114 protein-coding genes (2 of these 114 running past the window's edge) are annotated in these 115,343 nt (G+C 65.2%); 80 read left to right on the forward strand and 34 right to left on the reverse strand.

What is annotated here, in order from left to right; all coding sequences use genetic code 11:
• A protein-coding gene (locus tag BKG76_RS19960; RefSeq protein WP_070939999.1) for an aldehyde dehydrogenase family protein crosses the window boundary here: on the forward strand, positions 1-510 show its final stretch. Its footprint begins 855 nt before the window's first position; the window shows 510 of its 1,365 coding nt (coding positions 856-1,365); its start codon lies off the left edge, out of view; the stop codon is at positions 508-510.
• Between the two features lie 2 nt (positions 511-512).
• Here BKG76_RS19960 and BKG76_RS19965 read toward each other — a convergent pair whose 3' ends face one another.
• From BKG76_RS19965 to BKG76_RS19975, 3 genes are all read right to left on the reverse strand, one after another.
• On the reverse strand, positions 513-935 hold the full coding sequence (locus BKG76_RS19965; protein WP_070939467.1) for a PPOX class F420-dependent oxidoreductase: 423 nt from the start codon (positions 933-935) through the stop codon (positions 513-515).
• 164 nt (positions 936-1,099) lie between these two features.
• A complete protein-coding gene (locus BKG76_RS19970; RefSeq protein ID WP_070939468.1) occupies positions 1,100-1,420 on the reverse strand; it encodes a hypothetical protein in 321 nt (106 codons plus the stop codon).
• A 234-nt stretch (positions 1,421-1,654) separates the two neighbouring features.
• Positions 1,655-2,152 carry a DUF1990 family protein gene (locus BKG76_RS19975; protein WP_070940000.1) on the reverse strand — a complete coding sequence of 166 codons (498 nt, stop codon included), beginning with the start codon at positions 2,150-2,152 and terminating at the stop codon, positions 1,655-1,657.
• Positions 2,153-2,171: 19 nt separating this feature from the next.
• Here BKG76_RS19975 and BKG76_RS19980 point away from each other — a divergent pair, with 19 nt between their 5' ends.
• Positions 2,172-2,801, forward strand: coding sequence for a PaaI family thioesterase (locus BKG76_RS19980; protein WP_070939469.1), 630 nt, complete (start codon positions 2,172-2,174; stop codon positions 2,799-2,801).
• Positions 2,802-2,809: 8 nt separating this feature from the next.
• Here BKG76_RS19980 and BKG76_RS19985 read toward each other — a convergent pair whose 3' ends face one another.
• Positions 2,810-3,544, reverse strand: a complete 735-nt coding sequence (locus BKG76_RS19985; protein ID WP_070940001.1) for a DJ-1/PfpI family protein — start codon at positions 3,542-3,544, stop codon at positions 2,810-2,812.
• A gap of 177 nt (positions 3,545-3,721) precedes the next feature.
• On the opposite strand from BKG76_RS19985, the gene BKG76_RS19990 reads away from it, so the two are divergent.
• The 10 genes from BKG76_RS19990 to pdxT all read left to right on the forward strand — a co-directional run bounded on the left by BKG76_RS19990 (position 3,722) and on the right by pdxT (position 13,572).
• Complete coding sequence (locus BKG76_RS19990) at positions 3,722-4,648, forward strand: GlxA family transcriptional regulator (protein ID WP_083338193.1); 927 nt, start codon at positions 3,722-3,724, stop codon at positions 4,646-4,648.
• Between the two features lie 92 nt (positions 4,649-4,740).
• Positions 4,741-6,795: a threonine--tRNA ligase gene (gene thrS / locus BKG76_RS19995; protein WP_070939470.1), complete on the forward strand. Its 2,055-nt coding sequence runs from the start codon at positions 4,741-4,743 to the stop codon at positions 6,793-6,795.
• On the forward strand, positions 6,788-7,336 hold the full coding sequence (locus BKG76_RS20000; protein ID WP_070939471.1) for an HIT family protein: 549 nt from the start codon (positions 6,788-6,790) through the stop codon (positions 7,334-7,336). Before thrS ends, BKG76_RS20000 begins: the two co-directional genes overlap by 8 nt.
• Positions 7,333-7,995, forward strand: a complete 663-nt coding sequence (gene pgsA / locus BKG76_RS20005) for a phosphatidylinositol phosphate synthase (protein WP_070939472.1) — start codon at positions 7,333-7,335, stop codon at positions 7,993-7,995. The genes BKG76_RS20000 and pgsA overlap by 4 nt, the downstream gene beginning before the upstream one ends.
• Positions 7,992-8,987: a phosphatidylinositol mannoside acyltransferase gene (locus tag BKG76_RS20010; protein WP_070939473.1), complete on the forward strand. Its 996-nt coding sequence runs from the start codon at positions 7,992-7,994 to the stop codon at positions 8,985-8,987. Before pgsA ends, BKG76_RS20010 begins: the two co-directional genes overlap by 4 nt.
• Complete coding sequence (locus BKG76_RS20015) at positions 8,987-10,114, forward strand: glycosyltransferase family 4 protein (protein ID WP_070939474.1); 1,128 nt, start codon at positions 8,987-8,989, stop codon at positions 10,112-10,114. The genes BKG76_RS20010 and BKG76_RS20015 overlap by 1 nt, the downstream gene beginning before the upstream one ends.
• Positions 10,111-11,133 carry an NUDIX hydrolase gene (locus tag BKG76_RS20020; protein ID WP_070939475.1) on the forward strand — a complete coding sequence of 341 codons (1,023 nt, stop codon included), beginning with the start codon at positions 10,111-10,113 and terminating at the stop codon, positions 11,131-11,133. The genes BKG76_RS20015 and BKG76_RS20020 overlap by 4 nt, the downstream gene beginning before the upstream one ends.
• Before the next feature lie 85 nt (positions 11,134-11,218).
• Complete coding sequence (pdxS, locus tag BKG76_RS20025) at positions 11,219-12,133, forward strand: pyridoxal 5'-phosphate synthase lyase subunit PdxS (RefSeq protein ID WP_070939476.1); 915 nt, start codon at positions 11,219-11,221, stop codon at positions 12,131-12,133.
• A gap of 9 nt (positions 12,134-12,142) precedes the next feature.
• Positions 12,143-12,994 carry an acyl-CoA thioesterase gene (locus BKG76_RS20030; protein ID WP_070939477.1) on the forward strand — a complete coding sequence of 284 codons (852 nt, stop codon included), beginning with the start codon at positions 12,143-12,145 and terminating at the stop codon, positions 12,992-12,994.
• Entirely contained in the window at positions 12,991-13,572 is a 582-nt protein-coding gene (gene pdxT / locus BKG76_RS20035) for a pyridoxal 5'-phosphate synthase glutaminase subunit PdxT (protein WP_070939478.1), read from the forward strand. The genes BKG76_RS20030 and pdxT overlap by 4 nt, the downstream gene beginning before the upstream one ends.
• A 151-nt stretch (positions 13,573-13,723) precedes the next feature.
• On the opposite strand, the gene BKG76_RS20040 is transcribed toward pdxT, so the two are convergent.
• Entirely contained in the window at positions 13,724-14,251 is a 528-nt protein-coding gene (locus tag BKG76_RS20040) for a hypothetical protein (RefSeq protein ID WP_070939479.1), read from the reverse strand.
• A 174-nt stretch (positions 14,252-14,425) separates the two neighbouring features.
• Between BKG76_RS20040 and BKG76_RS20045 the strand changes: the two genes are divergently transcribed.
• Positions 14,426-15,181, forward strand: coding sequence for a YebC/PmpR family DNA-binding transcriptional regulator (locus BKG76_RS20045; RefSeq protein WP_070939480.1), 756 nt, complete (start codon positions 14,426-14,428; stop codon positions 15,179-15,181).
• Positions 15,182-15,211: 30 nt separating this feature from the next.
• Here BKG76_RS20045 and BKG76_RS20050 read toward each other — a convergent pair whose 3' ends face one another.
• Positions 15,212-15,808, reverse strand: a complete 597-nt coding sequence (locus BKG76_RS20050; RefSeq protein WP_109420919.1) for a phosphatase PAP2 family protein — start codon at positions 15,806-15,808, stop codon at positions 15,212-15,214.
• Positions 15,809-15,983: 175 nt separating this feature from the next.
• Here BKG76_RS20050 and BKG76_RS20055 point away from each other — a divergent pair, with 175 nt between their 5' ends.
• Positions 15,984-16,406, forward strand: coding sequence for a hypothetical protein (locus BKG76_RS20055; protein WP_070939482.1), 423 nt, complete (start codon positions 15,984-15,986; stop codon positions 16,404-16,406).
• A 16-nt stretch (positions 16,407-16,422) separates the two neighbouring features.
• Here the strand turns inward: BKG76_RS20055 and BKG76_RS20060 are convergent, their stop codons facing one another.
• A complete protein-coding gene (locus BKG76_RS20060) occupies positions 16,423-16,980 on the reverse strand; it encodes a TetR/AcrR family transcriptional regulator (RefSeq protein ID WP_070939483.1) in 558 nt (185 codons plus the stop codon).
• A gap of 120 nt (positions 16,981-17,100) precedes the next feature.
• On the opposite strand from BKG76_RS20060, the gene ruvC reads away from it, so the two are divergent.
• From ruvC to BKG76_RS20105, 9 genes are all read left to right on the forward strand, one after another.
• Positions 17,101-17,658, forward strand: coding sequence for a crossover junction endodeoxyribonuclease RuvC (gene ruvC / locus BKG76_RS20065; protein ID WP_070939484.1), 558 nt, complete (start codon positions 17,101-17,103; stop codon positions 17,656-17,658).
• Between the two features lie 31 nt (positions 17,659-17,689).
• The gene (gene ruvA, locus BKG76_RS20070) at positions 17,690-18,298 is read left to right on the forward strand and encodes a Holliday junction branch migration protein RuvA (RefSeq protein WP_070939485.1); all 609 of its coding nucleotides are present in this window, start codon (positions 17,690-17,692) and stop codon (positions 18,296-18,298) included.
• Between the two features lie 62 nt (positions 18,299-18,360).
• Positions 18,361-19,374 carry a Holliday junction branch migration DNA helicase RuvB gene (ruvB, locus tag BKG76_RS20075; protein ID WP_070940003.1) on the forward strand — a complete coding sequence of 338 codons (1,014 nt, stop codon included), beginning with the start codon at positions 18,361-18,363 and terminating at the stop codon, positions 19,372-19,374.
• A 145-nt stretch (positions 19,375-19,519) separates the two neighbouring features.
• Positions 19,520-19,858, forward strand: coding sequence for a preprotein translocase subunit YajC (gene yajC, locus BKG76_RS20080; RefSeq protein WP_070939486.1), 339 nt, complete (start codon positions 19,520-19,522; stop codon positions 19,856-19,858).
• Positions 19,859-19,931: 73 nt separating this feature from the next.
• Positions 19,932-21,713 (forward strand): protein translocase subunit SecD, encoded by a 1,782-nt coding sequence (gene secD, locus BKG76_RS20085; protein WP_070939487.1) that lies wholly within the window; start codon positions 19,932-19,934, stop codon positions 21,711-21,713.
• Between the two features lie 17 nt (positions 21,714-21,730).
• The gene (gene secF / locus BKG76_RS20090; protein WP_070940004.1) at positions 21,731-22,984 is read left to right on the forward strand and encodes a protein translocase subunit SecF; all 1,254 of its coding nucleotides are present in this window, start codon (positions 21,731-21,733) and stop codon (positions 22,982-22,984) included.
• Positions 22,984-24,660 (forward strand): ABC transporter substrate-binding protein, encoded by a 1,677-nt coding sequence (locus BKG76_RS20095; protein ID WP_070939488.1) that lies wholly within the window; start codon positions 22,984-22,986, stop codon positions 24,658-24,660. The genes secF and BKG76_RS20095 overlap by 1 nt, the downstream gene beginning before the upstream one ends.
• The gene (locus BKG76_RS20100) at positions 24,657-25,190 is read left to right on the forward strand and encodes an adenine phosphoribosyltransferase (RefSeq protein ID WP_070939489.1); all 534 of its coding nucleotides are present in this window, start codon (positions 24,657-24,659) and stop codon (positions 25,188-25,190) included. The genes BKG76_RS20095 and BKG76_RS20100 overlap by 4 nt, the downstream gene beginning before the upstream one ends.
• A 30-nt stretch (positions 25,191-25,220) precedes the next feature.
• Positions 25,221-27,584: a RelA/SpoT family protein gene (locus tag BKG76_RS20105; protein ID WP_070939490.1), complete on the forward strand. Its 2,364-nt coding sequence runs from the start codon at positions 25,221-25,223 to the stop codon at positions 27,582-27,584.
• Between the two features lie 8 nt (positions 27,585-27,592).
• Here the strand turns inward: BKG76_RS20105 and blaMAB are convergent, their stop codons facing one another.
• Together blaMAB and BKG76_RS20115 are read right to left on the reverse strand one after the other, a co-directional pair.
• Complete coding sequence (gene blaMAB / locus BKG76_RS20110) at positions 27,593-28,462, reverse strand: MAB family class A beta-lactamase (RefSeq protein ID WP_070939491.1); 870 nt, start codon at positions 28,460-28,462, stop codon at positions 27,593-27,595.
• 1 nt (position 28,463) lies between these two features.
• Positions 28,464-29,270, reverse strand: coding sequence for a peptidylprolyl isomerase (locus BKG76_RS20115; protein ID WP_070939492.1), 807 nt, complete (start codon positions 29,268-29,270; stop codon positions 28,464-28,466).
• Between the two features lie 112 nt (positions 29,271-29,382).
• Here BKG76_RS20115 and BKG76_RS20120 point away from each other — a divergent pair, with 112 nt between their 5' ends.
• From BKG76_RS20120 to BKG76_RS20130, 3 genes are read left to right on the forward strand one after another with little or no spacing between them, the layout of a single operon-like run.
• The gene (locus BKG76_RS20120; protein ID WP_070939493.1) at positions 29,383-30,054 is read left to right on the forward strand and encodes an MBL fold metallo-hydrolase; all 672 of its coding nucleotides are present in this window, start codon (positions 29,383-29,385) and stop codon (positions 30,052-30,054) included.
• Positions 30,051-31,325 carry a histidine--tRNA ligase gene (gene hisS, locus BKG76_RS20125; protein ID WP_070939494.1) on the forward strand — a complete coding sequence of 425 codons (1,275 nt, stop codon included), beginning with the start codon at positions 30,051-30,053 and terminating at the stop codon, positions 31,323-31,325. The genes BKG76_RS20120 and hisS overlap by 4 nt, the downstream gene beginning before the upstream one ends.
• A 5-nt stretch (positions 31,326-31,330) precedes the next feature.
• On the forward strand, positions 31,331-31,753 hold the full coding sequence (locus BKG76_RS20130) for a hypothetical protein (RefSeq protein ID WP_070940005.1): 423 nt from the start codon (positions 31,331-31,333) through the stop codon (positions 31,751-31,753).
• 119 nt (positions 31,754-31,872) lie between these two features.
• On the opposite strand, the gene BKG76_RS20135 is transcribed toward BKG76_RS20130, so the two are convergent.
• The 3 genes from BKG76_RS20135 to BKG76_RS20145 all read right to left on the reverse strand — a co-directional run bounded on the left by BKG76_RS20135 (position 31,873) and on the right by BKG76_RS20145 (position 35,546).
• Positions 31,873-33,315, reverse strand: coding sequence for an APC family permease (locus BKG76_RS20135; RefSeq protein ID WP_070939495.1), 1,443 nt, complete (start codon positions 33,313-33,315; stop codon positions 31,873-31,875).
• Between the two features lie 54 nt (positions 33,316-33,369).
• A complete protein-coding gene (locus BKG76_RS20140) occupies positions 33,370-34,839 on the reverse strand; it encodes an aldehyde dehydrogenase family protein (RefSeq protein ID WP_070939496.1) in 1,470 nt (489 codons plus the stop codon).
• 182 nt (positions 34,840-35,021) lie between these two features.
• Positions 35,022-35,546, reverse strand: a complete 525-nt coding sequence (locus BKG76_RS20145; RefSeq protein WP_070939497.1) for an Lrp/AsnC family transcriptional regulator — start codon at positions 35,544-35,546, stop codon at positions 35,022-35,024.
• 287 nt (positions 35,547-35,833) lie between these two features.
• On the opposite strand from BKG76_RS20145, the gene BKG76_RS20150 reads away from it, so the two are divergent.
• The 4 genes from BKG76_RS20150 to BKG76_RS20165 are packed head-to-tail and all read left to right on the forward strand — an operon-like array spanning position 35,834 to position 40,066.
• A complete protein-coding gene (locus BKG76_RS20150; RefSeq protein ID WP_070940006.1) occupies positions 35,834-36,709 on the forward strand; it encodes a transketolase in 876 nt (291 codons plus the stop codon).
• The gene (locus tag BKG76_RS20155; protein WP_070939498.1) at positions 36,706-37,722 is read left to right on the forward strand and encodes a transketolase family protein; all 1,017 of its coding nucleotides are present in this window, start codon (positions 36,706-36,708) and stop codon (positions 37,720-37,722) included. The genes BKG76_RS20150 and BKG76_RS20155 overlap by 4 nt, the downstream gene beginning before the upstream one ends.
• Positions 37,719-38,939, forward strand: coding sequence for an aminotransferase class III-fold pyridoxal phosphate-dependent enzyme (locus BKG76_RS20160; protein WP_070939499.1), 1,221 nt, complete (start codon positions 37,719-37,721; stop codon positions 38,937-38,939). Before BKG76_RS20155 ends, BKG76_RS20160 begins: the two co-directional genes overlap by 4 nt.
• Positions 38,940-38,944: 5 nt before the next feature.
• Complete coding sequence (locus tag BKG76_RS20165; RefSeq protein ID WP_070940007.1) at positions 38,945-40,066, forward strand: alcohol dehydrogenase catalytic domain-containing protein; 1,122 nt, start codon at positions 38,945-38,947, stop codon at positions 40,064-40,066.
• Here BKG76_RS20165 and BKG76_RS20170 read toward each other — a convergent pair.
• Both BKG76_RS20170 and BKG76_RS20175 read right to left on the reverse strand, forming a co-directional pair.
• Entirely contained in the window at positions 40,048-40,398 is a 351-nt protein-coding gene (locus BKG76_RS20170) for a gamma-glutamylcyclotransferase family protein (RefSeq protein WP_070939500.1), read from the reverse strand. The two genes, BKG76_RS20165 and BKG76_RS20170, sit on opposite strands and share 19 nt — an antisense overlap.
• 41 nt (positions 40,399-40,439) lie before the next feature.
• Positions 40,440-40,871, reverse strand: coding sequence for a VOC family protein (locus tag BKG76_RS20175; RefSeq protein WP_070939501.1), 432 nt, complete (start codon positions 40,869-40,871; stop codon positions 40,440-40,442).
• 76 nt (positions 40,872-40,947) lie between these two features.
• Here BKG76_RS20175 and BKG76_RS20180 point away from each other — a divergent pair, with 76 nt between their 5' ends.
• Positions 40,948-41,955: an Rv2578c family radical SAM protein gene (locus tag BKG76_RS20180; RefSeq protein ID WP_070939502.1), complete on the forward strand. Its 1,008-nt coding sequence runs from the start codon at positions 40,948-40,950 to the stop codon at positions 41,953-41,955.
• 13 nt (positions 41,956-41,968) lie between these two features.
• On the opposite strand, the gene ypfJ is transcribed toward BKG76_RS20180, so the two are convergent.
• On the reverse strand, positions 41,969-42,856 hold the full coding sequence (gene ypfJ / locus BKG76_RS20185) for a KPN_02809 family neutral zinc metallopeptidase (protein WP_070939503.1): 888 nt from the start codon (positions 42,854-42,856) through the stop codon (positions 41,969-41,971).
• Positions 42,857-43,012: 156 nt separating this feature from the next.
• Here ypfJ and BKG76_RS20190 point away from each other — a divergent pair, with 156 nt between their 5' ends.
• The gene (locus BKG76_RS20190) at positions 43,013-44,503 is read left to right on the forward strand and encodes a carboxylesterase/lipase family protein (protein WP_407937669.1); all 1,491 of its coding nucleotides are present in this window, start codon (positions 43,013-43,015) and stop codon (positions 44,501-44,503) included.
• A 6-nt stretch (positions 44,504-44,509) separates the two neighbouring features.
• Here BKG76_RS20190 and BKG76_RS20195 read toward each other — a convergent pair whose 3' ends face one another.
• Entirely contained in the window at positions 44,510-45,091 is a 582-nt protein-coding gene (locus BKG76_RS20195) for a hypothetical protein (RefSeq protein ID WP_131815833.1), read from the reverse strand.
• A gap of 115 nt (positions 45,092-45,206) precedes the next feature.
• On the opposite strand from BKG76_RS20195, the gene aspS reads away from it, so the two are divergent.
• A complete protein-coding gene (aspS, locus tag BKG76_RS20200; protein WP_070939505.1) occupies positions 45,207-47,000 on the forward strand; it encodes an aspartate--tRNA ligase in 1,794 nt (597 codons plus the stop codon).
• Between the two features lie 5 nt (positions 47,001-47,005).
• The gene (locus BKG76_RS20205; protein WP_070939506.1) at positions 47,006-47,914 is read left to right on the forward strand and encodes a DUF389 domain-containing protein; all 909 of its coding nucleotides are present in this window, start codon (positions 47,006-47,008) and stop codon (positions 47,912-47,914) included.
• Here BKG76_RS20205 and BKG76_RS20210 read toward each other — a convergent pair.
• From BKG76_RS20210 to BKG76_RS20220, 3 genes are read right to left on the reverse strand one after another with little or no spacing between them, the layout of a single operon-like run.
• Positions 47,911-48,588: a haloacid dehalogenase type II gene (locus tag BKG76_RS20210; RefSeq protein WP_070939507.1), complete on the reverse strand. Its 678-nt coding sequence runs from the start codon at positions 48,586-48,588 to the stop codon at positions 47,911-47,913. The two genes, BKG76_RS20205 and BKG76_RS20210, sit on opposite strands and share 4 nt — an antisense overlap.
• Positions 48,589-48,599: 11 nt before the next feature.
• The gene (locus BKG76_RS20215) at positions 48,600-49,316 is read right to left on the reverse strand and encodes a TIGR03943 family putative permease subunit (protein WP_070939508.1); all 717 of its coding nucleotides are present in this window, start codon (positions 49,314-49,316) and stop codon (positions 48,600-48,602) included.
• Positions 49,313-50,302: a permease gene (locus tag BKG76_RS20220; protein WP_070940009.1), complete on the reverse strand. Its 990-nt coding sequence runs from the start codon at positions 50,300-50,302 to the stop codon at positions 49,313-49,315. The genes BKG76_RS20215 and BKG76_RS20220 overlap by 4 nt, the downstream gene beginning before the upstream one ends.
• Positions 50,303-50,359: 57 nt before the next feature.
• Between BKG76_RS20220 and BKG76_RS20225 the strand changes: the two genes are divergently transcribed.
• The 6 genes from BKG76_RS20225 to BKG76_RS20250 all read left to right on the forward strand — a co-directional run bounded on the left by BKG76_RS20225 (position 50,360) and on the right by BKG76_RS20250 (position 59,468).
• On the forward strand, positions 50,360-50,806 hold the full coding sequence (locus BKG76_RS20225; protein ID WP_070939509.1) for a nitroreductase family deazaflavin-dependent oxidoreductase: 447 nt from the start codon (positions 50,360-50,362) through the stop codon (positions 50,804-50,806).
• A 44-nt stretch (positions 50,807-50,850) separates the two neighbouring features.
• Complete coding sequence (locus BKG76_RS20230; RefSeq protein WP_070939510.1) at positions 50,851-51,297, forward strand: nitroreductase/quinone reductase family protein; 447 nt, start codon at positions 50,851-50,853, stop codon at positions 51,295-51,297.
• 175 nt (positions 51,298-51,472) lie between these two features.
• The gene (locus BKG76_RS20235) at positions 51,473-54,829 is read left to right on the forward strand and encodes a transglutaminase family protein (RefSeq protein WP_070939511.1); all 3,357 of its coding nucleotides are present in this window, start codon (positions 51,473-51,475) and stop codon (positions 54,827-54,829) included.
• Between the two features lie 91 nt (positions 54,830-54,920).
• On the forward strand, positions 54,921-57,524 hold the full coding sequence (locus BKG76_RS20240) for a circularly permuted type 2 ATP-grasp protein (RefSeq protein ID WP_070940011.1): 2,604 nt from the start codon (positions 54,921-54,923) through the stop codon (positions 57,522-57,524).
• A complete protein-coding gene (locus tag BKG76_RS20245; protein WP_083338149.1) occupies positions 57,491-58,450 on the forward strand; it encodes a transglutaminase family protein in 960 nt (319 codons plus the stop codon). The genes BKG76_RS20240 and BKG76_RS20245 overlap by 34 nt, the downstream gene beginning before the upstream one ends.
• Positions 58,443-59,468, forward strand: a complete 1,026-nt coding sequence (locus BKG76_RS20250) for a zinc-binding metallopeptidase family protein (RefSeq protein WP_070939512.1) — start codon at positions 58,443-58,445, stop codon at positions 59,466-59,468. The genes BKG76_RS20245 and BKG76_RS20250 overlap by 8 nt, the downstream gene beginning before the upstream one ends.
• Here the strand turns inward: BKG76_RS20250 and BKG76_RS20255 are convergent, their stop codons facing one another.
• Genes BKG76_RS20255 through BKG76_RS20265 form a run of 3 tightly spaced genes read right to left on the reverse strand, consistent with a single transcriptional unit; the run spans position 59,469 to position 61,607 of the window.
• Positions 59,469-59,717, reverse strand: coding sequence for a F0F1 ATP synthase subunit C (locus tag BKG76_RS20255; protein ID WP_070939513.1), 249 nt, complete (start codon positions 59,715-59,717; stop codon positions 59,469-59,471). It abuts the gene before it with no gap.
• Entirely contained in the window at positions 59,707-60,987 is a 1,281-nt protein-coding gene (locus BKG76_RS20260; protein ID WP_083338150.1) for a glycosyltransferase, read from the reverse strand. The genes BKG76_RS20255 and BKG76_RS20260 overlap by 11 nt, the downstream gene beginning before the upstream one ends.
• Positions 60,984-61,607: a TetR/AcrR family transcriptional regulator gene (locus tag BKG76_RS20265; RefSeq protein ID WP_070940013.1), complete on the reverse strand. Its 624-nt coding sequence runs from the start codon at positions 61,605-61,607 to the stop codon at positions 60,984-60,986. Before BKG76_RS20265 ends, BKG76_RS20260 begins: the two co-directional genes overlap by 4 nt.
• Positions 61,608-61,745: 138 nt before the next feature.
• Here BKG76_RS20265 and BKG76_RS20270 point away from each other — a divergent pair, with 138 nt between their 5' ends.
• The 9 genes from BKG76_RS20270 to BKG76_RS20310 all read left to right on the forward strand — a co-directional run bounded on the left by BKG76_RS20270 (position 61,746) and on the right by BKG76_RS20310 (position 72,538).
• On the forward strand, positions 61,746-62,912 hold the full coding sequence (locus tag BKG76_RS20270) for a kinase (protein WP_070939514.1): 1,167 nt from the start codon (positions 61,746-61,748) through the stop codon (positions 62,910-62,912).
• A 162-nt stretch (positions 62,913-63,074) separates the two neighbouring features.
• Positions 63,075-63,917, forward strand: coding sequence for a DUF3097 domain-containing protein (locus BKG76_RS20275; protein ID WP_070939515.1), 843 nt, complete (start codon positions 63,075-63,077; stop codon positions 63,915-63,917).
• Between the two features lie 31 nt (positions 63,918-63,948).
• Positions 63,949-65,301, forward strand: a complete 1,353-nt coding sequence (locus BKG76_RS20280; RefSeq protein WP_070939516.1) for a replication-associated recombination protein A — start codon at positions 63,949-63,951, stop codon at positions 65,299-65,301.
• Positions 65,302-65,326: 25 nt separating this feature from the next.
• Complete coding sequence (locus tag BKG76_RS20285) at positions 65,327-65,653, forward strand: hypothetical protein (RefSeq protein WP_070939517.1); 327 nt, start codon at positions 65,327-65,329, stop codon at positions 65,651-65,653.
• 401 nt (positions 65,654-66,054) lie between these two features.
• Positions 66,055-68,730 (forward strand): alanine--tRNA ligase, encoded by a 2,676-nt coding sequence (alaS, locus tag BKG76_RS20290; RefSeq protein ID WP_070939518.1) that lies wholly within the window; start codon positions 66,055-66,057, stop codon positions 68,728-68,730.
• A gap of 17 nt (positions 68,731-68,747) precedes the next feature.
• Complete coding sequence (gene ruvX, locus BKG76_RS20295; RefSeq protein ID WP_070940014.1) at positions 68,748-69,269, forward strand: Holliday junction resolvase RuvX; 522 nt, start codon at positions 68,748-68,750, stop codon at positions 69,267-69,269.
• Entirely contained in the window at positions 69,266-70,555 is a 1,290-nt protein-coding gene (mltG, locus tag BKG76_RS20300; protein WP_070939519.1) for an endolytic transglycosylase MltG, read from the forward strand. Before ruvX ends, mltG begins: the two co-directional genes overlap by 4 nt.
• Positions 70,545-71,360, forward strand: a complete 816-nt coding sequence (locus BKG76_RS20305; RefSeq protein WP_070939520.1) for a shikimate dehydrogenase — start codon at positions 70,545-70,547, stop codon at positions 71,358-71,360. The genes mltG and BKG76_RS20305 overlap by 11 nt, the downstream gene beginning before the upstream one ends.
• Positions 71,361-71,524: 164 nt before the next feature.
• On the forward strand, positions 71,525-72,538 hold the full coding sequence (locus tag BKG76_RS20310) for an AurF N-oxygenase family protein (RefSeq protein ID WP_070939521.1): 1,014 nt from the start codon (positions 71,525-71,527) through the stop codon (positions 72,536-72,538).
• On the opposite strand, the gene BKG76_RS20315 is transcribed toward BKG76_RS20310, so the two are convergent.
• The gene (locus BKG76_RS20315; protein ID WP_070939522.1) at positions 72,521-73,240 is read right to left on the reverse strand and encodes a TetR/AcrR family transcriptional regulator; all 720 of its coding nucleotides are present in this window, start codon (positions 73,238-73,240) and stop codon (positions 72,521-72,523) included. The genes BKG76_RS20310 and BKG76_RS20315 overlap by 18 nt on opposite strands.
• Before the next feature lie 9 nt (positions 73,241-73,249).
• Positions 73,250-74,047 carry a methyltransferase domain-containing protein gene (locus BKG76_RS20320; RefSeq protein ID WP_070939523.1) on the reverse strand — a complete coding sequence of 266 codons (798 nt, stop codon included), beginning with the start codon at positions 74,045-74,047 and terminating at the stop codon, positions 73,250-73,252.
• 37 nt (positions 74,048-74,084) lie between these two features.
• Between BKG76_RS20320 and BKG76_RS20325 the strand changes: the two genes are divergently transcribed.
• From BKG76_RS20325 to aroQ, 5 genes are all read left to right on the forward strand, one after another.
• Positions 74,085-74,525 (forward strand): prepilin peptidase, encoded by a 441-nt coding sequence (locus BKG76_RS20325; protein WP_070939524.1) that lies wholly within the window; start codon positions 74,085-74,087, stop codon positions 74,523-74,525.
• A gap of 66 nt (positions 74,526-74,591) precedes the next feature.
• Complete coding sequence (gene aroC / locus BKG76_RS20330; protein ID WP_070940015.1) at positions 74,592-75,797, forward strand: chorismate synthase; 1,206 nt, start codon at positions 74,592-74,594, stop codon at positions 75,795-75,797.
• Positions 75,794-76,444: a shikimate kinase gene (locus BKG76_RS20335; protein WP_070939525.1), complete on the forward strand. Its 651-nt coding sequence runs from the start codon at positions 75,794-75,796 to the stop codon at positions 76,442-76,444. The genes aroC and BKG76_RS20335 overlap by 4 nt, the downstream gene beginning before the upstream one ends.
• Positions 76,437-77,546: a 3-dehydroquinate synthase gene (gene aroB / locus BKG76_RS20340; RefSeq protein ID WP_070939526.1), complete on the forward strand. Its 1,110-nt coding sequence runs from the start codon at positions 76,437-76,439 to the stop codon at positions 77,544-77,546. The genes BKG76_RS20335 and aroB overlap by 8 nt, the downstream gene beginning before the upstream one ends.
• Entirely contained in the window at positions 77,543-77,977 is a 435-nt protein-coding gene (gene aroQ / locus BKG76_RS20345) for a type II 3-dehydroquinate dehydratase (protein WP_070939527.1), read from the forward strand. Before aroB ends, aroQ begins: the two co-directional genes overlap by 4 nt.
• On the opposite strand, the gene BKG76_RS20350 is transcribed toward aroQ, so the two are convergent.
• On the reverse strand, positions 77,974-78,495 hold the full coding sequence (locus tag BKG76_RS20350) for a B-4DMT family transporter (RefSeq protein ID WP_207543798.1): 522 nt from the start codon (positions 78,493-78,495) through the stop codon (positions 77,974-77,976). The genes aroQ and BKG76_RS20350 overlap by 4 nt on opposite strands.
• Positions 78,496-78,527: 32 nt before the next feature.
• Between BKG76_RS20350 and BKG76_RS20355 the strand changes: the two genes are divergently transcribed.
• Genes BKG76_RS20355 through nusB form a run of 3 tightly spaced genes read left to right on the forward strand, consistent with a single transcriptional unit; the run spans position 78,528 to position 80,725 of the window.
• Positions 78,528-79,661, forward strand: a complete 1,134-nt coding sequence (locus tag BKG76_RS20355; protein ID WP_070939528.1) for a M24 family metallopeptidase — start codon at positions 78,528-78,530, stop codon at positions 79,659-79,661.
• 25 nt (positions 79,662-79,686) lie between these two features.
• Positions 79,687-80,250: an elongation factor P gene (efp, locus tag BKG76_RS20360; protein WP_070939529.1), complete on the forward strand. Its 564-nt coding sequence runs from the start codon at positions 79,687-79,689 to the stop codon at positions 80,248-80,250.
• Entirely contained in the window at positions 80,243-80,725 is a 483-nt protein-coding gene (gene nusB / locus BKG76_RS20365; RefSeq protein WP_070939530.1) for a transcription antitermination factor NusB, read from the forward strand. Before efp ends, nusB begins: the two co-directional genes overlap by 8 nt.
• On the opposite strand, the gene BKG76_RS20370 is transcribed toward nusB, so the two are convergent.
• Complete coding sequence (locus BKG76_RS20370) at positions 80,722-82,122, reverse strand: ABC1 kinase family protein (protein ID WP_070940017.1); 1,401 nt, start codon at positions 82,120-82,122, stop codon at positions 80,722-80,724. The two genes, nusB and BKG76_RS20370, sit on opposite strands and share 4 nt — an antisense overlap.
• Positions 82,123-82,148: 26 nt before the next feature.
• Positions 82,149-82,577 carry a nitroreductase family deazaflavin-dependent oxidoreductase gene (locus tag BKG76_RS20375; protein ID WP_070939531.1) on the reverse strand — a complete coding sequence of 143 codons (429 nt, stop codon included), beginning with the start codon at positions 82,575-82,577 and terminating at the stop codon, positions 82,149-82,151.
• A gap of 85 nt (positions 82,578-82,662) precedes the next feature.
• Here BKG76_RS20375 and BKG76_RS20380 point away from each other — a divergent pair, with 85 nt between their 5' ends.
• Entirely contained in the window at positions 82,663-83,346 is a 684-nt protein-coding gene (locus BKG76_RS20380) for a class I SAM-dependent methyltransferase (protein WP_070940018.1), read from the forward strand.
• A gap of 8 nt (positions 83,347-83,354) precedes the next feature.
• Here the strand turns inward: BKG76_RS20380 and BKG76_RS20385 are convergent, their stop codons facing one another.
• Entirely contained in the window at positions 83,355-84,575 is a 1,221-nt protein-coding gene (locus BKG76_RS20385; RefSeq protein ID WP_070939532.1) for a serine hydrolase domain-containing protein, read from the reverse strand.
• A gap of 114 nt (positions 84,576-84,689) precedes the next feature.
• Between BKG76_RS20385 and pyrR the strand changes: the two genes are divergently transcribed.
• The 8 genes from pyrR to BKG76_RS20425 all read left to right on the forward strand — a co-directional run bounded on the left by pyrR (position 84,690) and on the right by BKG76_RS20425 (position 93,872).
• Entirely contained in the window at positions 84,690-85,265 is a 576-nt protein-coding gene (gene pyrR, locus BKG76_RS20390; protein ID WP_083338151.1) for a bifunctional pyr operon transcriptional regulator/uracil phosphoribosyltransferase PyrR, read from the forward strand.
• Positions 85,262-86,215: an aspartate carbamoyltransferase catalytic subunit gene (locus BKG76_RS20395; RefSeq protein ID WP_070939533.1), complete on the forward strand. Its 954-nt coding sequence runs from the start codon at positions 85,262-85,264 to the stop codon at positions 86,213-86,215. Before pyrR ends, BKG76_RS20395 begins: the two co-directional genes overlap by 4 nt.
• Positions 86,212-87,513 carry a dihydroorotase gene (locus BKG76_RS20400; protein ID WP_070939534.1) on the forward strand — a complete coding sequence of 434 codons (1,302 nt, stop codon included), beginning with the start codon at positions 86,212-86,214 and terminating at the stop codon, positions 87,511-87,513. The genes BKG76_RS20395 and BKG76_RS20400 overlap by 4 nt, the downstream gene beginning before the upstream one ends.
• Positions 87,510-88,007 (forward strand): PH-like domain-containing protein, encoded by a 498-nt coding sequence (locus tag BKG76_RS20405; protein ID WP_070939535.1) that lies wholly within the window; start codon positions 87,510-87,512, stop codon positions 88,005-88,007. Before BKG76_RS20400 ends, BKG76_RS20405 begins: the two co-directional genes overlap by 4 nt.
• Positions 87,989-89,134, forward strand: coding sequence for a glutamine-hydrolyzing carbamoyl-phosphate synthase small subunit (carA, locus tag BKG76_RS20410; RefSeq protein WP_407937665.1), 1,146 nt, complete (start codon positions 87,989-87,991; stop codon positions 89,132-89,134). Before BKG76_RS20405 ends, carA begins: the two co-directional genes overlap by 19 nt.
• A complete protein-coding gene (gene carB / locus BKG76_RS20415) occupies positions 89,134-92,472 on the forward strand; it encodes a carbamoyl-phosphate synthase large subunit (RefSeq protein WP_070939536.1) in 3,339 nt (1,112 codons plus the stop codon). The genes carA and carB overlap by 1 nt, the downstream gene beginning before the upstream one ends.
• A gap of 29 nt (positions 92,473-92,501) precedes the next feature.
• On the forward strand, positions 92,502-93,350 hold the full coding sequence (gene pyrF / locus BKG76_RS20420) for an orotidine-5'-phosphate decarboxylase (protein ID WP_070939537.1): 849 nt from the start codon (positions 92,502-92,504) through the stop codon (positions 93,348-93,350).
• A gap of 114 nt (positions 93,351-93,464) precedes the next feature.
• A complete protein-coding gene (locus BKG76_RS20425) occupies positions 93,465-93,872 on the forward strand; it encodes a copper resistance CopC family protein (protein ID WP_165611541.1) in 408 nt (135 codons plus the stop codon).
• Here BKG76_RS20425 and BKG76_RS20430 read toward each other — a convergent pair.
• On the reverse strand, positions 93,850-95,181 hold the full coding sequence (locus BKG76_RS20430; protein ID WP_070939539.1) for an acyltransferase family protein: 1,332 nt from the start codon (positions 95,179-95,181) through the stop codon (positions 93,850-93,852). The genes BKG76_RS20425 and BKG76_RS20430 overlap by 23 nt on opposite strands.
• A gap of 457 nt (positions 95,182-95,638) precedes the next feature.
• Between BKG76_RS20430 and mihF the strand changes: the two genes are divergently transcribed.
• From mihF to metK, 5 genes are all read left to right on the forward strand, one after another.
• Positions 95,639-95,956, forward strand: coding sequence for an integration host factor, actinobacterial type (mihF, locus tag BKG76_RS20435; RefSeq protein ID WP_030093544.1), 318 nt, complete (start codon positions 95,639-95,641; stop codon positions 95,954-95,956).
• A gap of 10 nt (positions 95,957-95,966) precedes the next feature.
• A complete protein-coding gene (gene gmk / locus BKG76_RS20440; RefSeq protein WP_070939540.1) occupies positions 95,967-96,536 on the forward strand; it encodes a guanylate kinase in 570 nt (189 codons plus the stop codon).
• Between the two features lie 80 nt (positions 96,537-96,616).
• A complete protein-coding gene (rpoZ, locus tag BKG76_RS20445; protein ID WP_005057694.1) occupies positions 96,617-96,925 on the forward strand; it encodes a DNA-directed RNA polymerase subunit omega in 309 nt (102 codons plus the stop codon).
• 51 nt (positions 96,926-96,976) lie between these two features.
• Entirely contained in the window at positions 96,977-98,236 is a 1,260-nt protein-coding gene (coaBC, locus tag BKG76_RS20450) for a bifunctional phosphopantothenoylcysteine decarboxylase/phosphopantothenate--cysteine ligase CoaBC (RefSeq protein WP_070939541.1), read from the forward strand.
• An 87-nt stretch (positions 98,237-98,323) separates the two neighbouring features.
• Complete coding sequence (gene metK / locus BKG76_RS20455; protein WP_070939542.1) at positions 98,324-99,526, forward strand: methionine adenosyltransferase; 1,203 nt, start codon at positions 98,324-98,326, stop codon at positions 99,524-99,526.
• Between the two features lie 73 nt (positions 99,527-99,599).
• On the opposite strand, the gene BKG76_RS20460 is transcribed toward metK, so the two are convergent.
• Positions 99,600-100,397 carry a phosphatidylethanolamine N-methyltransferase family domain-containing protein gene (locus BKG76_RS20460; RefSeq protein ID WP_070939543.1) on the reverse strand — a complete coding sequence of 266 codons (798 nt, stop codon included), beginning with the start codon at positions 100,395-100,397 and terminating at the stop codon, positions 99,600-99,602.
• A 170-nt stretch (positions 100,398-100,567) separates the two neighbouring features.
• Here BKG76_RS20460 and BKG76_RS20465 point away from each other — a divergent pair, with 170 nt between their 5' ends.
• The 4 genes from BKG76_RS20465 to BKG76_RS20480 are packed head-to-tail and all read left to right on the forward strand — an operon-like array spanning position 100,568 to position 105,345.
• A complete protein-coding gene (locus tag BKG76_RS20465) occupies positions 100,568-101,416 on the forward strand; it encodes a nitrilase-related carbon-nitrogen hydrolase (RefSeq protein WP_070939544.1) in 849 nt (282 codons plus the stop codon).
• Positions 101,417-101,425: 9 nt separating this feature from the next.
• The gene (gene hydA, locus BKG76_RS20470) at positions 101,426-102,847 is read left to right on the forward strand and encodes a dihydropyrimidinase (RefSeq protein WP_070939545.1); all 1,422 of its coding nucleotides are present in this window, start codon (positions 101,426-101,428) and stop codon (positions 102,845-102,847) included.
• 27 nt (positions 102,848-102,874) lie between these two features.
• Positions 102,875-103,894, forward strand: coding sequence for a TIGR03842 family LLM class F420-dependent oxidoreductase (locus tag BKG76_RS20475; protein ID WP_070939546.1), 1,020 nt, complete (start codon positions 102,875-102,877; stop codon positions 103,892-103,894).
• A complete protein-coding gene (locus tag BKG76_RS20480) occupies positions 103,894-105,345 on the forward strand; it encodes an NCS1 family nucleobase:cation symporter-1 (protein WP_070939547.1) in 1,452 nt (483 codons plus the stop codon). Before BKG76_RS20475 ends, BKG76_RS20480 begins: the two co-directional genes overlap by 1 nt.
• Here BKG76_RS20480 and BKG76_RS20485 read toward each other — a convergent pair.
• Complete coding sequence (locus BKG76_RS20485) at positions 105,323-106,261, reverse strand: alpha/beta hydrolase (protein WP_070940021.1); 939 nt, start codon at positions 106,259-106,261, stop codon at positions 105,323-105,325. The genes BKG76_RS20480 and BKG76_RS20485 overlap by 23 nt on opposite strands.
• Before the next feature lie 57 nt (positions 106,262-106,318).
• Here BKG76_RS20485 and BKG76_RS20490 point away from each other — a divergent pair, with 57 nt between their 5' ends.
• Positions 106,319-108,334 (forward strand): primosomal protein N', encoded by a 2,016-nt coding sequence (locus BKG76_RS20490; RefSeq protein WP_070939548.1) that lies wholly within the window; start codon positions 106,319-106,321, stop codon positions 108,332-108,334.
• 11 nt (positions 108,335-108,345) lie between these two features.
• On the opposite strand, the gene BKG76_RS20495 is transcribed toward BKG76_RS20490, so the two are convergent.
• Positions 108,346-108,912: a TetR/AcrR family transcriptional regulator gene (locus BKG76_RS20495; RefSeq protein WP_070940022.1), complete on the reverse strand. Its 567-nt coding sequence runs from the start codon at positions 108,910-108,912 to the stop codon at positions 108,346-108,348.
• A 178-nt stretch (positions 108,913-109,090) separates the two neighbouring features.
• On the opposite strand from BKG76_RS20495, the gene fmt reads away from it, so the two are divergent.
• Genes fmt through ribD form a run of 4 tightly spaced genes read left to right on the forward strand, consistent with a single transcriptional unit; the run spans position 109,091 to position 113,168 of the window.
• Positions 109,091-110,014 (forward strand): methionyl-tRNA formyltransferase, encoded by a 924-nt coding sequence (fmt, locus tag BKG76_RS20500; protein WP_083338152.1) that lies wholly within the window; start codon positions 109,091-109,093, stop codon positions 110,012-110,014.
• Positions 110,011-111,438, forward strand: a complete 1,428-nt coding sequence (locus BKG76_RS20505) for an RsmB/NOP family class I SAM-dependent RNA methyltransferase (protein ID WP_070939549.1) — start codon at positions 110,011-110,013, stop codon at positions 111,436-111,438. Before fmt ends, BKG76_RS20505 begins: the two co-directional genes overlap by 4 nt.
• Positions 111,439-111,478: 40 nt before the next feature.
• A complete protein-coding gene (gene rpe, locus BKG76_RS20510) occupies positions 111,479-112,144 on the forward strand; it encodes a ribulose-phosphate 3-epimerase (RefSeq protein ID WP_070939550.1) in 666 nt (221 codons plus the stop codon).
• Position 112,145: 1 nt separating this feature from the next.
• A complete protein-coding gene (ribD, locus tag BKG76_RS20515) occupies positions 112,146-113,168 on the forward strand; it encodes a bifunctional diaminohydroxyphosphoribosylaminopyrimidine deaminase/5-amino-6-(5-phosphoribosylamino)uracil reductase RibD (protein ID WP_070939551.1) in 1,023 nt (340 codons plus the stop codon).
• On the opposite strand, the gene BKG76_RS20520 is transcribed toward ribD, so the two are convergent.
• Positions 113,136-114,674, reverse strand: coding sequence for an MFS transporter (locus BKG76_RS20520; protein WP_070939552.1), 1,539 nt, complete (start codon positions 114,672-114,674; stop codon positions 113,136-113,138). The genes ribD and BKG76_RS20520 overlap by 33 nt on opposite strands.
• Positions 114,671-115,343, reverse strand: the 3' portion of a protein-coding gene (locus BKG76_RS20525) for an LppX_LprAFG lipoprotein (RefSeq protein WP_070940024.1). Its footprint extends 2 nt past the window's final position; 673 of the gene's 675 nt are visible here — the last part of the coding sequence; its start codon straddles the right edge of the window (only 1 of its three bases is visible, at position 115,343); its stop codon occupies positions 114,671-114,673. Before BKG76_RS20525 ends, BKG76_RS20520 begins: the two co-directional genes overlap by 4 nt.

Here is a 115,343-nt window from a genome sequence, read left to right on the forward strand (position 1 = left end):
GATCCGCGTCCGCTGGCGGAAGCCATCGCGGCCAGACTTGAGACGATCACGCCCCTGCCGATCTTCGACGAACGTGCCATCCTGCCGGTCCAGCCGCTCGCCGCCGCCGGACGGGTTGCCGAGTACCTGGCGGCGAAATCTCAGGGCGCCACTGCGCTGTTGGGTGCCGATCAGGTGGTTGCCGACCTCGGAGATGGGTCGGCCGCGCTGCGTCCGGCCGTACATCTGCTTGAACGGCCCGACGTCGACAAGCTCAACACCGAGTTGGCATTTCCCTGTGTGTGGGTCGCGCCGTGGACACGCACCGATGGCGTTGCGCCGCTGCGGCATTCGCTGGTGATCAACGCGATCACGAGTGACGGCGAGCTTATTGATGCCCTCGTCGACGATCCGACGGTGTCCAACGTCTACAGCGGCAGGCACCTCACCTCATACGCGGCCCCCGAAATCCCCCATGACGGATTCCTCGCGGATTTCCTGATGCGCACCAAGGGCTTCATCCGCGACTGAGATCAGACCCAGGCCCCGTTGCCGCCGATTGATTCGACGCGAATCCGGGTCAGGTAACCGTCCGGCGCATTGGGTGGCGGGAAATGCTCATCGGATCCCAGCAGCGCGGTAGCCAGCTGTTTGAGCAGCTCTGGTGCGCCTCCTTCGACCACGCGCGCCGAGCCGGTGACAGCCAGATACTCGCGCTGTTGCCCGAGCTGGCTAGGGGCAAGGATCGTCACGGCGACGTGAGGATCGCGCCGGATGTTGCGCAACTTCTTGTAGTCGCCCGACAGATGGGCTGCTACCAGCTCGTCGCCGTCCGGTGTGGATTGCAGAGCAACCCAGACCACGGACACCTGTGGGCTGCCGTCGGGGTTGATGGTGACGAGCGTGGCATCGGCGCCCGCTCCGATGAGGGCGCGCGCGGCGTCGTTGAGTTCCATGTGGGAGTTCTACCTCGCGGCGCCCGTTTTCATTCCCGTATCGCGGTCAGTGCGTCGGAAAGAAGCGGAAGTCTTCGGCAGGGGGCTAGCCGCTCCAGCACCAGTCCGTTGACGGCGGTGCCCGGCTGACAACGTTGTCAACCGGGCACCGCGTCGTTATGCGGTTACTGCAGAACGGTTGTGGTGTTGGTGCCGTATGGCACCTGCGGGTTGGTTCCCAGCGGAGTGCGTGGGTTTGCGCCCTCATGAGTGGGCTCGTGGAAACCGCGGTCGTAGAGATCGGTACCGGGTTGAGAGCAGGATCCACCCACGCGCGGGGCGCCGCCGGAGCATGCGGTGCGGCAGTTATGGGTATAGGGGGCTTCCCCTGAACCGCAGATGGGCGGCACCGGCGGCTGTGCAGCTGCGACCGGAGCCACGTACATCGCGGCCGAGGCGCTCAGGGCCCCGGCGAACAACGCGATGCGAGTGGGCAGTAAAACCATGAGGTTCAGAGCTCCTAATAATGCATGAATTGAAGTTGAACAAAAGGTTACACATCATAACGATTTAAAGCCTTCAAATATTTGCTGTTGAAGGCGTTTGAAGTGATATGAGTGGCAAAGTAGCAGGGACTCGCCTAATTCCGCGACACGCCGGGGCATAGCTAGATCCGAAGCCTAGCTAACCCGTAGGTTACCGGGGGAGGGTTCCGCTGATGAGTGGTGATGCGGTAGGAATCAGAGTGCGCGCAGATACCGCTGAGTTACTACTCGCTGCAGTTGCTTGACTATCACGTTGCCCGCCCTAACCCACCAGAACGACGGCTTCGAGAAAGCCGTAATCTCCACGGAAACAACGTCATTGGACGGATCGAAGCGCACGATGAACGCCTCCTCGCCGGTTTCCGGGTGTCCGTGAAGCGTGCCGTACGCAAAACCGCGCCGGTTCGGCTCGTCGACCACGTACACGATGCGGCACAACGCCCAGAATGGCCATAGCCGCGTCGCCACGTTCACGCCCGCGGAGGCCTCAGGTGCCGACGTCAGAACTCGCAGTCCGATCCCGCGTTGAATGCCAAACCGCATCAGGCTTGCCGCGGCTTCCTCGAACCGGGCCTTACCCGTCCCGATCTGCCGAGATTCCCGCACATGGTGATATCTGACCGGTAGTTCACCGGCCGTCGCACCGATCTCCGGGTAGGTGAACGGGAGCTGGCTTAGCCGTGCAATATCCACCCCAATAACGTAGGGGAGCATGACCACCGAGGAAGCACTAACTGCGCATGAGGGCGGCGGGTTCAACCCACCCGATCCCACCCTTAAGGGCGGCCCCGACTACGGCCGTTTCATCGACGCACTGCGGACCCTGCAGGACCGTGCCCGCGCCGCGCTGCCTCCCGACGAGGTGATCACAGAGCTGGCCGGCCAGCTCGAAGCCATGAACGAGCTGTTGGCTCCCTATGAGGTCTCGGAATGGGACTCGCCCTCGGGCCGGCGCACCGACCTGCCGCTGCGCGGCAACATCTTGCTGGTGCCGATGACCATCGACAGCTTCGATAACGGAGTTCTCGCCGGCACAGCCACTTTCAGTCGCTACCACCTGGGGCGCAATGGTGCGGTGCACGGCGGCTGCCTCGGGCTGCTCTTCGACACCATCTTCGGTACCGGCTCGCTGCTACTGACCGATCTGCGTAAGTTGCGCACCGCCTACCTGAACATCAACTATCGCAAGATCACGCCCATCGAGAAGGAACTGCGGTACGACTGCACCTTGGACCGGGTGGAGGGGCGCAAGGTGTTCATGACCGGCCGACTGCTCGACGGGGATGACGTGCTCGCCGAGGCGGAGGCGCTCTTCGTCAAGCTCAACCCCGGCCAGCCGTGACCGAAGCTCTAGGAACTGGCGACTGACTTTCTCCGCACGCGGTCGATAACACTGGTCCACAACACTTTTGAGCCTGCCGTGAGCTCTGCGCCGGCCGCGCGTGCCGAGATCATGCCCTTCATCATGCGCGCGGCATCGGCCTTGTTTCGGGCGGAGGCCTTGCTCATGTGGCCCGTATCGAACGGTGGCTGCGGGTCGTATTCGATGCACAGTTGCGTCGCCTCGGCCCGTGGCCGCCCGGCGATCTCACCCACAAGCCATAGTCCGAGATCGATCCCTGCGGAGACTCCAGCAGCGGTGATCACCTTGCCGTCGCGGACGATCCGCTTGTCCCGCTGGGGATTCGCACCGAAGGCGGCGAGCACCCGCTGTCCGGCCCAATGGCAGGTGGCGTCCTTGCCCTGGAGGATTCCGGCGGCGCCGAGAATGAGCGACCCGCTGCAGACGGACGTCGTCCACGTCGTGGTCTGATGCGCCTGCCGGAGCCAATTCACTACACCCTCGTCGGCGGCAGTGCTCATGGTGGCCGGTATCGAGCCGCCAACCAGGACGATGTCGGGCGACGGCGTCTCGGCGAAAGAGTGGGTAGCGCCGAGCGCCAGCACCCCGCTGTCAGTCAGTACCGGGCCGGACTCGTGCCAGACGAATCGAAATTCGGCATCGGAAAGCCCCCTGAGCACCTCATACGGGCCGACCGCGTCCAGTGCCGTCATACCCGGGTAGGTGAGGATCGCTATCTGCATGAACGCCATGGTTTCGCAGCGGCCATCTGCGCAGAAGTGGCCAGATAGCCAGTATCCAACGAGATATTGCCAGATGGGAGCTAGGCTGGTCGCGTGCATTCGGTGCCAACGGGTCGTTCGGGCCAGCCTCACTCCGTACCCAGGGGTCGTTCGGGCCAGCCTCACTCCGTCGTCGTTCTGGCGCTTCCCGAAACCGTCGGGTTCGATCTGGCCACCGCGGTCGAGGTGTTTCGGCGCGTGTATCTGGCCGATGGCACTCGGCCCTACCGTGTGCAGGTGTGTGGAACCGAGCCGGTTGTCTCCGCGGGACCGTTCGGCATTGCGACAGATCTTGGGCTCGAGGCGCTTTCGGAGGCCGACACCATCGTGGTGCCGGCGCGCGACAACCTCACCGACCCCCTGCCCGATGGTGTCATCGCGGCGCTACAGGCCGCCCATGAGCGTGGTGTCCGCATCGCCTCCATATGTGCCGGCGCCTTCACGCTCGCCGAGGCGGGAATTCTGGACGGTAAGCGGGTCACCACGCATTGGCTGGCTGCCGATCTGTTCCGGGAGATGTTCCCGGCGGTGCTCCTGGACGCCGACGTGCTCTACGTCGACGAGGGTCAGGTGCTTACCTCGGCCGGCGCGTCCGCCGGACTCGATCTGTGTCTGCACATCGTGGCGCGCGATCACGGTGCGGCGGTCGCCGCGGAGGCCGCGCGGGTGGCTGTGGCGCCGCTACACCGCGACGGCGGGCAGGCGCAGTACGTCATCCGGAACCGCCGACGCACCGAGGCCGGCCTCGGCGAGATGCTGGCGTGGATCGAACGCAACGCCCACCGTGAACTGTCCCTGGAGGACCTCGCGGCCCAGGCGTCGACCAGTGTGCGAAGCCTCAACCGGCGGTTTCGGGCCGAAACAGGGCAGACACCCATGCAGTGGCTGACGGGAGTCAGGGTCCGGCACGCCCAGCAGTTGTTGGAATGTTCGGTGGATTCGGTGGAGTGGATCGGGCGAGAGGTGGGGTTCGGTTCACCTGCGAATTTCCGGGAGCAGTTCCGCCGGCTCACCGGGGTCGCGCCGCTGGCGTATCGGAACACATTCCGCGCGCGATCGGCCTGAGCGCTCACGGTGCCCATCGGGCTGGGAAGTGGCTGGTGTGGACCGATAGCATGAGTTCGCAAACCCCCCGTCTCTGAATTGGAGAACTGCCGATGACTGCGCCCAACCCGTCTTCCCTTGTGGCCCCTATCCGGGTGCCGGCCGGGACGACGGCGGGGACCGCGGTCCGCGAGGCCGGCCTGCCGGGCAAGGGTGAGGACGCCGTCGTCGTCGTACGCGTGGACGGCGCGCTGAAGGATCTGTCCTGGACCCCGGACGTCGACACCGAGGTGGAGCCCGTCGCGGCCAACACCGACGACGGTCGCAGTGTCATCCGGCACTCGGCCGCCCACGTGCTGGCGCAGGCCGTGCAGGAACTGTTCCCGAAGGCCAAGCTTGGCATCGGCCCGCCGATCACCGACGGCTTCTACTACGACTTCGGTATCGACTACGCCTTCACTCCTGAGGATTTGACCGCCCTCGAGAAGAAGATGAAGCAGATCATCAAAGAGGGACAACGCTTTTCGCGCCGGGTATATGCATCGGTGGAAGAAGCGCAGGCCGAGTTGGCCAGTGAGCCGTTCAAGCTGGAACTGGTCTCCGACAAGTCGGGTGCCGATGATCCGGAGGTCATGGAGGTTGGCGGCGACGAGCTTTCCGCCTACGACAACCTGAATCCCCGCACCGGTGAACGGGAATGGTTCGACCTGTGTCGCGGCCCGCACATTCCCACCACCAAGCACATCCCGGCCTTCCGGCTCACCCGTAGCTCGGCCGCCTATTGGCGCGGCAACCAGGCCAATGCCAGCATGCAACGGGTCTACGGCACCGCCTGGGAATCCCAGGAAGCCCTCGACAAGCACCTCGAACTGCTGGAAGAGGCGCAGCGGCGTGACCACCGCAAGCTCGGTGTGGAGCTGGACCTGTTCAGCTTCCCCGACGAAATCGGTTCCGGCCTACCGGTTTTCCATCCCAAGGGCGGCATCATCCGCAAGGAGCTGGAGGACTACTCGCGGGCCAAGCACACCGCAGCCGGGTACGAGTTCGTCAACACCCCGCACATCACCAAGGAAAACCTGTACCAAACCTCGGGGCACTTGGACTGGTACTCCGACGGCATGTTCCCCCCGATGCAGATCGACGCCGAACTCAACGAGGACGGCACCGTGCGCAAGCCGGGGCAGAACTACTACCTCAAGCCCATGAACTGCCCGATGCACCATTTGATTTACCGTGCGCGCGGCCGCTCATACCGTGAATTGCCCTTGCGGCTCTTCGAATTCGGATCGGTGTACCGATACGAGAAGTCTGGCGTGGTGCACGGTCTGACCCGGGTGCGCGGTATGACGCAGGACGACGCACACATTTACACCACCCGTGAGCAGATGCACGAGGAGCTGACCTCGCTGCTGCGGTTCGTGCTCGACCTGCTGTCCGACTACGGCCTTGACGACTTCTACCTGGAGCTGTCCACCAAGGACGAGACGAAATTCGTTGGTTCCGATGAGGACTGGGAGGAAGCGACCAACACCCTGGAACAGGTGGCGCTCGATTCCGGGCTGCAGCTGGTGCCGGATCCGGGCGGTGCGGCCTTCTACGGTCCCAAGATCTCGGTGCAGGCCAAGGACGCGCTGGGCCGGTCCTGGCAGATGTCGACGATCCAGCTCGATTTCAACATGCCCGAACGGTTCAACCTCGAGTACACCGCCGCCGACGGCACCCGTAAGCAGCCGGTGTTAATCCATCGCGCTCTCTTCGGGTCCATCGAGCGCTTCTTCGGCGTGCTCACCGAGCACTACGCGGGAGCCTTCCCGGCTTGGCTGTCGCCGGTGCAGGCCGTCGGCATCCCGATCGCCGACGCGCACGCGCCGTACCTGAACGACATTGTGTCCCAGCTCAAATCGCAGGGCATCCGGGCCGAGGTCGACACCAGCGACGACCGCATGAACAAGAAGATCGTCAATCACACCAACCAGCGGGTGCCGTTCTTGCTGCTCGCCGGTGACCGTGACGTCGAGGCGGGTGCGGTGAGCTTCCGGTTCCGCGACCGCACCCAGGTCAACGGGGTTCCCCGCGACGAGGCCGTTGCTGCCATCGTCGACTGGGTCAACAGACGAGAGAATGTATCGCCGACGGCCGAACTGCTGAAGTTGGGTGCCAGTGACTGACGAGGACTCGACCATCATCGACCGCGGCGTGGGCGACCCGGATCACCTGCAGCGGCTGTGGAGCCCCCACCGGATGAGTTACATCGCCGAAGCGGTGAAGGCGCCCAGCCCGGATTCGGCTCCCTTCACCGAGATCCCGGAGATGGCTGATGAGGACGGTTTGGTCGTGGCCCGCGGCGAGCATGTCTACGCGGTCCTGAATCTTTACCCGTACAACCCCGGTCATCTCATGGTGGTGCCGTATCGCCAAGTCGCCGAGCTCGAAGACCTCACCGAGGGGGAGAGTCGCGAACTGATGGCCTTCACGCAGAAGGCGCTCCGGGTGATCAAGAAGGTCTCCCGGCCGCACGGTTTCAACGTGGGGCTCAATCTCGGCGCCGCCGCCGGCGGGTCCCTGGCCGAGCACTTGCATCAGCATGTGGTGCCGCGCTGGGGCGGCGACGCGAACTTCATCACCATCATCGGTGACTCCAAGGTGTTGCCGCAGCTGTTGCGGGACACCCGCAAACTGCTGGCCGACGCGTGGGAGCAATTGCCGTGAGCGGCCTGCTGTCGCGGGAGACGTTCGCGAAGATCATCAACCCGGTGGCCAATGCGCTACTGCGCGCCGGGTTTACCCCGGACACGGTCACCATCTTCGGAACCGCGGCGTCGGTTGTCGCGGCGCTGACGCTCTTCCCGACAGGGCACCTCTTCTGGGGTGGCATGGCGGTCTGGCTGTTCGCGATGTTCGACATGCTCGACGGGGCGATGGCCCGTGCACGCGGCGGCGGCACCCGGTTCGGTGCGGTGCTGGACGCGACGTGCGATCGGGTCGCCGACGGTGCGGTGTTCGCCGGTTTGGTCTGGTGGGCCGCATTCGGTTGGGGATCAACCTCTCTGGTGGTGGCCACGCTGATCTGCATGATCACCTCGCAGGTGATCTCGTATGTGAAGGCACGTGCCGAGGCATCCGGGCTTCGCGCCGACGGCGGGCTGATCGAACGGCCCGAACGGCTCATCATCGTGCTCGCCGGGGCGATATTCAGTGGGGGATTCGGGGTGCAGTGGCCGTTGCACACCGCGATGTGGGTGCTGGCCATTGCGAGTCTGGTCACGGTCGCTCAACGGATGCACGCCGTTCGCACGTCGCCTGGAGCGCTTGAACTGCTGCCCAATTCCGATGCCGGACAGGACACCGCGGAGAAGAATCAGCCATGAGTGTGTGGGGTGAACGCGCTGCCGACTGGGGCTATGCCGCTGGTTGGAATGTGACGCAGGCTACGCCGGATCTGCTTGCCCGGGCCATATTTGACGTGGGTGCCATGGTCGGTGCTCGTAAGGGCGGACCCGAGCAGTTGCGCAAGAACCTGGCGCGGGTGCTCGGTGTGCACCCCCGTGAGGTGCCCGATCGTCTGATGATCGACTCGATGCGTTCCTACGCGCGGTACTGGCGTGAAGCCTTCCGGCTGCCCTCGCAGAATATGGAGCGCCTTGCCGCCCGCCTGGACAGTTGTTTGTTCGGTCGCCGAAACCTCGATGCTTCCCAGGCCGAGGGGCGCGGAACGATTATCGCGCTGCCGCACAGTGGGAACTGGGACATGGCCGGGTTGTGGCTGGCGCAAACCTACGGCACCTTCACCACCGTCGCCGAGCGTCTGAAACCCGAGTCGCTGTATCGGCGCTTCCTGGACTACCGGGAGACTCTTGGGTTCGAAGTGCTTGCGTCAAGTGGTGACTCCACCGGGCCGTACGAGACCTTGGCGACGCGGCTGCGGGAGAACCGGGTCGTCTGTCTGATGGCCGATCGCGACCTGAGTCGCAGCGGTGTCCCCGTCAATTTCTTCGGTGCCGAAGCCCGAATGCCCGCAGGGCCCGCACGTTTGGCCATCGACACCGGCGCGCGCCTACTGCCTGCGCACTGCTGGTTCGAGGCACACGAACAATGGGGAGTACGGATCCAGTCGCCGATCGACACTTCGGCGGGCGATGTCGCCTTGGCCACCCAGGCGCTGGCCGACGCCTTCGCTGTCAATATCGCCGAGCGTCCGGCGGACTGGCACATGCTGCAGCCACTATGGCTCGACGACCTGTCCGAGGAGCGCCGCACCCGACTGCGTACGTCGCCGTCGCAGCCGGCGCCGTCCGGCGAGACTGAAACTGATGATTGTGCGGCCCCTCGGGAGACTGATCCTGTTGGTGGGCAGGCGTAATGCGCATCGGGATGGTCTGCCCGTACTCGTTTGACGTACCGGGCGGCGTCCAGTCCCATGTGGTGCAACTGGCAGAGGTCATGCGTGATCGCGGCCACCACGTCAGCCTGCTCGCACCGTCCTCATCGGACCTCGAGCTGCCCGAATTCGTGGTCTCGGGCGGCAAGGCTGTTCCGATTCCCTACAACGGATCGGTGGCGCGGCTGCGATTCGGCCCGGCGACCTATGCCAAGACCAGGCGCTGGCTCGTCGACGGTGACTTCGACGTGCTGCACCTGCATGAGCCGAACGCGCCGAGTCTGTCGATGCTGGCGCTGATGGTGGCAGAGGGTCCTATTGTCGCCACCTTCCACACCTCCACCACGAAGTCGTTGACGCTGAGCGTTTTTCAGGCGGTGCTGCGTCCCTGGCACGAGAAGATCGTCGGGCGGATCGCGGTCTCGGAACTGGCCCGGCGCTGGCAGATGGAGGCGCTCGGGTCCGACGCGGTCGAGATTCCCAACGGTGTCGACGTTCGATCCTTCGCCGCCGCACCCGTCCTTGAGGGCTATCCGAGAGCGGGCAAGACGGTGCTGTTCCTGGGCCGCTACGACGAGCCGCGCAAGGGCATGGACGTCCTGATGGGCGCGTTGCCGAAGATCGCGACCAGCTTCCCCGATGTGGAGATCTTGATCGTCGGACGCGGAGATGACGCCGAATTACGTACGCAGGCAGGACCGTTGGCCAAGCATCTGCGGTTCCTCGGCCAGGTCGACGATGCCACCAAGGCCTCGGCGATGCGTAGCGCCGACGTCTACTGCGCTCCCAATATCGGTGGCGAGAGCTTCGGCATCGTGCTGGTGGAGGCAATGGCGGCAGGAACGGCCGTCGTCGCGAGCTCACTGGATGCCTTCCGTCGGGTGCTCTTGGATGGCACGGCGGGCCGGTTGACGCCGACAGGCGACCCGGATGCCTTGGCGGCAACCCTCATCGACGTCCTCGGTGACGACGAGGAGCGGGCCCAGCTGGTCGCGGCCGGCACCGATGCGGTGCAGCGGTACGACTGGTCGGTCGTCGCCCAGCAGATCATGCTCGTGTACGAAACCGTCACGGCCTCCGGCGCACGCGTGAAGGTCGACAGTTGGTGACGTTCTCCGCGTTGACCGTCATCGTCATCGCCATCCTCGGCACGCTCCTCGCGTTTGGTCTGCTGTGGGCCTACCTGGTCGCCAACCGCCTCGACCGGTTGCACGTACGCAGCGACCTGTCCTGGCAGGCGCTCGACGCGGCTCTGGCCCGTCGTGCCGTCGTCGCGCGCGCGATAGGCGACGCACTCAAGGACGACCAACTGATCAAACTCGCGGCGAAAGCCGAACGTGCCGAACGTAACCGGCGCGAATATGCCGAGAACCAACTGGCCGCCGCGCTGTCTACCGTCGATCCGGAGCGGCTGCGCCCCGCCCTGGTGGCCGAGCTCGCCGACGCCGAGACGCGCGTGCTCATCGCACGACGCTTTCACAACGATGCCGTGCGCGACACTCTGGCGCTTCGTGTGCGCCGCCCGGTGCGATGGTTGCGTTTGGGTGGAACCGCGCCGATGCCAACATATTTCGAAATCGTCGATCGAACGGGTGCGGGCACCGAAGATCCAGCGCGGGCCAACTTCCGCACCTCGGCGCGCATCATCCTGCTCGACGAGGACGGGCGGGTGTTGCTGCTGCGCGGCTTCGACCCCGCGGCGCCGACCCCAGCGGTGCATTGGTGGTTCACCGTCGGCGGACAAACACTGCCGGGCGAGAAGCTCGCCGACGGTGCGGTACGCGAGCTGGTCGAGGAAACGGGACTATCCGTTCCCTCCGGGCGTCTGGTGGGCCCGCTCTGGCGTCGGGTGGCCGTCTTCGACTTCAACGGCACCACCATCCGGTCCGAGGAACTGTTCTTCGTGCACCGCACCAAACGGTTCGAACCGGCTACCGATGGCCGCACCAATCTGGAGCAGCGCTACATCACCGGACACCGCTGGTGCGATACGGAGGAGATCGCCGCCCTCATCGCGTCCGGTGAGCAGGTTTACCCGAATCAGCTGGGAGAACTGCTTGGTGAGGCCGCCACTGCCGCCGATGCGGTAGCCACCGGCGCTCGGCGCGAGCCAATCCAAATCGGGTGAGTCTGGTCACCGCCCCTCCCGCCACAAAATCGCTGGTGTGGGCGCATTAGACTGGTAGCAGACCCCGAGATTCAGGAGCCCCCAGTTGACTAGCACGACCAATGGAACGTCCCCCGAGACCGGCACCGGTACCGCGCGCGTGAAGCGCGGTATGGCCGAGATGCTCAAGGGGGGCGTCATCATGGACGTCGTCACGCCCGAGCAGGCAAAGATCGCTGAGGATGCCGGCGCGGTGGCCGTGATGGCGTTGGAGCGGGTGCCTGCGGACATCCGTGCCCAGGGTGGGGTGTCGCGGATGAGTGATCCGGACATGATCGACGGCATCATCAACACCGTCAGCATCCCTGTGATGGCCAAGGCGCGTATTGGGCATTTCGTGGAGGCGCAGATTCTGCAGAGCCTCGGTGTGGACTACATCGACGAGTCCGAGGTGCTCACGCCCGCCGATTACACCAACCACATCGACAAGTGGAAATTCACGGTGCCGTTTGTGTGTGGTGCCACGAATTTGGGTGAGGCGCTGCGCCGTATCACCGAGGGTGCGGCGATGATCCGTTCCAAGGGCGAGGCCGGCACCGGTGATGTGTCCAACGCGACCACGCATATGCGCAAGATCGGCGGCGAGATTCGTCGGCTCACCTCGTTGGCTGAGGACGAGTTGTATGTTGCGGCAAAGGAACTGCAGGCACCGTATGAGCTTGTGGTCGAGGTGGCTCGTGCCGGTAAGTTGCCGGTCACGTTGTTCACCGCTGGTGGTATCGCGACTCCGGCTGATGCGGCGATGATGATGCAGCTTGGTGCCGAGGGTGTGTTCGTGGGATCGGGCATTTTCAAGTCCGGTAATCCCGAGCAGCGCGCCGCGGCGATCGTGAAGGCCACCACTTTCTACGACGATCCGGATGTGCTGGCCAAGGTGTCGCGTGGTTTGGGTGAGGCGATGGTCGGTATCAACGTGGAGGACATCGCGCAGCCACACCGGCTCGCCGAGCGCGGCTGGTAAAACCATCTGATGGCCGATATCGAGGAGATCCTCACTCTCGAACAACTCGAGAAGGACATCTTCCGGGGCAATGTGACCCCCAGCAATCTTCGTCGGACTTTCGGAGGACAGGTTGCCGGGCAGTCGCTGGTCTCAGCGGTTCGTACCGTGGAACCGCAGTATCTCGTTCACTCGTTGCACGGATACTTCCTGCGGCCCGGAAATCCCAACGAGCCCACCGTGTTTCTTGTGGACCGGGTCCGCGATGGCAGGTCGTTCTGCACACGGCGCGTCACCGCGATCCAGGACGGGCAAGCGATTTTCAGCATGTCGGCGTCGTTCCAGACGCTTGATAGCGGTATCGAACATCAGGACCTCATGCCGCCGGTGCCCGATCCCGAGGATCTGCCGGATGCGCAGGACCAGGACTCTTTCAACCGTGACCTGTTCCGGCAGTTCGCCGAGTGGGACATCCGGATCGTGCCCGACGAGCTCATGGGCAGGAACCCGCGGCTGGCCGCCCAGCAGCGGGTGTGGTTCCGCTGCCGCAAGCACCTGCCCGACGACCCGGTGCTGCACATCTGCGCGCTGGCGTACATGAGCGATCTGACGCTGCTGAGCTCGTCGAAGGTGCCGCACCGGGATGCGGTGCTGCAGACCGCATCGCTGGATCATGCGCTGTGGTTCCTGCGGCCCTTCCGTGCCGACGAATGGATGCTGTACGACGAGACATCGCCGTCGGCCGGGTTCGGTCGGGCGCTGACGCAGGGCCGCATCTTCAATCGCGACGGAACCATGGTGGCTGCGGTGGTGCAGGAGGGACTTACCCGCATCGAGCGCAACCCCGAAGAGGCGTCGGTAGCCCGAGGGAACATGGCGTGAGCCCCCTCGTCGGTGTGCTGGCGTTGCAGGGCGATGTCAGGGAACATGTTGCTGCCCTGAAAGATTCGGGCGCAGACGTACTGGGTGTGCGCCGTCCCGAGGAACTCGGCAAGGTGGACGGGCTGGTCATTCCCGGCGGGGAGTCGACCACGATGAGCAATTTGCTGCGCGTGTTCGAACTGTTGGACCCGCTAACCGAACGCCTGCGTGATGGGCTGCCGGTCTACGGCTCGTGTGCCGGCATGATCCTGCTGGCCAGCGAGATATTGGATACCCGCCCGGACGCGGTCGCGCTCGGTGCCATCGATATGACGGTGCGGCGCAACGCATTCGGGCGCCAGGTGGATTCTTTCGAAGGTGATCTGGATTTTGCCGGGCTTGGCGATGCGATGCATGCGGTGTTCATCCGGGCGCCGTGGGTGGAACGCGTCGGTGACGATGTCGAGGTGCTGGCCAGCGCTCAGGGGCACCCGGTTGCGGTAAGGCAGGGGAGCGCGCTGGCGACGGCGTTTCACCCCGAGGTGACCGGCGACCGTCGGGTGCACGAGCTGTTTGTCGACATGGTGCGCGCGTCCTGATAGGTGCGGCGCGTGCCCACCTCTATGCGACAAACTGGGCGTATGGCGTTTTGTCGCATAGAGCTGGGCACTGGTGGGTGGTGTCTTCCAGCTGATCGGCGATCTTGACGCCTCGGTAGATGAGGCGCCGGAAGATCCGACACGCTGTACATCACCAGCGCAGCATGGGCATCGGCCGCAGCGGGTGCTTGAGCGTCCACTTTCCAGCCGTCCGCAACAAGAATCCGTGAAATCCGCCGTACGGCAACGCCTCTACGACCTCGCGTACATCCGAACGCTCCAGTCCGGTCCAGGCGTACAGCCCGTGGAACGCATCGACCCGGTCGCCCAACCGAAACATCTCGACCCATAGATCCTCGGCCGACCTCAGCTTGTGGTGGTCGGCCACCATCGCCTTGACCCGACCGGCGTCGGTAATTCCGAATTCGGGTGCCAACTGCTCGGCCAGCGTGACCGACGGATCCAGATAGTCCCAGGTTCCCGCCGTCCAGATGCCGATATCGTGCGTCGCCCACGCCAACGCGATCTCGGGCGGCGCCTCGGTCATGCCGAGAAGCCGCAGCTGGTAGTTCATGCCCCGATAGAGATGATTGCGGTAATCGGTGAGGCTGTCGCCGATCGTGGCCGCGTAACGGTCCAGCACCGTGTCGATGATCGGGTCTTCCACCAGTACGGTCATGCAGTTCACCCTATGTTCCCGCCGCTGGCCTGCTGCCCAGACTGAGTCGCGCCACGGATTGCGGCCGAAAAACGTCGTCAATTTCGGAGTCGGCACTCCCGGAAGCACTGGCCATCTGGGACTCGCGAGTACACTCGGGCAGCGCAAAGGACGACGAAAGAGGTACAGGGGTACATGAGCGGCCATTCCAAGTGGGCCACCACCAAGCATCAGAAGGCCGTCAAAGACGCGCGCCGTGGCAAAGAGTTCGCCAAGCTGATCAAGAACATCGAGGTCGCCGCGCGTACCGGCGGCGGCGATCCGGCTGGTAACCCCACGCTCTACGACGCCATCCAGAAGGCCAAGAAGACGTCGGTGCCCAACGACAACATCGAGCGGGCCCGCAAGCGCGGCGCCGGTGAAGAGGCTGGTGGTGCCGACTGGCAGACCATCATGTACGAGGGCTATGGCCCCAATGGTGTTGCGGTGCTTGTCGAATGCTTGACCGATAACCGCAACCGCGCCGCCGGCGAGGTCCGCGTCGCGATGACCCGCAACGGCGGCAGCATGGCGGACCCGGGTTCGGTGTCCTACCTGTTCTCCCGCAAGGGCATGGTCACCCTGGAGAAGGGGAGCCTGTCGGAGGACGACGTGCTGACGGCCGTGCTGGAAGCGGGTGCCGAGGAGGTCAATGACCTCGGCGAGAGCTTCGAAGTCGTCTCCGAGCCCACCGATCTGGTCGCGGTGCGTCAGGCGCTGCAGGATGCCGGCATCGATTACGACTCGGCGGAAGCCAGCTTCCAGCCGTCGGTGACGGTTCCGGCCGACGTCGACACCGCGCGCAAGGTGTTCAAGCTCGTCGACGCGCTGGAGGACAGCGACGACGTACAGAACGTCTACACCAACGTGGACTTGTCTGACGAGGTGCTGGCCGCGCTCGACGAAGACTGACCGTGCCCGCCGACCAATCGCGTTGGCGTGCTAGTCCACTCCGACGGGCGTCTTCTTCTCCGTTACCCCGGCGGCCCAGAACGCCAACACCACCACAGCAGTGGTGACGAGCACCGCACCAATGGTGTCGGTGAAGTAGTGGTACCCGCAGGCGACCTGCCCGAGCAGTCCGAGCATGCTGATGATTCCGGCGACGATGTATGCCCATAGGGCTCCGCCGGCGACCAGCACCAGCATCCCCATGACGGCCACGACGAAGGTGGTATGGCCGCTGGGGTAGGCGAGGTAACCGCTGCCCTTCTCGCGGCCAACCAGCATTTTGGTGCCTTGAGTGGTCCAATTCGCCACGAACGGGCATGCGAGCACCACAGCGGCGACCCGCCAGTGCCGTCGATACAGCTCGAACCCGAGGCACACCACGAGCACCGGAACAAGAAACTCCCAGTCGGTGAAGAACAGCAGCCAACGCGGCTGCACCCCGAATACAACCTGGGTCACATCGAAAAACCGCGCGTCGAAAGGTGTCGAACCCTTCCCGACGGAGAATCCGAGCACCAGCATCGCGAGGACGCCGAGGGGCGGCCACCACTGAATCGTTTTCTCGCTGGGCAGTTTTCCGGCAGACACTCCGACGACAGTAATCGGCCGCAGACCTCGACCCCGAATCGTGTCGGCCGACGGGAATCAAACGTCGCGGGGCGGCGTTATTGTGATGTCAACGACTGTTGGTCAACAAGTGTTGACAGTGTATGTCAGGCAGGCGTACATCTAAGACATCCACAAAAGTGAGGGGAGGCCCGTCATGGCCACACAAACCGTCGCCCCGGCGCCTGAATCGACAACAACCCTATGGCGCACCACGCGCGCCGTTCTCGCATTGCCGTTCACCGTGGCGGTCCTGGTTCCACTGGTCATCCTCTACGGAGTGGGCGTCGAAGTGCCCTCCTGGATGTCGGATCAGATGTCCATGACGGCAACCGTGATCGGCACCCTGCTGATCGCCGCGGGCTTGTTCCTGGTGACCCGCACCGTCGCACTCTTCGATCAGCCGGGCAGTCGACATGTACGCAGCCCGCTGGTCACCGGCGTCGTCGCCATCCTGCTGGGCGAGGCGTTCGCCGTGAACTCGGTGGGACTACTGATCTGGACCGCGGTGTTTGTGGTGATGAGCGCCCTCTACTTCGCGGTGGTCGACGAGCACGGGGCGTTGAAGGTTCGGTCCTGACCACGCTGAGCGCGTGCTAGGGCGCCGGAATGTCGACGTAGTGCTGAATGATCGGCGCCATCCAGTTCACGATGTCCTGGTGCGTCATATCGATGACGGGGCTGAGTCGCAGAATGTAGCGGCCGACGGCAAATCCGATCATCTGGGCGCCGATCAGCGCGGCCCGCTCCGCGGCGTGATCGGCTAAGAGCGCCTCGAATGCGGGCAGGGACTGGTCGGTGAAGATCTCGACCATGCGCAGTCTGGCCTCTTCGTTGGATACCGCGGCGCGCAGCAGCGCCACCATGGTGTCGTCCACCTCCCAGCGCTCCAGGAAGTGCTGAACGATGACTGTGCCCAGCTCTTTGTGGGGTACGTCGCTCAGTTCGGGGAGGCATAGATCGAAGTTGGCGGCGGCCGCGAACAACTTGCCCTTATTGCCGTAGTACCGCATGACCAGTGATGGGTCGATGCCCGCGGTTGCGGCGATGGCCCGGATGGTGGCCTTCTCGTAGCCGACGCTGGCGAATTGCTCCTGAGCAGCCTCGAGGATGGCCGCGCGGGTGGCGTCCGATCGCCGAGGTTCGGGGGGCATGCGCTGAGCTTAGGCCAACGAGTGTTGACATTTGCAGTGCCCTCGCGTGTTGCTCGCCCGATGGCCCGGACACCTCGATATGCTGATCGAACAACTGTTCTACAGCGAGAGGGCTGGCACGTGCGAGTAATGGGAGTCGACCCGGGTCTCACTCGGTGCGGTCTGTCCATGGTTGAGGCATCTTCGGGCCGCAAGGTGGTGGCGCTGGATGTCGATGTCGTGCGCACCCCCGCCAATCAAGCTCTGCCGCAACGACTTCTAGCGATCAGCGAGGTCGTCGAACACTGGATGGACACCCATCGACCCGATGTGATCGCCATCGAGCGCGTCTTCGCTCAGCAGAACGTGTCCACCGTGATGGGCACCGCTCAAGCCGGCGGGGTGATCGCGCTTTGTGCCGCCAAACGGGGGATCGAGGTGTATTTCCACACGCCGTCGGAGGTCAAGGCTGCGGTCACCGGCAACGGGCGGGCAGATAAATCCCAAGTGACCGCAATGGTCACCCGCATCCTCAACCTGCAGACCGCACCGAAGCCCGCCGACGCCGCCGATGCACTGGCCCTGGCAATCTGTCACTGCTGGCGTGCGCCCATGCTGGCGAGAATGGCCAAAGCGGAAGCGGCGGCGGAAGCGCAACGGAAGGCCTTCGCGGCGCGGATGAAAGCGGCGGTTCGGTGATGGCCGGCCGGCGCGAAGAACGGAGTGCGGCGTGATTGCATCGGTCAACGGCGAGGTCATCGACATCGCGCTCGATCACGTGGTGATCGAGGCTGCCGGGGTGGGATACCGCGTCAACGCCACCCCTGCGACGCTCTCGACGCTGCGGCGCGGCACCCAGATGCGGCTGATCACGGCGATGATTGTCCGCGAAGATTCGATGACGCTCTATGGCTTCACCGACACCGATGCCCGCGACCTGTTTCTGACGCTGCTCGGTGTCTCCGGTGTGGGGCCCAAGATCGCCATGGCCACCCTTGCGGTCTACGACGCGCCCACCCTGCGGCAGGCGTTGGCCGACGGGGATGTCGCCGCGCTGACCCGTGTGCCCGGCATCGGTAAGCGTGGCGCCGAGCGTCTGGTGCTGGAGTTGCGTGAGAAGGTGGCAGTCGCGCCCGGCGGATCCACCGAGCTGGGCCGCGGCACCGCGTCGCTGGTGCGCACCCAGGTCATCGAGGCGCTCATCGGCCTCGGGTTCGCTGCCAAACAAGCCGAACAAGCCACCGATACCGTTCTGGCCCAAGATGATCGGGGCGAGGCACCCACGGATGTTTCCGGCGTGCTGCGATCGGCGTTGGGGCTGCTGGGTAAGACGCGATGAGTTCTTACGACGAGTTCGGCCACCTCGACAGCGGTGAGGACGACGGTTTCGACGACGCCCCCATGTCCGGTGCCCTCACCGTCGGGGAGAACGACGTAGACGCGGGGTTGCGCCCGAAATCGCTGCGCGAGTTCATCGGTCAGCCGCGCGTACGGGAGCAGCTGGACCTGGTGCTCTCCGGCGCCAAGAACCGCGGCGGCACCCCGGATCACATCCTGTTGTCGGGCCCGCCCGGACTGGGAAAGACTTCCCTGGCCATGATCATCGCCGCCGAGCTGGGCTCCTCGCTGCGGGTGACCTCCGGTCCCGCCTTGGAACGCGCGGGCGACCTGGCGGCGATGCTGAGCAACCTCGTGGAACACGACGTGCTGTTCATCGACGAGATCCACCGCATCGCCCGACCCGCCGAGGAAATGCTGTATCTGGCCATGGAGGACTTCCGGGTCGACGTCGTGGTCGGCAAGGGGCCCGGCGCGACCTCCATCCCCCTGGAAGTGGCGCCGTTCACGCTGGTGGGTGCCACAACACGATCGGGATCGCTGACCGGCCCACTGCGCGACCGGTTCGGTTTCACCGCCCACATGGACTTCTACGAGCCCGACGAGCTCGAACTCGTGTTGGCTCGCTCGGCGGGCATCCTCGGTATCGAGCTGGGAGCCGACGCCGGCACGGAGATCGCGCGGCGGTCACGCGGCACACCGCGTATCGCCAACCGGTTGCTGCGCCGGGTCCGCGATTATGCGGAAGTGCGCGCGGACGGCGTGATCACCGTGGACGTCGCCAAGTCCGCCCTGGCCGTGTACGACGTCGATGAGCTGGGGCTGGACCGCCTGGACCGGGCGGTCCTCTCGGCACTGACCCGCAGTTTCGGCGGCGGCCCGGTCGGCCTGTCGACATTGGCGGTGGCGGTCGGGGAGGAGTCGACCACCGTGGAAGAGGTGTGTGAGCCGTTCCTGGTGCGCGCCGGGATGCTGGCGCGCACACCACGCGGACGAGTGGCGACACCGTTGGCGTGGACCCACCTGGGTCTGACCCCGCCGCCGCAGCTGCTCGGGCAGGCCGGGCTGTTCGAATGACGGGGCACTAGAGCTCCGGCGGGCACGGGGTTCGCGTCGATTCCACAGAGTCGGATGGCACACTGGTGACCTGTCGCGTGCTCATTTCACGCTGACCGCGCTCGACCTCGTGAAGAACCAAACGGAAAGAACCCCGAAAGCCGCCATGGAATCGATCATCGTCTTCTTGCCGCTCATCCTTGTTATGGGCGCATTCCTCTTCTTCGCGAACCGGCGGCAGCGCAAGGCTCTCGACGCCACCATCGAGTTGCATGAGTCTTTGACGATCGGCGACCGGGTACACACCACCTCTGGCCTGCAGGGCACCATCACCGATGTCAATGACGACACGGTGGATCTGGAGATCGCGCCGGGCGTTGTGACCCGCTGGATGAAGCTCGCCATCCGCGACAAGATCGTGGACCAGGACGAAGACGGTACAGACGCCGACGAGGAGACCTCACGCGAGGTCGAGAGCAGCGGGGTCGAGCTGACCAAGGAGTAGCGGCTTTCGCCTGTGCTCCTCAATCCCTGAAAGCCCCCCCGACCCGCCCTCGACAAGCAAGGAGACCGGAGACGTGGCCTCGCCATCGGCCCCTGTGCATCCCATCCGCTACCTGGCTGCCTTCCTGGTGCTGCTCATCGGCGCCTACCTGCTGGTGTTCCTGACCGGCGACAAGCAGCCCAAACCCAAGCTCGGTATCGACCTGCAAGGCGGAACCCGCGTCACCCTGACGGCCCGCACCCCGGACGGTTCCAAGCCGACCAAGGAAGCGTTGACGCAGGCGCAGCAGATCATCAACGCGCGTGTCAACGGTCTCGGTGTATCCGGGTCCGAGGTCATCATCGACGGTGACAACCTCGTCATCACCGTGCCCGGTAACGATGGCAGCGAGGCCCGCAACCTCGGTCAGACCGCCAAGCTCTACATCCGGCCTGTCGTACAGGCAGTGCCGGCGCAGCCCAAGGAAAGCCCGGCAGAGCCCGGTGCGGGCGCGGGCGCGCCTCAGGGACGTCAGCCGGCTCCGGGGAACGAGGCAACGCCGCCGGGACCCGGCGCAGGAAAGTCCACTCCGCCTGCCGCACCGCCGTCGCCGAAACCGCAGCCACGGCCCTATCCGGCGCAGACGACCACGCCGCCAACGCCGCCGCCACCTCCTCCGGCGACGCAGCCCGCGACGCCGAATGCCACAGCGGCTCCCGCTCCTCCCGCCGATCTGCCGCCGAAGCCGGGCAGCGGTGAGGAACGCAAGCAGCTGATCGACTTTGAGAAGCAGATCAGGCAGAGCGAGGACCCGCGGATTCAGATGCTGGCCCTTCAGGTGCAGTCCTCACGCTGCTACGACCCCGACGATCCCCTCGCTGGTAACGACGACCCGAACCTGCCGCTGGTCACCTGCGGTGACGACAGCCAGGGCGGAAAGGCCGCCTACCTGCTGGACAAGTCGATCATCAGCGGTGAGGAGATCAAGGACGCCAGCTCGGGTCTGGATCAGCAGCGCGGTATCTACGTGGTGAGCATGGAATTCAAGCCCACCGGCGCGAAGGTCTGGGCCGACTACACCTCCGCGCACTGGCAGCAGGGCACCCAAACCGCATTCACGTTGGACTCCAAGGTGATCAGTGCGCCGGCTATTCGTGAGCCCATCCCCGGTGGCAAGACCGAGATCAGTGGCCAGTTCACGTCCGCTTCGGCCAAGCAACTCGCCGCCGCGCTCAAGTACGGCTCATTGCCGCTCTCGTTCGAGTCGTCCGATGCCGAAACCGTTTCGGCCACACTCGGATTGACCTCGCTCAAGGCCGGTTTGATCGCCGGTGGCATCGGATTGGCGATCGTGCTGCTGTACTCGCTGATCTACTACCGGGTGCTGGGCCTGCTGACCGCACTGTCCCTGGTGGCCTCCGGGGCCATGGTCTTCGCGATCCTGGTCCTGCTGGGCAGATACATCTCGTACACCCTCGATCTCGCGGGTATCGCCGGTCTGATCATTGGTATCGGCACCACCGCCGACTCGTTCGTGGTGTTCTTCGAACGCATCAAGGACGAGATACGAGAAGGCCGGTCCTACCGTTCGGCGGTGCCGCGCGGTTGGGCGCGTGCCCGTAAGACGATCCTGTCGGGCAACGCGGTGACCCTGTTGGCTGCCGTGGTGCTCTATGTCCTGGCCATCGGACAGGTGAAGGGCTTCGCCTTCACCCTGGGGCTCACCACCATCCTGGATGTCGTGGTGGTCTTCCTGGTGACGTGGCCGCTTGTCTATCTGTCCTCGAAGTCCGCGACCCTGTCCAAGCCCGCATACAACGGGCTGGGCGCGGTCCAGCAGATTGCCCGCGAACGTAAGGCGGCAGCACACGCATGAGCACTAGCAACGGCACAGTGAGCAACGGAAACGGCACCGACAAGGACGTCGTGGACGACACCACCGAAGCAGCGGAAAGCACCGCGAAAGAACCCACGTCGACTGCGATTGAAACCGGCAGCCCCGCACCCGAGCACGGGTTTCTGTACCGCCTGTACACCGGTACCGGCGCCGTCGACGTCGTCGGTAAGCGCAAGCTGTGGTTCGGCATCAGTGGTGCCTTCATGGTCATCGCGATTGTGTCGATCGCCATCAACTGGTTTGCGTTCGGCATCGACTTCAAGGGCGGCACGAAGGTGTCGTTCCCGAAGGGTGAGGCCACCGTCCAGCAGGCCGAGGACGTTTTCAGCCAGGCGCTGGGTCGCGACGCCGAATCGGTGGTCATCACCGGCAGTGGCGCCACCGCCTCGATTCAGATCCGCACGGAGACACTCGACAACGACGAATCCGCCAAGCTTCACAAGGCGCTTTTCGACAAGTTCGCGCCGAAGGGGCCGGACGGTAAGCCGTCCATCAACGCCATCAGCGATTCCACGGTGTCCGGGACCTGGGGCAGCCAGATCACCAATAAGGCGCTGTGGGCGCTGGGCGTGTTCCTGGTGCTCGCCGGCATCTACATCGCCGTCCGCTACGAGCGTTACATGTCGCTGGCCGCGCTGGCCGCGCTGGTCTTCGATCTGCTGGTCACCGCGGGTGTGTACTCGCTGGTGGGCTTCGAGGTCACCCCGGCGACGGTGATCGGTCTGCTGACCATCCTTGGATTCTCCTTGTACGACACCGTGATCGTGTTCGACAAGGTGGAGGAGAACACCCACGGCTTCCAGCACACCTCGCGACGCACGTTCGCCGAACACGCCAACCTGGCCGTGAACCAGACCTTCATGCGTTCCATCAACACCAGCCTTATCTCGGCCATCCCGGTGCTCTCGCTCATCGTGGTCGCCATCTGGCTGCTGGGTGTCGGCACGCTGAAAGACCTGGCACTGGTGCAGCTGGTCGGCATCCTGGTGGGCACGTATTCGTCGATCTTCTTCGCGACACCGCTGCTGGTGGCGTTGCGTGAGCGCACGGATCTTGTTGCGGGCCATACCAAGAAGGTGCTCAGCCGCCGTAAGCCCGACGCCGCACCTCTGGCCGACACGGGTTCGGTAAGCAAGGCCGCCAAGGTGGCAACGTCGGCAACATCCGATGCCGCCACCACCGCAGTGCGTCCCGCCAAACCCAGGCCCGGTGCCCGCCCTCAAGGTAAGCGAAACGCACGGCGGCACTGATGGATTCACGGGGTCCAGCACGGGCCGGGGCAAGACGAATCGCGCGTATCGGCGCCATCGCGACCACGGTGCTGCTCGCGGCGGGGCTATTGACCTCCTGTTGGACCTCGGCGGCGAAAACGCTGGACTACGCCGTCGACGGTCGCCTCATCACGTACAACGTCAATAGCGTCGCGGGTAACGCCTCGGCCGGAGCGCAGGCGTTCAACCGTGTGCTCACCGGTTTCGGCTTCCATGGACCGGACGGTCAGGTGATCGCCGACCACGACTTCGGCTCCGTCGAGGTCGTGGGCCGCATACCGCTGGTGCTCGACTACACCATCAACGAAAAGGCCGTCTACTCCGACGGCAAGCCAGTTACCTGCGAAGACATGGTGCTGTCCTGGTTCGCGCAATCCGGCAGGCTGCCCGATTTCGATGCCGCCAGCACGGCGGGATACGCCGATATCTCCACGGTCGACTGCAAGCCGGGACAGAAGACCGCCCGGGTCACCTTCGCACCCGATCGCGCGTTCACCGACTGGACGCAGTTGTTCACTGCCACAACAATGTTGCCGTGGCATGTGATCGCCGACAAGCTGGGCGGGAACGTCGATCTGATCGGTGCCATCGCCTCCAACGACGTGCCGACGCTGGAGAAGATCGCCGATTTCTGGAACAACCAGTGGAACCTCGGGTCCGATCTGGATCTGGCGAAGTTCCCGTCGTCGGGTCCCTACAAACTCGATGGGTACAACGACGACGGATCCGTGGTGCTCGTCGCCAATGACAAGTGGTGGGGCAACCCGCCGGTGACCAAGCGGGTCACCGTGTGGCCGAGCGGGATCGACGTGCAAAAGCGGCTGTCCGACGGTGATCTGGAGGTGGTCGACGTCGCCGCCGGATCGGCCGGGACCCTCACCGCCCCTGATGGCTTCGTACGCACCGAGGAGCCCGGTTCGGGTGTGGAGCAACTCATCTTCGGTGCCGGCGGATCGGTCGGAGCGCCCGATCTGCGCCGCGCCGTCTCGTTGTGCACGCCGCGCGATGCCATCGCGGGAATCGCCGGGGTGCCGGTGATGAACGCACGGCTGGACAGCAGCATCGGGGACTCGTTCGCATCGGTGGAGGCCGCCGCCGAGGCGGGGCGGTTCATGCACTCGGACCCGATCGCGGCCCGTGCCGCCGCCGCCAACCACCCGTTGATACTCCGCGTGGGGTATCAGGCGCCCAATCCGCGTCGCGCGGCCATCGTGTCCGCCATGGCGCAGGCCTGCGAACCCGCAGGGATCACCGTGCAGGACGTCAGCTCTCCCGAGATCGGGCCACACTCGTTGCGGGACAATCAGGTTGATGCGTTGCTCAGCTCGATCGGTGGTGCTCCCGGAAGTGGGTCGACCGGTTCGTGGCTCATGGATGCGTATGCGCTGCGCTCGCGCGAAGGAAAGAACCCGGCGAACTACGCCAACGGTCAGATCGACGGCATCATTGCCGCGCTGGCGGTGACCACCAACGCCAAGGACCAGAGCCGGCTGCTCGGTGACGCCTCGGCGATCCTGTGGAACGACCTGCCGACGCTGCCGCTGTACCGGCAGCCGCGTGTGTTGATCGCGCCGAAGTCGATGTACGCCGCCACACCGAGCGTGACCCGATGGGGTGCGGGCTGGAACATGGATCGTTGGGTGCTTCCCGCATGACATCTGCGGACGCCGTCACGGCGCTCATCGACAGGCTCACCCGGAAGGTCGCCGACTTCCCCGAACCCGGGGTGCAGTTCAAGGATCTGACGCCGCTGTTCGCGGACGCCGACGGACTGTCGCGCGTCACCGATGCGTTGGCGGAGGCGGCGTCGGGCGCCACGCTCATCGCCGGGATCGATGCGCGTGGCTTTCTGCTCGGGGCCGCCGTGGCGATCCGGCTCGGCGTGGGCGTGCTGGCAGTGCGCAAGGCCGGGAAGTTGCCACCGCCGGTGCATTCGCAGACCTACAAGCTTGAGTACGGCTCCGCGGCGCTGGAGATCCCCGCTGACGGGGTGCAACTCGCCGGCCATCGGGTGGCGATCATCGACGATGTGCTGGCCACCGGGGGAACGCTGGCGGCAACCGCGAGGCTGCTGAGCACGGCCGGAGCCGAAGTGATCAGTGCGGGTGTGGTGCTGGAATTGTCGGATCTGGGTGGCCGTGCGGCCGTGGCGCCGCTGCCATTAACTGCGCTGCGCGCGATCTGAGAGATAATCTATTGCGGTAGGAGGTGAACCGTGGCTGACGAGCACGTGCCCAGCGAGAATCCGGTCGCGGTCGAATCCCTGCCTGCCCTGAACGATCCCGGTCCGGTCACCGAGTCCCTGCGGGTAAGCGGCACCATGAGCGCATCGCGCCGGGTGCGGGCGCGGCTGGCGCGGCGGATGACCGCGCAGCGCGGCGGAGTCAGCCCGGTCCTCGAACCGCTCATCTCCGTCCATCGCGAGTTCTACCCCAAGGCCGACCGGGCGGTGCTGCAGCGTGCCTACGAGGTGGCAGAGAGCCGGCACGCCGAACAATTCCGCAAGTCCGGTGACCCCTACATCACCCATCCGGTCGCCGTGGCGAACATCCTGGCCGAGCTGGGCATGGATACCACCACGCTGGTAGCCGCGATCCTGCACGATACCGTCGAAGACACCGGCTACAGCCTGGAGCAGCTGACCGCCGAATTCGGCACCGAGGTGGCCCACCTCGTGGACGGTGTGACCAAGCTCGACAAGGTGGTGCTGGGCAACGCCGCCGAAGGCGAAACCATCCGCAAGATGATCATCGCCATGGCGCGCGACCCGCGGGTGCTCGTCATCAAGGTGGCCGATCGGCTGCACAACATGCGCACCATGCGGTTCCTGCCGCCCGAGAAACAGGCCCGCAAGGCCCGCGAGACGCTGGAAGTGATTGCCCCGCTGGCGCACCGGCTGGGTATGGCCACCGTCAAGTGGGAGCTCGAAGACCTGTCCTTCGCGATCCTGCACCCCAAGAAGTACGAAGAGATCGTGCGGCTGGTGGCAGACCGGGCACCGTCGCGCGATACCTATCTGGCCAAGGTGCGTGCGGAAATCGTTGCTACCCTTAATGGTTCGCGCATCAGCGCCACTGTCGAGGGGCGTCCCAAGCATTACTGGTCGATCTACCAGAAGATGATCGTCAAGGGTCGCGACTTCGACGATATCCACGACTTGGTGGGTGTGCGCATCTTGTGCGACGAGATTCGCGACTGTTACGCGGCGGTCGGCGTGGTGCACTCGCTGTGGCAGCCCATGGCGGGCCGATTCAAGGACTACATCGCCCAACCACGGTTCGGCGTCTACCAGTCCTTGCACACCACGGTGGTCGGTCCGGAGGGCAAGCCCCTGGAAGTGCAGATCCGCACTCGGGATATGCACCGCACTGCCGAGTACGGCATCGCCGCGCACTGGCGATACAAGGAGGCCAAGGGCCGCAACGCGGTTCCGCCTACCCATGCCGCCGCCGAGATCGACGACATGGCGTGGATGCGTCAGCTGCTCGACTGGCAGCGTGAGGCGGCCGACCCCGGCGAGTTCCTGGAGTCGCTGCGCTACGACCTGGCGGTGCAGGAGATCTTCGTCTTTACCCCTAAGGGCGACGTCATCACCCTGCCTGCCGGTTCGACCCCGGTGGACTTCGCGTACGCGGTGCACACCGAGGTGGGTCACCGTTGCATCGGTGCGCGCGTCAACGGCCGCTTGGTGGCACTGGAACGCAAGCTCGAAAACGGGGAAGTGGTGGAGGTTTTCACCTCCAAGGCCGCCAACGCGGGACCTTCGCGGGACTGGCAGACCTTTGTGGTGTCGCCGCGCGCCAAGGCCAAGATTCGCCAGTGGTTCGCCAAGGAGCGCCGCGAGGAGGCGCTCGAGGCCGGTAAGGATGCCATCGCGCGCGAGGTGCGCCGCGGCGGTCTTCCGTTGCAGCGCTTGGTCAATGGCGAGGGCATGGCCTCGTTGGCCCGAGAGCTGCGCTACCAGGACACCTCACAGCTCTACACCGCGGTCGGCGAGGGGCATGTCTCGGCCCGGCACGTGGTACAGCGTCTTGTCGCACAGCTCGGAGGCGTGGACAGCGCCGAGGAGGAGCTGGCGGAGCGCTCCACCCCGTCGACCATGCCCATCCGGCAGCGGCGTTCCGAGGATGTCGGGGTGGCGGTGCCCGGCGCGCCGGGCGTGCTGACCAAGCTTGCCAAGTGCTGCACCCCGGTACCGGGGGATCAGATTCTCGGATTCGTCACCCGGGGTGGGGGAGTCAGCGTGCACCGCACCGACTGCACCAATGCCGAATCGCTGCAGCAGCAGTCGGAACGGATCATCGAGGTGCACTGGGCGCCATCGGCGTCCTCTGTCTTCCTGGTGGCCATCCAGGTCGAGGCACTGGACCGGCACCGGCTGCTCTCCGATGTGACCCGGGCCCTGGCCGATGAACGAGTGAACATCTTGTCGGCCTCGGTGACCACCTCGAACGACCGGGTTGCCATCAGCCGGTTCACCTTTGAGATGGGCGACCCCAAGCACCTCGGCCATGTCCTCAACGTTGTGCGCAACGTCGAGGGTGTCTACGACGTGTACCGGGTGACCAGCGCCGCCTAACCGCCCGGTTAGGTGCTGAACGCCTTGAGTGCGATCCGGGTGGCCGCGGCGATGGTCGGCTTACCTTTCGTCGACTTCGGATCGTCGGGAATCGCCAGCACCGCAACGACAATCGGCGCACGCCCCGGCGGCCAGATCACCGCGATGTCGTTGGTTTCACCCTTGAACCCGCCGCCGGTCTTGTCGCCGACAGTCCATCCGGCGGGAACTCCGGCGCGGACCGACTGGTCACCGGTGGTGTTGCGCTTCAACCAGTCGGTGAGTAGATCGCGCCCCTGCGCATCCAGCCCTTCGTCGAGGGCCAGCCTGCGCAGGTTGGTCGCCAGCTGCAACGGCGTCGAGGTGTCCAAATCGCCATCGGGGATGTTCAAATCCTCCTCGAGGCGATCCATGCGAGAAACGTTGTCGCCCAGGCTTCGGACGTATTTCTCCGTCTCCTTCGGACCGCCGAGCTCGGCGATCAGCAAATTGGCGCCGGTGTTGTCGCTGTAGCGGATCGTCGCATCACACAACTCCGCAATGGTCATGCCCTCGCCAACGTGCTGGGACGCGATGGGCGCCCACTCCATGACGTCGGCCTGTCTGTACTGAATTCGCTTGTCCAGCAGGCCTGGTTCGCTGAGACGACGGTGCAAGATGGCCGACACGATGAACGTCTTCACCGTCGAGCACATGATGAAACGTTCATTGGCCCGGTGGCTCAGCGTATCACCCGATCCGGTGTCCAATGCGTGCACGCCGAGGCGCCCACCGAAATCATTTTCCAGCGCGGCCAGTTCGGTCGATTTCTGTTGGCGGTCGTCGGCGCGTGAACACCCGACGGCCGCCACACCGACTGCCGAGAGACCACCGACGAGCACCGCGCGACGCGAAATCATGTCAGTCGAGCTGCAGGTCGATGATCTTCACTTCCTGGGCAGGCTCGCCGTCGCTCGAGCCACGTGCGCCCGGCTTGATGCCGTTCTTGGCGATCTTGGCCAGGGTGTCCAGGCCGGTCTTGTCGATGGTGCCGAATTTGGTGTAGTTCGGTGGCAACTTCGAGTCGGCGTACACCATGAAGAACTGACTGCCGTTGGTGTTGGGCCCCGAGTTGGCCATGGCCAGCGTGCCGGCCGGGTAGTCGATGGGGCTGCTGCTCGAATCGCCCGGCGTCACCGGGTACTCGTCAGTGAACTGGTATCCGGGGCCGCCTGTGCCGGTCCCGGTGGGATCACCGCACTGCAGGACCGAAAGCTGGCCGCCACCGGTGATGCGATGGCAGGTGGTGTTGTCGAAGAACCCCTTCTGGGCCAGGCTGACGAAGCTGTTGACGGTGCAGGTGGCCCGCGCGTTATCCAGTTCCAGACCGATGTTGCCCTGGTTGGTCTTCATGCTCATGCTGATCTGCGCCGGGGTGTTAGGGATCTTGCCCGAGCGCGGCGGGTCCACCTTCTTTGCGGCCGAGCCGGCGGCCGGATACGTGCATTCGACCTCGCCGGCCGCCGGGGCAGGCTGCGCCTGCTCGGTCGGCTTATCGCCCTTGTTGATGGCGAACCACGCGGTGATGGCTACGGCAGCTACGACGGCGACGACCGCGACACCGCTGATCGCCCAGATCCGCTGCTTGCGGGCGCGTTCGGCACGGTTCTCCAGCTGTCGTTCCAGCTTGCGCTTGGCAGTCTGACGTCGCTGCTCGTTGGTCGGCACCGTCTCTCCTTCTAGGGCTTCCGTTGAAGAATCAATGAAGAATCTAGGTCGCCAGAGAGTGTGCCAGCCACACCTGAGAGAAGGTGCAGGACCCGCCGCCTAAGCTGGTCGGGTGCTGATCACCGGATTTCCCGCGGGCATGTTCGCCACGAACTGCTACATCGTGGCGCCTCATGAGGGCGGCCCTGCCGTCATTGTCGACCCAGGCCAGGACGCCATCCCCGGCGTCAAGGAGATCCTCGCCGAACACGACCTCACTCCCGCGGCCGTGCTGCTGACGCACGGGCATCTGGATCACACCTGGACGGCGCAGCCGCTTGCCGACGAATACGGGATCCCGGTCTACATCCATCCCGACGACCGCGCGATGCTCGCCGACCCGCTCGCCGGGATCGGCCCGGGGCTGGGCCAGTTCATTCAAGGCCAGGAATTCACCGAGCCCAAGGAGCTCGTCGAGATCGGTGACGGCGACAAACTGGAGCTCGCCGGGATCACGCTCACCGTCGATCACACGCCGGGGCACACCCGCGGCTCCGTCGTCTTCGGTATCGAAGTGGACAGCGACAACGGACCCATTGACGTGGTGTTCAGCGGCGACACCCTCTTCCAGATGTCGATCGGGCGCACCGATCTGCCCGGCGGAAACCATCAGCAGCTGCTCGACTCGATCGCGGCCAAATTACTGACCCGCGACGACTCCACCGTCGTGCTGCCAGGCCATGGCAACGCCACGAGCATCGGCGATGAGCGGCGCGCCAACCCATTCCTCGAGGAAATCCAGTGAGCGAAAAGACTTTTAGCGCCCCCAAGGGCATTCCGGATTACACACCACCCGATTCGGCGCAGTTCCTGGCCGTCCGCGACGGACTGTTGGAGCAGGCACGGCTGGCCGGATACGGCTACATCGAGCTGCCGATCTTCGAGGACACCGGACTGTTCGCCCGCGGGGTGGGCGAGTCCACCGATGTGGTCAGCAAGGAGATGTACACCTTCGCCGATCGTGGTGATCGGTCGGTGACGCTGCGTCCCGAGGGCACGGCGTCGGTGATGCGCGCCGTCATCGAGCACGGACTGGACCGCGGCCAGCTTCCGGCGAAACTTCGTTACGCCGGGCCCTTTTTTCGGTATGAACGCCCGCAAGCGGGCCGCTACCGCCAGCTGCAGCAGGTGGGGGTGGAAGCCATCGGTGTCGACGATCCGGCGTTGGACGCCGAGGTGATCGCGATCGCCGATGCCGGGTACCGCTCCCTGGGCCTGACGGGCTTTCGCCTGGAGATCAGCTCGTTGGGCGACGCCTCCTGTCGCCCGCAATACCGAGAGCTGTTGCAAGAATTCCTCTTCGGCCTGGACCTGGATGCGGCAACGCGGGAACGCGCCCGTATCAACCCCATTCGGGTGCTCGACGACAAGCGACCCGAGGTACGCGAGATGACGGCCAACGCGCCGCTCATGCTCGACCACCTCTCCGAGGAGGCCAAGGCCCACTTCGACCAGGTCCTCGGTCATTTGGACGCGCTGGGGGTGCAGTACGTGGTGAGCCCGCGTCTGGTGCGCGGCCTGGACTACTACACCAAGACCACCTTCGAGTTCGTGCACGACGGGCTGGGCGCGCAATCCGGTATCGGTGGCGGAGGGCGCTACGACGGGCTGATGGCGCAGCTCGGCGGACAGTCGTTGTCGGGTATCGGGTTTGGGCTCGGTGTGGATAGAACTCTGCTCGCGTTGCGCGCCGAGGGTGTCACGGTGGGAGATGGCGGGCGCTGCGAAGTGTTCTGTGTCCCGCTGGGGCAGGACGCCAAATCGGTACTGGTGAAGGTGGCGGCACAGCTGCGGAGCGCGGGGATTCGCACCGATATCGCGTACGGAGATCGCGGACTCAAGGGTGCGATGCGCGGTGCGGACCGTTCGGGTGCCTCGATTGCACTCGTGGCGGGGGATCGGGAAATCGCTGAGGGAAACATCGAGCTCAAGACGCTGGCCGACGGCGTGCAGCAGCCCGTGTCGATCGGTTCGATTGTCGGCGAAGTAACGGCGCGGCTAGCATCGCGGATATGACAGGCATGGGACGTATCACAGGAACACTGCTCGCCACCGCAAGTACCGCAACCCTGACGCTGTCGTCGATGGCCATGGCCCCGATGGCGGAGGCGGCCCCGCACCAGGTGAAATACGTCATCAGCTCCGATCGTGACTTCCTGTCGCAGACCCTGGTCCTGCAGAACGAGCCGCCGAACAAGGCTGCGTACGACTCGGAGTCGAGCAAGTACCTGGTGCGCAACTCGACCCGCATCGCACCCGATGCGCCGTTCGTCGTCGAGACCACGCTGAACGACCCGACACAATGGGCATACGTCAGCGCCAGCGCGGCGGCCAAGGCCGTTACCGGCGCGCCCGTCTTCCACTGCGAGGTCTACGTGGACGGCACTCTCGCCACCCAGGCTGATGGAGAGACCGCGGTCACCTGCTCGCTGCGCCAGTGGTGACTCACTAGTTCTCAACTCGAAAACTCTGTCGCACCCCTGGCTTTGAGCACGAGGGTGCGACTGAGTTTTTTTGTGCGGCCCGAGCACACCATGTGCCGCCTGCTTTCTGGCTGGGGCCGCTAGTCCTGGGGCAGCGCCCGGTATTTCTCGGGCCGGGTACGCCGGACACGTTCGGCCACGAGCGCCCCGGAAATGAAGATCGCCGCGACGAGCCCGCCCAGCACCAATGCCGTTGTGGTGCTCCCCACCAGCAGCGGGAAGTTCTTGATCACCAGTAGCAGGACCGCGGTGAGCCCGACGAACGAGAGCCCCGGCGCGATGGCGGTATGCCAGCGACTCGGCCCGCCTTCCACGTTCCGGAAGAACACGATCACCGCCAGACTGGTCATCGCCATGAGGGCCACGAGGCCAAGTGTTGATGCGCCCGTGCACCACATGTAGGTCTGTGTGATCGGGTCCCATCCGGCTGCTCCGACCGCGATCATCGCCGTCAGGGAAATCGCCGTGAAGGTCAGCGATGACCGCGATGGTGTGCGGTGGCGGCGATCGATCACTGCCAATGTACGGGGCAATAAACCCTTTGTGGCCAAGGTGAATTGATACCGGGTGATGACGTTGTGGAAGGACAGTACGCACGCGAAGAAGCTCGTCACCAGCAGCACCTGGATCACGTCGGTCAGAATGGGCGAGACATAACTGCGAGCCAGATTCTGTACTACGGCCTCCGGCTCCGCCGATGCCACGCCGACCGCGTTGTCCGTACCCAGCCCCGTGACCACTGCCCATGCGGCCAGGGCGTAGAACAGGCCGATGAAGACCACCGCGATGAATGTCGCACGGGGGATGGTCCGATCGGGGTCCTTGGCCTCGTTGCGAAAGACTGCCGTGGCCTCGAACCCGATGAAGGAGAAGAATCCGAACATCAGGCCCAGACTGGGCGCGCCTGTCGCGAATGCTTTGGGCGACAACGGTTCCAGCGTAAGTCCGGCGGCTCCGCCGCCGGAGATGATGCCGATGTCGACGAGGACGACGGCGAGTGTCTCGGCGATGAGCAAGACACCCAGCACTTTCGAGCTGAGTTCGATATCGCGGTACCCGAGAATCCCGACCAACGAGATCCATCCGAGAGCGCTGGCCCACCACGGCACGCCGACGTGGACAGTCGTGAGCAACGCGGAGGTCGCGACGCCCAGATAGGCGTAGAGCCCCAGGAGCATCACCGCATACGAACCCAGCGCCAGCGCGGCGGCGCCGACACCGATATGGCGGCCCAGTCCGCATTGGATGTACGAGTAGAACGCGCCGGCATTCGGCACGTACGTGCTCATCGAGGTGAAGCCGACCGAAAACAGTGCCAGCACGATCATTGCCACCAGAAAGAACTGCGGTGCCGCGGTGCTGGCGCTGACCGCGATGACGATGGGAATGCTGGCGGTCACGACGGCGAGAGGGGCAGCCGCCGCGACGACCATGAACACGATTGACCCGACCCCGAGCCCACGGTTCAGCATGCTGGGGGAGTCGACGGTTTCCTGGGATTCAGTGTGCGATGCGTTGATCATCGTTGTCACCTTCTGACGGCATTGTCGGACAGTGCGGGCGTGTGCGGTGGCATTTCACTCGGAGTCGAGTACCCCGCGTAGCACGATGCTTTTGACTTGGGTGAATTCGTCAAGGGTGTAGGCGATTCCCTCGCGACCCAGGCCACTTTTCTTGTATCCGCCGAACGCCGCCACATCTGGCCGATAGGTGTTGCCGCCGTTGACCGAAACGATGCCTGCCTTGATTCGCCGCCCGGCGTCGATGGCGCGATGGAGATCGTTGGTGAAAACTGCCGCGTTCAAGCCGAACTGCGAGGAGTTGGCGATGTCGATGGCCGCATCGAGATCGTCCACCGCCAGGACCGCGAACACCGGGCCGAAGATCTCTGTGTCCGTGGCGATACCAACGTTGGTGTCGATCTCCAACAGCGCGGGGTCGATGAAGGCGCCCCGCCGAGTGCCCCCGACCAGCAGGCGTGCGCCCTGCTCGACCGCGTCCAGGATCTGCCGCTCGACGGTACATGCGGCCTCCATGGTGATCAGCGGGCCTACGTCGGTGGTTTCGCATGATGGATCGCCCACGCGCAGGGCACCGACTCGGCTGCTCAGCAGGGCAAGGAATTCCTCGTACCGGGAGCGCACCACCATGATGCGCTTGGTGGCGACGCAGACCTGGCCGTTGGCATAGGTGCGGCCCGCGATGGCGTGATCCGCCGCCGCATCGAGATCGGCGTCCTCGCAGACGATGAACGCGTCGTTGCCGCTCAATTCGAGGAACACCCGCACGATGTTCCTGCCCGCGTTGGCCGCGATGATCGCGCCGACCGCGGTGCTGCCGGTGAACGTGACAGCCGCGATATCCGGGCTCTTGGACAGGTGGTCGCCGACGATGTCGCCGTAGCCTGTCACCAATTGCAGTGCGGCACCGGGGACTCCGGCGCGGTGCAGGATCTCCGTCAGCATGATGGTGACGAGTGGGTCGTCCTCCGGGGATTTGACGATCATGGCATTGCCGGCGGCGAGCGCAGCCCCGACCTTGTGCGCGTAGAGCTCGGCGGGAAAGTTGAACGGGACGATGCCGACCATGATCCCCAGCGGTTCACGGATCGTCACCATCAGATCACTCTGCATGCCGTCCTGGATGTCGAGCGGAATGGTCTGCCCGAACAGCCGTTTGGACTCCTCGGCGAAGCCGTCAAAGATGCGCGCCGTCGTGTCGATCTCCAGCTGAGCGTGAGTGAATGTCTTGCCGTTCTCGGCCGAAAGCATCGCGCTGAGCTCATCCCGACGAGAACGGATCTGTGCCGCAGCCTCCTTGAGGATCGCAGCCCTGCGGAATGTCGGTGTCTCGGACCAGGCTTGGAATCCGTCAGGGGCGGCGTCCAGAGCATCCTGGGCGTCCTGGACAGTACCGGCGGGCACGGTGCCGATGAGGTTGTCATCAAACTTGTTCCGGATCTCGATGACCTCGCCGGAGGCGCTGTCGCGCGCCTGGCCGGCTATCGACATTCGGTGTCTGATCAGCGTGTGCATCGGTGCGCTCATTCGTGAGTTCCTCTCGCGGGCATGGCCTACGCACTCACGCGTTGGGCCGACGCGCCCATGATGCGAAATATGCGCCCACGGCGGACGAACTCCGAACATCGTGCCCGGCCCGAGCCTCATGTCGCGAAGAATTTCGGTCTGATGGGGCCCGGGGAGGGCGCTGGCCGAATGTTCTTCGGTGATTAGTGGATCGGCCGCCGCATTTCCTCGTAGCCACTGACGTACTCCATGTGCTGCACGCCGATGTAATGGTCGAAGACAATGCTGGTGGTGGTGGCGGCGACGGGGCCGGAGCTGAGCTTGGCGGCGACGAAATCACGCAGCTGGCTCGTGGACGTACAGGCCACATGAATCAGGAAATCATCGGGCCCGCCCATGTGAAACACGTTGAGCACCTGGGGAAACTGAATCACCCGACTGGCGTAGTCCTTGACCTGATCCCGGGCTGGGGGAGGTAGCCGGACAAACACGATGGCTTGCACCGGGAACCCGAGGGCCTCGTAGTCCACAAAGGCGTTGATCGACTTGATCAAACCCAGTTGTTCGAGTCGCTTGATACGTGCGTGGCAGGTCGATGGCGCGATTCCCGCCTTGCGCGATAGCTCGTTGTTGGGGATACGACCGTTGGCGTTGAGCTCCCACAGGAGCAACTCGTCAATCTCGTCGGTCTTGATGTCGCGTGCCCGTTCGTCTTCATACCGCTGCATGCATGACCTCCTGATCGGCCGGATTGATGTAGGTACCGCTCCGGTTCGGATGCGGCAATTCGTTCGGATTCACCTGGACGATACGGATGGCCGACGAAAAAAGTACTTGGTTTGGGTGGAATTCCGAAGGAAGTTCAGCATGTCGGGTATCCGTTCGAAGCATATCCCACCATAGCGGGGTGCCGGCTGAATCAGGCCGGGATAAGAAATCGCACCTGTTGCGCCACAACACCGTTGGCGATCGAGGTGGCATCCAAGCCTCGTCACCTGCAAAGGAGCAGAAACCGATGATTCCGACCAAGGGAACGCCCGACCGCGCCGCCCTGGTGAAACACCTTGCCGACCGCGCCAAGTTCGTCCGTCTGGAGACGGTGCGCCTGTCCAGGATCGCGGGCGCCGGCCACTACACATCCTCGTTCTCGGCGGCGGAGCTCTTCTCGGCGCTGTATTACGAGATCTTGCAATACAACTCCGCCGATGCGAAGTGGCCTGACCGTGACCGGTTCGTCCTCAGCAAGGGCCACGCGGCAATCGGGCTGTACCCGATTCTGGCCGATGTCGGCTACTTCGATCCCTCGGAGCTCGAGAGCTACACCCGGTTGGGTAGCCCCTTCGGCGACCACCCCGATATGAAAAAGGTACGCGGCGTGGACTTCAGCTCGGGTTCGCTCGGGCACGGGCTCTCGATCGCCGTCGGGATGGCCTTGGCCGGACGCGTGGGCAAGCGACTGTATAGGACCTTCTGCATGCTCGGCGATGGCGAGCTGCACGAGGGACAGATATGGGAGGCGGCAAATGCCGCGGGTCACTATCGGCTGGGGCGCCTGGTCGCCATCGTCGATCGCAACATGTTGTGCATCGACGGATTCACCGATGACGTGATGGCCGTCGAGCCCATCGAAGACCGTTTTGGTGCTTTTGGCTGGCAGACACATCGGGTGGACGGTCACGACCTGGATGCGCTGCTCGATGTGTTCGACAGTCTGCCGAACGTGGCGGACGGCCCGCCGCAACTGATTGTGGCGGACACCGTGAAGGGACGCGGAGTGCGGCTCATGGAATACAACCCCGACTGGCATGTCGGCAATCTTGTTGGGGCCGACTACGACAACGTGATCGCGGAGCTGGAAGCCGGCCTGCTCCCGCTGGAGGCAGTGAAATGACCGAGACTCAGGATCAGGCAGAGATTTTCGGGGGCGGCGCCACCGAGCTGCGCGACAAACGTTCGTTCGACGGCAGTGATGTCAGTTCGATCCCGGCGTTCGTGTTCGGTGACGAGCTCGCCGACCTCGCGGACGCGGACCCACGCGTCGTGGTGCTCACCGCGGACCTTGCCAGTGCGAACCGTGCCACCGATTTTGCCGAACGGCACCCGGATCGGTTCTTCAACATGGGGATTGCCGAGAAGGGCATGATCACCACGGCGGCAGGCATCGCCTCGTGCGGCTATGTGCCTTTCGCGGCGACCTTCGCCTCGTTCTCGGCGTTGTTGTGCGCCGAGCAGATTCGGACCGACTGCGCCTATCCGCGGATGCCGGTGCGCATCGTCGGTCACCACTCGGGCATGTCGATGGGGTTCTACGGCACCAGTCACCACGCGCTGGAAGACCTGGGCGTGTTGCGCACATTCGCCGAGTTGACCGTCGTATGCGCCACCGATGCCAACCACCTGCGGGCCATTCTGCGTGCGGCCGTGGACCATCCCGGCGCCATGTACATCCGGTTGGGCCGTGGTCGTGATCCTGAGGTCTATCCGGCGGTTCCGCAGATCACGTTCGGTCGGGCCATCAGAGTCCGGGAGGGCACGGACCTGACCATCATCGCCACCGGAACCGAGGTACATCCCGCGTTGGAGGCGGCTGCGGAGCTGGCCGAATGCGGTATCAGCACAAGGGTTGTCGATATGCACACGGTGAGTCGAGTGGATACCGACGAGGTGCTCGTCGCCGCGCTCGAGACCGGCGCCATCCTGACTGTTGAGGAGCACAACATCACCAATGGGCTCGGCTCGGCGGTGGCGGAGGCCTTGTTCGCGGCTGGTGTTCAGGGCGTGCGGTTCCGTAAGCATGGTGTACCCGACGAATACATCCCGGTCGGGCCGCCGGCCGCGCTGTACGCGGCGTACCGTTTGGACGCGCCGGGTATCGCCGAGGTCGCCAAGGAGCTGCTCCGGTGACCGCCGACAATGACACCGGCCTGTCCAAGCGCGCGTCGGCCGTCATCCCCGGGGGAATCTACGGACATATGAATGTCCGCGGATTCTCGGACACCTTGCCGCAGTACATGGTTAGCGGTGAGGGCTGCCGCCTGACAGACACCGAGGGCAAAACCTACCTCGATTTCATGTGTGGCTGGGGTCCGGTGGTCCTGGGCCATCGTCACCCAGGCGTGCAGCGTGCGGTCGAGCGTCAGATTGCGCGCGGTGACTGTCTCAACGGGGCCGCGCCCGTCATGGTGGAACTGGCCGAGCTGTTGGTCGACACCATTGCGCATGCGGATTGGGCACTGTTGGCCAAAAACGGGACCGATGCCACCACTGCGTGTCTGACCATTGCCCGCGCAGCGACCGGACGGCGCAAAGTGCTGATGGCGCGCGGTGCGTATCACGGGGCTGTGCCGTGGTGCACACCGGTGAATGCCGGTGTCACCCATGAGGACCGGGCCCACTTGGACTACTTCGAATTCAACGATCTGCCTTCGGTATACGCCGCCGCCGAGCGCGCCGGTGACGATCTCGCGGCCATCATCGTCTGTCCATTCCGGCATGACATGTACCGCGATCAGGAGCTCGTCGATCCGGAATTCGCGTGTGGACTACGCGCACTGTGTGACAGGACGGGGGCGGCGCTGATCCTTGACGATGTGCGCTGTGGATTCCGGCTCGCGCTGGCGGGCAGCTGGGAGCCGCTGGGCGTGCGCCCCGATCTGTCTGCGTGGTCGAAGGCGATCGCGAACGGATACGCATTGGCGGCCGTCACCGGAACCGATGCGTTGCGCGAGGCGGCGACGCAGATTTTTACCACGGGTTCCTTCTGGTTCTCCGCGGTGTCGATGGCGGCGGGAATCGCCACCATCACCGAGCTGCGGGATACCGACGCGTTGCAGGACATCCGGCGGGCCGGGCAGCGTCTACGGGACGGGCTTGCCGCGCAGGCACACTCCCACGGATTCGAGATCACCCAGTCCGGCCCGGTGCAGATGCCGTTGCTTCACTTCGCCGATGACGACGACTTCGCCCTCACCCGGCGCTGGTGTGACGAGGCCGGTGCTCGCGGTATCTACGTGCATCCGTACCACAACTGGTTCCTCGGCGCCGCACACACCGATGCCGATATCGATGAAGCATTGCGGCACACCGATGCGGCATTCGAGTCCTTGGCGCGGAATCGGTGACCTCGATGAAGGTCACTGCCGCCGTACTTGAAGAATCCGGTCGGGCAAGGCCTTTCGCACTGTCACGGCCGATCTCCGTCGGTGAGGTCGACCTGGCCGAACCGGGGCCGACAGAGCTACTCGTCCGGATCGAAGCGGCGGGTGTCTGTCATTCGGATCTCAGTGTGGTCGACGGCAACCGGATCCGCCCGTTGCCCATGCTGCTTGGGCACGAAGCGGCAGGAATCGTGGTGGACGTGGGAACCGCGGTGACGGACATCCGGTGCGGTCAGCGTGTGGTGATGACCTTTCTGCCTCGATGCGAACAATGCGAGGCCTGCGCCGAGAACGGGCGGTTGCCATGCTCGGCCGGCTCGGCGACGAACAACGCGGGCCGGCTGTTGGGTAACGGTCTGCGTCTGCACCGCGCGGGTGCGCCCATCCACCATCACCTCGGGGTATCGGCCTTTGCGACTCACGCGGTGGTCGATCGGGCCTCTGTGGTGCCGGTCGGCATGGACATACCCCCCGATATCGCGGCGGTTCTCGGCTGCGCGGTGCTCACCGGGGGTGGCGCGGTGCTCAATGTCGCGAAACCTGAACCGAAGGACGCGGTCATGGTGGTGGGGCTGGGCGGCGTCGGGATGGCCGCGATCATCACCGCCAAGGCGATAGGGGTGGAGAGAATCATCGCCGTGGACACCGTTGGGCAAAAACGCGTCCGTGCCGTAGAGCTCGGCGCCACCGAGGCATACCTACCCGATGAGCTTGCGGAACAAGGAATTACGGCGCGCTATGTGATTGAATGCGCCGGGCATCCGCGGGCCTTCGAGATGGCTTTCGCCGCCACCCGACCGGGCGGGACGACCGTTACCGTTGGACTGCCCGCCCCGGCGGCACGGGCGTACGTCTCTCCGCTGACGCTGACCGCGGAGGCGCGCACCGTGGTGGGTAGCTACCTGGGGACGGCTGTGCCGTCCCGGGACATTCCGCGCTACGCGCAACTGTGGCGAGCGGGGAAATTGCCTGTGGAGAAACTTATTTCGTCCCGGATAGAACTCGCACACATCAACGAGGCAATGGATCTGCTTGCCGACGGGCTGGCCATCCGTCAAGTGATCATGTTCGATCAGCCGGCGAATACGTAGACCCAGGCCGTGGCGCCGGAGCGCAGCGGCACCGAAATACGCCGGTAGTCATCGACTTCGTACTCGTCGGCAGCGGCCAGCTGTTCGGCCGTGATGGAGAAAACCGTCCCGGGAACCTCCGCCGCGGCATCGGCCGACGGGCGCAGGATGGGATGGCGATCGCTGCCACTGCTCGCGATGACATGCGGGTCGGTGATGGTCACGTAGTCCAGATCGAATCCGACGATGGCATCGGTATGTCCGTCGAGTTCCTGCCCGAAGGTGGTGCGCTGCACTTCGGGCTGCTGCAGGGTGCCGTAGGAAAACAGGAGTTCGGTCGCGGTATCCGTCACGCCCTAAGTCAATCAGGCCGCCGTCGGGGACGCGTATGGTGTCAGCCGCCGAGGTGCACGGATCCGTCGGGATCGACCCGCCAACCGGGGTTGTGGGCGATTTCCCAGATCAGCCCGTTGGGGTCCTGGATGTGAGCATGGAAGACCCCGCCGAACTGGCTGGGCTGCGGAGCTTTGAGGATCGTGCCGCCGGCGGCAGCCATGACGTCGGCCAACGCACTCACATCTGCCGCGGAATAGACGTTGTGCGCCAACGTGATTCCCGAGACTCGTGCATGATCGCCGGACGTGGCGAGATCCTCGTTGAACTTGTCCGCGAGGAAGAAGCCCAGCAATTGTCCCGGCGCGCTTTGGTAGAAGATGATTTCACCCTCGACATCCAGCAGCGGGGCCCAGCCCAGCGCGCCATAGAAATCGCGGGTGGCATCCAGATCCGTTGCGGCGATGGTGACAAAGTGCAACTGCTGCTTCATGGCGCCAAGCCTAGATTCGCGTTCTGACAGGGCGCGGGGGATTGACAGGGCATCGAACATATGTTCGCATAGAGGCATGCGGTGGCACGGTCAGACGCTGGACGCCGAGGATGGCGCGCTCCCTGGCTTGGAGCGTATCGGTCTGGTGCGCAGTGTGCGCACACCCGAATTCGAGGGCATCACATTCCATGAGGTGCTGTGCAAATCTGCGCTCAACAAGGTTCCGGCCGTGTCGATGCTGCCGTTTCGGTTCACGGTCAATGCGTTTCGCGGTTGTGCGCATGCCTGCCGCTATTGTTTCGCCCGGCCGACACATGAGTACCTGGAGTTCGACAGCGGCGCTGATTTCGACAACCAGATCGTGGTGAAAACCAATCTGGTTCCGGTGCTCAGAAAGGAACTGGCGCGCAAGTCATGGGGCCGTGAGACGGTCGCGCTCGGCACCAACACCGATCCGTATCAGCGGGCCGAAGGGCGCTATCAGCTGATGCCGGGCGTCATTGCGGTGCTGGCAGATTCGGGCACGCCCATATCAATTCTGACCAAAGGTACCCTGCTGCGCAGGGACCTACCGCTGCTGGCCGAGGCGGCCCAGCAGGTCCCGGTGAGTCTGGGGATATCACTGGCCATAGGCGATGAGGTACTACATCAGGAAGTTGAGTCCGGAGTGCCCTCGCCGCAAGCGCGACTGTCGCTGATCGCCGCGGCACGTGAGGCCGGATTCGAACCGCATGTGATGGTGGCGCCGGTGCTTCCGTTTCTGACTGACACGGTGGAGCACCTCGACGATCTGTTGAGCCGCATCGCGGATGCCGGCGCGGCGGGTGTGACGGTCTTCCCTCTGCATTTACGCGGGACGACACGCGGCTGGTTCATGTCCTGGATATCGGACTCCCACCCCGAGCTTGTCGGCCGATATCGCGAGCTGTACCGCAAGGGTGCATACGTACCCGCCGAGTATCGGGCATGGTTGCGTGAGCGAGTGGCGCCGCTGGTCAGCAAGTACGGGCTGGCGTCACGCCGGGAGGAAACTCCGGCGAGGACACCGAAAACGGCGCCCGTGCTGGAGCCCACCCTGTTCTAGCGGGCCCCTGAATCTAGTTCAGGCTCTGGGCATTGAAGGTGTCGCAGGTGCGGTAGTCGCCGGTGCTGTATCCCTGTGTGAACCACCGCTGGCGCTGCTCGGACGAGCCATGGGACCACGCCTCGGGGTTGACCCGTCCGGTCGCCCGCTTCTGGATGCGGTCATCGCCGACCGATGACGCCGCCGACAGCGCGTCCCGAATGTCCTGATCTGTCAAGGGCTTCAGGAAGGGAACACCGGTGTTTTCCTGGACGGTGGTCGACGCGTGCTTCGCCCAGACGCCGGCGTAGCAGTCGGCCTGCAACTCGGTGCAGACGCCGCCGCCGGCCTGCCCCTCCGCGCAGCGATGGTTCTTGCCCAGCACGCCGAACAGGTTCTGGACATGGTGACCGAACTCGTGGGCCACCACGTACTCCTGTGCCAACGGGCCTCCGCTGGAACCGAACTGGTCAACCAGAACCTGGAAGAAACTGGTGTCGAAGTAGGCGGTGCGGTCGGCGGGGCAGTAGAAGGGGCCCACCTCGGTGGTGGCCGCACCGCATCCGGTATTCACCTGGTTGCTGAACAGCTTGACGTTCGGTCGCGGGTACTTCGGGCCGAGGATCTGTGTCCAGACGGCGTCCACCGAGTTGCCGGTGGCGATGATGCGGCAGTCCAGCGCCTTGTTCGCGTCAGCACCGGTCTTGCAGTGGCTGAAATCCTGGGTCTGCTCCTGGGCCGGGCCCACCTGCTGTTGGCCCTGTTGCTGCAGGACCTGGCTGGGGTCGCCGCCGAGCAGCATCACCACCACCGCGATCAGTAACCCGCCCACGCCACCGCCGATGGCCATCTTGGGGCCGCGGCCCATGCCACCGCCCGAGGTGGTGCTGGTGTCGATCTGCATGCCTTCGTTGAAGGTCATTGGTCTGCCACTCCCATGTGTTCCGGGGCGATCGTTGCTCGCGCTGCCGCCCACCTTTGCATACTCCAGCGACGCCCGGGTCGCTAGAGGGTCGGCGAGTTTTTCACCCACGGCTCGGCTTGTCGTCACCGGCAGCTCGCCCCCACCCGCACTACGATTCGATACGTGGCCGTTGACGTCGCCCTACCGACAATCGTCCGCACGCCATTGGGGGATCTGCGCGGCACCATCGACGGTGGGGTTTCGGTCTGGCGCGGGGTGCCGTACGCGCAGCAGCCCGTCGAGCAGCTTCGATTCCTGGCACCCGTGCCGTTGGAGCCCTGGGACGGCGTGCGCGATGCCATCGAGCACGCTCCATTGCCCCCACAAGGAAAATCGTTCGTGGGCGCCGGACGCGATGACCCGAAGATTCGGGGCGAAGAGTGCCTGACTCTCACCGTGTGGTCGCCGGACGTGCGCGCCAGCCTGCCGGTGATGGTGTGGATACCCGGCGGTGCCTTCGTGTTCGGCGCCGGCCAACTGGAGTTGTACAGCGGGGCGCGGCTCGCCGCCAACGGCAACGTCGTCGTCGTCAATGTCACCTACCGCATCGGAGCCCTGGGCGGGTTGGAACTCAGCGCGCTGGGGGAGGGCTTCGACGACAACCTGGCCCTACGCGATCAGATCGCCGCGCTCACGTGGGTGCGGGACAACATCGCGGCCTTCGGCGGCGACCCCGAGCACGTCACGATCTTCGGTGAGTCGGCCGGAGCGACATCGGTGCTGGCGCTGCTGGCGAGTCCGGCGGCGGAAGGACTGTTCGGCCGCGCCATCGCACAGAGTCCGGCACTGCCACTGATCGCCGACAAGGCGCTGCGTGACCGGCGTGCACATCGGTACCTCGAGCTACTCGACGTCACCGACCCGAGCAGACTCAAGGTCCTGCCGCAGCGCGAACTGCGCCGCGGCGCGGCCAAACTGCAGATTGAGAGCGCGACCGACACCCCGGTCCTCGGATACGGGCTCGCGCACGGCACCGAGCTGCTGCCGCATCACCCAATCGAGGCGGCTCGGCGCGGCGAAGTGCATCAGGTGCCGCTCATCATCGGGTCCAACAGCCATGAGGCATCGATGTTCGCCCGTGTGAAACCGCCGATGCTGCCCACCACGGAACCGACGGTCAACGGCTACTTCAATCGAGTGGGCCCGGAGTATCAAGACGCGATCATCGCCTCCTACCCGGGATATCCGAGCCGCCAGGCGCTCGTCGCGGTGGGCTCCGATGCCATGTTCGCCGCCCCCATGTGGGCCTTCGCCGACGCCTACAGCGCCTTCGTCGATACCTACATGTACCGCTTCGATCACACCGCGTGGGGACTCAAGCTCCTTGGCCTGGGCGCCACCCACGGCAGCGAGATCGTGCACGTCCAGCACAGCTATGGATCCTTCGTGGGCATGTTGTTGAGCCCCTTGGGCGCGCGGATGATGCCGTCTGTCGGGCGGCGCATGCAACGGGCCTGGCTGGACTTCGCCACCGGAGCGGGGCCGCAGGACTGGCCCACTTACGGCGCGGACGGTCGACGAACCCGGATCATCCGGTCACGATCCGATGTCACCATCGAAGACCCGGACTCGGTGCGCCGCATCGCCTGGGCTCAGGTGCACTGAGCCGTCTCAGAACACCCAGCTGCCCGCGGGCGCGATGACGAATCCGTGGTCGGCCTTCGATGAGTAGGTGGTGGGCTTGAATCGGCAGGCGAGCACTCCGTCGCCCGGGATCCCACAGGTGAAATCGGGGCCCAGCACCCGTAGCTGTTGCCCCGGTTCGAGCAGTGGAACATCTTCGGCCGCAGGGAATCTCGGCGTGAGATGGGTGCGGAAGCTCGCGGGCCCGAGGTCATTGTCGAATGTGATCTGACTCAGGTCCACGCCCACCGTGCCCGCCGGTGCGCCCGGCACAGGGCCCTGGCAGATCAGCGTGCCGGAGACCTTCCAGAAGAAATTCGCGCACACCACACCCTCTTTGGTGCGAAATTGCAGGTCCCAGTCCAAATCAGCAGGCGGCTGCCCGCCGTACTGGTGGCGTTGGTCGGGGTTCGCGAAGGTGGCGGCAGGAACCACTTCGAGCTTGTAGATATCCGGGAATTTCGGATCAGCAGAGGACGCGGGTAGGTTGCTCAGGCCGGTCAGCGTCGCCGTCCCGATAAGCACCGTCAACCACCGGTAAAGCGGGCGCCAAGCGCCGGGTCTGCGCACGCGTCAACATTAGCTGAGCGGACGTCGGTATTTGGCCTACTGCGGTGTCCTGGGCCCGAGCGCGGACCGCTAGGCTCAAATGTCTCAACACTGATTTTTTTCGAAGGGATCTTTCGTGCTGCGCACTCATGACGCCGGTTCGTTGCGGGAGTCGAACGCCGGGCAGAGAGTGACGCTTGCCGGCTGGGTAGCCCGGCGGCGTGACCACGGTGGCGTCATCTTCATCGATCTGCGTGACGCCTCCGGCGTATCCCAGGTCGTGTTCCGCGATGACGCGGTGCTCGAGCAGGCCCATCGGTTGCGCGCCGAGTTCTGCGTCGAGGTCACCGGTGTCGTGGAGGTCCGGCCCGATGGCAACGCCAACGACGAGATCGCCACCGGTCAGATCGAGGTCAACGCCGCCGAACTGAAGGTGCTCAACGAGAGCGCGCCGCTGCCGTTCCAGCTCGACGAGACCGCGGGCGAAGAAGCGCGCCTGCGGTACCGCTACCTGGACCTGCGCCGCGAGGGGCCCGGCAACGCAATCAGGTTGCGTTCCAAGGCGAACACCGCGGCACGCACCGTGCTGTCCCGCCACGATTTCGTCGAGGTGGAGACCCCGACACTGACGCGGTCGACACCGGAGGGAGCACGCGACTTCCTGGTCCCGGCGCGTCTGCAGCCGGGCAGCTTCTATGCGCTGCCGCAAAGCCCGCAGCTGTTCAAGCAGCTGCTCATGGTCGCCGGCATGGAGCGGTACTACCAGATCGCGCGCTGCTACCGGGATGAGGATTTCCGCGCGGACCGGCAGCCCGAGTTCACCCAGCTCGACATCGAGATGAGCTTCGTGGACCAGGACGATGTCATCGCGCTGGCCGAGGAGATCCTCGTCGCACTGTGGGACCTGATCGGCTATCACGTGCCGACGCCCATCGCCCGCATCACGTATGCCGAGGCGATGCGCCGCTACGGCAGTGACAAGCCGGACCTGCGGTTCGGGCTGGAGCTGGTGGAGTGCACCGACTACTTCTCCGAGACCAGCTTCCGGGTGTTCCAGGCGCCGTACGTGGGCGCGGTGGTGATGCCCGGCGGTGCCGATCAGCCACGCCGCACCCTGGACGGCTGGCAGGAGTTCGCCAAGCAGCGCGGGCACAAGGGGCTGGCATATGTGCTGGTGGCCGAGGACGGCACCCTCGGCGGACCCGTCGCCAAGAATCTGTCCGACGCGGAACGTGACGGGCTGGCCGCGCATGTCGGCGCCAACCCGGGTGACTGCATCTTCTTCTCGGCAGGCGCCGCCAAGTCGTCGCGCGCGTTGTTGGGCTCGGTGCGTGGTGAGGTAGCGCAGCGCCTCGGGCTGATCGACCCCGACGCCTGGGCCTTCACCTGGGTGGTGGACGCTCCGCTCTTCGAACCCGCCGGTGACGCGACTGCCGCCGGTGACGTGGCCGTCGGCTCGGGTGCGTGGACTGCGGTGCACCACGCCTTCACTTCGCCGAAACCGGAGTCGGAGAACACCTTTGACACCGATCCGGGGTCGGCACTGGCCTACGCCTACGACATCGTGTGCAACGGGCATGAGATCGGTGGCGGTTCGATCCGTATTCACCGTCGCGACGTTCAGGAACGGGTGTTCCAGGTGATGGGCATCAGCAACGAGGATGCTCAGGAGAAATTCGGGTTCCTGTTGGACGCTTTCGCCTTCGGTGCGCCTCCGCACGGTGGCATCGCCTTCGGCTGGGACCGGGTAACCGCGTTGCTGGCCGGTACATCCTCGATCCGTGAGGTCATCGCCTTCCCGAAGTCCGGTGGCGGCGTGGATCCACTGACCGACGCGCCGGCCCCGATCACGGCGGCCCAGCGCAAGGAATCCGGGATTGACGCCAAACCCGAAAAGGCCGACAAAGTGAGCGAGCCGGCGGACGCGTAGCGCCCGTGCTGCACGTCAGGGTGATCGCGCCTGCCGACCTGTCGGATCAGGTGGTGGAATTCCTGTCCACCACCACCGGCGTCGCGCACATCGTCCGCGTGCCCAAGGCTGCGATCAGCCCGGCCGGCGATGTCATCACTGCCGATGTCGCTCGCGAGACCGCCAATGAGGTGCTCGACGGGCTCAAGTCGATCGATATCGACAAGCGTGGATCGATCACCGCGGAGGTGCTCGACACGGTCATCTCGCAGACCGCCTATGAGGCCGAGGACGACGCCGAAGGCGACCCTGCCGACGCCGTCATCTGGGACGAGCTGATCGGGCGCACCCGCGAGGAGTCCACCCTCAACCTGACATTTCTGGCCTTCTTATGCCTGGCCTGCCTGATCGCCGCTGTCGGTGTGGTCACCGATTCGCCGGTCACCATCGTGGGTGCGATGGTGGTTGGACCCGAGTTCGGTCCGCTTGCCGCGTTGGCGGTTTCGATTGTGCGGCGCACATGGCCGCTGGCCCGGCGGTCGCTACTGGCGTTGCTTGTCGGTTTCCCGGTGGCGATGGGGGTCACCGCCGTTGGCACGCTGGCCGCCGAGGCCGCCGGGTGGGTCACGTTGAAGAGTGTGCGTGAGCTGCAGCAGGTCGACTTCGTGTTCCAGGTGGGGCCGTTCTCATTGGTGGTCGCGTTGTTGGCCGGTGCCGCGGGCATGCTCTCGTTGATGTCGGCGAAATCGGCAGCCCTGGTGGGCGTGTTCATCTCGGTTACCACTGTGCCAGCGGCGGGACTTGCGGTGGTGGCGGCCACGGTGGGGGAATGGGATATCGCCGGGTTGTCCGCGCTGCAGCTGGCGGTCAACCTTTTTGGCATCGTTCTGGCGGGGGTGTTGGTGTTGCTGGTGCGGCCGCGAGGGCTGCGCTAGACGATCTCGCCGATGTCGGTGACTCGCTGATCGAACTCCGCATCGGGATCGGTGTGAGCGAATGCGGGGTCACCGTATTCGTCCGGTCGTGAGACGAAGACAGTGCCCATACCGATGTCTCGTGCGGCCCGCAGGTCATATGGATGCGCCGCCACCATCGCCGCCTCACCGGGCTCCACCCCCAGGTAGCGCAGCGCATGCCGGTACACCATCGGGTGCGGCTTGAAGTGCCCGAACACCTCGGCGGTCAGCACCGCGTCCCACGAAATGCCCAGGCGTTTGAACAGATTCACCATGGTGGCCATATCGGTGTTGGAGAGCGTCGCGATGGCGGCCCGCGACCGCAGGGCCGACAGGCCGGCGGGCACGTCGGGCCACGGAACCAGCCGTTGCCAGCTGGATGCGACCGCATTCGCGGTGGCATGCTCCGGGCGCGCCAGTCCGAATGTCCCGCAGACATCGGCGAAACCGGCCGCATACAGATCCTGCACCCGGGTCCAGTCGTCGACCGACTGAGTCAGACTCGAGACACGCTCGAAATAGTCTGTGCGCCAGGCCCGCGTGAATGCCGCGGCGTCGACGTCGGGGGCGTACTCGGCAACCGCGTGTGACACCGGCTCGAAGAAGTCGAGCAGCGTGCCCTGCACGTCGAACAGGTATGCCTTGTAGCGCAACGAGACTCCCTCTAGTAGGTGCTCTTGGGCGGATCGGTGCGAGTTACCCCGGTGACCTCGATGACGGGAATCGACGAGGGGCCACGATAGCTCTGCCCGTCCGGCACGGTTCCGGTCACCGACACCCAGGTGTTCTCCGGAAGCGCAGACGCGGAAACCGCGGCGGGCCCAGACATCTGCAAGCGCGCCAACTGTGCATCCGCGGCACAACAGACGATGACGATCTTGGCCAGGTCGGTGCGTTCGCCCTCTTTGAACGTGAATCCTGTGACGGTGATCGTGCGGCCCTTCAGGGTGTCCGAGGAGCCGGCGGCAATGCGCATCAGCACCTCCGGCAGCGACACCGTGGGCGCGTCGCCCGGCGGCAGTGGGGGAAAGGCACGCCGGGGCGTATTGACGGAAGCAGTGATGTTGGCCGGAGCGATGGAGCGCGCGCTGAGGGCCGGCGGCACGATGAAGATCAGCAGAACGACGGGCAGCACCAAAAACCATGTGGCGCCGTGCTTGTGGGTGTGACCATCGTGACCGTCGTGATCGTGGTCGGTGTGGCCGTTGCGGACATCGCGGATGACGGCGGCCAGCCCGAGACCGATCACGACGACCGCCGACCCGGCCAGCCACGGCAATAGCCCGGGTTTGACGTAGCGGGTGAACGTTCCGGTCGCCGCGATCATCGCCACGCTGACCCCCAACAGGATCAGTAGCGTGTTCTCGGTATCGCGTCTCATGAGGCCTCCAACACCGCGACGCCGACACCAGTGGCGACCAGGGTGGCCACCACGAATGTCAGCGGCGCGAAACGGGCCGCGAAGGCCCGCCCAAACATGCCCGACTGCATCGCGATGAGCTTCACGTCGACAGCCGGTCCCACCACGAGAAACACCAGCCTCGGAATCAGCGGCATCATCGTGATGCTCGCGGCCACGAAGGCGTCGGCCTCCGAACACAACGCCAGCACCACCGCCAGCAGTGCCATGGTCACCACGCCGACCACCAGATTGCCCGCCAGATGCTCGAACACCCACGTGGGCACCAGCACATGCAAAGCCGCCGCGGCGACTGCCCCGATGGCCAAGTACGAGGCCGCCTGCAGGAAATCGTGCCGCGCCGCCTCGGTGAATGTCGTCCAGCGCGAGGAGGATCCGGCGTGCGCGGTGGGCAGCCTGCGCGTCACCCAACTGTCCCGGCCCCAGCGCGACCAGGCCATGCCCATCACCATCGCGGTCAACAGGGATGCCACCGCACGTGCCAACACCATCTTCGGCTGACCGGGGAAGGCCACGGCCGTGGCGACCAACACCACCGGATTGATGGCCGGTGCCGACAGCATGAACGTGAGTGCGGCCGCACCGACGGATCCGGGTCCGTACAGCCGGCGCGCCACGGGAACCGAACCACATTCACAGCCGGGCAGTGCGGCACCGCTGATGCCGGCCACCGCGACCGCGGCGGCGGACCGATTCGGCAGCCACCGGGCTAGCCGTTCCGGGGTGACGAATGTCGCGACGAGGCCACTCACGATCACGCCGAGTGCAAGGAAGGGGACGGCCTGGACGAACACCCCGCAGAACACCGTTCCGGCGGTAGCGAGCTTCTCGTTGCCGTCGACGATCCCACGTAACCAGCCCGCTGCCAGGGCCATCGATATGAGTGCCACCACCAGGACTTCGGTCGAACCGAACCAACGTCGATCCTGAGAGGTGGCCACCGTCACCCAGCCATCCTGACAGTGCAACCTGAGAACGCGGCGCAGCAGTGGCACTCTGGTGGGGTGACCGATGACACACCCTTCAACGAGCAGCCCGCCGCCGTGATCAACGAATTCAACGACGGGATCGCCCGGGAGTTCCATGCCAATGGCGGCGACGTCGGCGGACAGTTCGCCGGCGTGCCGATCTTGCTGCTGACGAACACCGGCGCCAAGAGCGGGCAGAAACGCCTAAATCCGCTGGCCTACTTCGACATCGACGAGACGATCTACATCGTCGGTTCGTTCGGTGGTGCCGACAAGGATCCCGCCTGGGTGCACAACCTGCGTGCGAACCCACATGCGCATATCGACATCGGCACCGACGGATACGACGTCGCCGCGCACGAGCTTTCGCTTGACGAGCGCGACGCGCTGTATCCGAAGGTGGTCGAGCAGGTCCCCGTGTTCGCGGAGTACCAGGAGAAGACCGCCAGGCCCATCCCGATCTTCGAGCTGCGCCGGACCTAACCGAACCGCCCCGGCCGCGTCCTCATGAGTGACACGCTGTCGGGGTGACCGATGACCTCGATCCACACTGGATCCCCGATAGGGAAACTGTGCTGGCCTACAACGAGCAACTCGCCCGGGAATTCCGTCAGAACGATGGGCGAGTGGACTCGTTCGGCGACGGCGACCTGCTGCTGCTGACTACGACGGGCGCGAAGACCGGCGCGACGCGGATGAGTCCGTTGGTGTACCTCACTGTTGACGGGAAAACCCTCATCATCGGCTCTTTCCGCGGATCGCCCAGGGATCCCGGTTGGGTGCACAACTTGCGCGCCCAACCGGTGGCCCAGGTCGAGGTCGGATCGGAGACCTACGCGGTTGATGCCGTCGAGCTGGACGGACCGGACCGTGAGCAGGCCTACGCGGAGATTGTCGCGCTCGCACCGATTTTCGGTGAGTACCAGGGGAAGGTTGAACGCGTCATCCCGATTTTCGAGCTGCGCCGCCGCTAGCCGGGAACTGTCGCACCGAGTGTGCGCATGGTGTCGGTTCTCGGCCAATTTTCAACCGAATGCGCACGCTCGAGCTACATGCCGTCGTCCCCGCGCCACTCCGGGTGGACGGTGATGGGCCGTGCCCTGATTCACTGACCAAGCGGGTGAGCCCAGGTTATGGTGGGATCAGCCGATGGGCATCAAGGTGGCGCTGGAGCATCGGACCAGCTACGCATTCGACAGACTCGTGCAGGTGCACCCGCACGAGATTCGGTTGCGCCCAGCTCCGCATACCCGAACTCCCATTGAGGCGTACTCGCTGCGGATCGCCCCGGAAGATCATTTCATCAACTGGCAACAGGATGCCTTCGGTAATTTCCTTGCCCGCGTCGTATTTCCGAACCGCACCCGACAGCTGTCCATCACCGTCGGACTCATCGCCGATCTGAAGTCGGTCAACCCATTCGACTTCTTCATCGAGGAATGGGCCGAGCACATCGGATTCGGGTATCCGCCCGCGTTGTTGGCCGATCTCGAGCCCTATCTCAAACCGGTAGACGAATCCGATCCCGGCTCTGGGCCGGGTGAATTGGTTCGGGCCTGGGTCGCCAACTTCACCATGGCACCCACCACCCGCATCATCGATTATCTCGTCACGCTCAACCAGGCACTGTGTGCGGACGTCGGTTACGCGGTGCGGTTGGAGCCGGGGGTTCAGAGCCCCGACACCACGCTGGCCGTTGGCATCGGTTCATGTCGCGACACCGCCTGGCTGCTGGTGTCCATCCTGCGGCAGAAGGGGCTGGCCGCCCGTTTTGTGTCCGGGTACCTGGTCCAGTTGACCTCGGATATCGCGGCAATCGATGGGCCCTCGGGGCCGGTTGCGGATTTCACCGACCTGCACGCCTGGGCCGAGGTGTACATTCCGGGCGCCGGATGGGTGGGTCTGGATCCCACCTCGGGACTGCTCGCGGGCGAGGGCCACATACCGCTCTCGGCCACTCCGCATCCGTCGACATCCGCCGCGATTACCGGCGCCACCGATATGTGCGAGTCCACCCTCGACTTCTCCAACACCGTCACCCGTGTCCACGAAGATCCGCGCGTGACCCTGCCGTACGCCGCGTCGGCATGGGAGGCCGTCACCGCGCTGGGAGCGGAGATAGATGCCCGGCTCGACTCGGCCGGGGTCGGGTTGACGATGGGTGGTGAGCCGACCTTCGTGTCGATCGACGACCAGGTCTCCGAACAATGGACCACCGCCGCGGATGGGGACCACAAACGGGTACTTGCCAGCGGCCTTGCTGCTCGCCTCAAAGAGGTCTGGGCACCAAGGGGTTTGGTGCAGCGCAGTCAGGGAAAGTGGTATCCCGGCGAACCCCTGCCGCGGTGGCAGATCGGTTTGCATTGGCGCCGCGACGGCCAACCGCTCTGGTCTGACCCCGAGCTGCTGGCCGACCCGTGGGCCGAAGATCGCGAGTGGTCCACACCCGAAGGGGCCGACCGTGCGCTGCTCGCCGCGCTCGCGGCTGATCTCGGGCTGCCCGATAGTCAGGTGCGCGCGGCATACGAGGACCCGCTGAGTCGGCTGGCCGCATCGGTCCGGCGCCCCGCGGGAGATCCGGTGACAGCGGTCGATGACCTTGCGCCGCACGAGGATGCGACGGATCGGCGATCAGACCTGCTGCACCGGCTGGATGAGCCGGTCACCGAGCCGGCGGCCTACGTGCTGCCACTGCATCGGGGCGAGGACGGCTGGGAAAGCGCCGACTGGAGACTGCGCCGCGGCCGGATCGTGTTGGCAGACGGCGACTCTCCCGCCGGGCTGCGGCTCCCACTGAAGGCGGTCTCCTGGCAGCCTGCGCCGCACCCGACGGAGGCGGACCCGCTCAGCGCCGCCGCCGAACTCGAGGCACCGCGCCCCGGCGCCGCGGCTGCGGTGGTGCCCGCCGAGGGTGCGCCCACCACGGCGCTGGTCGCGGAGATCCGTGACGGTCTGCTCTATCTGTTCCTGCCGCCGCTGGAACACGTTGACGACTTCGTGGATCTCATCGCACGTATCGAGGCGGCGGTGACCTGTCCGCTGGTGATCGAAGGGTATGGACCACCGCCCGATTCGCGTCTGGAGACGATGAGCGTCACTCCCGATCCGGGGGTGATCGAGGTCAACGTGACCCCGACCGCCAGTTTCGCCGAGCAGGCCGCGCAGTTGCAGGTGCTGTACGACGAGGCACGCAAAGCGCGGCTGACCACCGAGTCTTTCGACGTGGACGGGACCCACACCGGCACAGGTGGTGGCAACCACATCACGTTGGGGGGTCGTACCCCGGCGACGTCACCGCTGTTGCGCCGGCCCGATCTGCTGGTATCCCTGCTGACGTATTGGCAGCATCACCCGGCGTTGTCGTACTTGTTCTCCGGCCGTTTCGTCGGCACCACATCGCAGGCCCCCCGCGTTGACGAAGGGCGCGAAGAGGCGTTGTACGAGTTGGAAATTGCCTTCGCCGAGATCGATAGATTGACCAAGGCGCCCGATCATGATGGTCGCTCCGCAGGCGACGCATCCGATGAGGGCGGCTCCGCTAGCGCCGCGCCGTGGCATGTCGATCGGGCGCTGCGGCATCTTCTTACCGACATCACCGGAAACACCCATCGCGCCGAGTTCTGCATCGACAAGCTGTACAGCCCGGACAGCGCTCGTGGACGTCTGGGCCTGCTGGAGTTGCGTGGGTTCGAGATGCCGCCGCATTTCCAGATGGCTATGGTGCAGTCGCTACTGGTCCGCGCTCTGGTCGCCCGGTTCTGGGAGCAGCCCTTGCGTGCTCCGTTGATCCGCCACGGGGAAAACCTGCACGGTCGCTACTTGTTGCCGCACTTCATTATTCACGACATCGCGCAGGTCGCGGCCGATCTGCGCGCGCATGGCATCGCCTTCGAGACCAGCTGGCTCGATCCGTTCACCGAGTTTCGGTTCCCGCGGATCGGCACCGCGGTGTTCGACGGTATCGAGATCGAACTGCGCGGGGCCATCGAACCGTGGCGGGTGCTGGGGGAGGAGGCCACCGCGGGAGGCGCCGCGCGATACGTGGACTCCTCGATCGAGCGCGTGCAGGTGCGGGTGATCGGAGCCGATCGCTCCCGGTACGTCGTCACCTGCAACGGCGAACCCATCCCGTTGCTCTCCACCGCCAACCCGGATGTGCAGGTGGCCGGAGTCCGGTACCGGGCGTGGCAGCCGCCCAGTGCGCTGCACCCGAGCATCACCGTCGACGAACCGCTGCGCTTCGAGCTCATCGACACGGCCAACGCCCTGTCTCGCGGCGGCTGTACGTACCACGTGTCGCACCCGGGGGGCCGGTCCTACGACGACCCTCCCGTCAACGCGGTGGCAGCCGAAGCACGCCGTGGTCGGCGCTTCGATGCCACCGGTTACACCACCGGCCGCGTCGATTTGTCAGACTTGCGCGAGAAACAAGCGCGCATGTCCACCGATGCGGTGGCGCCTGGCATCCTGGATCTACGCCGTGCGAGAACCGTGGGACGCAGGTAGGACCGCATGAACGGGAAGGAAGGTACGGCCGGTGGCAGCACCTGCTTCGGGGGCTCCCATCGGACCCGGCTTCGGTTCGGGCGATAACCCGTTGATAGAGCAGTACCGCAGTGCTCGCGCCCAGGGAGCACTGTTCGAGGTCGGGCGCCGGGGTACCCAGGCGGGTTATGACGAATTTCTGGCGCCGGACGGCACCGTCCGCCCGGGCTGGACCGACCTGGCCGACGCTATCGCGCAGCGCGGCCGTGCTGGCCTGGACCGTCTGCTGGACCGAGTCCGCACCCTCGTCGACAGCGACGGCATCACCTACATGGATCCGCGGCGCGTCGCGGGGGGCGTGCCCGGACCCGACACGCCGGCGCTACCGGTGCCCTGGCGTCTGGATGGGCTGCCACTGCTGCTGGACCCGGAGGACTGGAACGACCTGGAGGTGGGCCTCACTCAGCGGGCCACGCTGCTGGACGCCATCCTCAGCGACCTCTACGGTCCGCAGGAACTGATCAGTTCCGGTGCGTTGCCGCCGCAGCTGCTGTTCGCCCATCCCGGGTACCTGCGTGCGGCTCACGGCATGGCGCTGCCCGGGCGGCATCAGCTCTTTCTGCTCGGGTCCGATGTCGGGCGCACCGCCGCCGGTGACTTCCGGGTGAACGCGGACTGGACGCAGGCCCCGTCGGGTGCCGGTTACGCGATGGCGGACCGGCGGGTGGTCGCACACGCCGCCCCGGACCTTTACGAGAAGGTGGCTCCGCGGCCGACTTCGTCCTTCGCGCAGACACTGCGGCTGGCGCTCATCGACGTCGCTCCCGAGTCGGTGGAGGATCCGGCGGTGGTGGTGCTGAGCCCCGGTATCCACTCGGAGACCTCCTTCGATCAGGCCTATCTGGCGTCGGTGCTGGGTTTCCCGCTGGTCGAGTCCGCGGATCTGGTGGTACGCGACGGCAAGCTCTGGATGCGGTCGCTGGGCACCTTGCGCCGGGTGGACGTGGTGCTGCGCCGCGTAGATGCCGACTATTCCGATCCGTTGGATCTGCGGGCCGACTCACGATTGGGAGTTGTCGGGCTGGTCGAGGTGATCCGGCGCGGCGCGGTGACCGTCGTCAACTCGCTGGGCAGCGGCGTGCTGGAAAACCCCGGATTGGCTCGTTTCCTGCCGGGTCTGTCACAGCGGCTGCTCGATGAGCCACTCGCCTTGCCCGGCGCTCAATCCTGGTGGGGCGGTATCGACGCGGAGCGCTCGCATCTGCTCGCGCACCTGGGCTCCTTGCTGGTGAAATCGACAGTGGGGGAAGAGGTCTACACGGGTCCATTGCAGTCTGCCCAGACCCTGGAAACGCTGCGGGCGCGTATCGAGGCGGCTCCCTGGCGCTGGGTCGGTCAAGAACTCCCCGAACTGTCGGTGGCCCCCACCTATCTGCGCTCCGGCGCGCTCACCGCGGCGCCGGTGGGTATGCGGCTGTTCACGGTCGCGCAGCGTGGCGGATACGCCCCAATGATCGGTGGGCTCGGCTATGTCGCAGCCACCGGCTACTCCGGTGCGACGCTCAATAGCTTTGCCGCCAAAGATATTTGGGTTCAACAGCCGGATCGTGATCAGACCGAGCGCGCGTTGACAGTCGCCCCACTGGATCTGCCCGCCGGGCGATCGGTGGGATCGGACGCGGTCAGCTCACCGCGCGTGCTGTCCGATCTGTTCTGGCTGGGGCGGTACGGGGAGCGTGCGGAGAATCTGGTCAGGCTGCTGTCAGTCACTCGGGAACGCTTCCACGAGTACCGGTATCGGCAGTTCATGGAGGCCAGCGAATGTGTCCCGGTACTGTTGAAGGCGTTGGGAGACATCACCGGAACCGACACCACGGCAGAGGATCTGGGAACCCAGCTGTGGTCCTTGACGGTGGACAAGGAACGGGCCGGATCACTGGCGCAATCGCTGGAGCGGCTCGGACTGGCTGCTCGCGCGGTCCGTGACCAGATGTCCAACGACACCTGGATGGTGCTCGGCGGAATGGATCGGGCCGTCGCGTCCGCCGCGGCGGAGTACGACGAGTTCACCCGATCCGGCGACACCCCGACGCGTATGGATGACACCGTGCTCGCCGCGACGCAAACCCAAGTACTGGCGGGGCTGCTCGCGCTATCCGGGCTCGCAGCAGAATCGACGGTCCACGACATCGGTTGGACCATCATGGATATCGGTAAACGCATCGAGCGTGGCCTCGGCCTGACTGCTCTGTTGCGTTCCACTCTCACCGCGGTCCGAGGCCGTGCGGCCGACCAGTCGGTCACCGAATCCACGCTGGTGGCCTGCGAGTCTTCGGTGATGTACCGCCGCCGCACCCGCGGCAAGATCAGTCTGGAGGCCGTCGCCGATCTGTTGCTTTTCGACGCCGACAATCCCAGATCGCTGCTGTATCAGGTGGAGTCGCTACGCAACGACCTCAAATCGCTACCCAGTGCCTCGGGTACCTCACGCCCCGAACGGCTGGTGGAAGACTTGGTGACCCAACTCCGGCGAATTGACCCGTCGGATCTGGACACCGCGAACGAGGAGGGGCAGCGAGACACGCTGGCCGAAACTCTCGACAACGTCCACCAGGCGCTACGCGAACTGTCCACCGTGATCACCGCGACCCATCTGTCCATGCCGACCGGCATGCAGCCACTGTGGGGTCCCGACCCAAGGCGGAAGCTGCCGTGACCGATGATATTGGCGCCGGTGGCTCATCCGTGATCCGCTATCGGGTGACGCACCGCACCCTGTATCGGTACTCCGATGACGTCACCAGCTCGTACGGGCGTGGCTATCTCACGCCACGTGACACCGAGTGGCAGCGTTGTGAATCGAGTGAGCTGATCGTCGAGCCCGAGCCCTCGGACAGTTCGACCGGCAGAGATCTGTACGGGAACCTGAGCTCCTACTTCCACGTCACCACGCCGCACCGGGAGCTGAGCGTGACGGGGCACTCGGTTGTCGACGTCGAAAACCCGGCGCCGCCGGGAGCCGGGTGGCACCAGGCATGGGAGCTTGCCCGCCCGGCGTACGGGGAGCCGACCGGGGCAGCGGCGTTGGCCACGGAGTTTGTCTTGGACTTGGCGACTCCGGAGATCACCGATGAGGTATGTGACTACGCCGCAGTGAGTTTCACCCCCGGGCGGCCGCTCGGTGAGGCGGTCGTGGATCTGATGGGGCGGATCTATCACGACTTCGAGTACCGTTCTGGGTCGACCACCATCTCCACCAAGGTCAGCGAGGTTCTGGCCGCCCGCGAAGGTGTGTGTCAGGACTTCGCCCGTATCGCTGCCACCGCGCTGCGAAGCCAGGGACTGGCGTCCCGCTACGTATCCGGTTATCTGGCCACCAATCCGCCGCCCGGACAGGCCCGCCTTGTCGGCGCCGACGCCACCCATGCCTGGGCGGCGGTGTGGGTCCCGCCCGAGGGCTGGGTCGCCTTCGACCCCACCAACAACACGGTTGCCGACGAACGGTATGTCACCGTTGCCTGGGGGCGCGATTACGCCGATGTTCCACCGCTGCGCGGGATCATCTACACCGACTCCGAGAGCAGCACCATCAAGGTGTCGGTCGATGTCGCGCCCTGTGAGGAGAGTCCTGCCCATGCGTGACTTCATCTGCCCGCAGTGCGGCCAGCATCTGGCGTTCGAGAACTCGGTATGCCTGTCCTGTGGCAGTCATGTCGGTTTCTCGCTTGAACAGAAGGCACTGCTCGTCCTCGCCGAGGATGAGGGGCCTGGATTCGTCGATGCCGATAGTCATCAGCTGTGCGCAAATTTGCATGTGGCCGAATGCAATTGGTTGGTGAATGGCACCGGGGCGGGAACGATATGTGCCTCGTGTGCGCTCACTCGCACCCGGCCCAACGACTCCGACACGATCGCCATGCCGGCATTCGCCGACGCGGAGAAGGCAAAGCGCCGGCTCATCGCCGAGCTTGCCGAGCTGCGGCTACCCGTCACGGGCCGGGACACGGATCCCCAGTTCGGATTGGCGTTCGACCTGCTCTCCAGCGAGCACGAGCAGGTGATGACCGGCCATCACAACGGGGTGATCACCCTGGACCTCGCCGAAGGGGATGACGTCCACCGCGAGCAGCTTCGCATCTCCATGGACGAGCCGTACCGCACCCTGCTCGGACACTTCCGCCACGAGATCGGGCATTACTTTTACTACCGGCTCATCGGGAGCTCACCGGACTACGCCGAGAGGTTCCGTGCACTCTTCGGTGATGCGGACGCCGATTACCAGGCGGCCCTCGATCGTCATTACCAACAAGGCGCTCCGGAGGACTGGGAGGCGAACTTCGTTTCTTCTTACGCGAGCATGCATCCGGCTGAGGACTGGGCTGAGACCTTCGCGCACTATCTGCATATCCGCGACACCCTGGACACCGCCGCATCCTTCGCGCTGGCCCCGGCCGGCGGCACCTTCGATCGTAGGGTGTTGGGGCCGAGCGGATTCGACACCATCATCGAGATGTGGCTGCCGCTGGCGTGGTCGCTCAACATGGTCAATCGTTCGATGGGGCACGGCGATCTGTACCCCTTCGTGTTGCCCGGTCCCGTCCTGGACAAGATGCGGTTGATTCACGAGATTGTCATGGCCGCGGGGGATCCCGAGGGGTGACTACCCGCCCGGGGTGGCGAACACAAACAAGGCCATAAATGCCACGTTGATGAAGAATGTCGCCTCCACCAGGCTGACGGTGATGAAAAACGGTGTGAATAACCGGTTCTGAGATTCCGGCTGGCGGGCCACCCCGGCGATGAGCTGTGCCCCGGCCATGCCGTCGCCGATACCCGCCCCGATGGCACCGCCTGCCAGCGTGATCGCTCCAGCCAGCAGCGCGTTGCCCATCAGAAGTTCAGTAGCCATGATCCCTATCCTTCGTCGTGGTATCCAGCAGTGCGGCGATGACGGCCACCGCCGCCCCAGCGCCGTCTTCGCCACGAATGAGCCGTGAGAGACGTTGGGTTTCTTCGCGATACCGCGGTTCCCCGACCACCCGCGCGATCGAGGCCGAGAGCTCTTGGGCTCCCAGCGATGAACGCGGTAGCGGGGTGCAGGCGGCACCCAGTTGGGCCAGTCGATTGGCCCAGAACGGTTGGTCCATGATGCCGGGCACCGGGATAGAGGGGACCCCTGCTCGCAGTGCGGCGGCCGCGGTTCCTGCCCCGCAGTGATGGATGACCGCGGCCATCTTCGGAAACAGCCAAGAGTGCGGTACGTCATCCACACTGATGACGTTCTCGCCCCGGCCGACGAGCCCAGCCCACCCGCGTTGCACCACCGCGCGCACCCCGGCCCTGTGTGTCGCGGCAGCGATGGTCTCTGACAACTCGCGCCCCTTGGAAGTGGCGGTGCTGCCCAGACCGACGAAGACGGGAGCGGGACCGCTGTCTAGGAAGTCTGCTAGTTCTTTTGGGGGAAGCCAGGTTTCGTCATCATCAGGCCACCAGTAACCGGTCTGGTGCCAGTGCGGCAGCCAATCGTCGGGGCGTGCGACGACGTGACCGCTATAGCCGTGGATGACGGGCCAGCTCCTGGTACGGGCTTGGTGATAGCTGTGCAGCGACGACGGAACCAGGCCGAGGTTGTGGCGGAGAGCATCAATGAGCGGGGTATAGATCCGTTCCCCGGACTGGGCGAGGCGCCATGTCAACCGGTTTCCATATCTGCCAAACGATCGGACCGTGAGCGGTGGCGGTGCGAAGTTCCCAGTGGGACAGGATGGTTGAAGCGACAGTCCGGCGCTGGGTACGCAGAGTGCTTCGGCCACGTGATATCCCAACAGGGTCCCCACCGGCCCCTCGGCCAGTAGCACATCGGCATCGTGCGCTGCTTCGGCCATGGCCTCGCCGACTCCTGCAAGTCCGGCACGCATCTCGGTGAGGGCCGCTCGTGAGGGTTGCATCCGCGTGCCGTCCACGAGTGCCTGGCCATGTGCCGAATCTCGCGTTGCCGTCTCGGTGTCGCCGGGCAAGGCGCGAAATTCCAGACCGGAGGCACGCACCATCTCCGCATAGGGCTGCTGCGCGGCGATGACGACGCGGGCGGGCAGGTTGTCGCGCAGCCGACCGGCCATTCCTGTCAGGGGTGCCACGTCTCCGCGGGTCCCGTAGGCGCAGATCACGACCGTGGTCACGGTGCGCCACCAACAGCCTTGGTGAACATATCGACCAGCTGCTCGCCGTAGCCGACAGCGTCGTAGTCAGGGTCGCGTCCCAGCTCCCATACCGCCCCGTCCAATGCGGCGCGTAAGGCGTTCTTCATGAATCGCGGTGAAACGGGCTGGAACTCACCGGACGTGACACCGTCGGTGAAGATCGACTCGGGATCCATCGCGGCGAACTCGGCGGGCGGCTCCGTACCCGCTGCTGCTTGGTCGAACCGCAGGCCGTCTTGACTGCGGTAGCCGGTGATGATCTCCAACAGGGCTATCGCGGCCACCCGGTTGTTTACGACGAACTCGATATTCGCTCTGATGTATGCCGTGAGCCGTCGCGTCGGGGTGCGTTCCGCGTGCACCGCGGGCACGATCATGGCTGCGGCCCGAGTGAAGACTTCGAGCATCACGGACTCGATGACATCCGTTTTTGATGCGAAGTGATACAGCACCGCGCTCTTGGCTACCCCCACGTGCTCGGCGATCTTGGCCAGCGATGTCTGCGGATAGCCCGCGTCGGCGAGTACCTCGATGGCACCCGCCACTATTTGTGCTCGCCGGGCGCGTTCGGTGAACGTCAACGACTTCTCAGACCGCATGGTCATAAATTAGACCGATCGGTCAGTGAAGGCAAGAGCAATCTTCTGTACGTGGACTGGCAAATACCGGGATGCGAATATCGTGATGAGTGTGTGCCGCCCCACAGTCTTATAAAGACGGGGTATGGTGAGACGGTAATGACGACATTATTGGCAGACCCCGTCGCGCAGGTTATCGCCACAGCCGAGGAGTTGCTCTCCAGGCGCGCGGGGGCAACGGTCACGCTTGCCGAACCGGAAGATCTCGGTGGCAGTGGGCCTGCGATCGTCATTCGGGTCCGCGCCGTGCAGAACCCGTTCGCGTTGCCGAAGTCCATGGTGATCAAGCAGGTCCCCGAGGGCGGATCCGACGCCGCAGTGCTCCGCGAGGTGGTGTCATACCAGTTCGCAAACTCCTTGACGGCCAAGCATCGGCCCGGTCCAGAGCTGGTTGCCTACTCCATCGCCGAACGCCTCATCGTGCTGACCGACCTAGGTTCGGCTCCGACGATGTCCGAGCTGCTTGCGGAGCGCAATCGTGCGGCGATAAACCATGCGCTGATGGCATGGGCGCAAGCCCTGGGGCGCATGCATGTCGCGACGGTTGGCCGCGAGGGCGACTTTGCTGCGCTGCTCCGCCGCCTTGATGTCAAGAAGATTGATGTGGACCCGGCGCAGCAGCGTCTCGGGGGAGCGGAAGCCATCTCACCACTGCAGCAGATCCTGAGAAGCGAGTACTCCCTAGAGGTTCCGCCGACCCTTATCTCTCGCCTGCAGCAAACAGCGGAGCTTTTCGAGAGGGGCGGCGTTCGGGCCTTCAGCCCCTCCGAGGTTGCCCCGGACAACATCCTCGTCACCGAACACGGCGTCCGAATTCTTGACTACGAATGGGGCGGTTTCCGCGACATCGTGCTGGATATCGCGCACGCGCTGACCGTCTACCCGGAGTTTCTGGGCGCGACCGAGCGTGAGGAAGTCGCCGAGCTCGATGATGCGATGACCGAAGCGTGGCGGTCCGATGTCGTGTCGATCGCGCCGGGACTGGCCGACGACGACAACCTCTCGCGGCGCATTCTTGACGCGCGCCTGATGTGGGTGTGGCTGGCCACCCACGAATACTTCACGGTGGACGTGGGCTTGGACGACGACACCGAAGATTCCGATGACACCGTCGTGTTCGAGAACCCCGCACCCAGTCACTCCGCGCTGCTGGGGCGATGGGTGGCACTGCACGCGGCCGCCGAGCGTGTCGACGATGACGTTGTGGCCGCACACGCCTCCGATGTCATCGGCGGGTTGCGCGGCGAAACCTTCACCGAGGGCTGAGTTCTCCGGGTCTCTGTCTAGACGTAGCGGACATGCCATGTCTTGCTGGGTACGTCGAGGATTGGGCCACTCGCACCCACGCACGCGCCGTCCCGGTCACGGTCTAGTCACGCGGGCGCGTCGTAGCCGGACGCGGCTCCGCCGCATTCCTACGATCGCCGGGTGGCTGATCGCTATGGCACCGATATCTTGTCCAACAACCCGCATTCCCCGCGGCGTCCTCAATCAACCGAGGTCGCGGCCATCAAGGGCTTGGTAGTCGAGGATGCCCAGACCGGGTTCGTGGGCGCCGTCGTGCGCATCGAGTACGGCCGGATGGATCTGGAGGACCGACACGGTCGGGTCCGCGGATTCCCGGTGGGCCCGGGATATCTCATCGACGGTAAGCCGGTGATCCTCAAGGAGCCACTGCGGCACACGCCGACCAAGCAGACCCGAAGCGCATCGGGATCGGTTGCGGTCCACGGTCTTAAGGCACGCACCGCGTTGGCCAGCCGGATCTACGTGGAGGGTCGCCACGATGCCGAGCTCGTAGAGCAGGTGTGGGGACACGACTTGCGCGTCGAGGGCGTCGTCGTGGAGTACCTGGGCGGGGTGGACGACTTGGCTGCCATCGTGAAGGAATTCCAGCCCGGTCCGGGCCGTCGGCTCGGGGTGCTGGTCGATCACCTGGTCAAGGGGTCCAAGGAGTCGCGGATCGCCGAGACGGTGCAAAAGGGCCCCTATGGCGCGCACACCCTGGTGGTGGGGCACCCTTTCGTGGACATCTGGCAGGCGGTGAAGCCCGAGCGGATCGGCCTGCATGCCTGGCCCACCGTCCCGCGCGATATCGAATGGAAGCACGGCATCTGTCAGGCCCTCGGCTGGCCGCACGGCAGCCAGACCGAGATCGCCGAGGCGTGGCGCCAAATCCGCGGCAAGGTGCGCACCTGGACGGACCTGGAGCCGGCCCTGATCGGCCGTGTCGAGGAACTGATCGATTTCGTCACGCAACCGGCGAGCTGAAGCCGTCGGCCCGACGTGGTAAGCCTGAGACGTGTCAGACAGCCTGTTCGACGTGCCCGGAGGCGATTTTGGCTCGGCGCCCATTGCCCCAGGGGTGCCGCCCAACGCGCCGCTGGCCGTCCGGATGCGCCCCGCAACGCTCGATGAGGTGGTGGGGCAGGGGCATCTGCTCAAACAGGGCTCGCCGTTGCGTCGTCTGGTCGACGGATCCGGGGCCGCCTCGGTCATCCTGTACGGCCCCCCGGGCACCGGGAAAACAACTCTCGCATCGTTGATTTCGGGCGTCACCGGGCGCCGGTTCGAGGCGCTGTCGGCGCTGTCCGCCGGAGTGAAAGAGGTGCGGGCGGTCATCGACGAGGCCCGCCGCGCCGCCGTCCACGGGCGCCAGACGGTGCTCTTCATCGATGAGGTGCACCGGTTCTCCAAGACACAGCAGGATGCGCTGCTCGCGGCCGTCGAGAATCGGGTGGTGCTGTTGGTGGCCGCGACCACCGAGAACCCCTCCTTCTCCGTCGTGGCCCCGCTGCTCTCGCGCTCACTGATCCTGCAGCTGCAGCCGTTGGGCGACAGCGATATTCGTGAAGTGCTCACCCGCGCGATCACCGATGAGCGCGGGCTCGGCGGTGCGGTGGCGGTAGATCCCGAGGCGCTCAGCCTGCTGGCACAGCTCGCGGCGGGCGACGCGCGGCGAGCGTTGACGGCTCTGGAAGTAGCGGCGGAGACCGCGGGGGGAGCCGGCGGGACCGTGACCGTCGAGGTGGTCGAGCAGTCGGTGGATCGGGCCGCGGTGCGCTACGACCGCGATGGCGACCAGCACTACGACGTGGTGAGCGCCTTCATCAAATCGATCCGTGGCTCCGATGTGGATGCCGCGCTGCACTACCTGGCACGCATGCTGATAGCGGGCGAGGATCCGCGCTTCGTCGCCCGGCGGCTGATGATCCTGGCCAGTGAGGATGTCGGCATGGCCGATCCCACGGCATTACCTCTGGCGGTGGCGGCGGCGCAGACGGTGCAGCTGATCGGGATGCCGGAGGCACAGCTGACCCTGACACACGCCGTCATACATCTGGCCACGGCGCCGAAATCGGGAGCGGTCCCGGCGGCGCTGGGCGCGGCGATGGGCGATATCCGCGCGGGGAAGGCAGGGTTGGTGCCACCGCATCTGCGTGACGGCCATTACAGCGGGGCAGCCAAACTCGGTAATGCGGTGGGCTATGTGTATCCGCACAACGACCGCGATGGCGTGGTGGCGCAGCAATACCCACCCGATGAGCTGATGGGTGCCGACTACTACCAGCCCACCGATCACGGCAACGAACGCGAGATCGCATCGCGGCTGGACAAGTTGCGCGCCATCATTCGGCGCGGCCTCAAGCGATGAACCGCACACTCGGCATACTGAAGGCATGACGTTACGTATGCGTTTGGCTGCGGGCGGATTACTCGCATCGTTGGCCGTGATAGCAGCACCCGCACAGGCCTGGGCGGACCCGGACCCAGATCCGGGAACCGATCCGGCCTTCGAAGATCCCGGCCCACCGCCACCTGCGCCGGTCGATCCATGGGTGGAGCAGTACGGACGCGATGTCGGGGCGGGAGCCGCGGGAAACGCCGCCGAGACGGGCGCGGGCATCCTGCTGGGCCCATTCCTGGGCCCGTTCACCGGGTTGGCCACCGCACCCATCGGTGATGCCGTCGACAGCTCTATCCGCGACGCGCCGACCGCCCCGTAGCGGCTGCGCTACCGACCGAACAGGCCGCGAATGCCTCGGCGCCTTGGCGCCTCTGGGGCGGGGGTTGGACGTTGCTCGGTCGAGAGGAAGGCCGCTCGGTCGATCAGATCTTGCAGTCCGCTGCTCGATTCCACATCGGGAGAATACGGTTTCGCATGCCGGGAAGGTCCGGATCCGGTGGCGCACGCGAGCGCCCGACGACCACGTACAGGGGCGCAATTGCTGTGCTCGTAGTCGATGCCCGTCCGTACCTATCAGGGGTCGATTTCCGGTTAGCTCGGCGCAGTGTGACGGATCAGATACTCGGTGGCGGTACCGCCTGACCTTGGCGTATACCGGCCATAGGCGGGCGCACCGGTAGGGTGGTCCGGTCAGATTCCCCAGCTACACGCAAGGACGACATGCAGACACACGAGATCCGGAAGCGATTCCTGGACCACTTCGTGAACGCCGGTCACACCGAGGTACCGAGCGCTTCGGTGATCCTCGACGACCCCAACCTGCTGTTCGTCAACGCCGGCATGGTCCAGTTCGTGCCGTTCTTCCTGGGGCAGCGCACCCCGCCGTACAACACGGCCACCAGCGTCCAGAAGTGCATTCGCACCCCGGACATCGACGAGGTGGGCATCACCACCCGGCACAACACCTTCTTCCAGATGGCCGGCAACTTCTCGTTCGGTGACTACTTCAAGCGGGAGGCGATCCGGCTCGCCTGGACGCTGCTGACCAACCCCGTGTCCGAAGGTGGCTACGGGTTCGATCCGGAGAAGTTATGGGCCACCGTCTATCTCGATGACGACGAGGCCATCGAGCTGTGGCAGGAGATCGCCGGACTGCCGCTGGATCGGATTCAGCGCCGCGGAATGGCCGACAACTACTGGTCCATGGGCATCCCCGGCCCGTGCGGCCCGTGTTCGGAGATCTACTACGACCGCGGCCCCGAGTACGGCATCGAGGGTGGCCCCGAGGCCAACGAGGACCGCTATATCGAGATCTGGAATCTCGTGTTCATGCAGAACGAGCGTGGCGAGGGCACCTCCAAGACGGACTTCGAGATCCTCGGGCCGCTGCCGCGTCAGAACATCGATACCGGGATGGGCGTCGAGCGCATCGCGTGTCTGCTGCAGGGTGTCGACAACGTCTACGAGACCGACCTCGTGCGGCCGGTCATCGACTGTGTGGCGGCCGTTGCCCCGCGCGGGTACGGGCAAGGCAGCCACGAGGACGACGTCCGCTACCGCGTCATCGGCGATCACGCTCGCACCGCGGCGATCATCATCGGTGACGGGGTCAGTCCCGGCAACGAAGGTCGCGGCTATGTGCTGCGCCGCCTGCTGCGCCGGATCATCCGCTCCACCAAGTTGCTCGGCGTCGAACAGCCCATGATGGGCGAGCTGATGGCCGTGGTGCGTGACGAGATGGGCCCGTCGTACCCAGAGTTGGTGACCGACTTCGAACGCATCAGCCGCATCGCCGTCGCCGAGGAGACCGCGTTCAACCGCACCCTGGCTTCCGGGTCGAAGCTGTTCGAGGACGCCGCGGACAAGACGAAAACGGCCGGAAAGAGCACGCTTTCGGGTAGCGATGCGTTCACCCTGCACGACACGTACGGATTCCCCATCGAGCTGACCCTCGAAATGGCGGCCGAGGCCGGGCTTTCGGTGGACGAGAACGGCTTCCGGGATCTGATGAACGAGCAGCGGCAGCGCGCCAAGGCCGACGCTGCCGCGCGCAAGCACGCCCATGCGGACCTGACGGCGTACCGCGAACTGGTCGATGCGGGCCCCACCGAGTTCACCGGGTTCGACGAATTGGATTCCCAGGCAACGATCCTGGGCATCTTCGTCGACGGTGCCCGGGTGCCTGTTGCCTCGGCGGGAGCCGACGCCGAAATCGTGCTCGATCGCACACCGCTGTATGCCGAATCGGGCGGGCAGATCGCCGATATCGGTTCCATTCGTGGAGACGGGACCAACGCGACATCGCAGGCGAAGGTGTCCGATGTCCAGAAGATCGCCAAAACGTTGTTCGTGCACAAGGTCACCGTGGAATCCGGCGAATTCGTCGAGGGTGACCAGGTGGTGGCCTCGGTGGACCGGCACTGGCGGCACGGCGCCACGCAGGGCCACTCGGGCACGCACATGGTGCATGGCGCACTGCGGCAGGTGTTGGGCCCCAACGCTGTTCAGGCGGGGTCGCTGAACCGGCCCGGATATCTGCGTTTCGACTTCAGTTGGCAGGGCGCGCTCTCGGAGGCGCAGCGGCAAGAAGTAGAAGACGTTGCCAACAAGGCGGTCGAGGCCAACTACCCCGTCAATACCTTCGTCACCGATCTGGACCAGGCCAAGTCGATGGGTGCGATGGCACTGTTCGGCGAGAACTACGGTGATCGGGTCCGCGTCGTCGATATCGGCGGACCGTTCTCCCTGGAGCTGTGCGGTGGTACCCATGTCGCGCATTCCTCGCAGATCGGACCCGTGACGCTGCTGGGCGAGTCCTCGGTGGGCTCCGGTGTTCGCCGTGTGGAGGCGTACGTCGGCCTCGACGCGTTCCGGTACCTCTCGAAGGAACGCGCGTTGATGGCGGCGCTTTCCTCGAGTCTGAAGGTGCCCTCCGAGGAGGTGCCAGGCCGGGTCGCCACGCTGGTGGAGCGCCTCAAGGTGGCCGAAAAGGAGCTGGAACAAACACGTTTGGCCTCGGTGAAGGCCTCCATCGCGACATTGGTGGCCAACGCAGAACGCATCGGCGACACCACGGTGGTGGCACACCGGCTACCGGACGGAACCGGTGCGGGTGACCTGCGCAGTCTGGTGGGTGACATCCGCGGCCGCCTCGGCAGTGACCCCGCTGTCGTCGCATTGATCGCCGCCGGCGATGGTTCGGTGCCCTTCGTGGTGTCGGTCAACCAGGCCGCCCAAGACTCCGGGCTGCGCGCCAATGACCTCGTCGGCGCCATCGGTCAGGCGGTGGACGGCCGCGGCGGCGGTAAACCCGATACGGCGCAGGGCTCCGGTAAGAATCCGGCAGGCATCGACGCGGCGCTCCATGCGCTGCGTGAACAGATCCGCCGGGCTTGAGCCGAGTGCCCGACAGCATGGATGAGCCGCTTGCGGAAAACCCGACAAGCGAAGCCCCAACCCCGGATCGTCCCGGCCCCGACGACCCGGGCCGAGGCCGTCGGCTGGGTGTAGATGTGGGTACCGTCAGGATCGGGATCGCATCGAGTGACCCCGATGGAATTCTTGCTACGCCGGTCGAGACCGTCGCGCGGGATGCTAAGGACGACAGTGATTTCCGGCGTATCGCGGAACTGGTCGAGGAGATGAGCGTGGTCGAGGTCGTCGTCGGCCTGCCACGCAACCTGCGTGTGGGTACTGGGTCGTCGGCGCGCGACGCGCTGGCGTTCGCCCGCGAGTTGGGCGCACGGATCGCCCCGGTACCGGTGCGGTTAGTGGACGAGCGTTTCACTACTACTACCGCCCAGCGTTCTCTGCGTGAGGCAGGAGTACGGTCTCGTCAGCAGCGCGGCATCATCGACCAGGCTGCAGCGGTGGCCATTCTGCAGGATTGGCTCGAGCAGCGGCGCCGGTGTGGCAGTGAAGGGGACACGCGTTGAGCGACCGGCGCGACTGGGACGATCGCCAGGAGCACGTTGACGATGACTGGGGAGTCGGCCGCCGGGCCGTCCCGGTCGCTGTCGGCCCCCGGCCCCGAGAGACTCGCCGGGAACGGGCGCGGCGCAGGGCAGCGGCCCGGCGTCGTCGCAACGCCGGAATCCTGGGGCTGGCGGCGGTTGTCATCATCACGGTCGCTGCCGTCGTCGGTGGAGCGAAGCTGTGGGACAGCCTGTTCGGTGCCGACCACCCCGTCGCCGACTACTCGGGGTCCGGGGTCAAGGACTTCGTGTTCGAGGTGCACCGCGGCGACACCACCAAAGTTATCGGTCAGCGCCTGAAGGATGAGGGTGTGGTGGCGACCCCCAGTGCCTTCACCGACGCCGCTCAGGGCAATCAGGCCATTGCCGCGATCCAGCCCGGCTTCTACAAGCTGCGCACCAAGATTCCCGGTAAGGACGCCGTCGCGCGCCTTGCCGAGCAAGAAAACCGAGTCGGGCTGCTGGTCATCCCCGAGGGCCGACAGCTCGATGACGTCTCCGCGGTAGCCAACGGAGCGGTCACCGAAGGCATCTTCACCCTGATCGCCCGCGCCTCCTGTGTGGATCTGGACGGAGACAAACACTGTGTCGCCGCCTCGGATCTACGGCAGGCCGCCACGACGGCGTCGCAGTCCGAGCTCGCCGTGCCGGAATGGGCGTCCAACGGAGTCAACGCCGTGCGCGACGACCATCGCCGCATCGAAGGGCTGATCGCCGCTGGACGGTGGGATTTCGATCCGATGGCCGAACCGGAGCAGATCCTGGCCTCCCTGATCCGCGAGAGCAACGCGCAGTACCAGCAGCTCGGACTGTTGAACGCCGACGCGGCGGGATTGTCGCCCTACGAGGTGCTGGTGGTGGCCTCGCTGCTACAGAGGGAAGCGAAACCGCGCGACTTCGCGAAGGTGGCGCGGGTCGTCTACAACCGGCTGGCCAAACATCAGAAACTGGAATTCGACTCCACGGTGAACTACCCGCTGGACCGGCAGGAAGTCGCGACTACCGACCACGATCGGGAAAGTAAGACACTGTGGAATACCTATGTGTCGCAGGGTCTTCCGGTCACGCCGATCAGTTCTCCCAGTCCGGAGGCGCTGCAGGCGGCCGAGCATCCCGAGGCGGGGGATTGGCTGTACTTCGTCACCATCGACTCCGAGGGCACCACGCTGTTCACTGCGGATTACAACGAGCATCTGGCAAACATCGAGCTGGCCAAGAAGAACGGCATCTTGGACAGTGCGCGCTGACGTTCGCCGCGCTGCGGTCCTGGGCTCGCCGATCGGGCATTCGCGTTCACCCGATCTGCACCTGGCCGCCTACCGCGAGCTGGGTCTGAGCGGGTGGATCTACGAACGAATTGAGTGCACGGCCGAGCAACTGCCCGATGTGGTCGGTGGCGCCGGGCCCGAGTGGGTGGGTTTCTCGGTGACCATGCCCGGCAAGTTCGCCGCTCTGGAGGTCGCATCGAGCGCGACCGACCGCGCGCGGTCGATTGGCGCGGCCAATACGTTGGTGCGCTCGGGTGAGGGCTGGCATGCCGACAACACCGATGTCGATGGAGTATCTGGAGCGTTGACGGGAGCCGGCATAGACCCGGCCGGACAGCCCGCGGTGATCTTGGGTGCCGGTGGCACCGCGCGTCCGGCGATCGTGGCGCTCGCGGCGATGGGTGTGCAGTCTCTGACGGTGGTGGCCCGTGACGCGGGCCGGGCACAGGGCGTTCTTGACCTTGCCGAGCAGGTGGGTCTGCCGGCCTCGGTGGTCGGATTCGAGGATGAAGCCCTGTCCTCGCTCTGCCGCGCATCGGGTGTGTTGGTGAGTACGGTGCCCGCCGAAGCTGCCGCGCCACACGTGCAGTCCCTGGCGACGGCACCGGCGATTCTCGACGTCATCTATCACCCGTGGCCCACCACTCTGGCCGAAGCAGCGCAGCGCCGCGGCGCGACAGTGGTTGGTGGTCTGGAAATGCTGCTCAACCAGGCGTTCACCCAGGTGGAGCTGTTTACCGGGCAGCCTGCGCCGCGGGCGGCGATGGCCGCCGCCCTGCGCTGAACATTCGGCAATCCGGCGTTATCGGCCAGTTGCGGTCGTGAGGTTCAGACTCGCGAATGCCGGTAGGACCTGCGGGAATCAAATTCATGGGACTTTTGGTCCCATCAGGTGTTGCATGGGATGCTGCGTCCCAGTAAATTGGAGGGTAATTCGAGGAGGAAGCAATGCCGCTTTACACCGTCCCCGGGCCTAGCGATTTCGACGCGGAGTACTTGCAGACCCTGCACACGCTGTCCGAAGGCTCGGTGCGCCTGCACTTCGATCCCTTCACGGACATCGACTGGGATGCGCCCGATTACCAAATCGATCGCAACGATCCGCGCTGGGTTCTGAATCCAGAGCTGGACACGCTCGGCGCCACGCAGTGGTACCGGGATCTGCCGTTGGACCGTCAAATCGAGATCGGCCGCTGGCGGCTGGCCAATAGCGTCAAGGTAGGGCTTGCCTTCGAGAGCATCCTGATCCGCGGCATGATGCAGTACCTCATGAAGCTGCCAAACGGCTCGCCGGAGTTCCGCTACTGCCTCCACGAGATGACCGAGGAGTGCAACCACATCCAGATGTTCCAGGAGCTCGTCAACCGTATCGGTGACGATGTCCCGGGCATGCGCAAGTGGTTCCGCAGGCTGTCGCCGATCATCGGCGTGGCGGGCGGCTGGGCCCATGTGGTGCTCTTCATTGGCATCCTTGGTGGCGAGGAGCCCATCGACCACTACCAGAAGTCGTTGATCCGCAAGGACGTCGACCTACCGCCGGCTGTCCGTCGCACGATGGAGATCCACGTCGCCGAAGAGGCGCGGCACATCTCCTTCGCCGGTGAATTCCTGCGCGTGCACATGCCGCTGATGAGCGCGCGTAAGCGCGCCCTGTGCACCCTCTTGTTCCCGATTGTCATGAAGCTACTGGCGAACGAGATCATGATTCCGCCGCGGTCCTTCGCCGCCGAGTTCGGTATCCCGCGTGAAGTTTTCAAACAGGCCTTCTGGCGTAGCGCGCACGCTCGGCACACCCTTTCCGAGTATTTCGGGGATATGCGCAAGCTCACCGAGGACATCGGAATGCGTCCGTGGTGGGTTCGCCCGTTGTGGAAGGTGCTGCACATCGACGGTCGTCCGTCGCGGTACCGCAGCGAGCCCGACCGCTCACATGCGGGCGCGCCGCTAGCGGTTGGCGCCTGACAGCTTGGCCAGTGCGGCCATCAGGTCGGTCGTCGGGTCCAACGACACGCCGACTGAGCCGCCCGCGCCGTCCAATACGTACCAGACGTAGTTCGCCAGATCCTCGACGATCTCGGTGCGCGTGCGTACGGGTTCGGTTTCCCGTAGCCACCGGGAGAGACTTCCTTCGACCATGGTCACCACGGCATAGGTGACCGATTCGAAGGGGCTGTAGTCAATTCCGAGTAGCTCGGTGATCGGAACCAAGACCCCGCGTACACGTTGTTCCATGCGCACCTTGACCGTGCTGATGGCGTCGACGGCCGGATCGTCATCGGTGGCCCCGGACCGCATGAACTCGTAGCGATGCGGGTAGTCGGTCATCCAATCCAAAACGGCCCGAATGGTTCTGGTGGCGATGTCGATGATCGAACCCTCGGTGACATCGAGCTGCGAGGAGATGGTCGTATCGAAGTCCTCGAGCAGATGTGAGCGGATCCGGCGGTCCAGATCCTCGCGGCCTTCGAACTGCCGGTACACCACGGACTTGGCCAGTCCGGCCCGCTTGGCGATCGATTGCACGGGAATCTCGGTGCCGGGCTGTGTTTCGTCGAGCAGCGCGACGGCGGACTCCACGATCCGGGTCTGTCGAGCGGAGTTATGCCGTTCCCAACGTGCCTCGTGCCCGGTTCGTGAGCGCTCTTGGGCATCGCTATCCGGCACCGGTTGAGTCTATCGACCCGAATCAGGCTTCGATGCCACACAGAAGATCCGGTGGAATCCGAACGGTGTCACATCGCCGGAGCGCGGGTAGGCGTGCCGAAGCAGCGTTGCGTATTCCACCTCGAACTCTGCGAATTCATCGGCCGTAAGTGCCGAGATGACGGGCCGTAGACCGGTGCCGTGCACCCACCGCAGGACGGGATCATCGCCGTCGAGTAGATGCACATACGTGGTCTCCCAGGCATCTGGAACCAGGCCGGCGGAAATCGCCAGGCGCGCATAATCTTCAGCGCTGTCGGTGCTCTCGGTCCCACGCAGTACCCCGCCCAGACGGGCTGCCCAGCGCGGCGATTCGGCGACCTGACGCATCAACACGTGCGAGGGTGCGCCGAAATTGCCCGGCACCTGGAAGGCCAGCCACCCTCCGGGATTGAGCTGCTGGGCCCATCCGGCAATGAGGTCGCGATGCTGCGGAAGCCATTGCAACGCGGCATTTGTGAACACCACGTCCACACCATCGGCGCGGAAGTTGGCGATATCGCCTTGTTCGAGACGCAGGTTGGCGGGCAGGTCTGCGGGGGCGGTGGCGAGCAACTCGGCAGAAGAATCCAGGCCGAGCACCGAGGCGTTCGGCCAGCGGTGTGCCAACTCGACCGTCAGGACTCCACTGGCGCAACCCAAATCAACGACGGTGCGCGGATCAGAGGTTGGGATACGTGAAAGAAGTTCGAAGAACGGGCGACTGCGTTCATCGCCGAAACGGCTGTATTCCTGCGGGCTCCACTGGGTTTTCGGGGTACTCGTCACTGTTCCGAATCTAGCCTCGCGGCGTTACATTCCCCACATGATTTACGGGGCGGGGGTGGCGGTGCTGTGCTGGATGGCGGCATTGTCGTATTTCGATATCAGGTATCGCAGGCTGCCGAACTGGCTGACCCTGCCCGCAGCGGTGGCGGTGGTCGCGGTGGCGTTGATCGGGCGCAGCCCGTCGATGGTGGCGGGCGCGGCAGTGCTGACGGGCCTGTACCTGGCCGCACACCTGCTGTCGCCGCGCGCGATGGGTGCCGGTGACGTGAAGCTCGCCTTCGGGACCGGCGGCCTGACCGGGGCGTTCGGATTGGACGCGTGGTTCCTGGCAGCCATTGGAGCGCCGCTGGTGACAGGGCTGATCGGCATCGTGCTCATGGCCTTCGGGCGTCGGAGAGTATCGGTTCCACATGGGCCGTCGATGTGCCTGGCGACGGTTGTGGCGGTCGGGTTGTGCGCACTGACGCCGGGTATCTGACAGAGAAGCATCCGCTGCGCCGATCGATTTGGAGGACCGACCTGCCCGCATGGGACAATGGTGCACGTGTTGCGCTGGATCACGGCAGGTGAATCGCACGGACGCGCGCTGGTCGCGGTCTTGGAAGGCATGGTCGCTGGTGTCGAACTGACATCGGACGACATCGGCAGGCAGCTGGCGCGTCGTCGCCTGGGCTATGGCCGCGGTGCCCGTATGGCATTTGAGGCCGATCAGGTCACGATGCTCGGCGGCGTACGCCACGGCCTGACCTTGGGCGGTCCGTTGGCGATCGAGGTCGGCAACACCGAATGGCCCAAGTGGGAGACCGTGATGTCCCCGGACCCGGTCGATCCCGCCGAGCTGGAGAACATCGCGCGCAATGCGCCGCTCACCCGGCCCCGGCCCGGGCACGCCGACTACGCGGGCATGCTCAAGTACGGATTCGACGACGCCCGCCCGGTGCTTGAACGCGCCAGCGCGCGTGAGACCGCGGCACGTGTAGCGGTGGGCACCGTCGCCAAGGCCTTCCTCAAGCAGGCATTGGGCGTCGACGTGATCTCGCACGTCATCTCCATCGGTGACTCGGAGCCGTATGACGGGCCGGTTCCCGGCGCCGCGGACCTGGCCGCCATCGACGCCAGCCCGGTGCGGGCGTTCGACGCGCAGGCCGAACAATCGATGATCAGCGAGATCGAGGCCGCCAAGAAGGACGGCGACACCCTCGGTGGTGTCGTTGAGGTCGTGGTTGCCGGACTGCCCGTCGGTCTCGGGTCGTTCATCAGCGGAGATGACCGGCTGGACAGCCAGCTGGCCGCGGCCATCATGGGCATCCAGGCCATCAAGGGTGTCGAGATCGGCGACGGGTTCACCACCGCGCGCCGCCGCGGCAGCGCCGCTCACGACGAGATTTACCCCGGCCCCGACGGCATCCTGCGCTCGACCAATCGCGCCGGCGGCCTGGAAGGCGGTATGACCAACGGGCAGCCACTGCGAGTGCGGGCGGCCATGAAACCCATCTCGACCGTCCCGCGAGCGTTGGCGACGGTGGACATGTCCACCGGCGACGAGGCCGTCGCGATTCACCAGCGTTCGGACGTGTGCGCGGTTCCGGCCGCCGGAGTGGTCGCCGAGGCGATGGTCGCGCTGGTGCTGGCCCGCGCCGCATTGGAGAAGTTCGGCGGAGATTCCCTGTCCGAGACCACCACCAATGTCGGTGCGTACCTTGATGCGGTGGCGCAGCGGGAGCCACGCCGAGAATCCTCCACGGGATGAGCCCCAAAGCCGTCCTCGTCGGGCTGCCCGGATCGGGTAAGTCCACCATCGGACGTCGGCTGGCAAAAGCGTTGGACGTCAACATCTATGACACCGATGCCGGTATTGAAACCGAGGCCGGGCGCACCATCGCCGATATCTTCGCCACCGACGGTGAACCGGAGTTCCGGCGTCTGGAGGAATCGGTGATTCGGCAGGCTCTGGACCAACAAGATGGGGTCGTCTCGCTGGGCGGCGGTGCCGTGCTCACCCCGGGCGTTCGTGAAGCGCTCTCCGGACACACCGTGGTGTATCTGGAAATCAGTGCTGCCGAAGGCATTCGGCGCACCGGTGGCAGCGTGGTGCGTCCACTGCTGGCGGGGCCGGACCGCGCCGAGAAATATCACGCACTCATGTCGCAGCGGGTGCCGCTGTACCGCGAGGTCGCCACCATCAAGGTGAACACCGACAGGAGAAACCCGGGCGCCGTGGTGCGAATGATCGTCTCCCGGTTGGAGAACCCCGAGGGGAGTACCGGATCGACCTCGTCCCGGCGACGACGCCCGCGTCGACGCCCCCGTTCACGGCGGCGTAGCTCGGGCGCCGCGGCGGCAACCCAAACCAATACCTCCGGAACCGAAACCAAGGAAAGAGCCGACAATGACTAGCGCCAACCCGACGACGATCAACGTCGAGGTGAACCCGCCCTACCCGGTGATCGTGGGCACGGGCCTGCTGGGTGAGCTGGTGGACGCGCTCAAGGGGTCCGACAAGGTGGCGATCCTGCACCAGCCGACCCTGGCGGTCACCGCCGAGGAGATTCGGAAAACTCTGGCCGACACCGGAATCGAGGCGCATCGCGTCGAAATCCCGGATGCGGAGGCGGGTAAGGATCTGGCCGTGCTCGGCTTCATCTGGGAAGTGATGGGCCGCATCGGGATCGGACGCAAAGACGCCGTCGTCAGTCTCGGGGGAGGGGCTGCCACCGACACCGCCGGATTCGCCGCCGCCACCTGGCTGCGCGGCGTGAAGGTAGTGCACGTGCCCACCACATTGCTCGCCATGGTTGACGCCGCGGTCGGTGGAAAGACCGGTATCAACACCGAGGCGGGCAAGAACCTCGTCGGCGCATTCCATCAGCCGGGGGCGGTACTGGTGGACTTGGCGACTCTCGACTCATTGCCGCGCAACGAGATCGTCGCCGGAATGGCCGAAGTGGTGAAGGCGGGCTTCATCGCCGACCCGGTGATCCTGGACCTCATCGAGGCCGACCCGGCGGCGGCGATCGACCCGTCCAAGCCAGTGCTGCGTGAGCTCATCGAACGCTCTATCGCGGTGAAGGCCAAGGTGGTGGCGGCCGATGAGAAGGAAGCCGAGCTGCGCGAGATCCTCAACTACGGCCACACGCTTGGTCACGCCATCGAGCGGCGCGAGCGCTACCGGTGGCGTCACGGCGCGGCGGTGTCGGTCGGTTTGGTGTTCGCCGCCGAGCTGGGACGTTTGGCCGGGCGCCTGGACGACGAGACCGCCGATCGCCATGCGCGGGTGCTTTCGGCGCTGGGGCTGCCGATCAGTTACGACGCCGACGCGCTGGGGCAGCTTGTCGAATATATGCAGGGCGATAAGAAGACCCGTTCGGGCATACTGCGTTTCGTGGTGCTTGACGGGTTGGCCAAGCCGGGACGTTTGGAAGGTCCCGATCCGTCGCTGCTCGCCGCCGCCTACTCGGTGGTCGCGGGCGAGGCGCGTGGCGAAGGAGTGTTCCTGTGACGGTTCAGGTTCTCAACGGCCCCAATTTGGGACGCCTCGGCAAGCGAGAGGCCGCCGTCTACGGCAGCGCCACCTACGCGGACCTGGTAACTCTCATCGAGGCCGAGGCCGGCGCATTGGGTGTGGACGTTCAGGTGCGGCAGACCGACAGCGAAGCCGAACTGCTCGGCTGGGTTCACGACGCTGCTGACGCCAAGGATCCGGTCATCCTCAACGCCGGCGCGTTGACCCACACGTCGGTGGCGCTGCGGGATGCGTGCGCCGAGCTGACCGCCGGATTGATCGAGGTGCATATCTCGAATGTGCATGCCCGCGAAGAGTTCCGGCACCACTCGTATCTCAGTGCGCTGGCGACCGGAGTGATCGTCGGGCTCGGTGTACAGGGGTACCTGCTCGCCTTGCGCTACATCGCCGGAAATCTGACAGGCTAGAAGACCGCCTCTTCTTCCTGAACCGCCTGGAATACGTCGGTATCGGACTGCTGCAAAGCGGCGTGCTCTTTGTGCTTGCGGTCCACGAGTAGCCGGCCGACGAAGACGCCGACCATGGCGGTCATGAACACCAGCAGCGCGACGAACGCCGCGGTCGTGGTGAGTTCGGCGAGGATGCTCGCGGCATAGATGCCGTCGTTGAAGAGGCTGATCAGCCAGATCAAAAGGCCGCTTACGACGCCGGCGAAGATGCCGCCCAGCAGCCACCACATGGCCAGATCGTCGCGGCGGTCCGGGTCGGGGTTGCGCTGGGCATCGCCGCGGCCGTCGGCGATGGCCCATGCCGACACCGCCGCCAGGAACACCACGACCAGCACGATGTTGATGGCGGTGCCGTGGGTCTCCCAGAGACTGATGGCCAAACCTTGCACCACACGGATCAACACCATGAGGACTGCGAAGACGGCGCCACGGGTGAGCCATCGGGTCGTCATAGAACGTGTTCCAGCCTCGGGCATGGGGTCAGCGTATCGCGGTAGCGTCGACACCTGTGAAGAGTGATGAGCCGCTTGCGCGAAGAACAGCGGGTTCAGGCCCCAGACATATCGACCGCAGAGAGCGGCTCCGGGAGCAGCTACGTACGGACGGGCTCGATGCACTCTTGGTCACCGACCTGCTCAATATTCGCTATCTGACGGGTTTTACCGGATCCGCCGCCGCGCTCTGGGTCGCCGCCGGTGATGGGCCGGACGAGACGGACACCGTGCTGTGCACCGATGGCCGGTATCGGACCCAGGCTGCCGCACAGGTTTCGGATTTGCGCGCCGTGATCGACCGCAGATACGGCGCGGCCTTGGTTGCCCTCGCCGCGTCGGGGCGTGCGGGTTTCGAAAGCCACGTGGTGACGGTCGACGGATTCGACAGGCTGGCGGAAGCGGCCGGAGATGTTGAATTGGTGCGGGCACCGAACCGAGTGGAAAAACTGCGAGAAGTCAAAGACGAGTCGGAGATTCTCTCACTCGAAAGAGCCTGTGCGGCAGCGGATACCGCGTTGTCGGCGCTTATCGAGACTGGCGGGATTCGGCCTGGGCGCACCGAGCGTGAGGTGGCACGTGAGCTGGAAAGCCTCATGGCTGAGCACGGAGCGGACGGCCCATCCTTTGAAACCATCGTCGCCGCAGGGCCGAACTCGGCGATACCGCATCACCGGCCCACCGGTGCGGTGCTGGCGCACGGCGACTTCGTCAAGATCGACTTCGGCGCGCTGGTTGCCGGGTATCACTCCGATATGACCAGGACCCTGGTGCTGGGGGCAGTCGCTCCCTGGCAGCAGGAGATCTACGACCTGGTGCTGACCGCGCAGGCGGCGGGACGCGAGGCATTGGCGCCAGGCGCGTCGCTGAAGGATGTCGATGCCGCCGCACGGGACATCATCACCGTCGCAGGGTACGGAGAGAACTTCGGGCATGGCCTTGGGCATGGCGTTGGTTTACAGATCCATGAAGCACCGGGCATCGGATCGACAGCCACCGGTACACTGCTTGCTGGCTCGGCGGTGACAGTCGAGCCCGGGGTCTACCTGCCCGACCGCGGCGGAGTCCGGATTGAGGACACGCTTGTGGTGCGGCCCGATGGGCCGGAGCTGTTGACCCGGTTCCCCAAGGAACTCACCGTTATCGACTGAGCAGTTATAAGAGGAGACTGAACACGTGGCTTCAACCGCCGATTTCAAGAACGGCCTGGTGCTCAACATCGATGGTCAGCTGTGGCAGATCACCGAGTTCCAGCACGTGAAGCCCGGTAAGGGACCGGCCTTCGTGCGCACGAAGCTCAAGAACGTGCTCTCGGGCAAGGTTGTCGACAAGACCTTCAACGCCGGCGTCAAGGTGGAGACCGCGACCGTCGACCGCCGCGACACCACGTACCTGTACCGCGATGGCGACTCGTTCGTGTTCATGGACAGCCAGGACTACGAGCAGCACCACCTGTCTCCGGAGCTCGTCGGCGATGCCCACCGCTTCCTGCTGGAGAGCATGACCGTGCAGGTCGCTTTCAACGAGGGTGCCGCGCTGTACGTCGAGCTGCCGGTCTCGGTTGAGCTGGTGGTCACCCACACCGAGCCGGGTCTGCAGGGCGACCGTTCCAGCGCAGGCACCAAGCCCGCCACGATGGAGACCGGCGCCGAGATCCAGGTGCCGCTGTTCATCAACACCGGTGACCGCCTGAAGGTGGACACGCGCGACGCCAGCTACCTCGGCCGTGTGAATGGCTGAAACCGGCCCAGCCGGGCGAGTGTCCGGCAAGGGAGGGCGCCGAAAGGCCCGCAAGCGGGCCGTAGACCTGCTGTTCGAGGCCGAGGCGCGCGATATGACGGCCGCCGCGGTCGCCGACGAGCGTCGTGCGTTGGCGGCGTCGAAGCCGGACGTCGAGCCGTTGAACCCATACACGGTGACCGTCGCGCACGGCGTCACCGAGCACATCACGCACATCGACGAGCTGATCTCCTCGCATCTGCAGGGCTGGACGTTGGCCCGGCTGCCCGCCGTGGACCGCGCGATCATGCGGGTCGCGGTGTGGGAGCTGCTGCACGCCGAGGACGTACCCGAAGTGGTGGCTGTCGATGAGGCGGTCGAGTTGGCCAAGCAGCTCTCGACCGATGAATCACCGGCGTTTGTGAACGGGGTGCTGGGTCAGCTCATGCTGGTGACCCCGCACATCCGTGGTGGTGCGGCAAGGCCGTCCGACTAACCGTCGATATCCAGGGCGTCGGCCAGTCGGGACGGGACTTTCGCTTCGGCGAAATCCGGATACCAGCGGATCGTGATGTCGCGTAGGGCGATCTGGGCCTCAAGCTGGCATGCCACCCCGACGAGACCGGCCAGGGTGCGGAACATCATCACGTGCTCGGTGGGGATTTCCAGTACTGCACCGCCCATGAACTCCTGGCCCCGTGCGAGCCCTGGTATCTGTGCGGCGTTGCGCTGTAACCAGCGCCGGTCGAATTGGAATGTCGACGCCCAGAGCGGCTCTGCGAACGGTCCGAAGTAGGCCAGCAGATCCTCGGGTGACACCTGTGCGCCAGGCCGGCTGAATCCGGCCGCGCTCAGCGCGGTGTTCACCTCATCGAATACCAGTTTCCTCAGGTCATCGGGAAGCTCATCGAATCGCACCTGCTCGGCAAGCTCCGCCTGCCGCAGCGCATCCAGATATCGCAGCGCGGTGCGATGCACTGTGGTGACCGCGCCAAAATCGAGGACCGCTAGCCGGCCGTCCGGGGTGAGCTGGTAATTGCCAGGGTGCGGGTCGGCATGCATCAGTCCGATGCCCGACATCGAGGCGCCACAGAATTCGAACAGCAGCCGGGCGGCGGTATTCCGGGTTTCCTGACTGCCATTTCGGATGATGTCGGCGAACGGGCGACCGGTTACCCATTCGGTGACGAGGACATTGGGCGAGGAAGCGACCACCCTCGGCACCAGAAACGTCGGACTGTCGGCGAAAGCGGCGGCGAATGTGCGCTGGTTGTCCGCCTCGTTGCGGTAGTCGAGTTCCTCGGCGATCCGTTTGCGTACCTCGGCCAGCATTGGTCGCACGGCGATCCCGGGAAACACTCGATCCATGAATCGACTGATCTGGCCGACCCGTCGCAGGTCCGACCGAAGGGCGGCGTCCACCCCTGGGTACTGAACTTTGACGGCCACCAGCCGGCCGTCGTGCCACCGGGCATGGTGCACCTGGCCGATGCTGGCAGCAGCGGCGGGTTCGTTGTCGAACTCGGCGAATCGATCACCCCAGCGTGTGCCCAACTGCTCAGCGAGTACCCGATGCACCTGCTTGCTTGAGATGGGAGGCGCCGAGGCCTGTAGTCCCGTCAACGCGGCCCGGTACGGCTGGGCGTACTGCTCGGGTATCACGGCTTCGAAGATGCTCATCATCTGGCCGAATTTCATCGCGCCACCCTTGAGTCCCCCGAGTACCGCAAAGAGCTGTTCGGCATTGTCGGCAGACCACTGCGCGGCGATGGTCTCCGCATCGCCTCCGGCTATCCGGCGTCCCAGCCCTTTGACAGCTCGTCCCGCCGCTCCCAACGGCAGGCTTGCCAGCTTCGCGGTGCGACGTACGGATCCCCGGGCGATGTCCTCCACGCCCACATTGTGCGCTCGCTGTCGGTTCAGCCGAGCTGGATCTCGAACACCGGGATCACTCGGTCGGTCAAGGTTTCGTACTCGGCGAACCCCGGCGCGCGCTGTTTCACGATTTCGAATACGCGATCGCGCTCGGCGCGGGGGAGTTCCACAGCGGTGGCGTTCGTCTTGGGATGGGAGCCGATCTCCACCTCGATGCTCGGATTGGCGCGCAGGTTCGCGACCCAGGCAGGATTCTTCGGCCGGCCCGCCGATGAGCCGACGATGTAAGTCTTGCCGTCGATATCGAAGTAGGCCAAGGGATTAACACGTTCTGCGCCCGACTTCGCCCCGGTGCTCGTGAGAAGCAGCAACGGAAAGCCCTCGAACTGGCCGCCCACCTTGCCGTCGTTGGCCCGGAACTCGGCGATGTTCGCCTCGTTGAATGATTGCTCGGTGCCTGATGGTTCGCTCATCATCATCTCGATTCATTTGGGTTGGACTGGTTCCATTGATGTCAATGCCATTGACATCAATGGGTATTCCTGGCACCGTGAAAGCATGACCGAGAACTTGCAAGAAATGTTCGAATCCTCCTATCGCGGTGAGGTACCCGAGCAGCTCGCCGCTCGGCCGCCATGGAGCATTGGGCAGCCGCAGCCCGAAATTCTGACGCTTATCGAGCAGGGCAAGGTGCACGGTGACGTGCTCGACGCCGGCTGCGGAGAGGCCGCGACGGCCCTGTACCTCGCGGAACGGGGCCACACCGCCGTAGGCCTGGATGCCGCGCCCACCGCGATCCAGCTGGCCAAGGGTTACGCGGCCGAACGCGGTCTGACCAACGTCACCTTCGACGTCGCCGACATCTCGAACTTCACCGGGTATGACGGTCGTTTCGGAACGATCATCGATTCCACGCTGTTCCACTCGATGCCCGTCGGGTTGCGGGAGGGGTACCAGCAGTCGATCATTCGCGCCGCGGCGCCGGGTGCCAATTACATCGTGCTGGTCTTCGACAAGGCGGGCTTCCCGCCGGATGTCGACGGGCCGTACCCGGTCACCGAGCCAGAGCTGCGGGGGATCGTGTCGAAATACTGGACCATTGACGACATCAGCCCGGCACGGCTGTATGCCAATGCCGACGGTTTCCAGCGGGGCGGTGCGCAGAGCTTCGCCGAGGTCCGTGCGGAATCCAACGGCCGGGTCTCGATGGCGGGCTGGCTGCTCCAGGCGCACCTGGACTGACGCGGCAGCTACAGCGCGGCGTAGACCGCCTGCCCGAACTGCACGTGCAGCAGCTGCAGTCGGAGCGTCGAAGTGCGTGCCAGAGCAGCCTTCGGGTCAAGTTCGGGCATGCGCCACTGCGGCAGGAACATCAGGATGGAGTCGGCCTTGGGATCGGCGTGCCACCAGGTGCCGAATGCGCCCGGCCAGCCGAAGGTGCCGGCCCCGCCGGGCCCGAACAGCGCGGCCTCGTTGGGATCCATGACAACCGACAGGCCGAGGCCGAACCCGCGTCCGGTCCAGTACGGCAGGCCGAAGGCCGGTAGTCGCCGCTGAGCCGGGGTTAGCCGGTTGGTGCGCAGCGCGCGGGTTGATTCGGGGGACAGGATGCGCACGCCGTCGGCCTGGCCGTCGCCCAGCAGTGCACGCGCAAAGGTCAGGTAATCGCGGGCAGTACTGGCCAATGCGCCTCCACCGCGGCACAGCGCGGGCGCTGACGTGGGCATAGCGGTCAGATAGCCGCTGTCTGCCACCTCGATCGTGTCGTCGTCGCCGATGCCATACAGGCGTGCCAAACGGTTCGCCTTGTGCTCGGGGACGAAGAAGTCGGTGTCGTTCATGCCGAGCGGGTCCAGGATCCGTTGGCGTAGAAGCTTGTTCAGCGGTAGTCCGACCGCACGGGCGATGAGCAGGCCGAGTACATCGGTGGAATGGCCGTAGTGGAAACGCTCGCCGGGCGGGTACACCAGCGGCAGTGCGGCGATGGCGGCGAGCCACTCGTCGGGCTCGCTGAACGCCGCGGTGTGCAGCGGGTGGTAGGCCTTGGCGATAGGCCCGGTGGAGATGAAGTCATAGGTCAGCCCGCTGCGATGGGTCAACAGATCCTCGACCGTTATCGCACGCGGCGCCCGGAACGTGTCCTCCAGGGAACCGTCTGGGTCTTTGAGCACCCGCATATCGCCGAACTCGGGCAGCCAGGTGGTGATCGGGTCATTCAAGTGAATCGTGCCCTCGTCCACCAAGCTCATGGTTGCCGCACTGATCACCGGTTTTGTCATGGAGGCGATGCGAAAAATGGTGTTTTCGGCCATCGACAGGCCCGCGTCGATATCGCGATAGCCGGTGGCACCCAGGTGTCTGAGCTGCCCGCCCTGCCACACCAGCGTTACGGCTCCGGCGAGAATGCGGTCGTCGACCGCGGCACGGATCGGGGCGAGGGCGTGGTCGAACGTGTCGTCGAGGTCCGGCATCACTCCATCCTGTCAGCCGAGGCCGATGGGTGCCCGGATGCTAAGCTCCCTGGCGGTAAGTGACATCCTTTAACGATCCGTCCAGTGAGGCGGAGAAGGAGGTCTCGCGTAAGCGTGGGCGCAGTATCAGAAGGACGCGAGTTGTTGTCCGCCGCAGATGTCGGCAGGACCATCTCGCGTATCGCGCATCAAATCATCGAGAAGACCGCGCTTTCCGACTCCAGTGACGCCCCGCGCGTCGTACTGGTCGGCATCCCGACTCGCGGCGCCACCCTTGCCAAGCGGCTGGCCGCCCACATCACCGAATTCTCCGGCGTCGAGGTGCCCGCGGGATTCCTGGACATCACGCTGTACCGCGACGATTTGCGCAACAAACCGCATCGTCCGCTCGAACGCACCTCCATCCCCGAGGGCGGTGTCGACGGTGCGCTGGTTGTCCTGGTCGACGACGTGCTGTTCTCCGGACGTACCGTGCGCTCGGCGCTCGACGCACTGCGAGACTTGGGTCGCCCACGTGCGGTGCAGCTCGCGGTGCTGGTTGATCGCGGGCACAGGGAACTGCCGCTGCGCGCAGACTACGTCGGCAAGAACGTGCCGACCGCACGCTCGGAAGACGTCAAGGTCCTGCTGACCGAACATGACGGCCGCGACTCCGTGGTGATCAACAGCGGAGAGGGAGCGGCCTCGTGAAGCACCTGCTGTCCGCGGCTGACCTGACCCGCGACGAGGCTACCGCCATCCTCGATGACGCCGACCGGTTCCTGCAGGCGCTAGCGGGGCGTGAGGTCAAGAAGCTGCCGACCCTGCGCGGGCGCACCATCATCACGATGTTCTACGAGAACTCCACGCGGACAAGGGTTTCCTTCGAAGTTGCGGGTAAGTGGATGAGCGCCGACGTGATCAATGTCAGTGCCTCCGGTTCCTCGGTGGCCAAGGGCGAGTCACTGCGCGATACCGCGTTGACCTTGCGGGCGATCGGTGCCGATGCGTTGATCGTCCGTCACCCGGCATCGGGTGTCGCCGCCCAGCTGGCTCAGTGGACTGCCGAAGGTGAGGGTGGCCCGGCAGTCATCAACGCCGGCGACGGAACCCATGAACACCCCACGCAGGCGCTGTTGGATGCGCTCACCATCCGTCAGCGGTTGGGTGGGCTGGAAGGCTGTCGCGTCGTGATCGTCGGGGATATCCTGCACAGCCGGGTTGCGCGGTCAAATGCCCTGCTGCTCAATACTCTTGGTGCCGAGGTGGTGCTGGTGGCGCCGCCGACGCTACTGCCCGTCGGTGTTGAGACCTGGCCGGTGACGGTCACCCATGACTTGGATGCGGAGCTGCCGGGCGCCGATGCGGTGCTGATGCTACGGGTGCAGGCCGAACGCATGACGGGTGGATTCTTCCCGTCGGCACGCGAGTACTCGGTGCTGTACGGCTTGTCCGAGGCTCGACGGCGCCTCCTCCCCGAACACGCGGTGGTGCTGCATCCGGGTCCGATGCTGCGTGGCATGGAAATCGCTTCCTCCGTGGCGGATTCTTCGCAATCCGCTGTTCTGCAACAGGTATCGAATGGAGTGCATATCCGTATGGCCGTGCTTTTCCACCTGCTGGTCGGTTCCTCCGATGGCTCAGAGGCGGTGCCCGCATGAGTGTCTTGATCAAGGGCGTACTGCTGTACGGGGAGGGCGAGCAGGTCGACGTCCTCGTCGAGGACGGGCAGATCACCCGCATCGAGGCCGGTATCGGGCCGGGCATCGAGACTGAGGTCGATACGGCCATCGAAGCGCCCGGTCAGGTGCTGCTGCCCGGATTCGTCGACCTGCACACACATTTGCGTGAGCCGGGCCGTGAAGACACCGAGACCATCGACTCCGGTTCGGCCGCAGCGGCGCTGGGTGGCTACACCGCGGTCTTCGCGATGGCCAACACCAATCCGGTGGCCGATAGCCCCGTGGTGACCGACCACGTGTGGCACCGCGGCCAGCAGGTGGGTCTCGTTGACGTGCATCCGGTCGGTGCCGTCACCGTCGGGCTGGAGGGCAAACAACTCACCGAGATGGCGATGATGGCCCGCGGGGCCGGCCGGGTGCGGATGTTCTCCGATGACGGTAAGTGCGTGCACGATCCGCTGGTGATGCGGCGTGCCCTGGAATACGCGAAGGGCCTGGGTGTGTTGATCGCCCAGCATGCCGAGGAGCCACGGCTCACCGTCGGCTCGGTAGCGCATGAGGGTGCCAACGCGGCCCGGTTGGGCCTGACCGGTTGGCCGCGCGCTGCCGAGGAATCCATCGTCGCGCGGGACGCCATCTTGTCCCGCGATACCGGCGCCCCGGTGCACATCTGCCACGCCTCCACCGCCGGTACCGTCGAGCTGCTCAAATGGGCCAAGGGACAAGGGATTTCCATCACCGCCGAGGTGACCCCGCATCACCTGTTGCTCGATGACGGTCGGTTGGCTTCCTATGACGGGGTGTACCGGGTGAACCCGCCGCTGCGCGAGTCCAGCGATGCCGAAGCATTGCGCCAGGCCCTCGCCGACGGCGTGATCGACTGTGTGGCAACCGATCACGCGCCCCACGCCGATCACGAGAAATGCTGCGAGTTCGCCGCGGCCCGACCTGGAATGCTCGGGCTGCAGACCGCGCTATCGGTAGTGGTGCAGACGATGGTGAAACCCGGGTTGCTCACGTGGCGCGATATCGCCAGGGTGATGAGCGGGCGCCCGGCGCAGATCGTCGGCCTGCCCGATCAGGGGCGTCCGATTGCCGTCGGCGAGCCCGCCAACCTGACCATCGTGGACCCCGATGCCACCTGGACTGTCACGGGCGACGGATTGGCCAGCAAGTCGGCCAACACCCCATTCGAATCAATGACATTGCCTGCCACGGTGACCGCCACGCTATTGCGTGGCCGTGTCACGGCACGGGACGGGAAGGTGGTCGAGTGAACCACGGGGACTTCATCGGTGCGCTCATCATGGCGGGTGCCTCACTGACCTTGACAGTGCTGCTCTTTCGTCTGATGTGGCGCGGCTGGCATGCCCGCGCGCAACGGCAGACCGATGCCGTCGGAGAACTGCCGGTCATCCCGACAGACCGCGGCGACATGGTCATCGAACCCGTCGAAGGCCTCTATGTCGGTAGCACCATCGCGCCGGACTGGCAGGACCGCATCGCCGTCGGTGACCTGGGCTACCGGGCCAATGCCACTCTTACTCGATACTCTCAGGGAATCCTGTTGGAGCGCAGTGGAACCGGAGACATCTGGATACCGGCCGATGTCGTCACCGAGATCCGTACGGCCAAGGCGCTGGCGGGCAAGGTGCTCACCCACGACGGGATTCTCGCGATTCGGTGGCGGCTGCCTTCGGGCACCGAGATTGACACAGGTTTTTTGGCCCGACCGCGCAGTGAATATGAGGAATGGAAGCAGGCGTCATGAGTGACAAGGCGGTGCTCGTTCTCGAAGACGGGCGGGTATTCACCGGTAAGCCGTTCGGCGCGGTGGGTGAAACCCTCGGCGAGGCGGTCTTCTGCACGGCCATGTCGGGGTACCAAGAAACCCTGACCGACCCGAGTTACCACCGGCAGATCGTGGTGGCGACGGCCCCGCAGATCGGCAACACCGGGTGGAACGACGAGGATGACGAGAGCCGCGGCGGCAAGATCTGGGTGGCCGGTTACGCCGTGCGCGATCCCTCGAACCGGGTCTCTAACTGGCGTGCCACCGGGTCCCTGGACGACGCCCTCAAGGGGCAGCACATCGTCGGCATCGCAGGCATCGACACCCGCGCCGTGGTCCGGCACCTACGCACCCGGGGGTCGATGAAGGCCGGCATCTTCAGCGGTACCGTCGCCGACGCGCCCACCGACTTCCTGCTGTCGCGCGTCAACGGCCAGCCCTCGATGCTGGGCGCGGACCTGGCGGGGGAGGTGAGCACCGACGACACCTACATCGTGGAACCCGATGGCGCGCATCGCTTCACCGTGGCCGCGCTGGATCTGGGGATCAAGACCAATACCCCCCGAAACTTCACACAACGCGGTATCCGTGTACAGGTGGTGCCCTCGTCCATCAGCCCGGACGAGCTGCTCGCACTTGCGCCTGACGGGGTGTTCCTGTCCAACGGGCCGGGTGACCCGGCCACCGCGGACCACGTGGTGGCGGTGACACAGTCGGTGCTGCAACAGAAGATCCCGCTGTTCGGCATCTGCTTCGGCAATCAGCTGCTGGGCCGGGCACTGGGCAGGTCCACCTACAAGATGACCTTCGGGCATCGCGGCATCAACATTCCGGTCATCGATCACGCGACGGGCCGGGTCGCGATCACCGCGCAGAACCATGGCTTTGCCCTCGAAGGTGAGGCGGGTGAGCAGTTCGATACGCCGTTCGGGCGCGCTGAGGTCAGCCACACGTGCGCCAACGATGGCACGGTGGAAGGGATCCGGCTGTTGGACGGATCGGCTTTCTCGGTGCAGTACCACCCGGAGGCGGCGGCGGGACCTCATGACGCCGAGTACCTCTTTGACCAGTTCGTCACGGCACTTGAGAATCGGGGTAACCGCTGATGCCACGTCGCACAGACCTCAACCACATCCTGGTCATCGGTTCCGGGCCCATCGTGATCGGTCAGGCCTGCGAGTTCGACTACTCGGGTACCCAGGCTTGCCGGGTGCTGCGGTCAGAGGGGTTGCAGGTCAGCCTCGTCAACTCGAACCCGGCAACGATCATGACCGATCCGGAGTACGCCGACAACACCTATGTCGAGCCCATCACTGCCGAGTTTGTGGAGAAAGTACTTGCCGCACAGGCGGAAAAGGGCAACAAGATCGACGCCCTGCTGCCGACGCTGGGCGGCCAGACCGCGTTGAACACCGCGGTCGCGCTCTACGAGAACGGTGCACTGGACCGGTACAACGTAGAGCTCATCGGCGCCAACTTCGAGGCCATCCAGCGCGGCGAGGACCGGCAGCGGTTCAAGGACATCGTCGCGAAGGTCGGTGGCGAGTCGGCGAAGTCGCGCGTCTGTTTCACCATGGACGAGGTCCGCGATACCGTTGCCGACCTCGGATTGCCGGTCGTGGTGCGCCCGTCCTTCACGATGGGCGGCTTGGGCTCCGGCATGGCCTACACCCCCGAGGATGTCGAGCGGATGGCGGGCGAGGGACTCTCGGCGTCGCCGTCGGCGAATGTGCTGATCGAGGAATCCATCTACGGGTGGAAGGAATTCGAGCTCGAGCTGATGCGCGACAGCCGTGACAACGTGGTGGTGGTGTGCTCGATCGAGAATGTCGACCCGATGGGTGTGCACACCGGCGATTCGGTGACGGTCGCTCCCGCGATGACGCTCACCGACCGCGAGTACCAGAAGATGCGCGATCTGGGTATCGCGATCCTGCGTGAGGTCGGCGTGGACACCGGCGGCTGCAATATTCAGTTCGCCATCAATCCGCGCGACGGTCGCCTGATCGTCATCGAGATGAACCCGCGTGTGTCGCGCTCAAGTGCGTTGGCCTCCAAGGCAACCGGTTTCCCGATCGCCAAGATTGCGGCCAAGCTGGCCATCGGGTACACGCTCGACGAGATCGTCAACGACATCACCAAGGAGACCCCGGCCTGTTTCGAGCCGACCCTGGACTACGTCGTTGTCAAGGCACCCCGGTTCGCCTTCGAGAAGTTCCCCGGTGCCGACGCCACCTTGACCACCACCATGAAATCGGTGGGTGAGGCGATGTCCCTGGGCCGCAACTTCGCCGAGGCGCTCGGGAAGGTCATGCGCTCCCTGGAGACGACCGCGGCGGGCTTCTGGACCGATAATGCCGGGCCCATCGAGGATCTGGACGCGTTCCTGCAGGAGCTGCGAGTGCCGCGTGACGGCCGGCTCTACGGCATCGAGCGCGCGCTGGCCGCGGGTGTTCCCGTCGAGCAGGTCGCCGAGATCACGGGTGTCGACCCGTGGTTCGTCGAAGAGATAGCGCAGATCAACCGTTTGGGCACCGAGCTGCGTGATGCGCCGATCCTCGACGAGGAGTTACTGCGCCGCGGCAAGCACTACGGGCTCTCCGATCGCCAGATCGCGGCGCTACGGCCGGAGTTGGCGGGGGAGAACGGCGTTCGATCGTTGCGCCACCGGATGGGTATCCGCCCGGTGTACAAGACTGTCGACACCTGCGCCGCTGAATTCGAGGCCAAGACGCCGTATCACTACTCCAGTTACGAGCTGGATCCGGCCGCGGAGTCTGAGGTGGCCCCTCAGACCGAGCGTCCCAAGGTGCTCATCCTCGGCTCGGGCCCCAACCGCATCGGGCAGGGCATCGAATTCGACTACAGCTGCGTACATGCGGCGACCACATTGTCGGAGGCCGGATTCGAGACCATCATGGTCAACTGCAACCCGGAGACGGTGTCCACCGACTACGACACCGCCGACCGCCTCTACTTCGAACCGCTGACGTTCGAGGACGTGCTGGAGATCTACCACGCCGAATCCGAATCGGGTCGCGGCGGACCGGGTGTCGTCGGCGTGATCGTGCAGCTCGGTGGGCAGACTCCGCTGGGGCTGGCCAAGCGTCTGGCCGACGCCGGAGTGCCGGTGGTGGGCACCAGCCCGGCGGCCATCGACCGTGCCGAGGATCGCGGTGTGTTCGGTGACCTGCTGGTGTCGGCCGGGCTGCCGGCGCCACGGTTCGGTACCGCAACGACTTTCGAGCAGGCCAAGCAGATCGCCGCCGACATCGGCTACCCGGTGCTGGTGCGCCCGTCCTACGTGTTGGGCGGACGCGGCATGGAGATCGTCTACGACGAGGACACCCTGCACGGCTACATTGCCCGCGCTACCCAGCTCTCACCCGAGCATCCGGTGTTGGTTGACCGCTTCCTCGAAGACGCCATCGAGATCGACGTGGACGCGCTGTGCGACGGCACCGAGGTCTACCTCGGCGGCGTGATGGAACACATCGAGGAGGCCGGTATTCACTCCGGCGACTCCGCGTGTGCGCTGCCGCCGGTCACGCTGGGGCGCAGCGATATCGAAAAGGTGCGCACGGCCACCGAGGCCATCGCGCACGGCATCGGCGTGGTCGGTCTGCTCAATGTGCAGTACGCGCTCAAGGACGATGTGCTCTACGTCCTGGAGGCGAACCCACGCGCCAGCCGCACGGTGCCGTTCGTGTCCAAGGCCACGGCGGTTCCGCTGGCCAAGGCATGCTCCCGCATCATGTTGGGCGCCACCATCGCCGGTCTGCGTGAGGAGGGTCTGCTGCCCGCCGAGGGCGACGGCGCCACCTCGCCGCCCGGGGCGCCGGTTGCGGTCAAGGAGGCCGTGCTGCCGTTCCACCGGTTCCGCAAGGCCGACGGCAGCCAAGTGGACTCCCTGCTCGGGCCGGAGATGAAGTCGACCGGCGAGGTCATGGGCATCGACGCCGACTTCGGCAGCGCGTTCGCCAAGAGCCAGACCGCCGCGTACGGTTCGCTGCCCAAGGAGGGCACCATCTTTGTCTCGGTGGCCAACCGTGACAAGCGCTCCCTGGTGTTCCCGGTGAAGCGGCTCGCGGACCTCGGATTCAAGGTGCTGGCTACCGAAGGTACGGCAGAGATGCTGCGCCGCAACGGAATACCGTGTGAAGAGGTGCGCAAGCACTATCAGGAGCCAGGCGGGACGCTGCCCGCCAAGTCGGCGGTTGACGTCATCAAGGCCGGCGAGGTTGCGATGGTCATCAACACCCCGTACGGGAACTCCGGGCCACGTGTCGACGGCTACGAGATCCGTTCCGCCGCCGTATCGATGAACATCCCGTGCATCACCACGGTGCAAGGCGCGTCGGCTGCCGTGCAGGGTATCGAGGCAGGTATCCGCGGTGATATCGGCGTGCGTTCACTTCAGGAACTGCACGCGGGCTTGCGATGAGCCCTTTGGGTGAAGAGCGTTCGGCGGCGATGAGCCCTTTGGGTGAAGAGCGTCGAACTGCGGTGACGTTCGGGGCACGGTTGCAGGCGTCCGCCGCATCTCGCGGTCCGCTGTGTGTGGGCATTGATCCGCATCCGGAGCTGTTGCGCTCCTGGGGATTCGATGCCGATGCCGCAGGCCTGGCCAGGTTCAGCGATATTTGCGTGGAGGCCTTCGCGGATGTCGCGATCGTCAAACCGCAGGTGGCTTTCTTTGAAACCTACGGCGCCGCAGGGTATTCGGTCCTTGAGCGGGCTATCGCGGGATTGCGCGAGGCGGGCGTGCTGGTGCTCGCCGACGCCAAGCGCGGCGATATCGGTTCGACCATGGCCGCCTATGCGCAGGCCTGGCTAGGTGATTCACCGTTGAGCTCCGATGCGGTGACCGCGTCCCCGTACCTGGGGTTCGGGTCGTTGTCCCCGCTGCTGGAACTCGCGCACGAACGTGAGCGTGGCGTCTTCGTCCTGGCTGCCACCTCCAACCCGGAAGCGCCTCCTGTGCAGCGGGCACGCGCCGGGGAACTGACCGTCGCGCAGGCGATGGTGGATCAGGTGGCCGCGCTGAACGCCCAGGAGGCCGGGCCGGGTTCCGTGGGTGTGGTGGTCGGCGTGACCGTCACCGATCCGCCGAATTTGGCGGCGATCGGTGGCCCCGTGCTTGTTCCGGGGCTGGGCGCGCAGGGTGGCAAGCCCGAGGATCTGCGTGGCCTGGGCGGTGCCCCGGGATCGCTGCTGCTGCCCGCGGTCTCACGCGAGGTGCTGCGCGCCGGACCGGATGTCGCGGCGCTGCGTGCCGAGGTTGATCGCTTGCGCGACAGCGTCGCCTACCTGCTCGACTGAGCGGCCCCGGGTCGGTCGCCGATTCTCGTGCTGCGCGCGCAGGTCTGTGCGCTCATAATGCTGCAGAGACACGGCACCCAGCCGGCAGAAAGTGGGTCCAGCATGCAGGTCAGGATGAAGATGCCCGCCCGGTCACTGACGGTGGCGGTGACGGTTACGGCCGCCCTCGGAGTGTGGGTGCCGACCGCATCGGCACACGTGACGGTGGTGTCGACGACCCCGACGCAGGGATCCACGGTCACCAGCGCGCCCACCGAGGTGAAGATGGTGTTCAGCGAGGCGCCCACCAAGCCCGCGGTGAGCGTCGCGGGCCCGGACGGCAAGACGTATTCAACGGGAAGCACTCAAGCCACCGATGCGGTTGTCGGCATAGGGCTTTCGAGCGCAACACTGCCGTCTGGGGTCTACACCGTGACCTGGTCACTCACCGCTCCGGACGGAGACGCGCAGAACGGGACCTGGACATACTTCTACCAGCCGCCGATCCAGCCCAAGCCGCCTATCCCGGCACCGCCTGCTTAGTCGCCACGCCTGCGGAATGATCCGGTGGTCGACTATCGGCCTTGCTGGACAACGGATTTCGACACAGGAATCGGGCCGCGACCAAGGGTACGAGCGAGGCCGCCACGATCCATCTGCCGATTGGGGTGAATCCGCCCCAGTGTGGATCGATGACGTAGATCCGGGTGTAGATCAGTGTCAGCACCGCGCCGATCAGTACCAGGGCGCCGACCGCGATATCGCGCCCACCCTTCATCAGTGGGACAGGGCGGTCCCACCACGGCAGCGGCCGGCGTTCGGTGGCTCGCAGCGGGACGAAGAAGACCGCCACGATGGCGCACACGATGGTCAGTCGCAGCACGTTTCCCGGCCAGTACCAAACGTCATGTTGGCTCACCAGCCCGATGCGAAAGGCCAGGTAAATCCCGTAAGACAGCAGGAACGTGACCACCCAGTGCCATAGGTAGATCGTCATGCTGCCGCTATTGCACAGCTCGAGGAACCGCCAGGTCCTGGCGCCCTGTGCCCAGCGATTGATGGCCGGCGCGCACACGATCACCGCCAGGCATTCCACGATCGCGCTGGTGGCCAGCAGCAATGTTGGCGGCATGTTGGCGATCAGCCCCGACGGATACGGCCCGAGGGAGGCCAGCACCACGGTGGCGGCCAGAGCGGCGGCTGCGTACGCCAACGCGACCCGGCGGGGGACAAGCCTGCGCTGATAGGCGATGCCCAGCGCGGCGGGGATGAGCCACATGAAGATCATGTTGATCCAGCCGGTAGTCACCCAGGTGTCGGTGATGAGGCTGACGGTGTCGATCAGGGCTGTGAACAGGCACATTGCCGCAACGAACCAGCCGAGTTGGCCTGCGGTTCGGATGCGCGCCAGCCACGGCAGGAACGCCAATGTCAGCAAGTATGCCCCCACGTACCAGAGCAGTTCGATATGCCGCATCTCGAGGTACAGCAGCTGAGGGGAGTTGCCCATGGTGATGCGCAGCAAGGTGGTCACCAGCGCGACGAACGCCAGGAAATAGAACACGGGGCGATAGAGCCGCGTCGCCCGTCCCATTAGGAACTGTCCCCAGGATCTGCCGGACTCCCAGGAGTGAAGATTTGCCGCTGCACCCGCGAAGAAGAACAGTGGCATGAGCGGGATCAGCCAGAACAGCCAATGCACGTTGTAGTTGGATGCCATCGCCGGTTTGCCTTTGACGAGGGTGGGGCTACCCGCGAGGACGTGGTAGGCCACCACGGTGGCCAGCGACACGAGCCTCACGGCGTCCAATACCCGATCACGATCACGTGATGGGCGCAGCAGGTCACCCATATTTCGCACCCTACCCAGCAACTGGTGCGCCTTGCTAAGCAACTTCACGGGCACCCGGTCTGCGGTGCCCTCACCTGCGTCTCTTCAACTGAACGTTGACGGGTCGCGACACGCGCAACACGAGATTCACACAAGATTTTCAGTTTGCCCTCACGGCAATCACGGTTTGCTTGTCTCCGGTTCCGGCACAGGAATCGGTGGTGTTGTCAACTCTGAATGAAATATGTTGTGCAACAGCGTTATTCAATCTCGACCTGCGCAAATGCCGGGTGGGAACGCGCGGATGTGATGGTTGCTCGGCGGGATCGCTCGCGGCCCCTCTAGCAGGCGATTTTCACCGAGAAGAGGGGGGTGGGGTTCACATATGTCGGTTGGCGTGGGTACGGTCGCTGTCGCTGGCTGGTTGTTTTCCAGCCGTATAGAAAAACCGACGAGTTTCGTATGAGACGGAGGAATCGTGGCCCTTCCACAGTTGACTGACGAGCAGCGCGCCGCCGCGTTGGCGAAGGCGGCTGCCGCCCGACGCGCCCGGGCCGAGCTCAAGGAGAAGCTCAAGAAAGGCGGCACCAATCTCAAGCAGGTGCTCAAGGACGCCGAGACCGACGAGGTCCTGGGCAAGATGAAGGTTTCCGCACTGTTGGAAGCCCTGCCCAAGGTCGGCAAGGTCAAGGCGCAGGAGATCATGACCGAGCTGGAGATCGCTCCGACCCGCCGTCTGCGGGGCCTGGGTGACCGTCAGCGCAAGGCGCTGCTGGAGCGGTTCGACTTCTCCTGATCTTCTCCAGATGACAGCTTCGACGAGGGGCCGGGTAGTAGTCCTATCCGGCCCCTCCGCCGTCGGTAAATCCACCGTTGTACGCCGGCTACGCGATGACGTTGACGGCCTGTTCTTCAGCGTCTCCGCCACCACCAGGGCCCCTAGACCAGGTGAGGTCGACGGCGTGGACTATCACTTCGTCACGGCCGAGGAGTTCCAGCGGCTGATCGATACCGGTGCGCTGCTGGAATGGGCCGATATCCACCGCGGTCTGCAGCGCTCGGGAACCCCCGCCGCACCTGTTCGTGAGGCGATGGAGGCCGGTCGCCCGACCCTCATCGAGGTCGACCTGGCCGGTGCGCGTGCCATCAAGGCCGCACTTCCGCAGGCCCTGACGGTCTTCCTGGCCCCGCCGAGCTGGGAGGCGCTGGTACAGCGGCTCACCGGTCGGGGCACCGAATCGGAGGACGTGATCGCTCGGCGATTGGAAACCGCCGAGGTCGAGATGGCGGCTCAAAGCGACTTTGATGTCGTCGTCGTCAATGACCAGTTGGAAAATGCCAGCGCACAGTTGGTATCGTTATTGGTCGGACGTTAATCGGCAGCGCAGTACAACACGCAGTGCCAATACCGCGCCAGCCATATTCAGCGCCATCTACCTATCCAGGAGATTTCTTAGTGAGCACCTCCCAGACCGACGTCATCGTCGAACCGGGCACCGACAGCTACGACGCCGCTCTCGACACGCCGCTGGGTATCACCAACCCGCCGATCGACGAGCTACTCGCCCGGGCATCGAGCAAGTACGCGCTGGTGATCTACGCAGCCAAGCGCGCCCGCCAGATCAACGACTACTACAACCAGTTGGGCGACGGCATCCTTGAGTACGTGGGACCGCTGGTCGAGCCTGGCCTGCAGGAGAAACCGCTGTCGATCGCGCTGCGCGAGATCCACGGCGACCTGCTCGAGCACACCGAAGGCGAGTAGACGCTGCGATGAGCGGCTGGCGCGAAGAGCATCGGGCCTGAGGTCCGGGCTATGTCGCGGATCATCGTCGGAGTGGGCGGGGGAATCGCCGCCTACAAGGCCTGCACCGTGGTGCGCCAGCTCGCCGAGGCTGGGCACAACGTCCGGGTCATTCCCACCGAATCGGCCCTGCAGTTCGTGGGGGCCGCGACCTTCGAAGCACTGTCGGGTGAGCCGGCCCGCACCGGGGTGTTCGACGATGTTCCCGAGGTTCCGCATGTGCGTCTCGGGCAGGACGCCGACCTGGTCGTGGTTGCGCCCGCCACCGCGGATCTGCTGGCCCGCGCCGCCACGGGCCGCGCGGACGATCTGCTGACCGCGACGCTGTTGACCGCGCGTTGTCCGGTCTTGTTCGCCCCCGCGATGCATACCGAGATGTGGCTGCACCCGGCGACGCAGCAGAATGTCGCGACATTGCGGAGCCATGGCGCCGTTGTCTTAGAGCCCGCATCGGGTCGACTTACCGGCGCCGACACCGGTCCGGGGCGTCTTCCCGAGGCCGAGGAGATCACCACCCTGGCCCAACTGCTGCTGGCTCGCGCCGACGCGCTGCCGCATGATCTGGCCGGGGTGCGCGTCCTGGTGACTGCCGGTGGTACCCGGGAGCCCCTGGACCCCGTCCGTTTCATCGGAAACCGCAGTTCAGGCAAGCAGGGATACGCGATTGCCCGGGTCGCCGCGCAGCGCGGCGCCGAGGTCACGCTCATCGCGGGGCATACCGTGGGGCTGCCCGATCCCGCTGGGGTCGAGGTGGTGCACATCAGCTCCGCGGCGCAATTGCAGGACTCGGTCACCAAACACGCTCCCGCGGCGGAGGCGCTGATCATGGCGGCGGCGGTGGCAGATTTCCGTCCCGCCCATGTTGCGACCAGCAAGATCAAAAAGAGCCACGGCGCCGACGGTGAAAACCCTGTCGACGCTCCTATCGAATTGCTGCGCAACGCCGATGTATTGGCCGGTGTGGTCCGTGCGCGCGCAGACGGGCAGCTGCCCAGGATGCGGGCAATTGTCGGATTTGCCGCCGAAACCGGCGACGCGAATGGGGATGTGCTGTTCCATGCTCGCGCGAAGTTGCAGCGCAAGGGCTGTGATCTCTTGGTAGTCAACGCGGTTGGCGAGGGGCGGGCCTTCGAAGTGGACAGCAATGACGGTTGGCTGCTCTCGGCTCAGGCCGGCGGCGAGGTCACCGAAGTCGTCCTCGAACACGGCACCAAAGTTCTGATGGCAAGCCGTATTGTGGATGCCGTTGCCGGGCTTTGTCAGAGAAACTGACAACCGGGCATGGCCCCGATCTTGGTTCGTCGGCCATAATGATTAGGTATCAAAACGACCTTAAAAGGATCTGAAAGGGGCTGCGCTGTGAGCTCAGCTGGACGGCTTTTCACCAGTGAATCGGTTACCGAGGGACATCCGGACAAGATCTGTGATGCCATCAGTGACTCGATCCTGGATGCCATGCTCGCGCAGGACCCGAAGTCCCGGGTGGCGGTGGAGACGTTGGTGACCACCGGCCAGGTCCACGTCGCGGGTGAGGTGACCACCTCCGCGTACGTCGACATCCCACATATCGTCCGCGAGCGGGTGCTGGAGATCGGCTACGACTCCTCCTCGAAGGGCTTCGACGGCAACTCCTGTGGCGTGAACATCGCCATCGGTGCGCAGTCGCCCGATATCGCGCAGGGTGTGGACACGGCCCACGAGGCGCGAGTCGAGGGTGCCGCGGATCCGCTGGACGCCCAGGGCGCCGGCGACCAGGGCCTGATGTTCGGCTACGCGATCAACGACACCCCCGAGCTGATGCCGCTGCCCATCGCGCTGGCGCACCGGCTGTCCCGCCGCCTCACCGAGGTGCGCAAGGAGGGCCTGCTCCCGTACCTGCGTCCCGACGGTAAGACTCAGGTCACCATCGAGTACGACGGCGACAAGGCGGTGCGCCTCGACACCGTCGTACTGTCCACGCAGCACGCCGCGGACATCGACCTGGACAACCTGCTGACTCCGGATATCCGCGAGAAGGTGGTCCAGGTGGTGCTTGACGAGTTGAACCAGGACGACCTGGACATCTCCGACTACCGGCTGCTGGTCAACCCGACGGGCAAGTTCGTGCTCGGCGGTCCGATGGGTGACGCCGGATTGACCGGTCGCAAGATCATCGTCGACACCTATGGCGGCTGGGCCCGCCACGGCGGCGGCGCCTTCTCCGGCAAGGACCCGTCAAAGGTGGACCGCTCGGCCGCCTACGCGATGCGCTGGGTTGCCAAGAATGTTGTCGCGGCCGGACTCGCTGAGCGCGCAGAGGTGCAGGTCGCCTATGCCATCGGTAAGGCGGCCCCGGTGGGTCTGTTCGTCGACACGTTCGGCACCGCCACCGTTGACCAGGTCAAGATCGAGAAGGCCATCAACGAGGTGTTCGATCTGCGTCCGGGCGCGATCATCCGCGACCTGGACCTGCTGCGTCCGATCTACGCGCAGACGGCGGCATACGGCCACTTTGGCCGCACCGATATCGAGCTGCCCTGGGAACAGACCAATCGCGTCGACGCCCTCAAGGCTGCCATCTAGCCCTTTCTGTCCAGCACACGTAAAAGCCCCCGACACCGCTGAGTGTTCGGGGGCTTTTGCGTGTGCTCGACGCCTAGAGGACGCCGGGAATCAGCGCTTTTCGGTTGGCCGGGTAGTCGACGAACTTCTCCTGATACCAGCGGTGTGTGGCCAGCGCGCGGGGGATCAGGTTGCCGGCGGTGATCAGCAGGATGACGACACCGGGCAGTGCCCAGGTAAGCAGCGCGAAGCCGGACCAGGCGATGAGCTCGCCGAGATACGCCGGGCTGGTGACGAACCGGAAGCCGCCGCCGAACGGAATGCGGTACTCGGATTCGCCACCGCCGGGGTTCTTCTTGTCGCGGAGATTGCGCACGATCGACTCGGAGCTGAGTAGTAGCGCGAAGCCGCACAGGTAGAGCACCAGGCCCACCACGAAGCGTGGGTCGTGCAGCCACGCGTTGTCGTACTGCCCGAAAAAGTCATGACTGAACAGAGTCCCGTTGAGGTATCCGTGCATCGATGTCACCAGCATGCCCATCACGACCACCGACACGTTGAAGGTGCTGCGCTTGCCGGGCACCTGACGAATGGAGAGCGGGAAGAACCAGCCGCGGTTGGCATAATGCAGCATCCATATCCCGGCGAGCACCAGTGACACCGGCTCGAAGCGGGCGGGCCCAGTCAGGTAGCAGATCAAGAACACGACGGTCGCCGGGATTTCCATCAGCCACCAACCGAGCTTCGGATTCAGGTTGAGCCCGAGTTTTGTGGTGGAGAAACGCCCGTACGAGCTCTGGGCGAAAAAGCCCCCGATGATCACGAATGCCGCGAAGCCGAAGGCAGCCGTCAGCACGGTGTCGTAAACGGTGTTGCCGGTGTACCAGTGCATGACTTTCCCTTTACGTGAGTAGGCGGATCCGCCCGAATGCCGGCCGCAAAACTGTAACGTGTTCTACCATGTGCTCGCGGGGGTCGGGCCACGTGGTCAGTCGTCGGGGTGGGACCGGCCGTTGTGCCGTTTGGCGCGCGCGAGGAGCGCCGTGCGCATAAAGTCGGTCAATGACGGTGATCAGAGCCGCACTGACGCAAGCGACTTGGACTGGCGACAAGGAATCCATGCTCGTCAAACACGAGCGTTTCGTCGCGGAGGCCGCGTCCCAGGGCGCCCAGGTGATCTGCTTCCAAGAACTGTTCTACGGCCCGTACTTCGGCATCGTGCAGGACAAGAAGTATTACGGCTATGCCGAACCCGTGCCCGGCCCGGTCACGGAGCGGTTCGCGGCGCTCGCCAGGCAACACCACATGGTGATGGTGTTACCGGTGTACGAGGAGGAGCAACCCGGCGTCCTCTACAACACCGCCGCCGTCGTCGATTCCGACGGCACGTACCTGGGTAAGTACCGCAAACACCACATACCGCATCTCGATCGGTTTTGGGAGAAGTTCTATTTCCGGCCAGGCAATCTGGGCTACCCTGTGTTCGACACCGCTGTCGGCAAGATCGGCGTCTACATCTGTTACGACCGGCATTTCCCGGAGGGCTGGCGCAACTACGGGCTCGGGGGAGCGGAACTGGTCTTCAATCCGTCGGCTACCAAACCGGGTCTGTCCAATAGGCTTTGGGAACTTGAGCAGCCCGCTGCCGCAGCGGCCAACCAGTATTTCGTCGGGGCCAACAACCGGATAGGTAGCGAAACGGACGAGTTTGGCGACCAGGCGGTGACGTTCTACGGCAGTTCGTACTTCGTGGACCCGCACGGTAACTATGTCGGTGAAATCGCTTCCGAGAGCGACGAAGAGATCGTGATACGGGATCTGGACCTGTCTCTGGTCCGCCAGGTTCGGGATGACTGGCAGTTCTACCGGGACCGCCGTCCTGACACCTACGGCCCGATCGTCGCGCCGTAGGAGGCCGCCATGGCAACGACTTTGATCAGAGGCGGCACCGTGGTGTCGGCGACCGGGCGCGGCGCCGCGGACGTCCTGGTCGACGGTGAGAAGATCGCGGCGGTCGTTCTGCCCGGCAGCACGCTGCTCGGGATGGACCTGACCACAACCGTCGACACGGTGATCGAGGCGGGCGGCAAGTACGTCATTCCCGGTGGTATCGACGCACACACCCACATGTCGATGCCGTTCGGCGGCACCACGGCATCCGATGACTTCGAGACGGGGACGCGCGCCGCGGCCTGGGGTGGTACCACGACCATCATCGACTTCGCGGTCCAAAAATTTGGTGAGCGGCTGCAGGATTCGCTGCAGACCTGGCATGAGATGGCGGCCGGCCAATGTGCGGTCGACTACTCCTTTCACCAGATTGTGGGCGATGTCAACGATGCCTCACTGGCGGCGCTGCGGGGACTGGCCGACGAGGGCATCACCAGTTACAAGATGTTCATGGCGTACCCCGGGGTCTTCTACAGCGATGACGCCCAGATACTGCGGGCCATGCAGGTGGGGGCCGACACCGGGCTGATGACGATGATGCACGCCGAGAATGGCCCTGCGATAGACGTTTTAGTGGCCCAGCTGGTTGCCGCGGGCAAGACGGATCCTTACTACCACGGCATCGCCCGAGCCTGGCAGCTGGAGGAGGAGGCCACGCACCGCGCCATCATGCTGTCCAATCTGACGGGCGCACCGTTGTACGTCGTGCACGTCTCGGCCAAACAGGCTGTCGCGCAACTGGCCGCCGCACGTGACGCCGGACAGAATGTGTACGGGGAGACCTGCCCGCAATACCTGTATCTGTCGCTGGAGGACAACCTGGGCGCGCCGGGATTCGAGGGCGCCCAGTGGGTGTGCTCCACACCGCTGCGGTCCAAACGCGAGCATCATCAGGATGAAATGTGGCGCGCATTGCGCACCAACGATATCCAGATGGTGTCGACCGATCACTGCCCGTTTTGTATGAAGGGGCAAAAGGACATGGGCATCGGGGATTTCTCCAAGATTCCCAACGGAATCGGATCGATCGAGCATCGGATGGACCTGCTGTATCAGGGAGTGGTGGACGGTCGGATCACCGTCGAGCGATGGGTGGAGATCACGTCGACCACGCCGGCCCGGATGTTTGGGCTCTACGGGCGTAAGGGGGTGATCGCTCCGGGCGCGGACGCGGACATCGTCGTCTACGACCCCAACGGGCACACCTCGATCGGCCTGGGCAAGACCCACCACATGAACATGGACCACTCGGCGTGGGAAGGGTACGAGATCGACGGGCACGTCGACACCGTGCTGTCCCGCGGAAAGGTGATCGTCGACGGCGACGAGTATCTCGGCAGCAAGGGGGACGGCGCGTTCCTGCGTCGCGACCTGTGTCAATACCTCATCTGAGGACGGTTGATGGAGAGGGCCCCACGGATGGATTTCGGAGTTGTCCTGCAATGTGATCCACCGGCGGCACGAACGGTGCAGCTGGCGAAACTCGCCGAGGCTCATGGCTTCAGTCATCTGTGGACATTTGATTCTCACCTGTTGTGGCAAGAGCCCTATGTGCTGTACAGCCAGATCCTGCACGAAACGCGGCGCATTGTGGTGGGCCCCATGGTCACCAATCCGGCGACGCGGGATTGGACTGTGACCGCATCGCTGTACGCGACCTTGAACGACATGTACGGCAACCGCACCATCTGCGGTATCGGTCGTGGCGATTCGGCGGTCCGGGTAACGGGTGGAGCGCCGACCACGCTGGCCACGTTGCGTGAATCAATACATGTCATCCGGGAGCTCGCGAATTCGCGCGCCGTCGAATATCGGGGTGCCACTCTGCAATTCCCGTGGAGCCGGGGCTCCGAGCTCGAGGTATGGGTAGCCGCATATGGCCCCAAGGCCCTCGCTCTGACCGGACAGGTCGCCGACGGCTTCATCTTGCAGCTTGCCGATATCGATATCGCGCGTTGGATGATCGGGGCGGTGCGCGAGGCCGCCATCGCCGCCGGGCGTGACCCTGCCGAGGTGCGGATCTGCGTGGCAGCACCCATGTACGTGGGATCGGATTGGGCGCATATGCGCGACCAATGCCGGTGGTTCGGCGGCATGGTGGGTAACCACGTCGCCGATATCGTGGGCAGGTATGGTGCGAACGGTCAAGTCCCGCAATCTCTTACCGAGTACATCGCCGGTCGCGAGGGGTACGACTACAACCAGCACGGTCGGGCGGGCAACACCCACGCAGAATTCGTCAGTGACGACATCGTGGACCGCTTCTGTGTGCTGGGCACCGCCGACGATCACATTGCCAAGCTGTCCGAGCTCAAGGCGCTGGGGGTGGACCAGTTCTCCGGATACCTGCAGCACGACAACAAGGAAGAGACGCTGCGGGTCTACGGGGAAACGGTGATTCCCGCGTTGTCGCAACACATCACGGCGAAGAGCGACTGATGGTGGTGCAGGCCGAAGGCCCAGCGGAGACGCCGGGCAGATTGAGCAACGCGGACCTGGCACCCACCACGGCAGCACAGGCCACCTGGCGCACCTGGGACATCTTCTGTCTGTGGATGACCTCGGCGCACAGCCTGGGCAGTTACGGATTTGCCGTGGGGATGCTGGCGCTGGGGCTGACGGGATGGCAGACCCTGCTGGCACTTTTCACTGGGGTGTTGGTGCTCTGGGCGGGTAGCAATCTGATCGGGGTGGCGGGCCAACGGGTGGGAGTGCCCTTCCCGGTCTTCGCACGCGCCACCTTCGGGGTCTTCGGCGCCAACATCCCGGCGCTGCTGCGCGGGCTGGTGGCCATTTTCTGGTACGGCATCCAGACCTACCTGGCGTCCACCGCGGTCATCGTGCTGCTCTTGCGACTGGATCCGGGATTGCGCTCCTGGACGGAACCGACCTTCCTGGGCCTACATGCGTTGGGATGGGCCGCGTTCCTTTCCTTGTGGACCGTGCAGTTGGTGATCCTGAACTACGGCATGGAGGTGGTGCGCAAGGTATCGGATGTGGCAGGCCCGGTGGTCTGGATCGGGATGATTGCCCTGGCGATCTGGATGTTGGACGGTGTGGGCTGGAGCATCGACTTCGGTGCCCGCGCCGGAGCGCCGTTGTCGGCCGGCTCCGCGGTGTTGGCCTTCACCGGCGTGGTGTTCCTGATGGTTGCCTTCATGGCGGGCCCGCTGGTGAACTACGCGGATTTCGCAAGATTCGCGCCGAGTAGACGTGCGATTCTGCGGGGGAACGCCTTGGGCATACCGTTCAACGAGACCGCCTTCGTGGTGATCTCGATCGTCATTTCGCTTGCCGCGCTGAAGAAGTACGGCAGTGCGATGACCGACCCGGTGGCGCTGGTCGCGGATATCGACTCGGATGCCATCGTCGTGGTCGCCGCAATTCTCTTCGCGATCGCCACCGTTGGTATCAACGTGGTGCTCAACTTCGTCTCGCCGTCGTACGACATCTCCAATGTCGCACCGAAATACATCTCATTCCGTACCGGCGGCATCATCACCGCGCTGCTGTCGGTCGCGGTGCTGCCCTGGAAAATCTGGGGGAACGAGGCCGCCATCGTGTACTTCTTGGGCGGTGTGGGTGCCTTGATGGGGCCAGTCTTCGGGATTCTGGTCGTCGACTATTACCTGCTGCGCCGACAGCACACCGATACCACCGACTTGTACTCGGAATCCTCCGGCGGCGCGTACTTCTACACGCGGGGCTTCAACCCGGCGGCATTGATCGCGCTGGGCATTTCCGGTGCCGCAGCGATCGCTATCGCACTCCTGCCGCGGGCCCAGAGCATGACGGCACTCTCATGGCCGGCGGGTGCTGTGCTGGGCGGCGCCCTGATGTACGCACTGGGCCGCGGTAGGCGCGGGGCTAGCCGTGCAGCGCCTTCTTGAGTGCCGAGAGCGACAGATCGCGCTCCTCGGTGGCGGCGGGCACGATATCGGCGTACCCGAGGTAGCCGTGGATCATCGTCGGCGCGTTGTGCAGCTGCACCGGCACACCAGCGCCGCTCAACAGCTCGGCGTATTTGGCGCCGTCATCGCGCAGCGGATCGAACTGTGCGGTGCCGATGAATGCCGGAGCCAATCCCTCAAAGCTCTCCGCCCGGGCCGGGACCAGCGTCGGGCCCGCGGTGGTCGGATCGGTGTCCCCGAGGTACCACTTGCTCAGTGCACCCACGGTCTTGAAATCCAGGACGGGTGCCTCGGCGTTCTCGACCATCGACGGTAGCGTCACGTCGAAGGTCGTGGCCGGGTACCACAGCACCTGGAAGGCCAGCTCAATACCGTGGTCGCGGGCCAGTTGCGCCATGACCGCCGACAGGTTTCCGCCCGCGGAATCACCGCCCACGGCAAGACGGCTCGCGTCGCCGCCGATCTCGGCAGCGTGCTCATGCACCCACTGCAGCGCAGCCCAGCAGTCCTCGACGGCGGCGGGGTAGGGGTGCTCGGGTGCCAATCGATAGTCCACCGACACCACCACGGCGTCGGCCTGTACCGCTGCGGCACGGGCCACCGCGTCGTGGGTATCCAGGTCGCCGATGACCCAGCCACCGCCATGGATCAGCACGAAGACGGGACGTACGCCGCCCTCGGCGGGGGAGTAGATCCGGACCGGTATCTCGCCGGCGGGGCCCGGAATGGTGCGGTCTTCGACCTTGGCCACCTCGATCCACGGCGGGCGCGCCGTGGCGATCGCCCGATACGCGTCCCGGGATGCCTGCGGTCCGTCCGGCGAAACGAGTTGAATCGGAACAGCTTCCAGAATCTTGATGATGATCGGGTCGATGCCGGTTTCGGTGGCGGTCATGTCGTCACTGTATCGGGTGCCGACCTGCAAGTCAGGGGCGTCTGCTAGAACCACCAGGTGACTGCGACGCGGGTGGTGGCCGAACACGAGCCGGTTGCTCGGGTGCTGCCGTTGCTCACCGTGCCCCATCTGGATCGCGAATTCGACTATCTGGTGTCCGTGGAGCAATCAGACGATGCTCAGCCTGGTGTGCGCGTGCGGGTACGGTTCCACGGCCGCCTGGTGGACGCCATCCTGCTGGAGCGCCGTTCGGAAAGTGACCACCCCGGCAAGCTCGGGTGGCTGGATCGTGTCGTATCGCCCACCCAGGTGCTCACGCCGGACGTGCGCCGGCTCGTTGACGCGGTGGCGGCGCGGTACGCGGGAAGCCGCGCGGACGTGCTGCGCCTGGCTCTCCCGCCCCGGCACGCGCGCGTCGAGAAGGAAACCCGTGCGGCGGTCGTCGACGACTTCGAGGCGCCGGCGTTGGATGGCTCCGGTTGGGCTCGCTATCAGCGTGGCGAGCGGTTCCTGGAGGCGCTATCGCACGGCCGTGCCGCGCGTGCGGTGTGGCAGGCGCTGCCGGGCGAGTCTTGGTGCACGCGACTCGCCGAGGCCGCGGCGGCGACGGCGAGCACCGGCAGGGGAGTGCTGGCGATCGTCCCGGACCAGCGAGATATCGATGCGTTGTCCGCCGAATGCGTGAAACATGTTGGTGCACATCGTGTCGTGGCACTCTCGGCTGAGCTGGGACCCGCCGAGCGGTACCGCCGGTGGTTGGCGGTCCTGCGCGGTGCGGCAACCGTGGTGATCGGTACCAGGGCCGCGGTGTTCGCGCCGGTGGCCGATGTGGGATTGGTGATGGTGTGGGACGACGGCGACGACAATCTCGCCGAACCTCGGTCTCCTTATCCACATGCCCGGGATGTGGCGATGCTGCGCGCACATCAGCTGCGCTGCGCCGCGGTCATCGGAGGATACGCGCGCACCGCAGAGTCGCAGGCGCTCGTCGAGAGCGGCTGGGCGCATGACCTGGTCGCCGCCCGGTCCGCGGTGCGGAAGGCATCCGCGCGTATCAGCGCTCTCGATGACAGCGGGTATGCGCAGGAACGCGATCCTGCGGCACGCTCGGCACGCCTGCCGATGGTGGCACTCACGGCGGCCCGGGACGCGCTCAAGCGGGGGCACTCGGTGTTGGTGCAGGTGCCACGCCGTGGGTACGTGCCCGCGCTGGCCTGCACAAAATGCCGGACTGTCGCCCGCTGTCGGCATTGCACCGGACCGCTGGCGCTGGAGGGACCGGGTGGGGCTTCGAACGTCGTGAGCCCCAGCTGCCGGTGGTGCGGACGGGTCGACGCGGACCTGCGGTGCGCCCGCTGCGGCTCTACCTCGGTGCGCGCCGTGGTGGTGGGTGCGCGCCGGACGGCCGAGGAGCTGGGTAGGGCGCTACCGGGTGTTCCGGTGGTGACGTCCGGCGGCGGCGAGGTACATGCCACGGTCACCGGTCCGCCCACCTTGGTGGTGTGCACGCCGGGTGCAGAACCGTTGACGCCCAACGGGTATGGCGCGGCATTGCTGTTGGACGCGTGGGCCCTGCTGGGCCGTCAGGACCTACGCGCCGCGGAGGACACCTTGCGCAAGTGGATGGCGGCCGCCGCGCTGGTGCGCGGGCGTGAGGAGGGCGGAACCGTGGTGGTGGTTGCCGATGCCACCCTGCCCACGGTGCAGTCGCTGATCCGGTGGGATCCGGTGGGACATGCCGCCGCTGAACTGGCGGCACGCGCCGAAGTCGGGCTGCCGCCGCAGGTGCACATCGCCGCCATCGACGGGCCTTCTGCCGCGGTGGCCGCACTCATCGAGACCGCTGATCTTCCCGTGGGGGCCGAGCTACTGGGACCCGTCGACCTTCCGATGGGAGCGCGCCGCCCGGCCGGAATATCCGATGGTGTCGAGGTGGTGCGCATCCTGGTCCGAGTCGAACGCACCGCGGGGCTGGAATTGGCGGCGGCTTTGCGCCGGGGCGTCGCAACGCTGAGCGCGCGGCGCGACGCCGAGCCCGTCCGGATTCAGATCGATCCACTGCACGTGGGGTGACCCGGCGAATTTCAGGTGTTTGCGGCGGCAAGTCGAGATCGGTCGCCGATGCCTTCGGCGAAGGTGTCGACGATGTAGCCGATGAGGTCGTCGCGAGTCATGGTGCGTGCCGCGCTCCACCAGTTGATGGTCATCAATACGCCGCCGACCGCGAGGCGCGACCAGATGGGTGCCAACGGGATCATCTCGTCGCCAGGAAACTGGGCGTGCAAATGCTCCTCTGTTACTTGAGCGATGAGGTCGAAGACTCCGTGGTCGAGCTGTTCCTGCGCAGTGAGATCGCGGTCGAGGGCGATGTACAGCTCCGGCTCCGCGCTGATCCAGTCGATCACCAGAGCGGAAAAGGCCCGGATCTGGTCGCGTGTGGTGCCGACCATGCTGTGCTGCCACGCGCCGGAAATCAATCGGTCGGCATGGCGCCGACTCAACGAGCGCAGTAGGTCGGCCTTGGTGGGGAATATGGCGTAACACGCCGACCTGGCGAACCCGGCCTCCCTGGCCACCTCCGCGATGGAGACGGCCCCGCCGCTGTTGCGAATCGCCCGTTCCGCAGCGTCAAGTAACTCCTCGGTGCGCAGTTTGCGATCGTAAGGAGCGCCACTCGGCCGGCCTCGTCCTCTGGTAGCCATCGAGATTATGGTATCGGATGTATCCAGACTTCTTCCCGCTATCCTTGGCGAAGCCAGTGCCCCGTCCGGGCCGCGCCGGTCCGAGCGGGATTCGATGTGCGCGGTGCATCCTTCCTAGACTGGCGCGGTGCGCATAGTGTTCGCCGGTACTCCGGCCCCGGCGTTGCCGTCGCTAGAGAGGCTGTTGGCGTCTCGTCATGAGGTGGTCGCGGTGCTGACCCGACCCGACGCTCGCGCGGGCAGGGGGCGGGCATCGGCGGCTTCGCCGGTGGCGGAGCTGGCGCGCGAACACGGACTCCCGGTGCTCACCCCGGCGCGCCCCAACGATCCCGCGTTCGTCGGCGATTTAGCGGAACTCGATGTCGATTGCTGCGCCGTCGTGGCCTACGGGGCCTTGCTCAAACCGGAGCTGCTGGCAGTGCCCAGGCACGGCTGGGTAAATCTGCATTTCTCGTTGCTTCCCGCCTGGCGTGGGGCGGCTCCGGTACAAGCTTCTATCGCCGCTGGCGATGAGATCACAGGCGCCACAACATTTCTCATTGAGCCCGCGCTGGACAGTGGGCCCGTGTACGGGGTGGTGACCGAGCGAATCTTGCCGGCTGACACCGCCGGTGCGTTGTTGGGCAGGCTGGCCGAGTCCGGTGCGGGATTGCTCGAATCGACGATGGACGGGATCGAGGAAGGGGCGTTGGTGGCCGTGCCGCAAGCCGCTGACGGCGTGAGTACCGCGCCGAAAATCACGGTGGAGCAGGCACGCATCCGCTGGGAGCTGCCCGCACACGCGATTGATCGCCATATACGGGCCATGACGCCCGAGCCGGGAGCCTGGACCACGATTGGCGAGACACGGGTCAAGGTTGGACCGGTCGGGATCGAGGCCGATGAGCAATTGCCGCCCGGCGCGGTTGCGGTCCGCAAACGTGACGTGTTGGTGGGCACCGGAACCGTCGCGATCGCACTCAATGAGGTACAGCCCCAGGGCAAGAAATTGATGAACGCCGCCGATTGGGCGCGCGGCGCGCGACTGGACTCGGAGGTTCACGCACTATGAGCACACGTCCGCCGCGCCGACGGCCCAATCCGGATTCGCGTCAGGGTCCTCGCCAGGATTCACGCTCGCCGGAGCGTGCGCGCAACAAACTCGACCCGCCGCGCCAGGCCGCGCTCGACGTCCTGCGTGCGGTGTCTCGGCACGATGCGTATGCCAATCTGGCATTGCCCGCACTGCTGCGTGAACGCGGTATCACCGGGCGTGATGCCGCCTTTGCCACCGAGCTCACCTATGGAACATGTAGGGCCCGTGGGCTTCTCGATGCGGTGATCGCGTCGGCGGCGGATCGCCCGATCGATCAGGTTGACGAGGGTCTGCGCGACCCGCTGCGACTGGGTGCCTATCAGTTGTTGCGGACCCGTGTGGAGCCCCATGCCGCCCTATCGACCACCGTGGACGCGGTTGCCGTCGAATTTGACCAGGGTAGAGCGGGTTTCGTGAATGCGGTGTTGCGGACCATCTCCCGACGCGATGAGTCGGGATGGGTGGACGAGTTGTCCCCGCCGGAATCCGATCGGATCGGACGGCTTGCCTTTGCGACGGCTCACCCCCGGTGGATTGCGCAGGCCTTCTCCGATGCGCTCGGACCGGCAGGCTCGGAGCTCGCCGACGTGCTCGCCAGTGACGACGAGCGCCCCGTGGTTCACCTCGCCGCACGTCCGGGTCATATCGACGCGGCAACGCTGGCCGAAGAGGTGGGCGGCACCGTCGGTCGCTACTCGCCCTATGCGGTGTACCTGCCCGGTGGCAACCCGGGCCGGCTGGAGTCGGTCCGCGACGGCCTGGCGCAGGTACAGGACGAAGGTAGTCAGCTGGTCGCCCGCGCGACCGCGTTGGCTCCGCTGGATGGCGCCGACGAGCAGTGGCTCGATCTATGCGCCGGGCCGGGCGGCAAAACCGCACTGCTGGGGGCGCTGGCAGCCGAGCGTGGTGCTCATGTCACGGCGGTCGAGGTCGCTGCCCATCGGGCCCAGTTGGTGGCCACGGCCGCGAAATCCTTGCCGGTGACCGTGCTCACCGTCGACGGGCGCGAGAGCGGGCTGCCGTCGGCGTCCTTCGATCGTGTGCTGGTCGACGCGCCGTGCACGGGGCTCGGAGCGCTGCGCCGTCGTCCGGAGGCTCGCTGGCGCCGGCAGCCGGGTGACATCCCGGCACTGGTGAAACTGCAGCGTGAATTGCTCTCCAGTGCCATCGAATTGACTCGGCCGGGCGGCATCATCGTGTACAGCACCTGCTCGCCGCACCTGGCGGAGACGGTCGGGGTGGTCTCGGATGCGGTGCGACGTCATGCGGTGACTGCCGAGGATGCTCGCGCGGTGTTCCCCGGTGTGGACGGGCTGGGCGACACGGATGCGGTGCAGCTGTGGCCGCACCGGCACGGTACTGACGCGATGTTCACCGCCCTGCTGCGCAAACACGCATAAAGCGGCACATAAGCTGAACGACATGTCTCTTCGCGCTCCCATGATTGCCCCGTCGATCCTGTCCGCTGATTTCGCGCGTCTCGCCGACGAGATGGCGGCCGTGGCCGGAGCCGACTGGTTGCACGTGGACGTGATGGACGGGCATTTCGTCCCGAACCTGACGCTCGGCCTTCCTGTTGTCGACAGCCTGCTGGCCGCGACCGATATCCCCATCGATTGCCACCTGATGATCGACAACCCGGATCGTTGGGCACCCGGATACGCCGAGGCGGGGGCACACAACGTGACGTTCCATGCCGAGGCCACCGAGAATCCTGTCGCCGTCGCCCGCGACATTCGGGCCGCGGGAGCCAAGGCGGGCCTGAGCATCAAGCCGGGTACGCCGCTGGAGCCATATCTCGAGGTACTCAAGGACTTTGACACGCTGTTGGTGATGTCGGTCGAGCCCGGATTCGGCGGACAGTCGTTTATCGCAGGTGTGCTGGACAAGGTGCGCACGGTGCGCAAGCTCGTCGATTCTGGTGAGCTGACCGTGCTGGTGGAGATCGACGGCGGCATCAACGCCGACACGATCGAGCAGGCAGCGGAGGCGGGCGTCGACTGTTTCGTGGCCGGTTCCGCGGTCTACGGGGCACAGGACCCCGAAGCGGCGGTGCGGGCGCTGCGTGAGCAGGCCGCCAGGGCCGCAGCACATTTGGCTCGTTGATATGAGCAACCCGATCGACCTCGATGTCGCCATGGATCTGGCGATCAGGGCTGCCGAGGAGGTCAAGGGCAGTACCTATCCGAATCCGCCTGTGGGCGCAGTCATCCTGGATGCGGCGGGAGCGGTCGTCGGCGTGGGTGGCACTCGTCCGCCAGGTCAGGAGCATGCCGAGGTGGTCGCATTGGCGGCGGCCGGCGCCAATGCGCGGGGCGGCACCGCCATTGTCACCCTGGAGCCGTGCAACCACCAGGGCAGAACCGGCCCATGCGTGGATGCACTTGTCGCGGCAGGTGTTTCGCGTGTCGTCTACGCGGTGGCTGACCCGAATCCGCAGGCCGCCGGGGGAGCCGAGCGGCTACGCGCGCTGGGTGTTGACGTCATCGACGGTCTCGCCGCCGACCGGGTGTCGGCGGGGCCGCTGCGAGAGTGGCTGTACAAACAACGCACCGGACGTCCCCATGTCACCTGGAAGTATGGCGCCAGTGTCGACGGTCGCAGTGCCGCCAATGACGGCACCAGCCAATGGATCACCAGCGAGCAGTCGCGGGCCGACGTGCATCGGCGGAGAGCCTTCGCCGATGCCATTCTGGTGGGCACCGGCACCGTCTTCGCCGACGACCCGCAGCTCACCGCGCGCACCCCCGATAACGAGCTGGTGGCGCATCAGCCACTGCGCGTCGTGGTTGGTATGCGCGAAGTGTCCATGGACGCAAAGGTTTTGAACGACGATTCGCACACGATGGTGATCCGGACGCACGATCCGGCCGAGGTGCTCGCGGCCCTGGCGGACCGCACCGACATCATCCTGGAGGGCGGACCCACACTGGCGGGGGCCTTCCTGCGCGCCGGCCTGGTGGACCGGATTCTGGCCTACCTTGCCCCGATGCTGTTGGGTGGCAACGTCCCCGCTGTGGAGGACGTTGGCGTCACCACCCTCTCACGCGCGTTGCACTGGGAGTACGACCAGATCGAGCGGATGGGGCCCGACGTGCTACTGAGCCTCGTTCCCCGCCTTGCGGTGTGAACCAATAAATATCGCGATGACCGCGGCGACCACACAGACGACTGCCGTGATGGCGAACATCTCGCTGTACATCTGGCTGTAGGCGTGGATGCTCCGGTCCAGGAGCTGCTGTTGCAGCACAAAGAGATTCGGCTTGCCTTCCGGCTTGGGCTCCTTGGCGGCCAGTGCGTCGAAGTTCTGGTAGAAGCGGTGAATGCCCCAGCCGCCGAGCGCGGCCATGCCGATGAGCATTCCCGTCATTCGGGCCACCACCACAAGTGCCGAGGCGATGCCGTGCTGGGCAGCGGGCACCACGCGTAGCGCTGCCGAGGACAGCGGGCCGATCACCAGGCCCAGACCCACACCGGCGACCACCAGGTCCGTGTCCAACCGCGGCAGCGTGAAGAAACCGAAGTTGTGCACGGCCGACAACACGTCGACGGGCCAGCCGGAGATCAGGTAGTACCCGAACGCGGCGATGAGCAAGCCGATCACCGCGATGATCCGGTCGCCGAATCGGGTGGCCAACCAGCCGCCGATGACCGCGCCGATCGGCAGTGCGACGAGGAACCTGGACAACAAGAAGACCGCGTCGGCCTTGTCCATCTGCAGCACGCCCTGCCCGAGGAGCTCGATGTTGACCAGTGTCACCATCAGGGCCGCGCCGGCCGCCAGGGATGCGCCCAAGGCCGCGAAGAACGGCCCGAACCGAACGCCTTCGGGTTTGATCAGCCGGGTCGTGGCCCGCGATTCCCACAGGATGAACGTCGCGAATGCGACGCCGGATCCGATCAGGACCGGCAACGCCCATTCGGGCAGCGCGGAGACCTTGGGGTCGGGGCTGTACAGCCCGACGACCAGCAGAGCCAGCGCGACGGCCAGCAGCGCGCCACCGACGACGTCGACCTTCGGACGATTCGGGTCGTGTTGATGTGCCGGAACACTGAACTGCACCAACACGATGGCGATGATCGCCAGCGGCACGTTGACCCAGAAGATCGCGGTCCATGAACCGAACAGCCATACGCACAGCACGCCGTAGAGCGGGCCCAGCACGCTGCCGAGCTCCTGCGCGGCACCAATGCCACCGAGAACGGTCGCACGGTTGCGTTGCGACCACAGATCGGCACCCAGGGCCAGGGTGACCGGAAGCAGCGCGCCGCTGGCCACACCTTGGATGACGCGGCCGGTGACCAGCATCGTCAGATCGGTGGACATGGCGGTGACGACGGAACCTATCGCGAAGCCGGCCAGTGCCAGTTGCAGGATGAGTCGTCGACCGAATCGGTCGGAGGCCTGTCCGAGTAGCGGCATCGCGGCGATGTACCCGAGCAGATAGCCCGTGACGATCGGGGTGACCTGCTGGATGTTGTTGAGCGCGATACCGACGGTGGTCATGATGTCGGTGATGACGCTGACCACGACGTACGTGTCGAGGGCGCCCAACAGCACCGCCAGGCTTCCGGCGCCTATTGCGATGCTGCGATGCCGCAGCGGGAGTGCGGTGTCCTGGGCTGTGGCCGTCACGAGGCGGGCTTGTCGACAGTGACCGGCTTACCCCAGTCGGACAGCGACATCTCGATGGTGTTGCCCGGGGAGGTGTCGACGCTGATCTTGGTCAGCGCGTGGTTGCCGTCCTTGGCGATCCAAGCCTTCGCGGGAATGTCGGCGGTGAGCTTGGAGCCGGCGAAGGTGTTCAGCGCGTCCTTGCTCATCGTTCCACTCACCAGAACGGAGTCGACACCGTCGATGGTCTCGGTCTTCTCCGACTTGGCGTTGGTGATATTCGACAGCAGGTTGGCCAGGCCCTTGTTCGGGTCGAGGATCAGCCCGATGTCGTAGATGTCCTTGACGGGCCCCATGCTGGTGTAAGCGGTGCCGAGCTGGGCGAACAGCTCGCCGTCCACGACGACGAACGGCAGCTCCAGTCCGCCGGTCTTGGCGGTGCCCTTGGCGGCCACGGCGGGTGTGGTGGTCAGGTCGCCGGTGAGGTCGGAGAGCTTGAGCGTGGGCTTGTCGCCGGTGACCTTGAGCACGATGTGCGTGCTGGTCTGTGTCTTGGTGGTGGCCGCCGATTCGCTGAGTAGCGTGGCGGCCTCGGGCAGATTGGGGTCGGCCTTGTCGGTCTTGGAGCAGCCGGCCAATGCGATGGCGGCGACTGCGACAGGAATCAGAGCGAGGCGGATGCGGTTGCGC

The sequence above is a fragment of the Mycobacteroides franklinii genome, assembly GCF_001853795.1.
Taxonomy (GTDB): Bacteria; Actinomycetota; Actinomycetes; order Mycobacteriales; family Mycobacteriaceae; genus Mycobacterium; species Mycobacterium franklinii.

Bases quoted from the DNA above. Each gene is read 5' to 3' on its own strand.
- BKG76_RS19965 (WP_070939467.1), bottom strand. From the start codon at position 935: ATGGAACTCAACGACGCCGCGCGCGCCCTCATCGGAGCGGGCGCCGAT.
- BKG76_RS19970 (WP_070939468.1), bottom strand. From the start codon at position 1,420: ATGGTTTTACTGCCCACTCGCATCGCGTTGTTCGCCGGGGCCCTGAGC.
- BKG76_RS19980 (WP_070939469.1), top strand. From the start codon at position 2,172: ATGACCACCGAGGAAGCACTAACTGCGCATGAGGGCGGCGGGTTCAAC.
- BKG76_RS19985 (WP_070940001.1), bottom strand. From the start codon at position 3,544: ATGCAGATAGCGATCCTCACCTACCCGGGTATGACGGCACTGGACGCG.
- thrS (WP_070939470.1), top strand. From the start codon at position 4,741: ATGACTGCGCCCAACCCGTCTTCCCTTGTGGCCCCTATCCGGGTGCCG.
- BKG76_RS20010 (WP_070939473.1), top strand. From the start codon at position 7,992: ATGAGTGTGTGGGGTGAACGCGCTGCCGACTGGGGCTATGCCGCTGGT.
- BKG76_RS20015 (WP_070939474.1), top strand. From the start codon at position 8,987: ATGCGCATCGGGATGGTCTGCCCGTACTCGTTTGACGTACCGGGCGGC.
- BKG76_RS20030 (WP_070939477.1), top strand. From the start codon at position 12,143: ATGGCCGATATCGAGGAGATCCTCACTCTCGAACAACTCGAGAAGGAC.
- BKG76_RS20040 (WP_070939479.1), bottom strand. From the start codon at position 14,251: ATGACCGTACTGGTGGAAGACCCGATCATCGACACGGTGCTGGACCGT.
- BKG76_RS20045 (WP_070939480.1), top strand. From the start codon at position 14,426: ATGAGCGGCCATTCCAAGTGGGCCACCACCAAGCATCAGAAGGCCGTC.
- BKG76_RS20055 (WP_070939482.1), top strand. From the start codon at position 15,984: ATGGCCACACAAACCGTCGCCCCGGCGCCTGAATCGACAACAACCCTA.
- BKG76_RS20060 (WP_070939483.1), bottom strand. From the start codon at position 16,980: ATGCCCCCCGAACCTCGGCGATCGGACGCCACCCGCGCGGCCATCCTC.
- ruvB (WP_070940003.1), top strand. From the start codon at position 18,361: ATGTCCGGTGCCCTCACCGTCGGGGAGAACGACGTAGACGCGGGGTTG.
- yajC (WP_070939486.1), top strand. From the start codon at position 19,520: ATGGAATCGATCATCGTCTTCTTGCCGCTCATCCTTGTTATGGGCGCA.
- BKG76_RS20095 (WP_070939488.1), top strand. From the start codon at position 22,984: ATGGATTCACGGGGTCCAGCACGGGCCGGGGCAAGACGAATCGCGCGT.
- BKG76_RS20100 (WP_070939489.1), top strand. From the start codon at position 24,657: ATGACATCTGCGGACGCCGTCACGGCGCTCATCGACAGGCTCACCCGG.
- blaMAB (WP_070939491.1), bottom strand. From the start codon at position 28,462: ATGATTTCGCGTCGCGCGGTGCTCGTCGGTGGTCTCTCGGCAGTCGGT.
- BKG76_RS20130 (WP_070940005.1), top strand. From the start codon at position 31,331: ATGGGACGTATCACAGGAACACTGCTCGCCACCGCAAGTACCGCAACC.
- BKG76_RS20135 (WP_070939495.1), bottom strand. From the start codon at position 33,315: ATGATCAACGCATCGCACACTGAATCCCAGGAAACCGTCGACTCCCCC.
- BKG76_RS20140 (WP_070939496.1), bottom strand. From the start codon at position 34,839: ATGAGCGCACCGATGCACACGCTGATCAGACACCGAATGTCGATAGCC.
- BKG76_RS20145 (WP_070939497.1), bottom strand. From the start codon at position 35,546: ATGCAGCGGTATGAAGACGAACGGGCACGCGACATCAAGACCGACGAG.
- BKG76_RS20150 (WP_070940006.1), top strand. From the start codon at position 35,834: ATGATTCCGACCAAGGGAACGCCCGACCGCGCCGCCCTGGTGAAACAC.
- BKG76_RS20155 (WP_070939498.1), top strand. From the start codon at position 36,706: ATGACCGAGACTCAGGATCAGGCAGAGATTTTCGGGGGCGGCGCCACC.
- BKG76_RS20165 (WP_070940007.1), top strand. From the start codon at position 38,945: ATGAAGGTCACTGCCGCCGTACTTGAAGAATCCGGTCGGGCAAGGCCT.
- BKG76_RS20175 (WP_070939501.1), bottom strand. From the start codon at position 40,871: ATGAAGCAGCAGTTGCACTTTGTCACCATCGCCGCAACGGATCTGGAT.
- BKG76_RS20180 (WP_070939502.1), top strand. From the start codon at position 40,948: ATGCGGTGGCACGGTCAGACGCTGGACGCCGAGGATGGCGCGCTCCCT.
- ypfJ (WP_070939503.1), bottom strand. From the start codon at position 42,856: ATGACCTTCAACGAAGGCATGCAGATCGACACCAGCACCACCTCGGGC.
- BKG76_RS20215 (WP_070939508.1), bottom strand. From the start codon at position 49,316: ATGAGACGCGATACCGAGAACACGCTACTGATCCTGTTGGGGGTCAGC.
- BKG76_RS20235 (WP_070939511.1), top strand. From the start codon at position 51,473: ATGGGCATCAAGGTGGCGCTGGAGCATCGGACCAGCTACGCATTCGAC.
- BKG76_RS20250 (WP_070939512.1), top strand. From the start codon at position 58,443: ATGCGTGACTTCATCTGCCCGCAGTGCGGCCAGCATCTGGCGTTCGAG.
- BKG76_RS20255 (WP_070939513.1), bottom strand. From the start codon at position 59,717: ATGGCTACTGAACTTCTGATGGGCAACGCGCTGCTGGCTGGAGCGATC.
- BKG76_RS20265 (WP_070940013.1), bottom strand. From the start codon at position 61,607: ATGCGGTCTGAGAAGTCGTTGACGTTCACCGAACGCGCCCGGCGAGCA.
- BKG76_RS20270 (WP_070939514.1), top strand. From the start codon at position 61,746: ATGACGACATTATTGGCAGACCCCGTCGCGCAGGTTATCGCCACAGCC.
- BKG76_RS20285 (WP_070939517.1), top strand. From the start codon at position 65,327: ATGACGTTACGTATGCGTTTGGCTGCGGGCGGATTACTCGCATCGTTG.
- alaS (WP_070939518.1), top strand. From the start codon at position 66,055: ATGCAGACACACGAGATCCGGAAGCGATTCCTGGACCACTTCGTGAAC.
- ruvX (WP_070940014.1), top strand. From the start codon at position 68,748: ATGGATGAGCCGCTTGCGGAAAACCCGACAAGCGAAGCCCCAACCCCG.
- BKG76_RS20310 (WP_070939521.1), top strand. From the start codon at position 71,525: ATGCCGCTTTACACCGTCCCCGGGCCTAGCGATTTCGACGCGGAGTAC.
- BKG76_RS20325 (WP_070939524.1), top strand. From the start codon at position 74,085: ATGATTTACGGGGCGGGGGTGGCGGTGCTGTGCTGGATGGCGGCATTG.
- BKG76_RS20335 (WP_070939525.1), top strand. From the start codon at position 75,794: ATGAGCCCCAAAGCCGTCCTCGTCGGGCTGCCCGGATCGGGTAAGTCC.
- aroB (WP_070939526.1), top strand. From the start codon at position 76,437: ATGACTAGCGCCAACCCGACGACGATCAACGTCGAGGTGAACCCGCCC.
- BKG76_RS20350 (WP_207543798.1), bottom strand. From the start codon at position 78,495: ATGCCCGAGGCTGGAACACGTTCTATGACGACCCGATGGCTCACCCGT.
- nusB (WP_070939530.1), top strand. From the start codon at position 80,243: ATGGCTGAAACCGGCCCAGCCGGGCGAGTGTCCGGCAAGGGAGGGCGC.
- BKG76_RS20375 (WP_070939531.1), bottom strand. From the start codon at position 82,577: ATGAGCGAACCATCAGGCACCGAGCAATCATTCAACGAGGCGAACATC.
- BKG76_RS20380 (WP_070940018.1), top strand. From the start codon at position 82,663: ATGACCGAGAACTTGCAAGAAATGTTCGAATCCTCCTATCGCGGTGAG.
- BKG76_RS20385 (WP_070939532.1), bottom strand. From the start codon at position 84,575: ATGCCGGACCTCGACGACACGTTCGACCACGCCCTCGCCCCGATCCGT.
- BKG76_RS20400 (WP_070939534.1), top strand. From the start codon at position 86,212: ATGAGTGTCTTGATCAAGGGCGTACTGCTGTACGGGGAGGGCGAGCAG.
- carA (WP_407937665.1), top strand. From the start codon at position 87,989: ATGGAAGCAGGCGTCATGAGTGACAAGGCGGTGCTCGTTCTCGAAGAC.
- carB (WP_070939536.1), top strand. From the start codon at position 89,134: ATGCCACGTCGCACAGACCTCAACCACATCCTGGTCATCGGTTCCGGG.
- pyrF (WP_070939537.1), top strand. From the start codon at position 92,502: ATGAGCCCTTTGGGTGAAGAGCGTCGAACTGCGGTGACGTTCGGGGCA.
- BKG76_RS20425 (WP_165611541.1), top strand. From the start codon at position 93,465: ATGAAGATGCCCGCCCGGTCACTGACGGTGGCGGTGACGGTTACGGCC.
- BKG76_RS20430 (WP_070939539.1), bottom strand. From the start codon at position 95,181: ATGGGTGACCTGCTGCGCCCATCACGTGATCGTGATCGGGTATTGGAC.
- gmk (WP_070939540.1), top strand. From the start codon at position 95,967: ATGACAGCTTCGACGAGGGGCCGGGTAGTAGTCCTATCCGGCCCCTCC.
- coaBC (WP_070939541.1), top strand. From the start codon at position 96,977: ATGTCGCGGATCATCGTCGGAGTGGGCGGGGGAATCGCCGCCTACAAG.
- BKG76_RS20460 (WP_070939543.1), bottom strand. From the start codon at position 100,397: ATGCACTGGTACACCGGCAACACCGTTTACGACACCGTGCTGACGGCT.
- BKG76_RS20465 (WP_070939544.1), top strand. From the start codon at position 100,568: ATGACGGTGATCAGAGCCGCACTGACGCAAGCGACTTGGACTGGCGAC.
- hydA (WP_070939545.1), top strand. From the start codon at position 101,426: ATGGCAACGACTTTGATCAGAGGCGGCACCGTGGTGTCGGCGACCGGG.
- BKG76_RS20475 (WP_070939546.1), top strand. From the start codon at position 102,875: ATGGATTTCGGAGTTGTCCTGCAATGTGATCCACCGGCGGCACGAACG.
- BKG76_RS20480 (WP_070939547.1), top strand. From the start codon at position 103,894: ATGGTGGTGCAGGCCGAAGGCCCAGCGGAGACGCCGGGCAGATTGAGC.
- BKG76_RS20485 (WP_070940021.1), bottom strand. From the start codon at position 106,261: ATGACCGCCACCGAAACCGGCATCGACCCGATCATCATCAAGATTCTG.
- BKG76_RS20505 (WP_070939549.1), top strand. From the start codon at position 110,011: ATGAGCACACGTCCGCCGCGCCGACGGCCCAATCCGGATTCGCGTCAG.
- rpe (WP_070939550.1), top strand. From the start codon at position 111,479: ATGATTGCCCCGTCGATCCTGTCCGCTGATTTCGCGCGTCTCGCCGAC.
- ribD (WP_070939551.1), top strand. From the start codon at position 112,146: ATGAGCAACCCGATCGACCTCGATGTCGCCATGGATCTGGCGATCAGG.